The 115,343-nt window shown below is 46.1% G+C and carries 100 protein-coding genes (2 of these 100 cut by a window edge); 57 read left to right on the top strand and 43 right to left on the bottom strand.

All coding sequences use genetic code 11. The features are described from left to right. On the bottom strand, positions 1-5 hold the start of the coding sequence (locus EKG38_RS02270) for a GGDEF domain-containing protein (RefSeq protein ID WP_126518259.1). 1,006 nt of this gene lie to the left of the window's left edge; only the first 5 of its 1,011 coding nucleotides appear in the window; its start codon is at positions 3-5; the stop codon falls past the left edge of the window. Positions 6-176: 171 nt separating this feature from the next. On the opposite strand from EKG38_RS02270, the gene EKG38_RS02275 reads away from it, so the two are divergent. Both EKG38_RS02275 and EKG38_RS02280 read left to right on the top strand, forming a co-directional pair. After that, positions 177-734 (top strand): GNAT family N-acetyltransferase, encoded by a 558-nt coding sequence (locus EKG38_RS02275; protein ID WP_126518261.1) that lies wholly within the window; start codon positions 177-179, stop codon positions 732-734. A gap of 13 nt (positions 735-747) precedes the next feature. Further along, positions 748-1,134, top strand: coding sequence for a hypothetical protein (locus EKG38_RS02280; RefSeq protein ID WP_126518263.1), 387 nt, complete (start codon positions 748-750; stop codon positions 1,132-1,134). 238 nt (positions 1,135-1,372) lie between these two features. Here EKG38_RS02280 and EKG38_RS02285 read toward each other — a convergent pair whose 3' ends face one another. Both EKG38_RS02285 and EKG38_RS02290 read right to left on the bottom strand, forming a co-directional pair. Beyond that, positions 1,373-4,705 (bottom strand): methyl-accepting chemotaxis protein, encoded by a 3,333-nt coding sequence (locus tag EKG38_RS02285; protein WP_126518265.1) that lies wholly within the window; start codon positions 4,703-4,705, stop codon positions 1,373-1,375. 225 nt (positions 4,706-4,930) lie between these two features. Then, entirely contained in the window at positions 4,931-5,884 is a 954-nt protein-coding gene (locus EKG38_RS02290) for a helix-turn-helix domain-containing protein (RefSeq protein ID WP_126518267.1), read from the bottom strand. A 90-nt stretch (positions 5,885-5,974) separates the two neighbouring features. Here EKG38_RS02290 and EKG38_RS02295 point away from each other — a divergent pair, with 90 nt between their 5' ends. Both EKG38_RS02295 and EKG38_RS02300 read left to right on the top strand, forming a co-directional pair. Continuing rightward, on the top strand, positions 5,975-7,606 hold the full coding sequence (locus EKG38_RS02295) for an FAD-dependent oxidoreductase (protein ID WP_246033057.1): 1,632 nt from the start codon (positions 5,975-5,977) through the stop codon (positions 7,604-7,606). Positions 7,607-7,658: 52 nt separating this feature from the next. Further along, entirely contained in the window at positions 7,659-9,389 is a 1,731-nt protein-coding gene (locus EKG38_RS02300; RefSeq protein WP_126518270.1) for a thiamine pyrophosphate-binding protein, read from the top strand. 12 nt (positions 9,390-9,401) lie between these two features. On the opposite strand, the gene EKG38_RS02305 is transcribed toward EKG38_RS02300, so the two are convergent. Together EKG38_RS02305 and metK are read right to left on the bottom strand one after the other, a co-directional pair. Then, positions 9,402-10,436: a glucosaminidase domain-containing protein gene (locus EKG38_RS02305; protein WP_126518272.1), complete on the bottom strand. Its 1,035-nt coding sequence runs from the start codon at positions 10,434-10,436 to the stop codon at positions 9,402-9,404. A gap of 268 nt (positions 10,437-10,704) precedes the next feature. Then, positions 10,705-11,856 (bottom strand): methionine adenosyltransferase, encoded by a 1,152-nt coding sequence (gene metK, locus EKG38_RS02310; RefSeq protein ID WP_126518275.1) that lies wholly within the window; start codon positions 11,854-11,856, stop codon positions 10,705-10,707. A gap of 473 nt (positions 11,857-12,329) precedes the next feature. Here metK and tkt point away from each other — a divergent pair, with 473 nt between their 5' ends. From tkt to ltrA, 8 genes are all read left to right on the top strand, one after another. Next, positions 12,330-14,321: a transketolase gene (gene tkt, locus EKG38_RS02315; RefSeq protein WP_126518276.1), complete on the top strand. Its 1,992-nt coding sequence runs from the start codon at positions 12,330-12,332 to the stop codon at positions 14,319-14,321. 205 nt (positions 14,322-14,526) lie between these two features. Continuing rightward, complete coding sequence (gene epd, locus EKG38_RS02320; RefSeq protein WP_126518278.1) at positions 14,527-15,549, top strand: erythrose-4-phosphate dehydrogenase; 1,023 nt, start codon at positions 14,527-14,529, stop codon at positions 15,547-15,549. Positions 15,550-15,763: 214 nt separating this feature from the next. Next, positions 15,764-16,939, top strand: a complete 1,176-nt coding sequence (locus tag EKG38_RS02325; RefSeq protein ID WP_126518280.1) for a phosphoglycerate kinase — start codon at positions 15,764-15,766, stop codon at positions 16,937-16,939. 229 nt (positions 16,940-17,168) lie between these two features. After that, positions 17,169-18,233, top strand: a complete 1,065-nt coding sequence (gene fba / locus EKG38_RS02330; protein ID WP_126518282.1) for a class II fructose-bisphosphate aldolase — start codon at positions 17,169-17,171, stop codon at positions 18,231-18,233. A gap of 214 nt (positions 18,234-18,447) precedes the next feature. Further along, complete coding sequence (locus EKG38_RS02335; RefSeq protein ID WP_126518284.1) at positions 18,448-19,188, top strand: DUF481 domain-containing protein; 741 nt, start codon at positions 18,448-18,450, stop codon at positions 19,186-19,188. Between the two features lie 293 nt (positions 19,189-19,481). After that, a complete protein-coding gene (locus tag EKG38_RS02340) occupies positions 19,482-20,201 on the top strand; it encodes a helix-turn-helix domain-containing protein (protein ID WP_185826755.1) in 720 nt (239 codons plus the stop codon). Then, positions 20,194-20,727, top strand: coding sequence for a hypothetical protein (locus EKG38_RS02345; RefSeq protein WP_126518288.1), 534 nt, complete (start codon positions 20,194-20,196; stop codon positions 20,725-20,727). Before EKG38_RS02340 ends, EKG38_RS02345 begins: the two co-directional genes overlap by 8 nt. 1,036 nt (positions 20,728-21,763) lie before the next feature. Beyond that, a complete protein-coding gene (ltrA, locus tag EKG38_RS02350; RefSeq protein ID WP_126518290.1) occupies positions 21,764-23,236 on the top strand; it encodes a group II intron reverse transcriptase/maturase in 1,473 nt (490 codons plus the stop codon). 404 nt (positions 23,237-23,640) lie between these two features. Here ltrA and EKG38_RS02360 read toward each other — a convergent pair whose 3' ends face one another. Continuing rightward, the gene (locus EKG38_RS02360) at positions 23,641-24,159 is read right to left on the bottom strand and encodes a hypothetical protein (protein ID WP_126518292.1); all 519 of its coding nucleotides are present in this window, start codon (positions 24,157-24,159) and stop codon (positions 23,641-23,643) included. 11 nt (positions 24,160-24,170) lie between these two features. Further along, positions 24,171-24,986 carry a cytochrome c3 family protein gene (locus EKG38_RS02365; protein WP_185826756.1) on the bottom strand — a complete coding sequence of 272 codons (816 nt, stop codon included), beginning with the start codon at positions 24,984-24,986 and terminating at the stop codon, positions 24,171-24,173. A 475-nt stretch (positions 24,987-25,461) separates the two neighbouring features. On the opposite strand from EKG38_RS02365, the gene EKG38_RS02370 reads away from it, so the two are divergent. From EKG38_RS02370 to EKG38_RS02380, 3 genes are all read left to right on the top strand, one after another. Then, positions 25,462-26,196, top strand: coding sequence for a winged helix-turn-helix domain-containing protein (locus tag EKG38_RS02370; protein WP_126518294.1), 735 nt, complete (start codon positions 25,462-25,464; stop codon positions 26,194-26,196). After that, positions 26,189-26,710 carry a hypothetical protein gene (locus EKG38_RS02375; protein ID WP_126518296.1) on the top strand — a complete coding sequence of 174 codons (522 nt, stop codon included), beginning with the start codon at positions 26,189-26,191 and terminating at the stop codon, positions 26,708-26,710. Before EKG38_RS02370 ends, EKG38_RS02375 begins: the two co-directional genes overlap by 8 nt. Before the next feature lie 182 nt (positions 26,711-26,892). Further along, entirely contained in the window at positions 26,893-28,278 is a 1,386-nt protein-coding gene (locus tag EKG38_RS02380; RefSeq protein WP_126518298.1) for a hypothetical protein, read from the top strand. 44 nt (positions 28,279-28,322) lie between these two features. On the opposite strand, the gene EKG38_RS02385 is transcribed toward EKG38_RS02380, so the two are convergent. The 6 genes from EKG38_RS02385 to EKG38_RS02410 all read right to left on the bottom strand — a co-directional run bounded on the left by EKG38_RS02385 (position 28,323) and on the right by EKG38_RS02410 (position 38,310). Then, positions 28,323-30,539 (bottom strand): PAS domain-containing protein, encoded by a 2,217-nt coding sequence (locus EKG38_RS02385; protein WP_126518300.1) that lies wholly within the window; start codon positions 30,537-30,539, stop codon positions 28,323-28,325. Between the two features lie 152 nt (positions 30,540-30,691). Beyond that, on the bottom strand, positions 30,692-31,366 hold the full coding sequence (locus tag EKG38_RS02390) for a TatD family nuclease-associated radical SAM protein (RefSeq protein ID WP_246033058.1): 675 nt from the start codon (positions 31,364-31,366) through the stop codon (positions 30,692-30,694). Between the two features lie 127 nt (positions 31,367-31,493). Continuing rightward, entirely contained in the window at positions 31,494-34,661 is a 3,168-nt protein-coding gene (locus EKG38_RS02395) for an efflux RND transporter permease subunit (protein WP_126518304.1), read from the bottom strand. Beyond that, positions 34,661-35,878 carry an efflux RND transporter periplasmic adaptor subunit gene (locus EKG38_RS02400; RefSeq protein ID WP_126518306.1) on the bottom strand — a complete coding sequence of 406 codons (1,218 nt, stop codon included), beginning with the start codon at positions 35,876-35,878 and terminating at the stop codon, positions 34,661-34,663. The genes EKG38_RS02395 and EKG38_RS02400 overlap by 1 nt, the downstream gene beginning before the upstream one ends. A 351-nt stretch (positions 35,879-36,229) precedes the next feature. Beyond that, positions 36,230-37,456 (bottom strand): ATP-dependent RNA helicase SrmB, encoded by a 1,227-nt coding sequence (srmB, locus tag EKG38_RS02405; RefSeq protein ID WP_126518308.1) that lies wholly within the window; start codon positions 37,454-37,456, stop codon positions 36,230-36,232. 119 nt (positions 37,457-37,575) lie between these two features. Further along, entirely contained in the window at positions 37,576-38,310 is a 735-nt protein-coding gene (locus EKG38_RS02410; RefSeq protein ID WP_126518310.1) for a tRNA1(Val) (adenine(37)-N6)-methyltransferase, read from the bottom strand. Between the two features lie 727 nt (positions 38,311-39,037). Here EKG38_RS02410 and brnQ point away from each other — a divergent pair. From brnQ to recJ, 4 genes are all read left to right on the top strand, one after another. Beyond that, positions 39,038-40,381, top strand: a complete 1,344-nt coding sequence (gene brnQ, locus EKG38_RS02420; RefSeq protein ID WP_126518756.1) for a branched-chain amino acid transport system II carrier protein — start codon at positions 39,038-39,040, stop codon at positions 40,379-40,381. Between the two features lie 111 nt (positions 40,382-40,492). Then, the gene (gene xerD / locus EKG38_RS02425) at positions 40,493-41,407 is read left to right on the top strand and encodes a site-specific tyrosine recombinase XerD (RefSeq protein ID WP_126518312.1); all 915 of its coding nucleotides are present in this window, start codon (positions 40,493-40,495) and stop codon (positions 41,405-41,407) included. 288 nt (positions 41,408-41,695) lie between these two features. Beyond that, complete coding sequence (dsbC, locus tag EKG38_RS02430; RefSeq protein ID WP_126518314.1) at positions 41,696-42,433, top strand: bifunctional protein-disulfide isomerase/oxidoreductase DsbC; 738 nt, start codon at positions 41,696-41,698, stop codon at positions 42,431-42,433. A 601-nt stretch (positions 42,434-43,034) separates the two neighbouring features. Next, the gene (recJ, locus tag EKG38_RS02435) at positions 43,035-44,759 is read left to right on the top strand and encodes a single-stranded-DNA-specific exonuclease RecJ (protein ID WP_126518316.1); all 1,725 of its coding nucleotides are present in this window, start codon (positions 43,035-43,037) and stop codon (positions 44,757-44,759) included. A gap of 91 nt (positions 44,760-44,850) precedes the next feature. Here recJ and EKG38_RS02440 read toward each other — a convergent pair whose 3' ends face one another. After that, the gene (locus EKG38_RS02440; protein WP_126518319.1) at positions 44,851-45,030 is read right to left on the bottom strand and encodes a hypothetical protein; all 180 of its coding nucleotides are present in this window, start codon (positions 45,028-45,030) and stop codon (positions 44,851-44,853) included. Positions 45,031-45,122: 92 nt separating this feature from the next. Between EKG38_RS02440 and EKG38_RS02445 the strand changes: the two genes are divergently transcribed. The 6 genes from EKG38_RS02445 to EKG38_RS24865 all read left to right on the top strand — a co-directional run bounded on the left by EKG38_RS02445 (position 45,123) and on the right by EKG38_RS24865 (position 49,335). Next, positions 45,123-45,998, top strand: coding sequence for a LysR family transcriptional regulator (locus tag EKG38_RS02445; RefSeq protein ID WP_126518321.1), 876 nt, complete (start codon positions 45,123-45,125; stop codon positions 45,996-45,998). Between the two features lie 462 nt (positions 45,999-46,460). Next, complete coding sequence (locus EKG38_RS02450; protein WP_126518323.1) at positions 46,461-46,901, top strand: DUF1198 family protein; 441 nt, start codon at positions 46,461-46,463, stop codon at positions 46,899-46,901. Between the two features lie 111 nt (positions 46,902-47,012). After that, positions 47,013-47,606, top strand: coding sequence for a hypothetical protein (locus EKG38_RS02455; RefSeq protein ID WP_126518325.1), 594 nt, complete (start codon positions 47,013-47,015; stop codon positions 47,604-47,606). A 91-nt stretch (positions 47,607-47,697) separates the two neighbouring features. Next, positions 47,698-48,030: a hypothetical protein gene (locus EKG38_RS02460; protein ID WP_126518327.1), complete on the top strand. Its 333-nt coding sequence runs from the start codon at positions 47,698-47,700 to the stop codon at positions 48,028-48,030. A 149-nt stretch (positions 48,031-48,179) separates the two neighbouring features. Beyond that, complete coding sequence (locus EKG38_RS02465) at positions 48,180-49,010, top strand: hypothetical protein (protein WP_185826757.1); 831 nt, start codon at positions 48,180-48,182, stop codon at positions 49,008-49,010. A 163-nt stretch (positions 49,011-49,173) separates the two neighbouring features. After that, positions 49,174-49,335: a hypothetical protein gene (locus EKG38_RS24865; RefSeq protein ID WP_185826767.1), complete on the top strand. Its 162-nt coding sequence runs from the start codon at positions 49,174-49,176 to the stop codon at positions 49,333-49,335. 203 nt (positions 49,336-49,538) lie between these two features. On the opposite strand, the gene rpiA is transcribed toward EKG38_RS24865, so the two are convergent. Both rpiA and EKG38_RS02475 read right to left on the bottom strand, forming a co-directional pair. Further along, positions 49,539-50,195 carry a ribose-5-phosphate isomerase RpiA gene (rpiA, locus tag EKG38_RS02470; protein ID WP_126518330.1) on the bottom strand — a complete coding sequence of 219 codons (657 nt, stop codon included), beginning with the start codon at positions 50,193-50,195 and terminating at the stop codon, positions 49,539-49,541. Between the two features lie 173 nt (positions 50,196-50,368). Continuing rightward, positions 50,369-51,253 (bottom strand): HD-GYP domain-containing protein, encoded by an 885-nt coding sequence (locus EKG38_RS02475; RefSeq protein ID WP_126518332.1) that lies wholly within the window; start codon positions 51,251-51,253, stop codon positions 50,369-50,371. Between the two features lie 246 nt (positions 51,254-51,499). Here EKG38_RS02475 and EKG38_RS02480 point away from each other — a divergent pair, with 246 nt between their 5' ends. Next, complete coding sequence (locus EKG38_RS02480) at positions 51,500-52,432, top strand: DUF808 domain-containing protein (RefSeq protein WP_126518334.1); 933 nt, start codon at positions 51,500-51,502, stop codon at positions 52,430-52,432. Positions 52,433-52,516: 84 nt separating this feature from the next. On the opposite strand, the gene EKG38_RS02485 is transcribed toward EKG38_RS02480, so the two are convergent. Then, positions 52,517-53,422 (bottom strand): LysR family transcriptional regulator, encoded by a 906-nt coding sequence (locus EKG38_RS02485; RefSeq protein ID WP_126518336.1) that lies wholly within the window; start codon positions 53,420-53,422, stop codon positions 52,517-52,519. A 106-nt stretch (positions 53,423-53,528) separates the two neighbouring features. Between EKG38_RS02485 and EKG38_RS02490 the strand changes: the two genes are divergently transcribed. The 3 genes from EKG38_RS02490 to EKG38_RS02500 all read left to right on the top strand — a co-directional run bounded on the left by EKG38_RS02490 (position 53,529) and on the right by EKG38_RS02500 (position 56,171). Continuing rightward, positions 53,529-53,963 (top strand): CidA/LrgA family protein, encoded by a 435-nt coding sequence (locus tag EKG38_RS02490; RefSeq protein WP_126518337.1) that lies wholly within the window; start codon positions 53,529-53,531, stop codon positions 53,961-53,963. After that, on the top strand, positions 53,964-54,653 hold the full coding sequence (locus tag EKG38_RS02495; protein ID WP_126518339.1) for an LrgB family protein: 690 nt from the start codon (positions 53,964-53,966) through the stop codon (positions 54,651-54,653). A gap of 447 nt (positions 54,654-55,100) precedes the next feature. Continuing rightward, positions 55,101-56,171 (top strand): DcaP family trimeric outer membrane transporter, encoded by a 1,071-nt coding sequence (locus EKG38_RS02500; RefSeq protein ID WP_126518341.1) that lies wholly within the window; start codon positions 55,101-55,103, stop codon positions 56,169-56,171. A gap of 327 nt (positions 56,172-56,498) precedes the next feature. Here the strand turns inward: EKG38_RS02500 and EKG38_RS02505 are convergent, their stop codons facing one another. Continuing rightward, positions 56,499-57,119 carry a response regulator gene (locus tag EKG38_RS02505; protein WP_126518343.1) on the bottom strand — a complete coding sequence of 207 codons (621 nt, stop codon included), beginning with the start codon at positions 57,117-57,119 and terminating at the stop codon, positions 56,499-56,501. Beyond that, positions 57,116-58,525, bottom strand: a complete 1,410-nt coding sequence (locus tag EKG38_RS02510) for a cache domain-containing protein (RefSeq protein ID WP_126518345.1) — start codon at positions 58,523-58,525, stop codon at positions 57,116-57,118. The genes EKG38_RS02505 and EKG38_RS02510 overlap by 4 nt, the downstream gene beginning before the upstream one ends. A gap of 735 nt (positions 58,526-59,260) precedes the next feature. Between EKG38_RS02510 and EKG38_RS02515 the strand changes: the two genes are divergently transcribed. Both EKG38_RS02515 and EKG38_RS02520 read left to right on the top strand, forming a co-directional pair. After that, complete coding sequence (locus tag EKG38_RS02515; RefSeq protein ID WP_126518347.1) at positions 59,261-60,904, top strand: L-lactate permease; 1,644 nt, start codon at positions 59,261-59,263, stop codon at positions 60,902-60,904. Between the two features lie 79 nt (positions 60,905-60,983). Next, the gene (locus EKG38_RS02520) at positions 60,984-63,803 is read left to right on the top strand and encodes an FAD-binding and (Fe-S)-binding domain-containing protein (RefSeq protein WP_126518349.1); all 2,820 of its coding nucleotides are present in this window, start codon (positions 60,984-60,986) and stop codon (positions 63,801-63,803) included. A gap of 91 nt (positions 63,804-63,894) precedes the next feature. Here EKG38_RS02520 and EKG38_RS02525 read toward each other — a convergent pair whose 3' ends face one another. Continuing rightward, a complete protein-coding gene (locus EKG38_RS02525; protein ID WP_185826758.1) occupies positions 63,895-64,314 on the bottom strand; it encodes a CBS domain-containing protein in 420 nt (139 codons plus the stop codon). 200 nt (positions 64,315-64,514) lie between these two features. Here EKG38_RS02525 and EKG38_RS02530 point away from each other — a divergent pair, with 200 nt between their 5' ends. Together EKG38_RS02530 and EKG38_RS02535 are read left to right on the top strand one after the other, a co-directional pair. Further along, positions 64,515-66,287 (top strand): alkaline phosphatase D family protein, encoded by a 1,773-nt coding sequence (locus EKG38_RS02530; RefSeq protein ID WP_126518351.1) that lies wholly within the window; start codon positions 64,515-64,517, stop codon positions 66,285-66,287. Between the two features lie 341 nt (positions 66,288-66,628). Then, complete coding sequence (locus EKG38_RS02535; protein WP_126518353.1) at positions 66,629-67,189, top strand: phosphoribosyltransferase; 561 nt, start codon at positions 66,629-66,631, stop codon at positions 67,187-67,189. A 135-nt stretch (positions 67,190-67,324) separates the two neighbouring features. Here EKG38_RS02535 and EKG38_RS02540 read toward each other — a convergent pair whose 3' ends face one another. The 7 genes from EKG38_RS02540 to EKG38_RS02570 all read right to left on the bottom strand — a co-directional run bounded on the left by EKG38_RS02540 (position 67,325) and on the right by EKG38_RS02570 (position 74,667). Beyond that, entirely contained in the window at positions 67,325-67,537 is a 213-nt protein-coding gene (locus tag EKG38_RS02540; RefSeq protein ID WP_126518354.1) for a hypothetical protein, read from the bottom strand. Between the two features lie 196 nt (positions 67,538-67,733). Further along, positions 67,734-70,373 (bottom strand): aminopeptidase N, encoded by a 2,640-nt coding sequence (pepN, locus tag EKG38_RS02545; protein WP_126518356.1) that lies wholly within the window; start codon positions 70,371-70,373, stop codon positions 67,734-67,736. Between the two features lie 190 nt (positions 70,374-70,563). After that, positions 70,564-71,157, bottom strand: a complete 594-nt coding sequence (lpoB, locus tag EKG38_RS02550; RefSeq protein WP_185817515.1) for a penicillin-binding protein activator LpoB — start codon at positions 71,155-71,157, stop codon at positions 70,564-70,566. Between the two features lie 22 nt (positions 71,158-71,179). Continuing rightward, complete coding sequence (locus EKG38_RS02555; RefSeq protein ID WP_126518357.1) at positions 71,180-72,547, bottom strand: COG3014 family protein; 1,368 nt, start codon at positions 72,545-72,547, stop codon at positions 71,180-71,182. Further along, positions 72,544-73,041 carry a peptide deformylase gene (gene def / locus EKG38_RS02560; RefSeq protein WP_126518359.1) on the bottom strand — a complete coding sequence of 166 codons (498 nt, stop codon included), beginning with the start codon at positions 73,039-73,041 and terminating at the stop codon, positions 72,544-72,546. The genes EKG38_RS02555 and def overlap by 4 nt, the downstream gene beginning before the upstream one ends. Before the next feature lie 445 nt (positions 73,042-73,486). Next, positions 73,487-73,699, bottom strand: coding sequence for a SlyX family protein (locus EKG38_RS02565; protein WP_126518361.1), 213 nt, complete (start codon positions 73,697-73,699; stop codon positions 73,487-73,489). An 8-nt stretch (positions 73,700-73,707) separates the two neighbouring features. Next, a complete protein-coding gene (locus EKG38_RS02570; protein ID WP_126518363.1) occupies positions 73,708-74,667 on the bottom strand; it encodes a WD40 repeat domain-containing protein in 960 nt (319 codons plus the stop codon). 222 nt (positions 74,668-74,889) lie between these two features. Here EKG38_RS02570 and fkpA point away from each other — a divergent pair, with 222 nt between their 5' ends. Both fkpA and EKG38_RS02580 read left to right on the top strand, forming a co-directional pair. Continuing rightward, on the top strand, positions 74,890-75,669 hold the full coding sequence (gene fkpA, locus EKG38_RS02575; protein WP_126518365.1) for an FKBP-type peptidyl-prolyl cis-trans isomerase: 780 nt from the start codon (positions 74,890-74,892) through the stop codon (positions 75,667-75,669). A gap of 344 nt (positions 75,670-76,013) precedes the next feature. Then, a complete protein-coding gene (locus EKG38_RS02580; protein WP_126518367.1) occupies positions 76,014-77,180 on the top strand; it encodes a nucleotide sugar dehydrogenase in 1,167 nt (388 codons plus the stop codon). 76 nt (positions 77,181-77,256) lie between these two features. Here EKG38_RS02580 and arnF read toward each other — a convergent pair whose 3' ends face one another. The 8 genes from arnF to EKG38_RS02620 form a co-directional block, all read right to left on the bottom strand. Next, positions 77,257-77,694 (bottom strand): 4-amino-4-deoxy-L-arabinose-phosphoundecaprenol flippase subunit ArnF, encoded by a 438-nt coding sequence (gene arnF, locus EKG38_RS02585; RefSeq protein ID WP_126518369.1) that lies wholly within the window; start codon positions 77,692-77,694, stop codon positions 77,257-77,259. Then, on the bottom strand, positions 77,682-78,044 hold the full coding sequence (locus EKG38_RS02590) for an EamA family transporter (protein ID WP_012141268.1): 363 nt from the start codon (positions 78,042-78,044) through the stop codon (positions 77,682-77,684). Before EKG38_RS02590 ends, arnF begins: the two co-directional genes overlap by 13 nt. Then, positions 78,044-79,684, bottom strand: coding sequence for a lipid IV(A) 4-amino-4-deoxy-L-arabinosyltransferase (gene arnT / locus EKG38_RS02595; RefSeq protein WP_126518370.1), 1,641 nt, complete (start codon positions 79,682-79,684; stop codon positions 78,044-78,046). Before arnT ends, EKG38_RS02590 begins: the two co-directional genes overlap by 1 nt. A gap of 11 nt (positions 79,685-79,695) precedes the next feature. After that, positions 79,696-80,613: a 4-deoxy-4-formamido-L-arabinose-phosphoundecaprenol deformylase gene (arnD, locus tag EKG38_RS02600; protein WP_126518371.1), complete on the bottom strand. Its 918-nt coding sequence runs from the start codon at positions 80,611-80,613 to the stop codon at positions 79,696-79,698. Continuing rightward, entirely contained in the window at positions 80,610-82,592 is a 1,983-nt protein-coding gene (gene arnA, locus EKG38_RS02605) for a bifunctional UDP-4-amino-4-deoxy-L-arabinose formyltransferase/UDP-glucuronic acid oxidase ArnA (protein ID WP_126518372.1), read from the bottom strand. Before arnA ends, arnD begins: the two co-directional genes overlap by 4 nt. Positions 82,593-82,631: 39 nt before the next feature. Then, the gene (gene arnC, locus EKG38_RS02610; RefSeq protein ID WP_126518374.1) at positions 82,632-83,627 is read right to left on the bottom strand and encodes an undecaprenyl-phosphate 4-deoxy-4-formamido-L-arabinose transferase; all 996 of its coding nucleotides are present in this window, start codon (positions 83,625-83,627) and stop codon (positions 82,632-82,634) included. Beyond that, on the bottom strand, positions 83,627-84,793 hold the full coding sequence (gene arnB / locus EKG38_RS02615; protein WP_126518376.1) for a UDP-4-amino-4-deoxy-L-arabinose aminotransferase: 1,167 nt from the start codon (positions 84,791-84,793) through the stop codon (positions 83,627-83,629). Before arnB ends, arnC begins: the two co-directional genes overlap by 1 nt. 365 nt (positions 84,794-85,158) lie before the next feature. Next, positions 85,159-85,431 (bottom strand): hypothetical protein, encoded by a 273-nt coding sequence (locus tag EKG38_RS02620; protein WP_126518378.1) that lies wholly within the window; start codon positions 85,429-85,431, stop codon positions 85,159-85,161. Between the two features lie 802 nt (positions 85,432-86,233). Between EKG38_RS02620 and EKG38_RS02625 the strand changes: the two genes are divergently transcribed. Beyond that, positions 86,234-86,704, top strand: a complete 471-nt coding sequence (locus tag EKG38_RS02625) for a WbuC family cupin fold metalloprotein (protein ID WP_126518380.1) — start codon at positions 86,234-86,236, stop codon at positions 86,702-86,704. Between the two features lie 104 nt (positions 86,705-86,808). Next, positions 86,809-87,183: a YacL family protein gene (locus EKG38_RS02630; RefSeq protein WP_126518382.1), complete on the top strand. Its 375-nt coding sequence runs from the start codon at positions 86,809-86,811 to the stop codon at positions 87,181-87,183. Positions 87,184-87,248: 65 nt separating this feature from the next. On the opposite strand, the gene EKG38_RS02635 is transcribed toward EKG38_RS02630, so the two are convergent. Then, entirely contained in the window at positions 87,249-87,878 is a 630-nt protein-coding gene (locus tag EKG38_RS02635) for a response regulator (RefSeq protein WP_012141276.1), read from the bottom strand. A gap of 88 nt (positions 87,879-87,966) precedes the next feature. Further along, entirely contained in the window at positions 87,967-89,670 is a 1,704-nt protein-coding gene (gene narQ, locus EKG38_RS02640) for a nitrate/nitrite two-component system sensor histidine kinase NarQ (RefSeq protein WP_126518384.1), read from the bottom strand. A 245-nt stretch (positions 89,671-89,915) separates the two neighbouring features. On the opposite strand from narQ, the gene nrfA reads away from it, so the two are divergent. Further along, complete coding sequence (gene nrfA, locus EKG38_RS02645; protein ID WP_126518386.1) at positions 89,916-91,316, top strand: ammonia-forming nitrite reductase cytochrome c552 subunit; 1,401 nt, start codon at positions 89,916-89,918, stop codon at positions 91,314-91,316. Positions 91,317-91,432: 116 nt separating this feature from the next. On the opposite strand, the gene EKG38_RS02650 is transcribed toward nrfA, so the two are convergent. Further along, positions 91,433-91,975 carry an isochorismatase family protein gene (locus EKG38_RS02650; RefSeq protein WP_126518388.1) on the bottom strand — a complete coding sequence of 181 codons (543 nt, stop codon included), beginning with the start codon at positions 91,973-91,975 and terminating at the stop codon, positions 91,433-91,435. A 275-nt stretch (positions 91,976-92,250) separates the two neighbouring features. Between EKG38_RS02650 and EKG38_RS02655 the strand changes: the two genes are divergently transcribed. From EKG38_RS02655 to aroG, 5 genes are all read left to right on the top strand, one after another. After that, complete coding sequence (locus EKG38_RS02655) at positions 92,251-92,589, top strand: P-II family nitrogen regulator (RefSeq protein ID WP_126518390.1); 339 nt, start codon at positions 92,251-92,253, stop codon at positions 92,587-92,589. Positions 92,590-92,601: 12 nt separating this feature from the next. Then, positions 92,602-93,852: an ammonium transporter gene (locus EKG38_RS02660; RefSeq protein ID WP_126518392.1), complete on the top strand. Its 1,251-nt coding sequence runs from the start codon at positions 92,602-92,604 to the stop codon at positions 93,850-93,852. Between the two features lie 104 nt (positions 93,853-93,956). Beyond that, entirely contained in the window at positions 93,957-94,313 is a 357-nt protein-coding gene (locus EKG38_RS02665) for a hypothetical protein (RefSeq protein ID WP_126518394.1), read from the top strand. 123 nt (positions 94,314-94,436) lie between these two features. Next, complete coding sequence (locus tag EKG38_RS02670; protein WP_126518396.1) at positions 94,437-95,603, top strand: tetratricopeptide repeat protein; 1,167 nt, start codon at positions 94,437-94,439, stop codon at positions 95,601-95,603. Between the two features lie 432 nt (positions 95,604-96,035). Further along, positions 96,036-97,094 (top strand): 3-deoxy-7-phosphoheptulonate synthase AroG, encoded by a 1,059-nt coding sequence (aroG, locus tag EKG38_RS02675; RefSeq protein ID WP_126518398.1) that lies wholly within the window; start codon positions 96,036-96,038, stop codon positions 97,092-97,094. A gap of 130 nt (positions 97,095-97,224) precedes the next feature. Here the strand turns inward: aroG and EKG38_RS02680 are convergent, their stop codons facing one another. Continuing rightward, a complete protein-coding gene (locus EKG38_RS02680) occupies positions 97,225-97,401 on the bottom strand; it encodes a hypothetical protein (protein WP_126518400.1) in 177 nt (58 codons plus the stop codon). A gap of 376 nt (positions 97,402-97,777) precedes the next feature. Here EKG38_RS02680 and EKG38_RS02685 point away from each other — a divergent pair, with 376 nt between their 5' ends. Together EKG38_RS02685 and EKG38_RS02690 are read left to right on the top strand one after the other, a co-directional pair. After that, a complete protein-coding gene (locus EKG38_RS02685; RefSeq protein WP_126518402.1) occupies positions 97,778-99,550 on the top strand; it encodes an ABCB family ABC transporter ATP-binding protein/permease in 1,773 nt (590 codons plus the stop codon). 391 nt (positions 99,551-99,941) lie between these two features. Continuing rightward, positions 99,942-100,205 (top strand): hypothetical protein, encoded by a 264-nt coding sequence (locus EKG38_RS02690; protein ID WP_012141287.1) that lies wholly within the window; start codon positions 99,942-99,944, stop codon positions 100,203-100,205. A gap of 531 nt (positions 100,206-100,736) precedes the next feature. On the opposite strand, the gene EKG38_RS02700 is transcribed toward EKG38_RS02690, so the two are convergent. Continuing rightward, entirely contained in the window at positions 100,737-101,279 is a 543-nt protein-coding gene (locus tag EKG38_RS02700) for a histidine phosphatase family protein (protein ID WP_126518406.1), read from the bottom strand. Positions 101,280-101,418: 139 nt separating this feature from the next. On the opposite strand from EKG38_RS02700, the gene EKG38_RS02705 reads away from it, so the two are divergent. From EKG38_RS02705 to EKG38_RS02740, 8 genes are all read left to right on the top strand, one after another. Further along, positions 101,419-102,003 (top strand): DUF5610 domain-containing protein, encoded by a 585-nt coding sequence (locus tag EKG38_RS02705; protein ID WP_126518408.1) that lies wholly within the window; start codon positions 101,419-101,421, stop codon positions 102,001-102,003. A 117-nt stretch (positions 102,004-102,120) separates the two neighbouring features. Beyond that, positions 102,121-102,870, top strand: a complete 750-nt coding sequence (locus EKG38_RS02710) for a ferredoxin--NADP reductase (protein ID WP_126518410.1) — start codon at positions 102,121-102,123, stop codon at positions 102,868-102,870. Positions 102,871-102,938: 68 nt separating this feature from the next. After that, positions 102,939-103,532, top strand: a complete 594-nt coding sequence (locus EKG38_RS02715) for a glutathione S-transferase N-terminal domain-containing protein (protein ID WP_126518412.1) — start codon at positions 102,939-102,941, stop codon at positions 103,530-103,532. 222 nt (positions 103,533-103,754) lie between these two features. Continuing rightward, a complete protein-coding gene (locus EKG38_RS02720; RefSeq protein WP_126518414.1) occupies positions 103,755-104,762 on the top strand; it encodes a Fe(3+) ABC transporter substrate-binding protein in 1,008 nt (335 codons plus the stop codon). Positions 104,763-104,990: 228 nt separating this feature from the next. Continuing rightward, positions 104,991-106,631 carry an ABC transporter permease gene (locus tag EKG38_RS02725; protein WP_126518416.1) on the top strand — a complete coding sequence of 547 codons (1,641 nt, stop codon included), beginning with the start codon at positions 104,991-104,993 and terminating at the stop codon, positions 106,629-106,631. Positions 106,632-106,716: 85 nt separating this feature from the next. Continuing rightward, positions 106,717-107,745 (top strand): ABC transporter ATP-binding protein, encoded by a 1,029-nt coding sequence (locus EKG38_RS02730; protein ID WP_126518418.1) that lies wholly within the window; start codon positions 106,717-106,719, stop codon positions 107,743-107,745. Between the two features lie 48 nt (positions 107,746-107,793). Beyond that, on the top strand, positions 107,794-109,485 hold the full coding sequence (gene ggt / locus EKG38_RS02735; protein ID WP_126518420.1) for a gamma-glutamyltransferase: 1,692 nt from the start codon (positions 107,794-107,796) through the stop codon (positions 109,483-109,485). A 128-nt stretch (positions 109,486-109,613) separates the two neighbouring features. After that, positions 109,614-110,552 carry a Dyp-type peroxidase gene (locus EKG38_RS02740; RefSeq protein ID WP_126518422.1) on the top strand — a complete coding sequence of 313 codons (939 nt, stop codon included), beginning with the start codon at positions 109,614-109,616 and terminating at the stop codon, positions 110,550-110,552. A gap of 88 nt (positions 110,553-110,640) precedes the next feature. Here the strand turns inward: EKG38_RS02740 and EKG38_RS02745 are convergent, their stop codons facing one another. Beyond that, complete coding sequence (locus EKG38_RS02745) at positions 110,641-111,111, bottom strand: cupin domain-containing protein (protein WP_126518424.1); 471 nt, start codon at positions 111,109-111,111, stop codon at positions 110,641-110,643. Positions 111,112-111,324: 213 nt separating this feature from the next. Further along, positions 111,325-111,795, bottom strand: a complete 471-nt coding sequence (gene argR / locus EKG38_RS02750) for a transcriptional regulator ArgR (protein WP_126518426.1) — start codon at positions 111,793-111,795, stop codon at positions 111,325-111,327. Between the two features lie 368 nt (positions 111,796-112,163). Here argR and mdh point away from each other — a divergent pair, with 368 nt between their 5' ends. After that, the gene (mdh, locus tag EKG38_RS02755) at positions 112,164-113,099 is read left to right on the top strand and encodes a malate dehydrogenase (RefSeq protein WP_126518428.1); all 936 of its coding nucleotides are present in this window, start codon (positions 112,164-112,166) and stop codon (positions 113,097-113,099) included. 95 nt (positions 113,100-113,194) lie between these two features. Here mdh and ispB read toward each other — a convergent pair whose 3' ends face one another. Then, the gene (gene ispB / locus EKG38_RS02760) at positions 113,195-114,166 is read right to left on the bottom strand and encodes an octaprenyl diphosphate synthase (RefSeq protein ID WP_126518430.1); all 972 of its coding nucleotides are present in this window, start codon (positions 114,164-114,166) and stop codon (positions 113,195-113,197) included. Positions 114,167-114,444: 278 nt separating this feature from the next. Here ispB and rplU point away from each other — a divergent pair, with 278 nt between their 5' ends. The 3 genes from rplU to cgtA form a co-directional block, all read left to right on the top strand. Then, entirely contained in the window at positions 114,445-114,756 is a 312-nt protein-coding gene (gene rplU, locus EKG38_RS02765; RefSeq protein ID WP_012141301.1) for a 50S ribosomal protein L21, read from the top strand. A 15-nt stretch (positions 114,757-114,771) separates the two neighbouring features. Further along, positions 114,772-115,026 carry a 50S ribosomal protein L27 gene (gene rpmA, locus EKG38_RS02770; RefSeq protein WP_012141302.1) on the top strand — a complete coding sequence of 85 codons (255 nt, stop codon included), beginning with the start codon at positions 114,772-114,774 and terminating at the stop codon, positions 115,024-115,026. A gap of 141 nt (positions 115,027-115,167) precedes the next feature. Next, positions 115,168-115,343 carry the 5' portion of an Obg family GTPase CgtA gene (gene cgtA, locus EKG38_RS02775; RefSeq protein ID WP_126518432.1) on the top strand. 985 nt of this gene lie beyond the right edge of the window, so only the first 176 of its 1,161 coding nucleotides appear in the window; it begins with the start codon at positions 115,168-115,170; its stop codon lies beyond the right edge, outside the window.

Consider the following 115,343-nt stretch of genomic DNA (forward strand, 5'->3'; position numbering starts at 1 on the left):
AGCATGGGAACCTTGGCCAAGGTCTGTGGATATTTTATTAAGTGTGGTAGCCATATTGGATTTATGCAAACTATTGAGACGAGAAATTGAGGAGATTTAAAGCATTATGAATGCGGGGGAGGGCTGGTATAATCGGTTTATCATAGAATTTCAATTATCAGATTTAGAGTAGAGTGATGAATATCAGATTAGCTCATCTTGGCGACCTCAATCAGCTTCAACAACTTGAACAAACCAACCTTAACGATGAGCTGAGTGGCTCAGAGCAATCATATGGATTAGATGGGCAAGCGTTTGGTTCAGCCGAGCTTAAACTGCTTATTTCAGAGCATTGGATAGTCGTTGCCGAACAGGATAATGGCAAAGGGGGAGAAATTGTCGGTTATGTTATCGCTGGTGGTTGGCGGTTCTTTGAATCCTGGCCTGTGTACCGGAATATTTTGAGAAGGCTGGGTGACTTCAGTGTCGACGGCACTAAAATAACTAAAGCGAACTCATGTCAATATGGACCCATCTGGATTAAAAAATCCTGCAGAGGTAAGGGGATTTTTGAGGCCATGGTTAACTACCTTAAGTTACAAGTTCAGCCCAAATTTCAGTTTATGTTGACGTTTATCGCTGAAGATAACTTGGCATCATTTTCGGCTCATACCAATAAGGCATCGATGCAGGTGCTGGATTTCTTTACCTTCGATGACAGAGACTATTATCTGCTTGCTTTAGCAGCGAAATAAATTGGAGTTTATCATGTCTGAGCAACTTGAACGCCTACTCGCCCCCTACGTTGGTGTTACTCTATCTGCGTTTGATAACCTTAAGTTAGTGGTATCCGTGTTAGCGGCCGAAGTATCAGCGAATCATTCGAGCGAAGATTCACCGGAGCCCAGGCCTATCGCCTATGAAGCACAGCGCAAAACGGATACTGGCCTCGAGGCATTCTATTGTGTCGAATGGCAGGGAGTGTGGGTCGATTGCGGTCGAACCAATGACTATGCAGCAAGCCCGGCTCCACTCAGTCGTGAGGAGGAGAGCGGAATCGATATGTCATCACTAAGGGAGCTTAATGTTCCGGTAATGACGATGCAACAAGTATCATTTATGTGTATGGAAAATGCCCATTTCGATCATTGCTGAGTTCTATTTTGTCTATGTTGAGTAAGATTATAAGTGGGCTCATATATTATTTTGGCTTGCTAATAATAGCGTTTCTGATTCGGTTATCGTGCAGGTAGAAGAGGGGACTCAAATCTTTACCCCCTTTCCACTTTCGATATTAATGACTTCATGGCCGATGCTCTCGGTATCAGAGCCTTTACACTGCTTAGTCATGAAGTCACTACATGGTTAATGAATCCTGGTGAATGAATCCTGGTTAATCCTCTCCGGAGATACGAGTAATTGAGGCATCCTTGTCCGGTTCGGCTCTTTTCTCCTGTTTGGAGGCTGTGACCACCTGTTCCAGCTTAGTTATTACCGTCTCTTTGTGTGTGTTTTCTGGCTTGGCGGTGAAAAACTTCATCTCATCATTCATCCCTTTAGCTTGACTAGCCATGGAGTGGCTCGCTGCAGTTGCTTGCTCTACCAGGGCTGCATTTTGTTGAGTCATCTCATCCATCTGATTAACAGCGATATTGACCTGATCGATTCCCTTTGTTTGCTCTTGAGCGCTACTCGATATCTCTTCGATAATGCTACAAACCTCTTTTACCGAGTCGACAATCTTGTTTAAGGTTTCGCCTGATTCATTAACCAGCTTAGTACCCAGTTCAACTTTTTTAACTGAGTTGCTGATAAGTCCCTTTATCTCTTGTGCTGCACTGGCTGAACGCTGCGCCAACTTTCTTACCTCTGAGGCAACAACTGCAAATCCACGTCCCTGTTCACCCGCTCTGGCGGCCTCGACTGCTGCGTTGAGTGCCAGTAAGTTTGTTTGAAATGCGATTTCGTCAATGACATTGATAATGTTAACGATCTCTTTGCTTGCGCTGTCGATCTCAATCATTGACTTGATGGCATCGTTTACGACTATGCCACCCTGAACGGCATTCTGCTGAGCGTTGTCGGCTAACGTGTTAACAAACAAGGCTTTTTTTGCATTGTCTTTAACCGTTTCAGCCAGCTGTTCCATCGATGCCGCAGTCTCCTCCAGAGAGGCTGCCTGCTCCTCTGTTCGAGTACTTAGATCGATATGCCCCATAGCGAGCTCATTACTCGCTGAGCTGACTATATCGGCCGAGCTTGAAATTTTACCGATGATCTCTGTTAGTTTTACTATGGTATTGTTTGTGTCATCTTTGAGCTGTCCAAAGATCCCCTGATAGTTATTCTCTATCATATTGGTGAGATCACCCTCAGCCATACTCCCTATTATCTGTGCTGTATCGTTTATGACCCGTTCGTTTACATCGATCAGTTCGTTAATTCCATTACTCAGCGTTTCGAAAAAGCCCTCTTTATCTTCAAGAGAGATCCGCTCTGTTAAGTTGCCATCCTTGGCCGAGTCGACCAGTGACTGAATATCTATCTCTATGACTTTAGTGAGCTTATCTACAGTTTGATTTGCATCTTGCTTGAGGATTTCAAATGCTCCCTGATATTCGTTGGTGATTCTGGGGGTAAGATCGCCCCTTGATAAGGCGGCAAACATCATCACAGTGTCTTTGACTACTCGATCATTAACATTTACCAGCTCGTTTATGCCGCCAGCAAGAGCTCTGAAGAAACCTTGATGCTTCTCCTGTGATATCCGTTTTGTAAGGTCGCCTGCCTGTGCGGCATCTAAAAGCTCCTGAATGTCTTTCTCTATGACCTGAGTGAGTTTTTCGGCTGTTTGATTTGCATCATTCTTCAGCTCACCAAATGCGCCCTGATAATCAGTTGTAATACGCTGAGTCAGGTCTCCTCTGGCCATAGCACTGAGCATTCTGATGGTGTCATTGACGACCTGTTCATTGACCTCTACAAGTTGATTTATGCCAGAGCTTAGCTTCCCAAAGAAGCCGTCTTTTCCATTCAGAACGATTCTTTGACTTAGATCTCCCCTCTGTGCCGAATTAATAAGTTGTTGTATATCTCCCTCGATAACCTGAGTTAATTTTTCAACTGTCTTATTGGCATCTTGCTTGAGGGTATTAAATTCACCCTGATATTGAGTATCGATTCGGTAGCTAAGGTCACCACTTGCCATCGCCGAGAACATATTGACGGTATCTTTAACCACCTCCTCATTGACGTCGACAAGGTCGTTAATGCCATGGCTCAGCTTATGGTAGAAGCCTGATTTATCATTGAGTTCAATACGCTGGGATAGATCTCCGGCCTTGGCTGAGTCAACGATCGATTGGATATCGTTTTCGATCACCTGTGTCAGTTTTGTTTGCATCTCAATCATAGAGCTAAGTAATTGTCCGATCTCATCTTTTGAGCTAATGACTAATTTGCTCGAAAGATCTCCATTAGCTATCAGACTTGCCGCGGTGATCCCCTGTTGTAATGGTTTCGTTATCATTTTCGAGATGACGAAACTTAACCAGGCTACCAGTAGCAGCGCGAAGAGTAATACAACTCCTTCAACCCACATCATGGTTGAGATCTTATTTGATGACTCATCTGCAAACATGGCAACAGCAAGGTTCATTGTCTTTAATACGTCGATATTCAGTTTTCGAACCTGGTTCATATGCTCAAGGTAAGCAGTGCTACCCGTATCGTCTGTCTGCCTTAAAAACGCTACCGAACCCATCATCTCCTTCCAGAGTGTATCGACCTCCTGAAGTTGTTTAATAATAGGTGCAGAAGTTGTGGCTGGCAGGATAACCTCGTCGGTCATCTCAAGATCTGAATAGGTTCTCCCGCCATTCTCTAATGCAAGTAGTGATATTTCAAACAGGGAGCGGGTGCTGTCAGCGGGAGATGTTTGTGGGGGCGTCATCAGCCTTTGGGCGAGAGCGGGATCGGCGGTAAGTTCAGTTTTAACGACCAGAATTCCCATCAGATCATTTAGGACAAAATCATTTTTCGGGCTCGATAGAAGAGTGTTGTGACAGCTCACGCAGCCGGAGTCTGCGACGTCAGCCTGGGCATAGTAAAATGTGGCTCCGCCATTGTCGCTCTTTCCTATCTCAGTATAGGGCTTTGAGGCATCTTTAGAGAGTACTTCCCAAGCGGCTCGACTGAAGGGCGTTTTTAACCCTTTTTCGGGATTAATATTGTACCTGCTTAGCAGTTGGTAGGAGTAGTTTGCCTGTTGATTATCGAGTTGGGTGGATACGCCTTGTACAAAGGTCGCCGGAGGTGGAATGGCTCCCGGGATATCATGAAAGTTGGGTGAGACCTGTACCGGAACGTGATCATCTTTAAGTTTTACAATGACATTCTTGTTGTAATAGGCTCTATCAGCCATGATCTGAGTTGAGACTATTGCTGTCTGTTTGCTTGACGCCGCAATCATCTGCTTATCATTTAGTTCATCGAAGAGCTCTTTAGAGAACTTTTGAGTCAGCATTCTTTGACGGCCCGCAATATTGATACCTGAAGCGTCAGATGACTGCTGCATCAGCGTCATCATGGTATAACCTACAATACCGATCAGAACCAACATGAAAAAGAGACTCAAAATAGTCAATTTTATAGCGACTGGCTTATCGGCTATCCATTGCATGATTGGGTTTGAAGATGTTTTAATTTCGACTCTATGTGAACTCATAATATAGCTTCCAATTCTATATGGTGCGTACCGGGAAGAGCGCACCAGTCCGTGTCATCGCTGTTTGAAGTTAAGGCTGGATAGGTTTTAAATAAGCGTAGATGGGATAGTTAAGGCTGTCTAGATATCGAGTTTATCGGTGAATAATCAATGCGTTACAAAAGTTTTAACTCTGGGTTTTTCCTGCATGAATTATTGACATTGGTGGCGGCGCTTGATAGGTAATTAAATTTTGCAGCTATTGGCGATACTCACCAATTCACTGCGGGTATGTATCCCTAACTTCATATAGATACGGTGGAGGTGGTTTGATACCGTCGATGGTGAGATCTCTAACTTGCGGGCTATCTGTTTGAAAGTCCCCCCTTTGCAAACCCCTGCAACGATCTGTTTCTCTCTTGTCGTGAGCTCATCGAGCTGATTCTTTATCCGTAGGGATATCCGGTAGAGATCGCCCATTCGGGTCTGGTTGAATTGAAGTTCTCCTTCGGTGAACTGGTTATCCTGTGCCGCTATGGGGAATGGAAACTTCTGCTGTGTGGGTGTTTGCAGGTGAGACTCTAGGGTGTCCAGGAAACTTGAATCGACACTATGATAGATGCCTTCGCAATCACAGATGGCGCAGCAGTGATCACTCAGGTCTCTCTCCTGTTCATTCAGGGCCAGAAGTTGTCGATGAGAAGCGGCGCTGAGCAGGTGATAGAGTAATCGATTCTGAATGCTTTTCTCTTTGGCACTGAAGCCCTCTTCCCGATTGTAACGGTAGAGGGTGAGCAAGGTAAAAATGCCGCTTCGCTCATCAACATGCAGAGAACTCAGTATTCGTTCAATGCCAAATGGCTTGAAACAGTTGTGATAAAGAGCAGAGTCATAGAACTCTTCATCCGGGAGTACATCTCCCATATCTACCGCTCCTCCCTGAGTCGAAAAAAGTGTTTCAAAGATGGGGTTGATGGCGACATTCGCCTTCAACTGATCGAAGATATCACTCGAGATATCGATGGCGGTCTGTGTATGGAACGCCTTGGTAGAGACATGCCCCGTTCCCCAGATAGCGCCATCAAAATTGATGACCTGTCGCAGAAAACTTAATGCCCATACCGGAAAATCCTCGAGCGATACTCGAGGCGACTCCCGATAGAGCCGACTGATAAACTGGTCGGAAGACATTTTTTTCATATTTAACCCATTAGGTAATTTTTACTATGGTCAGAAGGTGTTATTCATAACAGTATAAATATCATCCATATGCTAGCAGCTGGTAAGAGAATGAGACAAGCTGAAAATATTCAATGCGATACAGTCATCGCCGGAGCCGGTGTCGCTGGTCTGGTCACGGCTCTCGAACTGCTCGAGCATGGACAGACCGTCTATCTTGTCGACCGTGATACTTCGGAGAGGATCGGTGGCCTGGCCAGGTGGGCATTTGGAGGCATGGCGCTGTCGGGTACCCGGCAGCAAAGGCAGATGAATATTCCCGATGATTCGACCCTTCTGCTTCGGGATTGGTACAGTTTTGCCGAGTTTGCTGAAGATGATCTCTGGCCTAAGGCTTGGGCAAAAGAGTATGCCGAACATAATAATGAAAAGGTCTATCGGTGGTTAACTCACTTGGGTCTGAAGTTTTTGCCTGCGGTCAACTGGGTGGAGCGAGGGTTATTTGTCCCCGGTAATTCAGTGCCCCGATATCATGTGCTGTGGGGGACAGGCAGGGAGTTAGTAGAGACCATAATGGTTAAGTTGGCCCCCTATATCAGACAGGGAAAGCTCGATATTTTTTACCGACATAAGGTTGTGCGCCCCATTAATGATGAGGGAGCCGTCGTCGGCGTAGAAGTTGAAAATGAACAGAGCAAGGCCGTTTTTTCGATTAATGCCACACATGTTGTCATTGCCTGTGGTGGTATCAATGGCAGCAGTGAAAGGGTGAAACAAAACTGGAATGTCCCCTGGGAAGAGGTACCCGAGACGCTGTTAAATGGTGCCAACCCTATCTCCGATGGCCTGCTTCATGATGAGGTTGAAGCTTTGGGAGCTCGGGTCACTCATGTCGATAAGATGTGGAATTATGCAGCTGGAATCGCACATCCTCAGGCAGAGTTTGAGGGGCACGGTCTAAGCTTAATCCCCTGTAAATCTGCCCTGTGGCTCGATCACCTTGGAAAGCGGATCGGTCCACAACCTCTGGTTACCGGGTTCGATACTCACTATCTGTGTCAGCAGGTCGCGAGGCAGAGTAAACCCTGGACCTGGCAGGTATTGAACTGGACCATAGCCGCAAAAGAGTTGGCGGTGTCGGGGGCTGAGCATAACCCTTCGATCAGAGATAAAAAAATATTCTGCTTTCTCAAAGAGATATTGTTCGGTAATCACCGTTTAGTGGAAGAGTTGGCGGAGCAATGTGAAGATTTTATCTGTGCGGATACACTCGATGACCTGACGCATAAGATGAACCTCCTGACAAAAGAAAGCTATATCGATAGTGCAGATTTGGCGCGAGAGATAACTCTGTACGATCAACGAACGGTCGATACCCGATTGCAAAATGATGAGCAGCTAAGACGTATTCACCATGCCAGACAATGGAAGCCCGACAGGTTGCGAACCCGTAAACCCGGACCTATCTTGTCGGCAGGAACGGGAAAGAGAGATAAGCTTATTGCCATCAGGCTTAAGTTGATTAGCCGTAAGAGCCTGGGTGGTGTACAGACTAACTTATCTAGCCAGGTACTGGATCGACAAGGCGAGCCTATTGTGGGTTTATATTGTGTGGGTGAGGCCGCAGGGTTTGGTGGCGGCGGTGCCAACGGTGTTCGCTCCTTGGAAGGGACATTCCTGTCGGCTTGTATCTTAACGGCCCGCAATGCGGCGGCTGCGATTATCGGCAGTAAACATAGATAATAAAAAACAATAACAATAACAATAACAAAAACGAAAAAACGAGGAGATTACATTGAAAAAAACCGCAGCCTGGCTTGTTCGTTATGCACTGGAGCAACTAAATATTAAGTATACCTTCGGTATTCCTGGTGTGCATAACACCGAAATATATGATGAATTGGCACAATCTGACAGCATTGAACCTGTGCTGGTGACCCATGAGGGGCATGGGGCCTTTATGGCCGATGCCGTCAGCAGAAGCAGTGACAGCATAGGTACTTTGCTTATCGTTCCCGCCGCCGGAGCCACCCATGCTGCCAGCGGTATTGCGGAAGCGTCGTTAGATGGCATTCCTATGTTAGTCATCAGCGGCGGCGTGAGAACCGACTCGAAATTTTCCTATCAGCTACATGATATGGATCAACATAGGATGCTGGAACCCATCACGAAAAAAACCTTTAAAGTGACTCGTCATCAGGAGGTGGTATCCACACTTTTTGAAGCCTTCGACCTTGCCAATGATGGTGAACCCGGGCCTGTGTTTGTTGAGATCCCCGTGAACCTTCAGCTCGATAGGGGGGAGGTCTCAGACTTACCGCTCTACAAGGCGCCGGTAAAGTCATTGAGTCATTCACTCGATGCTCAATTAACTCAAGCGGTAACACTATTAGCCGATGCGAAGAATCCAGCCATATTTGTGGGGTGGGGGGGCGTTGAGGCGAGTGGCTGTACCGAGCAGATTGCCGCCTTACTTAGTGCGCCGGTTGCGACAACCCTGCAAGGGCTCAGCGCATTCCCCGCAAAGCATCCGCTTCATACCGGGATGGGGTTTGGCCCCGCCGCGGTTCCGGCTGCGACCAATGCCTTTAAAGCGTGTGATTGCCTGCTCGCCATAGGTACCCGTTTTGCGGAGATCGCCACGGGGAGCTTTGGGGTGACCGTGCCGGAAAATCTGATCCATATCGATATTAATCCGGACGTTTTTAACGCTAATTATCATGCCAAAGTCGCCATGGAGGGAGATGCGGGTGTGGTATTAGCCCTCCTGCTGGAGAAGCTGAAAAAAGTGGATATCAGAGTGAAAGATGCCGCAGCCATTAAGCTGGCGATCAAGCGGGATAAGCAGAGTTATCTTGATGAGTGGTTAGCTCATGACAGTGGCGATAGAGTCAATCCGGGGGCATTTTTTCAGCAACTAAGAGCATCGATCGATGAGGATGCCTATGTGGTTGCCGATGATGGAAATCATACTTTTTTAACCGCTGAGCTCATGCCTTGCTATCTACCTAAGCATTTTTTCAGCCCCACAGATTTTAACTGTATGGGTTATGCGATCCCTGCTGTCATAGGCACTAAGTTGGCAAATCCCGATAAGCAGGTGGTCGGCATCATAGGTGATGGGGCATTTATGATGACTCAAGCCGAGCTGTTTAGTGCATCCTCTCTCGGCATCGGGGCTATCTTTATCATCTTTAATGACGGCGAGCTTGCTCAGATCTCTCAGGCACAAAAAGTCCCTTACAATGCCGAAACCTGCACTGTGCTTCCCGATTTTAAATTTAAGGCCTTAGTCGAGGCTGCGGGATGCCGGTACATTCGGCTGCAGAGCAATGAGGAGATAAGTGAAAAGATAGCTGAAGCACTGGCCCTATCTGAAGAGAATATTCCCGTGGTACTCGATGTGAATATTGATTACAGCAAGAAGACCCGCTTTACCAAAGGGATCATCTCAACCAACCTAAACCGAATGAATCTGCCGACCAAAGTCAGGATGATCAGCAGGGCGCTGTGGCGAAGGCTATAGTGTCCTATTCGGTCATTGGTTTTTACCAATCAGATGAAGAGGTGCGGCGCTACTGAGGTAAGCCTGATCCACCTGATCCAACTGGTTATAGCGGATCATCTCTCTGATCCCGTCGATATAGGCCTGGCCTCGCTCAGAATATTTGTCCAGGGTACCTGCGAGTAACACTCCAGTGATAGCTTGCTTGTTCTGCCTGAGTTCTGCGCGAAGCTGGCGCAGTTTCTGGTAGGCATTATGAGTGTTGAGGTTAACCATATAACCTTCAACCGATGCCAGTGGGCTATCGAATCGTGCCAGTCCATAGTTCCCCAGCTCTTTACGTTGCTGTTTGGGCACCATCCCATTTCCACTGAAGTCCCATTGGCCAAAGAAGGCGTTCCCCTCTAAGGTAAATCTGGATGTTGCCCATCCACTCTCTTCTGCGGCTTGGGCCAGCACCAAAGAAGGCGGCATAATATCGACTCGCGCTAACAATGCTTGACGCTGGCTCTCATCGAGGCGAGTGTTTTGGTCGGTGAGTAGCTTATATTTGGTCGCGATTGCTAGCAGCTTTTTATCGCTGAGTTGAGCCGTTTCGACTAACTGACGCTCTAATAAAATGTTTTCGTTGGCAACTAAAATAAGTGGTGCCATCAAGCGAAAGAACACCATCTTCTTCTGTTGAACCGGGATCTCATTGGAGGTCTTATGCCAGCTGTCGCTGACCCGTTCGAAGGTCAGGCGTGGCACTTCACGATTACCCTCAATCCAGCTTTGAGTGTTGTAATCGAGCGAGTCGAACAGGGCCATTAGATCGTCCAATGAACCTAGCCTGACATCTTTGGCCGCTTGGGTTGGGCGGTTTTGGGAGAGCGTTATGAGTATATTTTCAGCCGAACTTCTGTTTGCCGCCTTGCCTGAAGCCGTCGCCGTGACGGGGACTGGGACAACCTCATTTGAATTGAGATCAACAGACTCAGGGGAATCAGACAGCCAGGACTTGCCCCAATAGAGTGAGGTGGCGATTAGCAGTAGCGCTATGATGAGTTTCCCGCTATTGAGATTCATGGCTGATCCTTTTCTGTTACTCATTGAGTCACTCTCCAGAGTGACTAACTCTGTTGTTCTATGGCCGTTAATATTTTGCTGTGTGAATTCACTCTATCGAATCGGTGATGCCAATACAAATGCCAGCCTTGGCTTTCATGTGTGGTATTGCGGGGCAGTGGCCCTCAGCTGAATAGGAACTTAATTGAACTCATGCTACAACGCCACTAACTTTCAGGCATAAAAAAACCGCCCAAAGGCGGTTTCTTAACTGTTAGCTTAATGCTGATTATAGCTTAACGTCGGCTCTAAGGGCTTCAGCTTTATCGGTGCGTTCCCACGGGAACTCATTGCGACCGAAGTGACCGTATGCTGCCGTTGACTGGTAGATAGGGCGAGCCAAATCTAACATCTCAGTCAGGCCATAAGGGCGCAGGTCGAAATGCTGACGAATAAGTTGAATCAACACCTCTTCAGAAACCTTGCCGGTACCGAATGTTTCGATACTGATTGAAGTTGGTTCAGCTACGCCGATAGCGTAAGAGATCTGCAGTTCACAACGATCGGCCAGGCCGGCAGCAACGATGTTCTTCGCTACGTAACGGGCTGCGTACGCGGCACTACGGTCAACTTTAGAGGGATCTTTACCAGAGAATGCGCCGCCACCGTGACGAGCCATACCGCCGTAGGTATCAACGATAATCTTACGACCCGTAAGACCACAATCACCCATAGGGCCGCCGATAACGAAACGACCGGTTGGGTTGATAAAGTACTTAGTATCTTTGTTCAACCATTGCGCCGGAAGGACCGGCTTGATGATAGTTTCCATCACGCCTTCGATCAGATCGGCTTGGCTAACGCTGTCACAATGTTGAGTCGACAGTACGATAGCGTCGATGCCAACAATCTTGTGGTCTTCGTAGGCAAACGTAACCTGGCTCTTTGCATCGGGGCGCAACCAAGGCAGTATCTTAGCTTTACGAACTTCAGACTGGCGTTTAACCAATGCATGAGAATAGGTGATAGGAGCAGGCATAAGCAGCTCAGTCTCATTGTTGGCATAACCAAACATCAAACCTTGGTCACCGGCACCTTGCTCTTTTGGATCTGCGCGGTCAACACCTTGGTTGATGTCAGGCGATTGCTTACCAATGGCATTTAATACAGCACAAGAATCGGCATCGAAACCCATGTCTGAGTGAGTGTAGCCAATTTCGCGAACCGTCTTACGGGTGATCTCTTCGATATCAACCCAGGCTGAAGTAGTGACTTCACCACCAACCATGACCATGCCGGTCTTTACGTATGTTTCACACGCAACACGAGCCTTTGGATCTTGCTCTAAGATTGCGTCTAGTACCGCATCAGAAATCTGATCGGCGATTTTATCGGGATGACCTTCTGAGACCGACTCAGAGGTAAACAAGTGCTTTGCCATGGTGGTAAATCTCGTCGTTAAACAATTTGAAGTGTGTAGAAGTATCTACATCTAGACGGCCATTTTAGTTGAAAACAGATCGGATGACACCCTTTTCGCTAAATTTTGTGGAGTAAGGCTCAGTATTCTTGCCGTAAGCTCAGGATAACTGGGGTATCTGTTTTTATTATCTCCTTGTTATTTAACTAGTTGTTCATTTTTTACTTGGCTGCCTGTTAATCATAAACTTTGTTTGTGATTACATATTCAATTTTTTGAGTAAAAGAGATCCGATGACTTATCTCTCAACCCTCTAAAAAACAAGCTAACAGTTTGTTGTTAAAGTATTAATCCACCTTTAATTTACTGATTACGATTAAGAAAATGTTGAATATTTTCGATATGAGCGAATTTTAATTGCGTCCCACTGCCTAGTAGGGGAAAATATGCGTCCACAATTGCCCGCAACCCCCCAATAATAAGCAGGAGAGAGCATGTCATCTCGCAAAGAACTCGCAAACGCTATCCGCGCATTAACTATGGATGCCGTTCAAAAAGCCAAATCTGGTCACCCAGGTGCACCAATGGGGATGGCGGATATTGCTGAAGTGCTATGGAATGATTTCCTTAAGCACAACCCAAACAACCCTGAATGGGTTGATCGCGACCGTTTCATTTTATCAAACGGCCACGGCTCAATGCTTATTTACTCTTTGCTTCACCTTACGGGTTATGCATTGCCAATCGAAGAGCTGCAAAACTTCCGTCAACTTCACTCTAAAACGCCTGGTCACCCGGAGTATGGTTACACACCAGGTGTTGAAACGACGACGGGTCCATTAGGTGCCGGTATCAGTAACGCTGTAGGTATGGCTATTGCTGAGAAGACATTGGCTGCTCAGTTTAACCGCCCGGGTCACGACATCGTCGATCACTTCACCTATTGCTTCCTTGGTGATGGCTGTTTGATGGAAGGTATCTCCCACGAAGCCTGTTCTCTAGCCGGTACTTTAGGTCTGGGTAAGCTTGTCGCATTCTGGGATGACAACGGTATCTCTATCGACGGACACGTCGAAGGCTGGTTCACCGACGATACGCCTAAGCGTTTCGAATCATATGGCTGGCACGTGATTGCTAACGTCGATGGCCACGATAGTGATGCTATCCGCGCGGCGATCGAAGAAGCTAAATCGGTCACCGATAAGCCAACGATGATCTGCTGTAAGACAACAATCGGTTTTGGTTCACCAAACAAATCTGGTAGCCACGATTGTCACGGCGCACCATTAGGCGATGCTGAAATCCAAGCTACACGTGAGTTCCTTGGTTGGGAGCATGGCGCATTTGAAATCCCTGAAAATGTTTATACGGGTTGGGATGCAAAAGATATTGGCGCGACCAGAGAGTCTGCGTGGAATGAAAAGTTAGCCTCATATAAGGCTGAATTCCCTGAGTTGGCAAGTGAATATGAACGTCGTGTTATTACCGGCGAACTCCCTGCTGACTTCGAAGCTAAGGCACAAGCCTTCATTCAAGAGTGTCAGGATAAAGCGGAAGGCATTGCCAGCCGTAAAGCATCACAAAATGCTATCGCTACATTCGGTGCTATCTTACCTGAAATGTTAGGTGGCAGCGCCGACTTAGCGGGTTCTAACCTGACACTTTGGTCTGGTTCTAAAGGTATTCAAGACGATGCCGCGGGTAACTACATCTATTACGGTGTACGTGAATTCGGTATGAGCGGCATCATGAATGGTGTGTCACTGCACGGTGGTTTCATCAACTTCGGCGCGACGTTCATGATGTTTATGGAATACGCTCGTAACGCAGTACGTATGTCTGCGCTGATGGGCATTCAAAACATCTTCGTTTATACCCACGATTCAATTGGTCAAGGTGAAGATGGCCCAACTCATCAGCCTGTAGAGCAATTGGCTAACCTGCGTATGACTCCGAATATGACGGTATGGCGTCCATGTGATGCAGCCGAAACGGCAGTATCCTGGAAGAACGCGATTGAACGTCGAGAGGCGCCAACCTCATTGATCTTTAGCCGTCAAGGCCTAAAGGCTCAACCACGTAGCGCTCAGCAGTTAGCGGATGTGGCTAAAGGTGGCTATGTCTTAGTCGATTGCGCCGGTACTCCGGATCTGATCCTTATCGCTACAGGCTCTGAAGTACAGCTAGCTGTCGATTCAGCGGCACTGCTTACAGAACAGGGTCAGAAGGTGCGCGTAGTGTCTATGCCGTCAACGAATGAGTTTGATAAGCAAGATGCGGCATACAAAGAATCTGTATTGCCAAGCACTGTGACTAAGCGTGTTGCAATCGAAGCGGCTCATGTCGATTTCTGGCATAAGTATGTTGGATTCGGTGGCGCGGTTGTTGGTATGACTACGTTCGGTGAGTCGGCTCCAGGTGGCGAGTTGCTGAAGTACTTTGGATTCACTGTCGACAATGTCGTTGAAACGGCTAAAGGGCTTTAATCAGTTTTAGCCAAGGCAAAATCGTGATGCACCTTGATTACCAAGCTTGATAATTAAGTGCATCCCTTTGCTAATAAAGATACGAAAATATAGAGTGCTTCAGACTTCTGTTTTCCTTAAGTCTCTATGCTAAGTGCTCATGTTATAACGGCTTACCTAAGAGGGTAGGCCGTTGTTGTATCAATGAAAGGATAGAAATAGTTTAATGATCAGAGTCGCAATCAATGGATATGGCCGTATAGGTCGTTCAATTCTTCGTGCTCTTTACGAGTCGGGTAAACGCGATCAAATTCAGATCGTGGCCATCAATGAACTTGCTACACCCGAAGCCATGCTTCATCTTACTCTATACGATACGACTCACGGACGCTTTCAATCTCAGGCTGCTCTCGATGCAGACGGTCATAAAATGGTTATCGGTGACGATGCCATTACGCTCTTACATGAAAGTGATCCCACTAAACTCCCGTGGCGGGAGATGGATATCGATATTGTTTATGAAGCGACGGGGGCATTTTCCGATAGAGCAAGCTGTGAAGCTCATGTCCATGCAGGTGCGAAACAAGTATTGATAAGTCATCCAAGCTCGAGCGATGTCGATGCGACGATTGTCTATGGGGTCAACCACCACCTTCTTAAAGCAGAGCATACAGTGGTCTCCAATGCCTCATGTACAACAAACTGTATTGTGCCTGTCATCGAAGTGTTAGATGAATACTTTAAAGTCAAAAGTGGAGCCATAACGACGATTCACTCTGCGATGAATGATCAGCAAGTGATCGATGCCTATCATGTTGATCTGCGAAGAACACGCGCCGCAGGCCAGTCAATTATTCCGGTTGATACTAAGTTAGCCAGAGGAATCGAGCGCATACTGCCTCAGATGAAAGATAAATTTGAAGCTATTTCGGTGCGGGTGCCCACGATCAATGTCACAGCAATCGATCTTTCTGTGACTCTGGAATCAAGAGTTGACATTGCTCACGTAAATCGGGTGCTTTCGACTTCGTCTACAGGCCTTTATAAGGGCGTTTTAGGCTATACTAATGAGCCATTAGTATCGTGTGATTTTAACCACGATCCAAGATCTTGCATAGTCGATGGTACCCAGACCCGAGTCAGTGACGGTCATTTAGTGAAGCTGCTCCTATGGTGCGACAACGAATGGGGCTTTGCTAACCGCATGTTAGATACCAGTTTAGAGATGATAAAAGCCAGAAGAGCTTAAAAGAAGGTACTAGGAAAAGCAGATGCGAGGGAAAGCATTATAGCTTCGGTATTATGCAAAACCTAGAACCTAGAACCTAGAACCTAGAACCTAGAACCTAGAACCTAGAACCTAAATTTTTAACCTGATGGCTTGGTGTTGTGTCCCGGCGGTCAGGAAACCAGTTTATTTTTAACCTTTAACTTTTAATTTTAAACATTTAAGGAAACATAAAATGGCTATTATCAATATGTCAGAGTTAGATCTCCAAGGTAAGCGAGTGCTTATTCGTGAAGATCTTAATGTACCAGTCAGTGACGGTGTGGTGACCAGTGATGCGCGTCTTCGTGCTGCACTGCCTACGATCAAACTTGCACTCGAGAAGGGCGCTGCCGTTATGGTTATGTCTCATCTTGGTCGTCCAACTGAAGGTGAATATAATGCAGAGTTTTCACTGCAACCTGTCGTTAATTACCTGACAAAAGCGCTAGAGTGCCCAGTGCGTCTGGCGACTGATTACCTCGATGGCGTCGAAGCCAATGTGGGCGAGCTTGTTGTGTTTGAAAACGTTCGCTTCAATGTCGGTGAGAAGAAAAACGATGAAGCTCTGGCTAAAAAACTTGCTGCGCTTTGTGATGTCTATGTGATGGATGCCTTCGGTACCGCTCATCGAGCTCAGGCATCGACTCATGGTGTCGGCCTGCATGCTGCAGTGGCTTGCGCGGGTCCACTACTTGCCGGTGAGCTTGAAGCTCTGGGTAAGGCGATGGATAACCCGGCACGTCCATTAGTTGCCATCGTTGGTGGCTCAAAAGTGTCGACTAAGCTTACCGTTCTCGAGAGCCTTTCAGGCATCGTCGATCAGCTTGTTGTTGGTGGTGGAATTGCGAATACCTTTATCGCTGCAGCGGGACACGAAGTGGGTAAATCACTTTACGAAGCCGATCTGATTGAAGAGGCTAAGCGTCTTGTTGCTAATGCTCAGAGCCGTGGTGGCGATATCCCTGTGCCAACCGATGTGGTTGTGGCTAGCGAGTTCAGCCCAACAGCGAGTGCGACACTTAAAGATGTGAGTGAAGTCACGAGCGACGATATGATCTTCGATATTGGTCCAGATAGCGCAGAAGCATTATCTGAAATATTAAAGAATGCAGGAACCATCGTATGGAATGGTCCTTTAGGCGTATTTGAGTTCGATCAGTTTGGTGAAGGTACTAAGCGTATCGCTCAAGCGATTGCAGATTCGAATGCATTCTCGATTGCCGGTGGTGGTGATACGTTAGCGGCTGTTGATAAGTACGATATTGCGGATAAAGTTTCATATATCTCAACGGGTGGCGGTGCATTCCTCGAATTCCTCGAAGGAAAAGAGTTGCCAGCCGTTGCTATGCTTGAATCTCGCGGAAAATAGAAAATAAAGAGCAAGTAAATAGCTGAAGAAATAATAAAAATCAGCAAAATAGTTTAAATCAAAATAAAAAAAACCGTGCTTTGACTCGTGTTAATGAACCAGCTTTCTAAGTGGGAATAAAAGATCATAGAATCCTTATTCATTCATTCTCATGGGTTAAAGCATATAAAAATCAATCCAAACGATAGTGACCTCGGTGATGCCAATCACCCTATTATTGGAGTAAAAAATGGCTTTAATTTCCCTACGTCAAATGCTAGACCATGCTGCAGAACATGGTTATGGCGTCCCCGCTTTTAACGTAAACAACCTTGAGCAGATGCGCGCAATCATGCAAGCTGCTGAGGCGACCGATAGCCCTGTTATCGTTCAGGCTTCGGCTGGTGCACGTAAGTATGCTCGTCCTCAGTTCCTTAAGTATCTGATGGCTGCGGCGCTTGAGCAGTACCCTGATATCCCGGTGTGTATTCACCAGGACCATGGTACCGATCCTGATATTTGTCAGCGCTCAATTCAGTTAGGCATGTCATCGGTAATGATGGACGGTTCATTGATGGCAGACGGTAAGACTCCTGCTTCATATGAGTATAACGTTGACGTTACCCGCAAGACGGTAGCTTTTGCTCACGCTTGTGGTGTTTCTGTTGAAGGTGAAATCGGTTGCCTGGGTAGTCTTGAAACGGGTGAAGCCGGTGAAGAAGATGGGATCGGTGCTGCAGGTATTTTGAGCATGGACCAGATGCTAACCACACCTGAAGAGGCGGCGCGTTTCGTTGCCGATACTCATGTCGATGCATTGGCTATTGCCATTGGTACCAGTCATGGTGCGTATAAGTTTAGCCGTAAACCTACCGGCGATGTATTGCGTATCGATCGTATTAAAGAGATCCACGCGCGTATTCCTAACACTCACTTGGTGATGCATGGTTCTTCATCAGTACCACAAGAGTGGTTGAAGGTGATTAATGAGTACGGTGGCAATATGCCTGAAACCTATGGTGTGCCTTTAGAGGAGATCGTTGAAGGTATCAAGCATGGCGTTCGCAAGGTCAATATCGATACCGATCTACGTTTAGCCTCTACGGGTGCTGTACGTAAGTTCTTAGCCGAAAACCCAAGTGAATTTGACCCGCGTAAGTTCCTTAAGGCGTCTATGGAAGCGATGGCCGACATCTGTACTACGCGCTACGAAGCCTTTGGTTGTGCCGGCATGGGCTCTAAGATTAAGCCTAAGTCACTGCAGGCTATGTATAAAGCATACCAATCAGGTGAACTTGATCCGCAGATTAAATAAGTCATTTTAATCTAAAAGCTAACCTGTCTTAAATGCCCGCCTAGTGCGGGCATTTTTATTCCTGTCGTTCTTATGTTTACCTGAAGGCTGCTGCGGTAAAGCATCGATCATCGATAAGTCATATGTGAGCCGTATCAATCATTTTCAATTCTGTTTTGTGAGTGTTAATATTGCGCCGATTTTAAGGGATATGATCTTTCGGAGTAGTATAAAAATGAAAAAATTGCTTATAGCATCTGCTATTTTAATGGCTGCACCTTTTGCTGCTCAAGCGGGCGCTAACTTTGTCGAAGGCGATAAGATATTCGGCGGAGATGCTGAACTGGGTGCGACGCTGACAACCGGTAATACCGAAACCACATCGGTTAAAGGCCGTCTTGATATGAAGCATGAACTGGGCAACTGGGAAAACCAGTACCTGTTGGAAGCTTTATATAAAGAGGACACAGGTGAGGTGACCGGTAAGCGTTACTACGGCTTAATTCAGGCGGATTATAAGTTCGATGAAAAGAGCTATACGTTCGTTAACGGTAACCATGAGATAGACCCATTTACCGGTTTCGATTCAAAATCTACTGTCTCTGCCGGTTATGGTCACAAATTTATCGATACGGGCAAGACATTGTTCAATGTTGAAGTCGGTCCGGGTTATCAATATAAGCGTCTGGACGATGAAAGCGCTGCGGCAGCCGGATACGAAACTGAGGATAGTTGGGTTGCTCACGGTGTGGTTAATTTTGAGAAGCAGATAACAGAGTCTTCAAAGTTTAAGCAGATGTTTGTGGCTGACTATGGTGACAGTTTAGAGGGGCGTTCGGAAACTTCTATCACTGCTAACATTATCGGAGCACTTGCGATGAAGTTTGCCGTTATTGTCCGTTATAACAGTGAGCCGTTAGACGATAAGAAAAGCACAGATACCGAAACTAATATGACCTTGCTGTATGCATTTTAAGTCATACTAAGTGACATCTGATAAGCACCTTCGGGTGCTTTTTTATTGTGAAAATTCAGCTTAAATATGAATTTTACCCCCCTCTTTATTTACCTTTAGTTAACCGATGTAACCTTCTCTCTATAGCTATCTTCTTAATTTTAAAGTATTAACGTGCTCCTTGTCACGAATTTGCTCTTTGCTCATGCATAACTTATTGCGATCACAGATTGACGTGCTAGGAATCGTTACAATGTTTTGCCATATACTTGATTTGAGGCAGATAAATGCAAATTGGTTGCTGTTGGTTTGATATGAGTCGGAAGACTTTGTCCAATCTGATTAATGACACCAGTTGGAAAATGTCTGCCGTTGAATTCTCTGTGCTGGAGATGCTGGTTAAACATCGCGGTAAGGTGCTCTCTATTCAGGAATTACTGCTGGGGATGCCTGTCGAAAACCGTAAGGTAGAGAAATTAACCGAATCGATAGAGCGGATCTGTTTTTACCTTGAGAAGCGATACGCCTCCTTGATCGAACGGGTCGATGATCAAGGTTATGTATTACATAATAAACCTTCGGTTAAATCAGGCGAGCTTTCCTCTACACCCTTTAGAAGTATCTCTAAGAAGCACTACAGCATCTTGGTTGCTCAAATCTTATTGTTGATTGTTCTCATCTACTCATTTTTTGAGCCTGCAGTGGATATCAAGCCCGAAAATAAACATGTGATTACAACACTGTCCGGTACCCTCTCCTATTTCCCATCCTTTAGCTCAGAGGAGCAGGAACAAGCCTATTTTTATCAGAGTAATCATTTTATCGAGTCTATCGAAACCTGCTCTGTTACGATGTGGCGACAGATTTTTTTGTCTATATCCTCTGATAACCCGGAAAATGGCGTTATCAGTATTGCGCTTAGAAACGATACTGGCGGCAAAGCCGAAATGAAGACACTGAAGATAGTGCCGATAGATGGGCAGTGGAGTTTCATCAATCATGCCTGGTTAAAAAAAGTTGGGATCTGTGATTAATCGCTTTACCGGTAGCCTTAGAGGTGAAGTTAAAGTCTGGCCACTTATCATCACCTTCTTGATGATTGTCGGCTTCTGTTTGGGACTTAATTACTACGTGATGAATGGCGAGAACCTCACCGCATCCTGCAGAGCGAATATCTACAATACCTTTGAGGATAGACCCACAGATGTTGTTATCGATATCACCACTAAAGGAAAGCGGGTGGAACTTCAGTACCGGTTTCTCGAAGAGGAGATCGAACAGAGTAGCATCATCATGAGAGGGACACTGCTTGAGCTCGACCTTGAGACAATGACCTACCGATTAGCACTCGATAGTGGCGAGTTGCTTTCACATATTTCTCCACCCCGGTTTCCTGAGCGGATGAGCAGGCTTATCGAATATAGTCGTAACGCTCTCTCTGGAACTGCTCCCCACTCTATCCCGCTCGATATCCATGTACTGGATATGAATGCAGTGCAAGGAAATGCGGTTATTCAGTTTCACCCCGGTAATGGCATCTGGGCCTGTGAGCTCAACTAACTTATTTATTCCTATATTCTCTCTGCGCTGGTTCCCTGTACCTCTTTATTTTTGATACTCCATCAGAAACATACACCGCGATAAACATTGCCTGTAATGGCTTAGATGTTAGTCATTAGATCCATATTCGAGAGTCTTCAAGAAGGTGTTAAGTCATTCTTTAATGCAGTAGAAAGCCTTTGTCTGTATCGTTCCTGTGCTTATCTCGCCTGATTTTGAGGGCATTGGCTCTTCTCTTCTCTGGGTCACTCTGCCCATGCCTTAATTCATCCAATTATCATGAAAGGGGTGGGTGATAAGCAGTAGCTTATGCTCCATGACTTAGTGCTATCGGCTCGTGACTTAAAACTTATGCCTTATGACTTATGACTTATGACTTGGAGCCTATAGCCTATAGCCTACGACCTACGACCTACGACCTATGAGCTATGACCTATGACTTCAAGCTTATTCTTGTCCGTGCGACCTGAGGTCGTATGAAGCGCTGTTCACCGCGATAAGAGTGAACCATCTGTATCACCAGATGCCCCTAAGACTCTGAATAAAGAAGCGAGTCTGACAATGTAACGAAATTCGGTTTTATGCTGAATGGGAACAGAATCGTGAGAAGACGTTCCTCCTGATAACCACAATCGGGTAAGTGCTAGGGTGTCAGTATGATGAACGTACGTGAATCCATGTAAGGTGCGTCATATGAGAAACAGCGGAAGTGGTTAATACGCTGTGGCCAAAAGGCACGAGAGTTGGAAAGAGATTGGACAGTGCTCTTTCGTGATCAAATAACTCTCCGCACTATAGTGGGCATCTAACCTGACGTTGCGCGACATACGGAACAGGGTAAGCCTGTATTGCTCCCCTTGGGAAAGCGGTCTGCGAAGGCTACTGATAGTAATGCTGGTAAAGGAGGCTAGAAAAAGCGAATGCCGCATTGTAATGATGCGGATACAGGTTGTTATCTGGCGCGAAAGCGAGCTGACTTCTAGCTGGTCTCCCGTTGCAAGATGATTTGAAGAACTTTATTCAAGGAGAAACGCAAATGATGGCTTCAATCGAAGTTAGTGCATCTCCTGACAGCGCTCAATGGCAATCCATTAACTGGAAAGCGGTTAAGCAACATGTATTAAAGCTTCAAATGCGCATTGCAAAAGCAACCCGAGAAGGTAAACACGGCAAGGCGAAAGCGTTGCAGTGGATATTAACCCACTCTAAATCAGCAAAATTGCTTGCTGTTAAAAGAGTTTCTCAAAACAAAGGCAGCAAAACACCTGGAGTCGACGGGATCATTTGGAACAGTGATGCTCGTTGTATGGGTGCGGTTAATCAGCTGAGTCGAAAAGGCTATCATGCCAAACCGCTCAGGCGTATCAACATCCCCAAGAAAAACGGCAAGCTCAGACCTTTAGGCATTCCCTGCATGATAGACAGAGCGCAACAAGCGCTTCATCTTCTAGCCTTGGAACCTATTTCGGAAACGGTGGCCGACCTCAATAGCTATGGCTTTCGACCGAACCGAAGCACAGCAGATGCAATTGCACAGTGCTTCAAATGTTTATGTCAGAAAAGCTCTAGCCAATGGGTTCTTGAGGGGGACATCAAAGCCTGTTTCGATAAGATTGGTCATCAATGGCTCATCGACAACATTCAATTAGATAAACGGATGCTGAAACAATGGCTTGGGTGCGGTTATGTTGACAAAGGATTGTTCTATAAAACGGCAGAAGGAACACCACAAGGTGGGATAATATCTCCTACGCTTATGTTGCTCACGCTTGCTGGGTTAGAACAATTGGTTAAGTCTATTGCCTGTAAAACAGGTAATAGGGTCAACTTTATCGGATACGCAGACGATTTTGTTATCACAGGCTCTTCGAAGGAAGTCCTAGTTAATGAAATCAAGCCGCAACTCATTGGCTTTCTACAGGAAAGGGGCTTAACACTCTCTGATGAGAAAACGCACATTACTCACATCAATGATGGTTTTGACTTTCTGGGATTCAATATCAGGAAGTACAACGGCAAACTGCTCATTAAACCGAGCAAGAGCAACGTTCTGTCATTTTTGAGCAATCTACGTGAATTCATCAGAAAACATCCAACAATCCCCGTTAACGATTTAATCAAAATATTGAATCCGAAACTGAGAGGATGGGCGAACTATTATCGCCACAGTGTTGCTAAGCAAGTTTTCGGTTATGTAGGCCATCAACTTTTCTGGTTGTTATGGCGTTGGGCAGTTAGGCGTCATCCAACTAAAAGTAAAGATTGGGTGAGGCGTAAGTATTATTTGGACAGCAAGGGGCAATGGCAATTTCATGGTTGGCAGAAAATAGCGAACATGGATTGTCGATTTAACCTTGTTCAAATTGCTCAAATGCTAATAAAAAGACATGTGAAAATCAGGAGCGCAGCCATACCTTACGACCCCGAATATGAAGCTTACTTAAGTAAGCGGAAGCGGGTGAAGGAAGGCCGAAACTCTTGGTTCGATCCTGTTTTGGCTGCTATGTAGGGTGCTGGGTAACAGAATACGCCTTAGTGGAGGCTTGAGCCGTATGCAGTGAAAGTTGCACGTCCGGTTCTTAGGAGGGCGGCACTTGGTAACAGGTGTCGCCTATCCGACACAACGGTGAGAGGCTGAACGTTTCAACCTAAGTCTCAGTTAACTTACTTTGTGTTGCCAGAGGGATTTATGAGCACAAAAAAAGGAGAGGGGATACCTCTCCAAAGTGGGGACGATAGCAATCTAATTAATATGTCGCCAATTTGATGATAAAAGGGCGGCTAACGTTTAACGATGGGGAACTGCTTTACACTAAGTCATGGTGATGAACCCAGGCTCGCGATGGCGACAAACACCATGCTATGTAAAGCAGCTCCTATTCCCATCGGTGGAACACATTAAAGCATTTACTCTTATACAGATGGTGGTGGAAGTAGCTCCAACTCACTGCTGCTTAAGGCGCCCTTTATTTCAATGGCGACCTTATACTTCTGTACCGCACCAGGAGTTGCATCGCTGCTCCAATCCAGATCCGGGGCCTCGAAGGTGTAGCTTCCTTTCGTTTCAGTCTCAGTGAGTAGACCTTCACACTCATTGGCTTCACTGTCGCAAAGATATGACTTGCTCAGGTGCCAACGTTTCCATGCCTTAGGTTTAGATGATTTCTCATCAGGGTCCGGAAAGCCAAAGTAGACAATTCGATAGTTTTTAGCATTAGTGATAGCCATTTCATCGGCATCGCTGAGGCTAAAGCTTAAGGCGCCGCTTACACCATCAAAAGTGGCTAATTTCAGTCCTATGGTTGCAGCTTGGTCTACGTCAACTGTCACAGGCTCTACCGGTGGTGGTGGCGGAGGAGTGCTGTCGCTATCACTGCAGGCGGTGGTCAGTAGTGTTCCGGCTAATAGTACGCCAAATAGTTTATAGTTCATGACGCGCTCCTTTAGTTGAAGTGGCCAGTGTGACAAGTGGTACATTCCATATCGGTTTTAACGCTGGCGGCTGAGCTCATAGTCGCATCTACGCCATGACAGCTCTGACAGGCTTGTGCTTCATCCGAAGGTTTAGACTGAGGTAGGGTATCACCCTTGTAGGCAATATTTAGCAACTCTACAAGGTGGAAGGCGATAGAGGCCGACAGACGCTTACAGCGCTCACCCTTCTGGGCGAAGGTCTTGCCCGATGCCTTAGACCAGTTACTGATTGATGAGTGACAAAGGATGCTGTTCGCTACCGATGAGCTGACAACTTCATCTGTTGTCTTCTCTGCAGTAGAGCCGATACCGGCAACGAACTCAGGAGAAGATAATGGTAGCTCAGTATTCTCATAGTATCTGAATAGAGCGCCGATTACGGCTCCGTTTTGACCATTGATATCATCGAGGAAATTCACCAGCATACCGGTTGCGTTGTTGTTACCGCAGACAGTGCCTTGCCCTGCGATCCCTGCCGCACCATATCCGGCCAGTGCGGTAGGAATAGATGCGAACTTGGCGGCATCGACACTATCTGACAAGCTTAACATATGGATAAGTGAGTAGAAGACCTGATGCATACATCCGCCGCCAGTCTCATAGGCAAGTTTCGCCGTTGCCATAGCGTCGAGTGGCACATACTTTAGTTTCTCACCTAGCTCTAATTTGTAGTTTCCGGCTTCATCTGTCGCCGCGAATGCCGAAGTACCCATAAGCGTCGCACCTGCTGCCGCTGTACTGATACCGATGATTTGGGTTAATGCTTGTCGTCTGTTAATAGTCATAATCATTCCTTACTGAATAAGCGTTGTTTTATTGTTGTATGGCTAACTTAAAGTGGCTCTGCCTGGGTTGACTTCGCCGCCGTTTGACTTGAGTTAAGTTTGCGCCGTCAGGTTTATAAATAGTGTGATCTGCGGCAGATGAATATTGAGGTTGATTAGAAAAATCTTTTGAACCAAATGAGAGTCGGAATGATGTGATTTATAGATTGAATGTACTTGTTAACATCGGTTTTACAGAACTGAAACAGAGGTAGATCACCTTATTTGTTAAATTCATGTTAATTTGTCGGTTGTGAAGATAAACTGCAGAGCTTCTTCATCTCTTCAACAGTGTGATTTTGTTCGCAAATTTGTCATCATCTTGCCGCTAAGTGTATATTTTCTAGCGAACTTTTATAGGAGATAGGGGGGATCACAGAAATCATTAGTTTTATTGAATATGATTTAGTTGTTATCTGTTAAGGAAGCTAGAGATATGCAATTGGGCAGTTGTCAGTTTGATATTCAGCGAGCGCAACTAAAAAATCTGGAAAATGGCGATGTGTGGCACCTACCCAGGGCCGAATTACAAGTACTTAAGCTACTTATTGCCAATCGTAACAAGGTTGTTGCGAAACAGAAGTTAGGTGCAGCCGATGAAGAGCACCCCCCTTTGAGTGATTCCTCTGTGACTCGCGCCGTTTTTATGTTGCGCTCTTTTCTAGGGCCGGAACACGAGCAGTTGATCGAAACGGTAAAGAGTAAAGGCTATCGATTACGGGGCGAAGCCAAGCATGCCCAATGGGCACAGATGGTCAAACTCAAGCGTGGGTTGATCGTGGCCTTGATGGTTGTCTGTATATTCGCATCCATAGGGCTGGTTACCCAGTTTTCAAAGTGTGGTTCGACTACCGAGCCATACAATGTTACTCCGATAACTCTCCTGTCCGGTCAACAGATAAACTTAATCAGTTACTCTAAATCGAAGACAAATACTGAGTCATTGATGAGTGTTATCACGCAGTTTTCTGCCGGATTCAGAGACTGTTATTCGGCGCCATGGCAAGATATCTATCTATCTTTATCCCATGATGAGCAGGTGTTTAATATCACCATGAGAGGGGAGAAGTTGGGCCAGTCGGTGGTGAGAAACCTTAAGCTATCCGATTTTCGTCAACAGAAACAATTTATCTCTGAAGCTTGGTTAGATGAGGTGGCGCTTTGTGAATAGAAAATTACTCTGGGGAGTCAACTCCATCATCTTAGTCTTGCTGATAATCAGTATCTCTATCAGCTATCGTTATCTAAACCCGAGCGAGACCTTGATGTTAAATTGCAGCTCTGAGCTATTCGATAGACATAAGGGTGATAGCGATAAGGGGCGCCATTATCTGCTTGTCGATGTGATCGCTAGGGGGAAGCAGGCACAGTTTAATTACCGATATTTCAACTTAGATGGTAGTTCGGCCGGTAATATCCGCATGAAGGGGAGCTTGTTAAACTACGATAGCGATGCCAACAGGTACTCTTTTTCTGTGAAGACGAAAGAGGAGTCGGAGGTCGAGGATGATCAGAGGCAGCCTGAGCATATGCAGTATCTCTCCTACGTCAGCTCCTTTAATCTGGATAATAAGGGGATGCACAACCTTAGTATTGAAACATTAGATCTCGATGAGCAGAAAGACTACGCCATCGTGCTGTTTCAACCGAGTAATACGGTCTGTGGTTGTCGTTTAGTTCATTAGTCGCCCGAGCCATTCGTCATCAGATGCTGTCGAATCTTAATGTTTGATGAGCAGCTTCTAAGCTTCTCGATATTGCTGTGACTCTCAGGAGCCACAGCGTGCAAATCTGAAAGATCAACCAGTCCTGATAGGCTATAATAAAAGTAACTATTTGATTTAATTTCTCAATATTCAGGAGTTCAGTGGCTAAAATTCGAGTCAAACAGGAAGAATCCCTCTCTATTAAGTTTATCCACCAGATGAAGGTGGGCGCTAACCGACGTCTGGATCTCTATTTTTTCCTCCCCAAAGAGATGGGTATTGGCCCACATAGCCTCAACGAGGAGGAGTATTACCACTCGGCCATTACTGGTCGTCGTTCATATTACTCCTCTGCCTTACATCTTCCCTTGGTGCAGAGTCGCTTCGCGAGTCAGAAGAAACGTACGGTTGAAGAGTTTCGTCTCTATCTGAACCTATTTGCTTACCAATTTGCGGTCGCCATCGAAACAGACAGCAAGGAATTAGGGCAGATAGAGGATGCTGAGGAGTTTTATGGGGCACTTAATGCCCTTTATGAACTGGTTATTCAACTGTTGAAGAAGTTCCGCCGTAATGAGCCCAGCGATCCTAAGTGGAAATCGTATTTTGAAAATGCAGATAACTACCTCTCCTGGTTCTGTGAACAGAGACTATTGAAGTTGTTATCGCGAGCGCCAAGAAGTAGCGAATACAGCGAAATCGTCGATAATGTTGTCGGTTTATGTCGCTCTGAACATGAGCATAGAAAGTCGAAACGATATAACTCACTTCACACAGTTGAAGATCCGAATCGTATCTCTAATAAGATGCTATTACTCAGGCGGTTAATTCAACAGGGCGTAGTATTAAAAGATGAATTTAAGGTATTAGGTGTTGGCCTGAAGAAGATGACCACAGGCTTTGCCACGGCTATGGTGATGTTGGTCGTTTCCGCCTTAATTATAAAGGCTCAGGGCGTGTTCAGTGGGCTTACGATAGCATTGGTGCTGACATTAGCGGTTATTTATGGATTTCGAGAAATATTTAAGGAAGATATCCGTAACGCGTTATGGCGAGTTATTCAGAAAGGGCGTCCTAAATGGAGTCGCATTCTCCGGGATACCACTAGTCAGGCTCCGATTGCGAAACAACTCGTCTGGATGGACTTTATGAAATCGGCGGAGCTGCCTGCTAAGGTTTCTGAGATTTTGAAGAGGCGTCATAGCCAGAATAAACTCGATGCTGAAGTGCTGCATTACGGCATACACACCAGGGTGACACAGAAAGATTTCTTAGCCGGATACACTACGATTCAGGAACAGGTCAACTTCAGCCTTGCACCTTTTGCCCGTTATCTTGAGCGTGGAAAAGCTAAAATCTATAGAGAGCAAGACGGCAAAATCAGTAATGACTCTGTCGAGCGTAGATACCAGATAAACATGATCTTGGCTGTCAGAGATGATAAGGATGAGGTTCAGTATGCGCGCTACAAGATCACCATGAATCGCTCGACCATAATAGATGTGAGCCAAAGTGATCTCCCCGATGGGATCCCGGAGATGGATTAAGTTGTCGAACTAGTTCCTAGTTTCTATTTCCTAGGAACCAGGAATCAATTCAGTCTGGTAAATGCCTGACAGATCCGCTGTTCGCCCGTTTGTTTCGCGCGTTTGAGCGCCACTTCTGCATTACTCAGGTATTGCTCCAGACTCTGGTTATCTTGATAGGCGGCAATCCCCATACAGATACCTTCGCCTAATCCCATATCGTTGAGACTACCCATAGATTTTATGGCGAAGTGATGGGCATTATCGGCATCGGTGCCCGGCAGTATGATGATTAACTTGCCCAGTTGCCAATGGGACATCTGGTAGCCTGTCGGTAGTTCTCTGAGAAGTTGTATCTCTACCTCTTTCTGGCGGCTTTCCAATTGACCAATATCACTCATATGGCTGAGCATGCTCTCGGCTGTGATATCGATAAGCAGGAGGCTGGAGTGATCTCTGCTGTATTCAGTCAGAGACTTAAAATAACTGTCGAGATCCCTTAGGTTAACTAAGATGGTTGTGCGGTGAGGCACTAAGTCGCCGCTGTCATGCATGCTGGCCTTGGGCGTCGCTTGCTCGAAGGTGCAGACGATGTATTCGATATCACCGGACGAGTCTAAATTACCTTTAAGGGTAGCTTGTAAACACGCACTTTCAACACTGTTGGGCGAGCAAAGTACCTGCCCCTTCCAACTTCCCTGAAGAATGATCTGCTGTAAAATCTGTGACCATTTATTGCCTAAATTATGGTCCAATATTTCGGTTAACTTTTTGCTGCTGCACTCTTTAAGTTGGATCTGTTCGTCGAAGGCTGTGTTGGTTCTTTGCAGAGTTCCATCAGCTGTGATCAACGCCGTTGCAACAGCGCTCTCATTGAGAAGTTGATTAAGATTGGCCTCAGCTTGTGCCTTTTTAAGCTCAGTCACATCTTCAAAAGTGATCAGCAGATATTGGTTTTTCTTATCCGGAGTATGCTGTGTTTTGATGTGAGCGATCAGTTTAGCCTGACTCTCAGAACCTGCATCGAATTCACCCTTCCATTCATTTTTTTGTTGTAGCTGGTTCATTATCAAGGAGTAGTCTTCATCTTCCAGATGCAAGATTCGCTGTAAACTCCGATCCAACAGATCATCATTGGGCAGGGCTAATAGCTGAGCCGCCATTTGATTCGCCGAGATAACCCGGTTCTTATCGTTGACTATGATACTGCCTACATCCCTGTGGAATAGACTGTTTGAAAGTTCGATACTGTATTGTCTGGAGCGCTGCTCGAGTCTATAGGAGTGACTGAGAATGATCAGCATCGAAGCCAGAAAGGTGAGTACCGTCGCTCCGCCGATAAGGATGCTTCGCCATTGAGAGAAGTTTGCAGCAATGTCATCGTTACGAACATAAGAGACCAGAAAATATTCTCTTCGGGTTTCATATTGTGTCGTCAGTTCAACCTTAAGATAAACAAAGGTGGCATTATCGCCGTGGAATTGACCAAAGTTACTCATGGCCATTTTTCGCCAAAGGGCTGGATAACTTTGTTTGAGGCTCCCTCCCATGGTATCCGGGACTCGCTTCAATGAGGGGCGTGAATCGGCGCCCGCATAGACCAGTCCCTGTGTATCTAACATCAGTAGTGGAGACTCAGTGCTTGAATAGGCGGGCTTGATGCTTTTGAGCATTTTTGACATCGAGTTATAGGTGACTAAGTAGCCCCTGATACTCTGATCGGGATTTTCGAGCCAGGCAAGTTGATACAGGTAGGGTTCCAGCTTGCCATTGATAGGACTAAACTCCAGTGGAGAAGTATAGATCTCGTTTCCCCCCATATTACGGGAGCCTCCGAGCAAAGAGGGGGGCAAGGGGTCATGACTAAATTCATCTGTGGTGGCAAATTTAAAGCTGCCCTGGGGATCAAATAGCGCAATATCCAGTAATTCGGGAATATTCTTAGTAATAACCTGCCAATTGCTCTTTAACTTATCTTGCCTCTCTATGTTGGGAATATTCAGGTAACGATTGAGAAGTTCAGATTTTGCAAACATCTGGGTTCTGAATTGTTGAAACGAGACCTTATCGGCGATCAGTGTCCCTACTGCCTGAAGTTCGCTGTATCTCTGAGTGGCCCAGTCTTCCTGTAATCTGCGCTCACCAAGGGTGATGATGACGTTACTGAGTAATACGACGCTAAGCAGCAATAGGCACAGTTGGGTACCAACAGATATTAAACGTTGGTTAGACCAATGGATCCCTTGGGCGTCGATAAGCAGAGGTAGTTTTCGCGTCAGCATTTAGAGTTTTAGTATTGTTTATTTTATGGATGTTCATGTTAGCATAAATCCACATTTCAGACACTGCCAGTTACACCCTTCTAACCTAGTGATAATTAATGTGATTCATAACTGTTGCATGAGGTGCTACTGTTGTTTTGTCTCATCGTTTTCTATCCAACGACGCCGAGTACCCTGTGTTTAAACTCTGCTCCGCTCGCCTCGACAAATTTTCTACACGCTTCTATATCGACACCTTCAAGGCCGTCGATGGCAGAGACTTGAACACTCTTAATATAATCGGGGGCAAGACGAATAAATTCACAGACACTTTGATAGGCGTTCTTAAGTTTAGGTCGGCAGTGTTCCATATAGGCCTGTTCGGTATCGGCATTAAGTGAGATGGAGAGGGCATCTACACAAACCGCGAGCTCCGGTAAAATGTTACGTCTATGGAAAAGGTTGCCTAAACCATCGGTATTGACCCTGACGTAACCTCCTCTGTTTTTGATCTCTTTGGCTATGCTCAGCAGGGTGTCTAAATTGAGGGTTGGCTCGCCATAACCGCAAAATACATATTCATCGAAACGCTCAACATCGCCCAGCAATGGGATGATCTCTTCCGCTTTTGGCTGATGGTTCAGATCTAATTGATATTCATGAACCTGCTTGCTGCCATTATGTTTTGGACAAAATTGACAGCGCAGGGTGCAGCGCCCCGTGATATTGAGGTAACGGCTGTTTCTAATATCATAAACCAGTGTCGAGTTTACTTCATTGGAAGCCGGGCTATTCACGGGCTCACTTGTGGGGGCAGTCGTTGAATCGATTGATCTGGAGAGCGTCATTGAGGGGGAGCAATACTGATGGATAATAGTGATGAGTCTATAGGATCTCCCGCAACTAAACTGTCGGTCAGATCGAAAAAGGGAGGCTGTGCCTCCCTTTTATTCTATTTCTATTTTTTTAGAGAATTTAAGCCATATCATCTTGGCTATGTGTTGGTTTAGGTTGCCACCACCAGATATAGAAACGTCGCAGTGCTCTCCCTATCCATGAGAAAAGCCGCTTAGCATCGTCGAGTACGATATAAAGCAAGGGGATCAAAATCAGCGTCACCACAGTAGAGAACAAGATACCGAAGGCGAGTGAGGTCGCCATCGGGATCACTATCTGTGCTTGTAAACTTGTTTCCAAAAGGATGGGGACAAGTCCCACAAAAGTCGTTAATGACGTTAAGATAATCGCACGGAAACGATGGCAACCAGAGTCAACGGCTGCTTGGGTTATCGATTGACCCTGAGCACGCGCCTTATTTACAAAGTCGACGAGGATGAGCGAGTCATTCACGACGACGCCCGCAAGCGCAACAATGCCACATAGACTGAGGATATTGAGTGCTAAGCCCTGGATCAGGTGGCCAAACAATGCCCCTATGATCCCAAATGGGATCACGGCCATGATGATCAATGGCTGGCTATAGGATTTTAGCGGTATCGCCATCAAGGCATAGATGGCAAATAGCGCGAACAAGAAACCTTGCACTAAGCTAATTAGTGCACTTTGTTCATCAGCGCTGCCACCATCTAATGTTGTCGAGATTTGTGGATATTGAGTTTCTAAATAGGGCAGAAACTCCTCCTGAATTTCGGCGACGATTTTAGATGGCTCCACCTTATCTTTATCAGCATTGGCGATAATGGATATAGCACGGCGGCCATCGACACGTGTGATCGATGAGTAGGAGTCCCCTAATTCAATTTCGGCTACAGTAGAGAAGGGGACTGAGATCCCACTGGGGGTGCGGATCATCATATTTTCAAGATGACCTACGGAGCGGCGCTGATCGAGCGGATAGCGCACCATCACCTTCACCTCCTCCTTATTTCTCAATATCCTCTGCGCTTCGAAGCCGTAGAAACCGTAGCGAACCTGACTGGCAAGATCTGACAGGGTCAGGCCTTGAGCTTCAGCTTCGGGTTTAATATTGAGGCGGATCTCATGGCTTCCCGATGAATAGTTATCGGAAATATCATAGATACCTTCATAGGTTTTAAGCTTCTGCTTAAGCTCGGCGGAGGCTAACGCTAGCTGCTCTAAATTACTGGAAGAGAGCCTGAATGAGATATCGGCGCCTGCATCATTGGTGCTGGCATTGATATTAAGTTTTTTCACCGAAAGTTGTTCAGGTATGTTTTCACGCCAGAGGTTGGCGATTCTCACTCCATCGACTTCACGATCTTCTCCTTTGGTGAGTTCGGCAAAGATAAAGGCTGAGGTGCGCGAGCTCATGTCGATAAAGCTGTGCTTAACGACCGGATAGCCCACTTCATCCTCTATCTGTTGATTCATGGTATAGAGCGCATCTTCAATCTCTTTCACCACCTTTAACGTATTCTCTTCAGAGCTGCCAGGTTCCATCTCCAGCTGAACTTGAATAAAGTCAGAAGGCAGATCGGGGAAAAAGACCCAACGCACCGTGCCACTCACAACCAGTGCGATAGATAGAATGAGCACGCCGATAAAGACGGCTACAACGCTATATCTATTCTTGATACAGGTTTCTAAAAAATAGCGATATTTATGGTGGATAAAATGCTGGACCTTATTGTTAAGTGCAATTTTAAAACGCACAAAAACATTAGGGTTAAGGTTCGGCTTCTTCGGCTTCATATGAGCCAGATGCGCGGGTAAAATCAGCTTAGATTCTACCAAGGAGAAGGCCAGACAGAGGATGACTATCATCCCAATAGATTTCCAGATGATCCCCTGAGGGCCCGATACCATTAACATGGGAATAAAGGCCGCTATGGTGGTTAATACCCCGAAGGTGGCTGGCATGGCGACCTTTTTTGCGCCTTTAATGACGTTATCGAGGGAATGGCCATGCCGCTCGGTTTCACTATAGGCACTCTCTCCTATCACGATGGCGTCATCGACGACGATACCGAGTACCAGAATGAAGGCGAATAGGGTTAATAGGTTAATCGACATCGAAAACGGTTCGATAGGCATTAATAGTGCGGTGCCTAAAAAGCAGACCGGCAATCCCATCATTACCCAGAAGGCGAGCTTAACGTCAAGGAAGAGGGCAAGAATAAGAAATACCAACACGGCGCCGTAGAACATGTTGGATAACATCATGTTCAAACGTCCCTTGAGGTAATGAGTCAGGTCGCCCCAAGTATCAAGTTTGGCAGAGGCGGGCAGAGTCTTACTACGCTCGGCGATATACTCTTTTACCTCAGCGGAGATATCCAGTGCATTTTGGTCGTCAATACTGGTGACTTCGATAATCGCCGCGGGTTTTCCGTTAAAGCGGGTGTACTCAAGCCTCTCCTCAAAATCATCCTTAATCGTGGCGACCTGTGGCAGCATAATTCGACTACCGTCGGTTCGGGTCGACACCACGATTTTCGAAAAGTCTTCGCCGGTATAAGCTTGACCTTTGGTTCTCAGTAGGATGTCGCCATCCTGTGCCCGAATAGAACCACCGGGAAGATCGATTGAGGAGCTTTGTACCGCTTTAGCCACTTGGGCGAAGCTAAGTCCGTACTCTCTGAGTTTATCTTCCGATACCTCAATGCCTATCTCGTAATCACGGACGCCAGTGACTTTTGCACGGGTTACCGAAGGGAGTAAGGTGATATCTTCTCTGATGCTTTTGGCCAACTCCTTCATCTCATGCAGGTCGAGATCACCATAGACAGAGACCCAGATAACATTGTTTTCCGGTTTGATACGGAAGATGTTAGGTTTTTCGATATTATCCGGGAAGGTTGAGATGGCATCGAGTCTGAGTTTTGCTTCATCCAGAATATCTTGAGGATCATAGCTGTCCTGAACCTCAATCGTCACCGACCCCACGCCCTCACTGGCGACTGAGGTGACTTTTTTTATGCCATCAATATCCTGAATCGATTCCTCAATCTTTATGTTGATCCCCTCTTCGATCTCTTGGGGAGCTGCGCCAGGATAGGCAACAGAAATTTGCAGATAGTTCAGTTCAAAAGAGGGAAATATCTCTTTATTGATAACAAAAAAACTACTGAATATCCCCCCGAATATCAGGAAAGCCATGAGCAAATTAGCGGCAACCGTATTTCTGGCAAACCAAGCCATTATCCCTGTTTGTGGCGCCATTATTGATCACCCGCCGCGGCTAAACGCTGCTCTTTTGCAATATCGCTTTCGGGAAGATTAGTACCATTTTTACTCGCTTCACCTAATATTTTGACGAGTTGGCCAGATGAAATATTTGTCAGCTTAGTTAACGAGACGCGCTCGCCGTCTTGCAGGCTATCTTTAATATAAACATTGTTAACGTCGGTACGCACGACATTGACTTCACGAACCTCAACGATGTTATCGGCTGAGATCACGGCAACCTGACCATTACGGACAATATGGCGAGGGAGTTGAACGATGCCATCTACGGTGCGGCCCTTAATGATAGCGGTGACAAAACTGCCATACTTAAGTGGTAGCTGTCCCTCTTTACGCCCCTCTCTCAGGTAAGGGTCTTTAATTTCGGCAACCAGATAAACCATACGGTTTTCGGCATCTATCACCCCTTCGCTGCGGATGATATCTCCTGTCCAGGTCACGTTTTTTCCGGCAAGTGACGCACTTAAGGTGACTTGAGTATCTGGTTTGTCTACCGATTCGAGGTAAGCAAGGTCGTTATTGGCGAGTGGCAGACGGATCTCGGCAATACGAGTGTCATATAGTTCACCCAGGTTGGTGCCTAAAGTCACGTATTGGCCCAGATCTACGATTCTAGTCTTGATGATCCCCTCAAAAGGGGCACGAATAACGGTTTTTTCAAGGTTACGCTTAGCGCGTGCGAGTGAGGCTTGGGCAAATTTAACGTTCGCTTGCTCTTTCTTGAGTTGAGGCAGGCGTAACCCAAGCTCTGGCGGGAGTCCACCGTCATAGCCTTTCCAATCATTTTTGGCCACTTCACCGCGGGCAATCTCCTCCTCTAAAGCTGCTTGCGCTTGGGCTAGGCTGGCCTGGGCTTGATTGAGATCTGCTTCATAATCCGATGGTTCGATTGCAGCAAGCTGTTCGCCCTTTTTCACCACACCACCGGCAACAAAATTGGGAGAGATGGTAAGCAAGCGTCCCTTCACTTCTGTGACCAGTTGGGTTTTGTTCTTTGGAGTGACGACACCATATGATGGGAGGTTTAAGGAGACTGTTTTCTGCTCCACTTTAATCACATCAACAATTGGGACTGGTTTCTGCTCCTCCTTCTGTTCAGGAGCCTCCTTGGTACTAATGAGAAGCCAAGCGGCTAAGCCAAAAAAGACAAGAATATAGAGGGGAGTTAATCTCCTGAGTATTGTTTTTATCATTGTTATCCCGCTTTTCCATGCTGAAATTCTTCTAAGCCCTAAATTACCAGAGTAGAAGGACGGGATACATCTGTTTTTGTAAATAAAATGTATCATTTGCTACAGGAGAGCCTGAGGTGAGCCGTAAAATATGAATGAGAAGTCATTAAAAGCACTCTCTTTTTTATTTTTAGGCCTTAAAGGGGGAAATGTTATGAATTGTAAGCTATGGCTTAAATGGTATGAGAGGCTTGGGGTTTCTGAATCGCCGTTCTTTATGTAGGAGCGGCTTTAGCCGCGAATTGCCCTTGTTTTTTTCAGGCAAAAAAAAGAGCCGCAGATAGCGGCTCGTAGATAAGAGGTAAGCTTAAGTTACTTCTTTTTCTTTTTTTTGTTTTTCTTGCTGAAAGTCTTTTCAGTCGGTTTTACTTTGTTCTTTCCCGGTGGCTTAGCTTCTTTATTTTTAGGTCTGAGATCTTTGATGAATCGACGCTTAAGTGGCTGATCCATGTAGCGTTCAATCTTACCAACGACGCGAATGTCATGGGCTTCGACCAAAGATATTGCCGTGCCTTTCGCGCCCGCACGACCGGTACGACCTATACGGTGAATATAAGTATCGGCAGATCTAGGCATATCGAAATTGATCACATGGGTGATGTCATCGACATCGATACCACGTGCGGCTACATCGGTAGCCAATAACACATTCACTTCACCTTTAGTGAAACGTCCGAGAGCTTGGAAGCGCTGCTTCTGCTCCATATCGCCACGCATAAAGCTACATGGAATGCCGACTTTCTGCAGTAAACCTTCCAGGCTAGCTACCGCTTCTCGAGTCTTAACGAAGACGATGGCACGCTTTGTCTCTTCTTGTTGCAATATGCTACATAAAAGATTGAATTTATGGTCTTTATTATCGGCAATATGGATCCACTGATGAATTTTAGCCTTTTCACTTCGAGGTGCTTCGGCTTCAACTTTTACCGGGTCTGTCAGCAGTTGATGAGAGAAGCGGCCTACGTCACTGCCCTCTAGCGTGGCTGAGAAAAGCATGGTCTGTTTACGGCCCACGGACTCGATAGCTAGGGTTTCGACTGCGGCAGAGAAGCCCATATCCAACATTCTATCGGCTTCATCGATGATCAGCATTTCGACCTCTTCAGCATTAAACTGACCCTTATCGAGGTATTCCATCAATCGACCGGGCGTTGCTACCAAGATATCGACGTTGCCTTTCAGTGCATCCTCTTGAGGCCCATAAGGCACTCCGCCTGTGATGATGACGGTATTGAAATCCAATTCGGAAGCCAGGTGAGAGGCATATCTGTGGATTTGACTCGCGAGTTCACGTGTTGGAGTCAATATCAGGATCCGGGCCTGACCCGAGAAGCGTCTCGGGAAGTCGATAAGATGCTGAAGTGCCGGCAACAGGAAGCTGGCAGTTTTACCTGTACCTGTCGGTGCACGCGCAAGAATGTCCCGCTGATCCATGGCCAATGGGATCGCTTGTTGCTGTATGGTGGTAGGCTTGTGATGGCCCATGGCTTTCAATGACTCTAGTAAAATAGGGTCAAGCAGGAGATCTTCAAATTGCATGTGCAGCGTCTCAATAAATAATAGCCGAACATTATAAAGGTTAATCGCACTAACTTAAATCATTAGTTGAGTCCAATGAGGAAAAGGGGCTCAGGGTCGTCAAACTGAGCCGATTGGTATTAGTATTTCAGATAAAAGCCGGTGATCAACAGCTTCATCTCATCGGTGTAACTGCCATCGAGCTCCTTGATACAGAAATGCTCAGTGACAACGTCATTGGGCTTAGCCGATGCATCGGCGCTTTTATGACAAAGGGTGAAGAGATGCCTATGTGGTGTTTTTCGCTGAGAGTCTGAGATATCGGTCACCTGATTAAACTCAAGCGAGGAGTCTGCAAGTACAAGCCCAAATTCACTCATACTCTGGCTGGGCAAAATCAAGCTGGCTGTGCCGTTTGGCGCAAGCAAGGACCCGATAGCTTCGAGTAGCGCACAAAAATCCAATGTATCGGTATGGCGAGCCTGGGCCCTGAGTCTATTTTGCGATTGGGTGCCACCTTTAAAGTAAGGCGGATTACAGATGATATGATCAAACAGCGCTCCCTGAGTCTGCTGATGCAGCTTGCTGAAGTCCTGCACGCTCGAGTGCTTCACTGTAAGCCGGGAAGTCCAGGGAGAGGCCTCAAAATTCTTTTGGCAGGCGTTTACCGCGGTATCATCGAGCTCAATCGATGTGACCTTAGCGTTGCTGCGCTGAGTCGCCATTAAACTGAGTAGGCCGCTGCCGGCGCCGATATCCAGAATGTTTTGCGCATTGGACAATGGTGCCCAGGCACCCAAGATCACGGCATCTGTGCTGACGGGCATGCCGCAGCCAAAATCGTCTATATGAAACTGTTTAAAGGTAAAGGCCATCAGGATTATTTACTGCTGTATGAAATTGGCGGGAATTGTACTCTATCGCGAGCCTGATGAGGAGTAGGGTTTTGATACCAATCGGTATAAGAAAGTGATCTACTCAGAGTTTTTTTGGCAAACTAATTCAAGGCGAATGGGTGAAGGAATGGTGCTCCCTTGTGAAGTCATTAAACGCAGAAGTAGGCAGCCAAAAACACTCCTGAAAGGCGAGTTTTAGCGCTTCCTATGTCGTGTTAACGAGCTTAAACGTAGAATAACTATGTTCTTCACTCGTTGCCTTGCCTAGAAAACGCTAAATTCTCGCTGAGCGAACACATCTTTATACTGATTGGTATAACCTCTCATTGTGTTGCATTATTGTTAACGCGGTCGTACGCAGCCCATAAATGCTGGGGGTTAGTGATCTTTGTTGCGCGCTTGTGGCTTTAATGTTTTGTTTCCGGTGCTGTTTGTTCCCGTTTTGAGCCGTTTCCTTGTCAAACTCTGATGATTTTGGTAATAGTATGCCTCCGGGACCTGGTTTCTAACCCAGTTTCGGCTAGGTAAACCAGTTTTAAACAATTTTAGCGTCAGATATTCCCGCTTCTGTTCATAAACTCGCCAAGTATCGGCCAAATTTACCACGGACCCGTGTAATTGAAAGTTTACACACAATTTTTTATCTCTATGTTAGTGGTGCCTGTGATGGGCGTAATAATTTGAGATCGTTAAAAAACACAAGATGATGGGGCAAAAAGTGCAAAATAAACAGATGACTATGGGTGATACCTTAGGGTTAGGGTTTATGACCTTCGCTTTCTTTTTAGGAGCGGGTAACCTGATTTTTCCACCTCTAGCTGGCTTCATGGCTGGTGAGAATATGACACTGGCCATGATTGGCTTCCTGATCACCGCTGTGACCTTACCTCTGATAACGCTGATTGCCGTAGCTAAAGCAAACGGTAAAGTGATGGGGCTTTTGCCTGCGTTCGCCGCCACGGCTTTTGCCGTCGCCATCTATATCGTTATAGGTCCTGCTTTTGCCGCTCCTCGTGCCGGGCTTGTCGCTTACGAGATGGGCTTTAAGCCCTTCCTGGAAGATAGCAGCGCGACCTTTATGGTGGCGGGGATCACTCTAAATGTATCTCAACTGATTTATTCGGTGATTTTCTTTGGTGGCGCCATGTTACTCTCGCTCTATCCGGGTAAGTTGCTCGATAGTGTCGGTAAGGTGTTGACCCCTATCATGCTGATACTGCTGGTCGGTTTAGCTGCCTCTGTATTCCTCTTACCCGGCGCAGAAGTGGGTCAAGCCGTTGGTGATTATCAGTCTAGCCCGTTAACTAAAGGGATCCTGGAAGGTTACAACACCATGGATACTCTGGCGTCGCTGATCTTCGGTATGCTGATCATCGATATCCTTCGCAGAAAAGGGGTGAGTGATAGTAAACAGCAGACTAAGTATCTGATAAGAGCTGCATTAATTGCCGCCGCCGGACTCGCATTCGTCTATATCTCACTTTTTTATCTTGGTGCGACAGCCGGTGATATCGCCGTTGGTGCCGATAATGGTGGTGTGATTTTAACCAATTATGTGAATCATGAGTTTGGCAGTCTGGGGCAGATACTACTGGCTGCCGTCGTTACTCTGGCCTGTCTGACGACGGTTATCGGTCTGGTTACTGCCTGCTCCGAGTTTTTTAATGAGTTATTTACCAAGATCTCTTACCGTAAGTTTGTCATTCTCATCAGTGTTATATGTGCAACCGTTGCGAATGTTGGTTTGTCACAACTGATCAGTATCAGCGTGCCTGTACTCTATACCATCTATCCGGTGGCTATCGCTTTGGTTGCCGTGACCTTCCTGACCGAGAAATTCTCTATGCCGGAGTTTTCTCATCGTATCGTGTTGAGCGTTGCTCTGTTATTCGGTGTTATCGACGGATTGAAGGCTGCGGGTATGGATATCACTTTGACCGACTTTATGCCTCTTCATAATGAAGGCATGGCTTGGTTACTGCCGACTGCTTTGACTATCCTGGCTTGTCTGTTCATTAAAAAGCCGAAGTCAGAGCCGTTATTGAACTGATTACCTTTCGTCACTAAGCTGGCTTGGGTATATAATAAGGCGTAGCTGTTTTCAGCTACGCCTTTTTTATTAAAATTTCTGTCAAGTATGTTAAATCACTAAGGAAACAGATTGACCGAGTCAAGAGAAGAAGCCTATTGCCCCGATCCTCTGATCGAACTATTTCTCGATGACTTGTGGTCGAGCCGCGGCTTGAGCGATAACACATTGTCCGCCTACCGGACCGATCTCAATCATTTTGACCGTCATACTCAGCGCTCTGGCCAACAATTGACCGAAGTTTCTCAGGAGGGGATCCGGGGTTATCTGGATATCCGCTTCGAAAAGGGGTTTGCCCGTACCAGCAGTGCCAGATTGGTGAGTAGTCTCAGGCGCTTCTATGGCTTCTTGGTTATCTGTAAGAAGATTGAGATTAACCCTACTGCGCAGATCAAATCGCCAAAGATTGCCCGTAAGCTCCCGGGATCACTCAGTGAGTCCGATGTCGACAGGTTACTCTCTGAGCCCGATGTTGAGGACTCGATAGAGTGCCGGGATAAGGCGATGTTAGAGCTACTTTATGCCACAGGATTGCGGGTTACTGAACTCGTGAGTCTGACAATGGAGCAGCTGAGTCTACGCCAGGGTTTGGTTCGGGTGATAGGTAAGGGGGGCAAGGAACGCTTAGTGCCAATGGGGGAGCTTGCGGTCGATAATATCGAGTATTACCTTCAGGGGGCGAGAGCCGAGCTGTTGAAGCAGAAGCAAAGCGATGTTCTTTTTCCCTCTAAGCGTGGGGTGATGATGACGAGGCAAACATTCTGGCATCGGATTAAACTCTATGCCCTGCGTTCCGGCGTCTCTACCGAGCTGTCCCCTCACACCTTAAGACATGCATTCGCCACTCATCTGCTGAACCACGGGGCGGATCTTCGTGTCGTACAGTTATTGCTTGGGCATAGCGATCTGTCGACGACCCAGATCTATACTCATGTCGCGAAGGCGCGCCTGAGCCAGTTACACTCTGAGCATCATCCACGGGGCTAAGCCATTGTTGGGTTAAGGTATTGGATTAAGTTACCGGGCCGGAATGTGACCCTACTCTCATACAAGAATAATTAATGGGATTTTATCGCAGAGATAGCTTTCATAGTTTGCTAATACATAGTGTATAGTAAGCACGCACTAATCTGCTTACAGTTATTATTTGCTTTATTTACATTGAAATTGTAACTTTTCAGGCCTTAATAAGGTCTAATCTTTTATGAACATACCCGAGCAGCAATGACTGAGTAGATTGGGTATAAGTAAACCCTACAAAGAACAGGATATCTAATGAAGTTTACCCGAGCATTTTCTTTGATTTTAGCTGTGGTATTAGCCCCTTTTGCTGCTGCCGCACCGAATACTCAACCCAATACTATTGCTAACAGCGCAGAGCTAAAACAAAAATTAACTGAGACCTTAAGCGTCGAAGTACATTCGCTTCAGCAGTCACCCATTCCAGGTTTATATGAAGCTTTAACCGACCGCGGTGTGCTTTATATCTCTAAAGATGGTTCTAAACTGTTTCACGGCAGCTTATACGATCTCGACAAAGGGATGAAAAACCTGACCGAGGCGGCCATGGCGGGTCCTCGTATGAAGATGATTAAGCCACTCGAAGATAATATGTTGGTCTATAAGGCTAAAAACGAGAAGCATGTCGTCACCGTATTTACCGATATCAGCTGTGGATATTGCCGTAAGTTACACAATCAGATGGATGAGTATAACGACTTAGGCATTACCGTGCGCTATCTTGCTTTCCCGCGTCGTGGCGTCCCATCTGCCAATGCCGATGAGATGGAAGCGGTATGGTGTGCAGCCGATCCTCTGACTGCCATGACCGAGGCAAAGGCTGGTAAGAGCATTAAGACGGCAAAATGTGATGCAAAAATTGCAGAGCAATATCATCTTGGACAGAGCCTAGGTATTAACGGTACGCCGGCAATTATCTTAGAAGATGGCAGCATGATCCCGGGCTACCAACCACCTAAAGATCTACTGCGAGTATTAGAATCGACCAATTAATTTGAGTTGCTTCTATTAAAAGGCGAGCTTAGCTCGCCTTTTTTGTGTCCGGAACACTTATGCCTATTTCCCATGGATGGTAAGAAATAGGCTTTGTGTCTGGCCATAAATGTTCCCTCGGTAACTGCGTCCTGCGTTACTCTACCTCCTGATTCCATTCAGTCGTACATTTATTGGTATTCCCACCATCCCTGGCGGTCAGAACACTTATGACTGTCTTTTTCAAGAAGGGGCCATGGGCCAATGATGCTCCCGGCATCAATATGGCATTCCCACCATCTGACCCATAGGGCCTGTGATATTCCTGATATCACTCAGGCATTTCCCACGTCCGTGTGGGTCAGATGGGAAATGTCTTAAAAGTGAATGGAACGCTTTAGACCCTGGCGGTCAGAATTCTTACTATCTCTTGTATTAGATGAGAGTGATGAAGATTTGCCATGCACAAAGAAACTTGATGTAGGTGTCCAATCATCTCAATCGAGTTTTTCGTGTGTCTTAGCTAAGCCAGTTTGATATGCTGTGCGACACAGCACTACGCTCTTCGCCACTCTCAGTGAACTGAAGCAATCGATATAACCCGGAATAAGGCAGTAAATTAGTGATCCATAAGATTGTTCGCCGTCCTAAGGTCGATGATAGTCACCTTCCCAATACCCTTTCGCCGCTCTTAAAACAGATCTACGCCAGTCGTGGTAGTTCAGCCGAAGATTGTGAGTTAACACTGGCTCGCTTATTAAGACCCGATACCATGAAAGGGCTTGCCGAGGGCGCAGCCATCATTGCCGATGCTATCAAGGCCCAGCGTTCAATTCTCATCATGGGGGATTTCGATGCCGATGGGGCAACCTCGACCAGCGTCTGCATGCTTGCCCTGACCATGATGGGCGCCACTAAGGTCGATTACCTTATCCCGAACCGATTCGATTATGGTTATGGCTTGAGCCCCGAGATCGTCGCCGTCGCCCATAGCAAGGGCGCCGAGTTATTGATCACCGTAGATAACGGGATCTCATCGATAGAGGGCGTTGCGGCGGCAAAAGCCCTGGGCATGCAAGTTGTGATCACCGATCATCACCTTCCGGGTAAAACTGTGCCCGATGCCGATGCCATCGTTAACCCCAACCAAGTGGATTGCAAGTTCGCGAGTAAGTCGATCGCGGGTGTCGGGGTGGCATTCTATCTGATGTCAGCCTTGAGAGCCGAACTGGGTAAGCGTAATTGGTATCAGGATCAAGGCCTCGCGGTGCCCAATCTGGGTCAATTGCTGGATATCGTCGCCCTGGGTACGGTTGCCGATGTGGTCGCCTTAGACAGTAACAACAGAATTCTGGTCGAAGCGGGCCTGCAGAGAGTCAGAGCGGGGCGTTGCCGTGCGGGCATTACGGCGCTACTTGAAGTGGCTAAGCGCAATCCGGCGCGGATCGTCGCCTCAGATTTTGGTTTCGCCGTCGGTCCCAGGCTCAATGCTGCGGGCAGATTGGATGAGATGGCCCTCGGAGTCGAGACTCTACTCTGTGATGACATGATGAGTGCAAGAAGAATGGCGGCCGAGCTCGATGGACTCAACGCCGAGCGGCGCGATCTCGAAGCCGATATGCAGCAGGAGGCGTTAAAGAGCCTGGCATCGGTAGAGCTCAATGAAGAGGAGCTTCCCTGGGGGATTGCTCTTTTTCAAGAGGACTGGCATCAAGGCGTGATAGGTATTCTGGCTTCACGTATCAAAGACAGGTATCACAGGCCCGTGATAGCCTTTGCGGATGCGGGAGAGGGGGAGATAAAAGGTTCGGCCCGATCGATAAAAGGTCTGCATATGCGAGATCTGTTAGAGCTGATTAATACCCGTCACCCCGGAATGATCCTCAAGTTCGGCGGCCACGCCATGGCGGCAGGGTTGTCCCTAAGGGCGAAAGATTTCGCCGCGTTTGAAAAGGCGTACGATCAGGGCGTTAGAGAGCTGTTAAAACCTGAGCTATTAACAGGCGAATTAGTCACCGATGGTGAGTTGACCCCGGATGAGATGAAGCTGGATATGGCGTGGGAGCTCAGAAATGCAGGCCCCTGGGGGCAAGAGTTCCCCGAGCCGCTGTTCGATGGTTATTTCAAGGTGATTCAGCAGCGTATAGTGGGTGAGAAACATCTTAAATTGGTGTTAGAAACTGACTGCGGCCAGACCATGCTCGATGCTATCGCCTTCAACGTCGACCTGACCACCTGGCCGGATGCAACAATCAAGCATGCCCGCGTGGTGTACAAGCTGGATGTGAACGAGTTCAGGGGCAATCAGACTCTGCAGTTGATGGTGGATCAGATTGAAGCGATGTAATTGCTGTTAGAACTATAGAAAAAGTTAGAGGTTTAGATATCTACCAGGCCTTCATTCGAAGGCCCCAGATATTTAGTGAGGCAAGCAGAGCCTATGCGGTAACGGCGTCGACGTCGTCGTCGTTAAGCCTCAAGGATTCACTCTGTTCTGTGCTCTTTTTTACACTCTTTTCTGCACTATGATTTTGTGATTGACGAAACGCGCTGTCTTCGGCCAAAGGGGCGGCTGCACTCACTAAGGCATTTACCCATAAACCTTCAAATTTTTTCATAATGACTCCTGTATTTAAGATCGAAATCAAAGTACGCGACCACGGTTTATAAGTAAAATGAATTAATCCCATTAAGTGCATTCCAATAAAGCATGAATATACCGATTAAGAATCTACAGTGTTTCCTGACATTAGTGGAAACCCGCAGCTATACCCGCGCGGCAGAGCAGTTACACCTGACTCAGCCCACGCTGAGTAAGATGATCCAGCGTCTCGAGGATAACCTGGAGCAACCGCTACTGATCCGAAATAATCAGAAGGTGCAATTGACCGAAGCCGGTAACCTGTTGGCCAACAGTTCGCGAAAGATTGTGGGACAGTGGCATAGACTGCAGGAGGATCTTAATAATCTTAAAGGGCTTAAAACGGGGCAACTGAGACTCGGCGTGTGCCCTATGATGGGCGGGATCATCATCTCCTTGCTATCTGAATTTCGAAGACGCTATCCGGGCATAGAGCTCCAGATACAGGAGCTGGGCGGTTTCGGTGCAGAGGAAGCTCTGCTCAACGACAGTTTAGATCTTGCATTCACGGCCCTGCCGACCACCCATGCCGAGGAGTTTCATTGTCAGCCATTAGAGGAATATCCGTTGCAGGTGTGCCTGCCGATAAAACATCCTCTTGCAGGTAAAGAGTCGATCACCTGGTCAGATCTATCGGGCTTACCTTTCGTGCTCTATAACGACGATTTTTCACTGGCAAAGTTACTCACCCGTCTAAGCCGGGAGGATGGGGTGGAGCTCAACATCGCCTCTCAGAGCGGTCAGTGGGATTTCATCGGCGCCATGGTCGAGTCCAATGTTGGCGTCGCCATATTGCCTCAGCCCATCTGTGACAAAATAGGCTCAACTAAACTGGTTTATAAACCCATGTCCCCCATGCTGACCTGGGATCTGGCCCTGATCTGGCGTAAGAACCTGCCACTGACCCCCGCAGCGGAGGCATTCGTGCGACTGGGAGAAGGGTGAACTTTGGCCTTCGAATGAAGGCTGATCACATTTTCTGATTTAGCTTCTGGCTGAGTCGGTATTGGATAGTTTATTTGAAGGTTTTACCTTCATTGTTACTTATCACCTGCGGTGAGCTTATGTGTAAGTAATCTCTCGGTACGCTGTAAACCCATCCTTGGGCGCTCTGCGATTTCATCCCTGAAATCGAAGTCCTCGAGCTCACTTACACCCGTTTATTAACCTCTTCGATTAGGCTTTATCCGCTATTTAGTAAAGTTTTATGCAGACCTCATAAACCCCCACGTATCTTTTCACAGAGAACTTTTGAGTGTTTCTCTTCAAGAAACAAAAAATAATCCTTTTGCAGCAAAGAGTTGTAGATGGTAGTTTTACCTAACTGAGCAAGCAGCCAAGAACGTAATCATGCTGCTATTGAATAAGCTGTGGGATGTTTTAGCCCTGTGTAAATAGGTGATTCATATGATTTGGATTTTAATTGCGATTATTGCTGCTTACTTAATTTATCATTTTTTATCGGGAGATATTAGGAAGGCGTCAAAAGTAATTGCTTATAGCTTGAATGTTAAACCCACAATGGTTGTAGAGTGTATAGGCTCTATGAGAACAGATCCAAGCCCAGCACTAGGAAAATCTTCTAGACAACAGTATTACTGCAGTTCTGTGATCCGAGCTCACGGTAACCTCGAAGAACTCGGCAGCTTAGTTAAGGTATTTTATATCTGCCAGATCTTAAAAAATCCACATGATGAAAATGTACTTTGGTGGGCTAACCGTCTGAAAGACTGTGGATTTGACTCTCAAATAACAGCATTAGATCGACAAACATTTGAAATGTTCTTCGAGGTAGAACATTCGGCGTTTAAAGATTTTACTAATGAGCACAACAAGATGTTCATATAACAAGACACTGCAGACGGATTTCAACCCGGTTTGCTGCGCTCGTGTCTCGCGGGTTTTAGCCAACCAAGTTGCTCCCGCTGAGTGGAGCGTTAGCGGTTCAAGGAGTCGATATTGGAAGTCGCAAAAATAATTTTAGAATATGTGAAAGTGGTACTTTCATTCCCTGTTGCAACGGTCGTTCTTGGAATAGCGATATTGATCATGTTTCGTGATTCGGTATCTACATTATTGGCAAACGTGGCAAAAGCCAAACTGCCGGGTGGTATTGAATTAGAGACACATCAAAATGTAAGAAGTTCTCAAATCGGTGAAAGTAAAAAGCTACCAGATAGCAGTGATAGCACCGTAGACGGTTTACCTTCTGGTTTAAATGATGCACAAAAGACGCAAATCGAAGATTTGGTTAAAAGCCATATAGCGAGTACTTACCTGTGGGAATATAGGTATTTGAACTTCTATTTTGTTAGAGGTACGCAATTAGTTTTGGATTGGTTTGTATCCTTAAACCAAGCAACCACCTTATCTCATTTTGATACGGTTTGGATGTCAGTTATCCCTAGTGTTAATGAAAGACAAGCAATTATAACGTCACTTCAAAATCACCACTTAATAAATCTAGATGAAAGTTCAGGTACTATTACTGTCAATCCAAAAGGTAAAGAGTATCAGCAGTGGCGTGGTCCAGTGCCACCGCTAACAAATTAATAAGTAAGGAAAACAATAGTTAGCCGCTAAGCGTCTAAACAGCTATCATTTTCCTATTATCAAAGCGTCATGTTTCTAAGGATGGAATAGTTTGAGTGAATTTATTACCTCAATTTGGCCGTTACTCTGTCTTTCGATGTTCCCTTTAGCTCTATGGTATTTGGTGGAGGCTAAAATTGTTTTAAACCTCCTGAAGTCTGAACACCCTCAAGTTTGGCTTGAACTGGGAAGCTTCCAACTTATTAAAAACAATACCATCAGTAGCTCTTATAAGTTTATGGTGTTTATACTAAAAGCAGATTACAGATTGCTAAAGGATGAAAAGCTATCGAGGAAAGGCAAGTTGCTCAGGTATCTGTTAATTAGCGGGCATTTGATAGTAGCTTTCGCATTTTTAGCACCAATTATTATTGGGCGACAATAAACATAACAAGCTGTTAAATCCAGATTCACCAAGGCTGTCATGCCACTTGCTGAGCAAGCATATGGTTCACTTATCAGAGGGACGTTATGTTTCATGAGGTGAGCATATGTGCTTTTATACACTTAGCTTGAACCAAGTCGGGGGAAATGATGAAGCGTATTTTTCTTTTAACCATCTTCTTGGCTTTATTAGGTTGTGACTCAAGTAATAAGGCTAAGACACCTGAGGAAGTTCAAGCAGAAATTATGGCGAGCCAAAAGTTGTTTAAGGAAAATCAGCAACGTATTGAGGCTGCAAACAAAGAGCGGGAAGTGCGGCTTGTTGAGCAGAGAAGTTATATTAGTGTCCGATTTGTATCTGTCGATGAAGAGTTTCTGGAAGTTGAATTGGTGAATGAAACGGCTAAAGACATCGATAATGTCGTTGGCTCTCTTGAAGTCTTAGATAGCAGTGGTAACAGCGTCACAAGCATTGCTCTGACCAATTGGGTGCCTGGTGATACCTATCTACCACGTGGTGGTACAACACCAGCTCGTAAAAGTTTGGCGCTCGAAACACCTGAAAAACGAAACCAAATACTTGAACGGGCATCTGAATATAAATTATTCTACACCATCTTCCGTATTCAGTTTGTCGGTGAAGACGAAATAAATTATCTGGAACCCATTTTACAGCCTAAACAGGTAACTATTCTGGAAGCCAAGCCTGTTAATCAGGTTAAGCCAGAAGATTGCGCGAGCAATCAAGTTAGCCTTGAAACAGAAGAGATATATTACCCAGGTCCGAAATGCGAACATATCGGGCGTAATATGGATTCTGAGCGCTTCAAGGTCGAGTACATCAATATGTGCAAGTCGAAACTGGGAATTACTGAGCACTTGCCATCTGTAGCCAAGGTTCAAGTTTCTTCGTGTATCTACGAAACTAAGCGCCCCGGGCTAACCTATAGAAAGCGGATTTGCTGTGATATGCCTGAATAACTCCGAGTACAGAAACTACCCGTGATGTTTAGCCCTTTGCATGAGGAGGCTAATATGATTATTGCTAGCGTTACCGTACATCCAGTTGCCGTACTTTTCCTAATAAAAACCTCATGAGCTAGAGCTTCACCTCTAGCTCATTGGTGTCCTGAAATGAGTTAGCTTGAGAATTCCACAAAACCAAATTCGAAGAGAAGAACATTCAGGTGTAAACGCGGCTGTGACCTTCGACATCAGGGATGATGTCGCAGAGCCCACAGGGATTGTGCTTGCGGCGTGTCGCAGAAGTGTTTGCACATTAGGCGAGCCGCAGGCTATAGATTAAATTGAAGCCTTGGTTTCAGAGAGCCAAGCAAATAGCAAAACCTGCCCAATGAACCCAACCTAAAAAGATATTTGAAACTTGTTATCCGACAAGTAAACAGGTCCATGTACAAAAAAGCCACCCGTTAAGGGTGGCTTAGCTAAACAAGTTCCTAGGCGCTAGTACCTAGAAATCTAGTCACTTCTGAGAAGCAATAAAACGGTCTACTTAACCGTTTTAACCCCTTCTGGGGTACCCACTAGCAACACATCTGCACCGCGTAGGGCAAATAGTCCGTTAGTGACAACACCGACGATGGCGTTGATCTGCTCTTCAAGTTCTTTAGGGTTCATTATCTTCATGTTGTACACATCTAAGATAACGTTGCCGTTATCTGTAACAACACCTTCACGGTAAACAGGATCGCCACCTAGCTTAACCAATTGACGAGCGACATAAGAGCGCGCCATAGGGATAACTTCTACCGGCAGTGGGAATTCACCCAGAATATCAACCTGCTTAGTGTTATCGACGATACAGATAAATTTGCCTGCGACAGCCGCCACGATCTTTTCACGTGTCAGTGCAGCTCCGCCGCCTTTAATCATATCCATATGAGCGTTGATCTCATCGGCGCCATCGACATAGACAGATAGCTCGTCGACTGAATTGAGATCGTAAACCGGGATCCCTAATGCTTTCATCTTCTCGGTTGAAGCTTCAGAGCTTGATACCGCACCGTCGATATCGGCTTTCATCGTTGCTAAGGCATCGATAAAGTGGTTGACGGTAGAGCCTGTTCCCACACCTACGATACTGTCTTTCTCGACATATTCCAGTGCAGCCCAACCCGCAGCTTTTTTCATCTCATCTTGTGTCATGGTAGCGTCCTGTAAGGAGTATATTCAAAAATTCTGACGTTATTATACTCTCACTTGGTTGAAACTGCAGTGCTAATCCCTCATTTTCGAGCTAACTCGAACTGTCAGTGGTGCCTGCATGTTTGTAGCCACCAGGTCGGCTTTTTTGAGAAGCGGTATTTTTCAATGACAAGCTAACTAGAGCTACCTGCGGTTCCTACCAACTTCTGCCACCAGGTCAGATCCTTTTTAAGCAGGGGGAGGGCGCGATTGGCGAGACGACTAATCAATTCATGATCGGCTGTCGGCTGTAACTGTTCGGGAGTGGCGACCCCACCTGTGGGCTTGAGGCTTCTGACACCCTGTTCGATAAACAAGCTGAATTCTCCGCCACAATTACGGCAGCAGGTCTTGTCGCCCTGCTCCATCTCCTTGTAGACCACGACAACCGGGCCGCAATTAGGGCAGGCCTGCATGGGAGTATGGTGATCGCTATGTAACACTATGGCATCGATATCGTGCCTGTCGATGGAGCAGAAATGTTCGACCACATTGCTATTGAATTGAGATCCACTGTGTTGCTGCAATATGTCGAGAGCCTTATCGACCCCCATCCCATTGCGGTAGGGGCGGTAAGAGGTCATGGCATCGAAGGCGTCGGTAACTGAAATAATACTGGCATCTAAATGAATTTGAGCCTCACTCAGACCGTTGGGATAACCTTTACCATCGGGTCTTTCATGGTGGGCGAGAGCGCCGTTAATCGCTAAATCTCCCAAGGGGTGATGTTTGAGCACTTCGGCTGCGATACTCGGATGAGTTTTAATGACCTCATATTCGTCATCGGTGAGTTTTCCTGTCTTATTCAAGATGGCATCGGGAACCCCCACTTTCCCTAAGTCGTGCAGGAAACCGGCTAAACCTATACGCAGGCGGGTTCTTTCATCCAGATTCATCTCAATGGCCACCAGTTCACTGAGTTGAGCGACGCGCCAGCAATGACCACCTGTGTAGGCATCTCTTGCTTCAACAACGGCTGCCATAGAGTATAAAGAGCGGAGTAAGTCGAGAGATTTCATTGGTTATCCTTATGATTAACAGTCCATTTTAATACATCAGTGGGTAATGCTAATTTGCATTCACCTAATAGACCGTGGAAGTAGGAGTAAAATGTCACGCACTCTATAAATTTAACTATAGGCCAAAGACGGTGGCAAAAAAAAGATTGCTGGAGTAGATTTAGACCCCATCATAGTTAATGAACGTTTGTTGCGAGCCCAGTGTATAATAATCGGCTCGCGGAAAAGGGAATCTGGAGAATATTTATGGCTGGAGCTAGCCTGTTGTCATTGTTGGATGATATCGCATCTATCCTGGATGATGTCGCGGTAATGAGTAAGATTGCAGCGCGAAAAACGGCGGGTGTGTTAGGTGATGATCTCGCACTCAATGCCCAGCAGGTGTCGGGCGTTAATGCCGATAGAGAGTTACCCGTTGTCTGGGCTGTCGCCCTAGGCTCGCTACGCAATAAATGTATCTTAGTGCCGGCGGCGCTGCTTATCAGTGCCTTTATCCCCTGGGCTATCATCCCCCTATTGATGTTTGGTGGCCTCTTCCTCTGCTTCGAAGGGTTCGAGAAACTACATCACAGTTATACACATAGGAGAGCTAAGCGGTCCGGGGAGCACTCAGATGCCTCGGAGCTCCCTGAGATTGATGATCTTAAGGCTTATGAGTTGCAGAAGATCAAGGGGGCGATCCGGACCGACTTTGTCCTGTCGGCCGAGATCATCGCCATTACCTTAGGGGTCGTTGCCGAGAGTAGTTTTATGACTCAGGTATTTACACTTGCGGCCATCGCCTTAGTGATGACCATAGGCGTGTATGGTTTAGTGGCCGGTATCGTGAAGTTAGATGATGCCGGGCTTTATTTGAGTCGAAGACAAGGTACGGGGTTGCTTACCCGCTTCGGTCGCTGGCTCGGAGGCGGACTTGTGAACGCGGCTCCTCACCTGATGAGAGGGCTCACTATAGTCGGCACCATTGCCATGTTTATGGTGGGAGGTGGCATTCTCACTCACGGACTGCATGTCGTCAGTGTGCAGATAGAGTTCATTGCCCACTGGGTCGAGCAGTTAGCCGCGGTGGGACCGGCCTTAGCCTTTGTCACTCCGAGCCTGTTAAATACAGTTTTTGGCGTCATAGCCGGAGCGCTTGCCCTGTTAATGGTGTCCGGATTCCAGAAGCTCAGAAGCTGATATTCAATATGCATTTCTGTTATGGCCGGGCATTTCGCTCGGTCATCTACACTCACTGAAGCCGTTGCTTATTACGTTTTTGCTCTAGGCTTGTGGGTATCGGTGAGTACCCAACTGCTCTTTTACCATGTTAAGCATGGCTTGAGCCGCAAATGAGAGCTGCTTTCCTCTTCTCCAATAGAGTGACAGTTCCCAATACAGATCTGAGCTTTTCAAAGGGACATGGACGACACCGCTTACACTGTGTCGTTCGGCTATCAGCTTAGGAAGCACCATAGTGCCGGCTCCGGCAGCGACCAAGGCGATACCAAAATCGGGGTGACTCACACGGGTGATGTTTTTTGGGGTGAATCCCGCTTTTTCACAGGCTTCGAATACCTGACCATAGAGGGCAAAATCATGCTCGAACATGATCTGGGCAATGTCGGCTATTTGGCAAAGTTGAAGGGAGGCTTCGTGAGCCAGGAGATGATTCCTGGGTAAGACGACGACCATAGGGTCCTCATGGATTCTGATCCCGTCAAACTCTTTATCGAATGAGATGATACCCGTTGCCAGTTCAATCTCACCTTTTTGAAGCGCGAGGGTTTGCTCGACTCCTCCTCGCACGAACAGATTCATCTCAATCTTAGGGTAACTGTCTTTAAACTTCGCAATGACGGGAGCAAAAAGCTCGGCGCTGCCAAGCGGGGCCAGACCAAGCCTTAGCTCTCCCGAGGTTAAATCCTGTTGAGAGGCCAGCTCATTAAGCATCCTATGTCTTCCAGCTAAGAGCTCGATACCGTGGCGATATACCACTTCACCTGCAGATGTCAGCTTGAGTTGGGTACCGCGTTTACCTCGCTCGATCAAGGTTAAGTCCAACTCGTGTTCAAGCCCAATGATCGCCTTAGAGAGTGCGGGTTGAGTGATATGGATTTTTTCAGAGGCTTTTACAAAGCCCCCAGAATCGACGATGTCGATGAAGTAGCCAATCACTCTGAGATCCATTTGTATTCCCTTTGGTTATGTTTTCTATTCTTAATATTCATTTTTTTTATCTTTTCAGCAAGAGTAAACTCTGTTTATCGCATAGGTTTCAGATTTAGGTTTTACTTTGTTGACAGCTGAACGTATTAAAAAGTGTTATGGGGTTCTTCAATTACTGAGCCAGATCGGGCTGTTTTGTCTGTTAGCCTGGGCAATGGATCAACTCTCGGTTTATTTCGCACTTCCTATTCCAGGCAGTGTATTGGGGATTGCTATCCTGTTGTTGTTAATGGGGTTAAAACTGGTACCTGAAAAATCGGTCAAGCTTGGCGCGGGGTGGTTAACCGGTGAGTTATTGCTGTTTTTTATTCCTCCGGTTATCTCAATTATTAAGTATGAAAGCCTCTTCGAGCAATACTCGGCTCCTTTGATGCTCACATTAGTGATTGGCAGTGTTTGTGTGCTACTCGGTACCGGATTTGTGGTCGATAGAGTATTTAGGTTTGAAACTAAGATGAATATTAAGCGCCTCAGTGCAGCAAAAGCGATAGGGGAGGCATAGATGTCTCAGTCAATGTTAGCGGCGATCAGCCTGGTCTTTACACTATCTTGCTACTTTTTGATTAAACAGCTGTACCTAAAAAAGAGAGTATGGTGGTTAGCCCCCATCTTGATTGTACCTGTGGTTATTGTTCTGTTTGTGGTTAGTCTGAAAATCCCTCTGCCTGCCTATTTTGAATATACCCATTGGCTGGTGGCCCTGTTGGCTCCCGCGACCATCGCATTCTCAGTGCCTATATATAGAGAACGAAAATTGATTTTCAGCTATCCGTTAACGATTGGCATTGGCGTGGTGACAGGTCTGTTGTTAGGGCTCCTCTCATCATGGGGATTGACGCAGATATTTTCACTGCCGCCAGAGTTGTCCCAAAGTACCTTAGTGCGCTCGGTGTCGACGCCGTTCGCCATGGAAGCCACGTCTGCATTTGGCGGGGTACCAGAGTTGACCGCCATGTTGGTACTGCTCACGGGGATTATCGGTATGTTGGTGTGTGAACCTCTGTTTAAGTTGGCGAAAATAAATTCACCTTTAGCTATAGGCGCAGCACTCGGAGCCGCGGCACATGGCGCGGGAGCCGCAAAAGCCAGTGAGTTTGGTAAAGAGGAGGGGGTGGTTGCCAGTTTAACGATGATCTTTACGGGTATAGCTATGGTGCTTGGCGCGCCCTTCTTTTCGATTTTCCTGGTCTGATAAATCATTCTATCTATTGCGGTATGAATTTCCGCTTCAGTGTCACTTGGCGATATTGCGGCCACCTCTCGGTACTCTTCGATAACAGATTTAACAATTAATCGTTATAAACTTGATCTGCATCATATTGGTAATCGCCTGAAATTATCATTTATAACCAGGCTCGACACATGGGGTTAACTGTTTTGTAACTGCATGTATTTAAATGTTAAAAATAATATCCCTCCAATATATCTTCTGGAAAATCGTAAGGTTGAAGCCGAACAAATCGGCATTTCTACGTGCAAACCCTTAGCAGCCTTAGGTGCAAACACCGATAACCCCTCCTTCCATAAACCCATATGGTTAGCCGCGGATAAACAATAAACTTGCCGGGCACGGACCTTTGGTCGCCGCCAAGGCAAGCAACAATAACCAAAGAGTCAACAAATCCCAAAAGGCACCTTGATGAACAGAATAACTAAAACAGCGTTAGTGGTAGCTACATTTTTCTCAGCATCTTCTTTCGCCGGCTACGAAGTCCAAATTGATGACACCTCGAAGTTAACTTTCGGTGGCTACTTCAAAGCCGACTTGCGTAATGTCAGCGGCGACCAAGCTTACCGAGACTTCTGGATTGGTTCGAGTACAGGCGCACCAGATACCAATAAAACCAGCATTCAGGCCAGAGAGTCTCGCTTCAATGTTAAGTACTCCAATGGCGAGTTAGCGGGATTTCTCGAGTATGATTTCTATGGTAGTGACGGTAACGCACTGGTTTCTAACTCATACGAGCCGCGTATGCGTCATGCTTTTATCTCTTACAAGAACTGGAAAGTCGGCCAGACTTGGTCAACCTTTATGCCACTGGCCTCTATCGCCGAGGCGCTGGACTTTGGTGGAGCGCACGTAGGTCAGGTGTTCATTCGTCAAGGCCAGATACGTTACACCAATGGCGGGCTGGAACTGGCGCTGGAAAACCCGGCGAACGCTACCGATGACAATCAGAGTATCCCCGATGTAGTGGCTCGTTACACTTTCAAAGGCGATTTTGGCCAGCTGGCCGTTGCAGCGCTGGCTCGCACCTTTGATGACAACGGTGTGGCTGGTCATGCCGATGGCACTCAGTTGGCTTACAGCATAAGCGGTAAAATCAATACCTTTGGTAAAGATGATTTCCGTTTCGCCTATAACGCGGGCGCTGCGGGTCGTTATATTTCACCTGGCCACAACGCCGGCGACAAGGTCAATGCTGATGGCAGTGGTGATCTGCTGGCAACGCAAGCCTACACCGTCGCCTACCGCCACTTCTGGACTGACGATTTGCGCTCTACCGTTTACTACGGCCACTCTGAAGTTGAAGATTTCAATGGTGTGAGTGCTGACTCTGATCGTAACCACTACGGCATCAACCTGATCCAGCAGCTTAGCAAGCAGTTAAGCGTGGGCGTTGAATTCGGTAACTATGATGCTGATATATCAGCCACTGAAACTGCTAACTCTGATTACATGCAGCTTTCTGCCAAGTACGTACTCTAATAATTGTGTGGCATGATTTATGGTGCTGATTTTCCTGGGGCCTGTTGATCTTTAATGGTTGTTTTACAGCTAGTTGTTGGTCATTTATGCAGGGCGGGAAATAAAGTACTTAAACTGGCAGTTTCCATCTGCCTATGAGAAAAAGCTCCAAAGGTCATCCAGTGGGATGGTTGGCCTTGCTCCTCTGACCATTTATATGAGGACAAAAACATCCCCTACTTAATTCCCACAACATGGCTGGTTCGCCATGTTTTTCCCCGGAGCATGACCCCGCTCCGGGTATTTTTTTCAATACGGTTACGCCCTGAGAACAGAGCGTGAATCGTGTTACCTGTCCAAGCCATGATCTATGGCATAACGTACCAGACCGGCCGTACAGTCTATCGCCAGTTTCTGTTTGATATTACGCTTGTGGGTCTCGACCGTGCGTACACTGACATTCATCTCCTGAGCAATGCGTTTATTGTTCATTCCCAGCGATATCAAGCGTAACACCAACTGCTCCCGCTGGGTTACCAGAGCTTGCTTGCCACTGGCGAGCTCCTGCGACAGGGTGTCTATGACCTCTGCACTGAAATAGCGCTTGCCGGCGGCAACTTTTTTTATCGCTTCAATCAGCTCCTTACCGGGGACATCCTTGAGAATATAGCCATCGGCACCGTAGCGCATTGCCGCCACAATATATTCTTTGTTGTCATGCATGCTCAACATCACCACCTTGCATGACATCTCCTGCTCTTTAATCAGCTCGAGCAGATACATGCCATCCATTTGCGGCATATTGATATCCATCAACACCAGATCGATCTCAGTATCCTTGAGAATAGCCAGTGCCTGAAGACCATTGTCGGCTTCTGCTAGCACATTAATGTCACTGTCGAGGCTCAGACGATGCCGCAACCCTTCGCGAAATAGGGGGTGATCGTCCACCAGAAGTACACGGATCATAACAGTCCCCCTGTGGCAGTATCGGCTCGATAACGTAATTCGCTCTGGGGAATACGCGCCACCAAGGTTACTCCTTTGCCAATAGTTGACTCCACCTTAAGCTCACCATTATAAAAACTCACTCTTTCCTTCATATTCCTCAGGCCTATTCCCTCAAACGGGGTCGATTTTTTCTCATAGCATTCATAGTTAAACCCTTTACCATCATCATGAATTTCCAGGGTCAGCCATCCCGGGGTGAGCCCGATCGAAATCAGCACATTCTGTGCCCCCGAGTGACGTTCAATATTGGTCAGCGACTCCTGCACAATGCGGTAAAGCGCGCAGCTAAGCTCGGTTGACAGGATCTTGCGCACCGATAATCGCTGCACCTTGACCTCGATACCGGTACGCAACGAAAACTCCCTGCCCAACTCTTTTAACGCCGCTCCCAGCCCATAGTCCTCGAGGATGCTTGGATGTAACTGATGCGAGATATTACGGATATCGAGCATAATTTGCCGTGTCAGTGTAATCGACTTCTCCAGTTCCGGGCCGGAATCACCGCCATATTCCTGTTTCAACTGGGCGGTTTCCATAGCAAACAGGGCCGCGGCAATAGTTTGGCTAACTCCATCGTGCAACTCTCTGGAAACCCGCTTACACTCCTCTTCCTGGGTCTGATAAATTCGTTCGTTGAGCGTTCTGAGCTTAGCATTTGCGAGTCGTTTTTCACCCACACGCATAAAGATGCCGCCGATAAACACGGCGCTGACCGCTAAGGTACCGATCGCCAGAGTCATGATGGAGGTGTTGCGGATATGGTGACTCATTGAGGTGCTTAACGATGCCGCTTCCTCATCGATATCATCAATATAAACGCCGGTGCCAAACATCCACTCCCATTGCCCTAACACCTCGGCATAGGCGAGTTTTTTTCCCGGTTGACCGTCATTGGAGGGCTGGTTAAACAGGTAGGTGAGATAACCGCCGCCTTTCCTCGCCCCTGAGATTAACTCCTGGATAAAGGGGACCCCGTTGTCGTCGGTCAAATCCAGCCAGTTTTTGCCGACCCGCCATTCCTGATCGGGTAAGACCAGGCTATTTCCATCGAGATCGTAGGCGAAGAAGTATCCGTTTTTACCGAAGCGCATCTCGGCCAGCATGGACTTAACTTCTTGCTGGGTTTGCTGGGGGTGTTGGTTGATCTTGTTCTGATTCTGCTTGAAATGCTTAATCGCGACGTTGGCGATCGCCAGATAATTTTTCAGCTCCTCTTTGCGGTGATCGATAATACTCTGTCGATAAACGTCGACCACCTGCTGGGAGAGATCCCGATACTGCATTTGAGTCACAAACAGCACCAGTATCAGAGATAGAATGAGTGGAAGCACGGTGATTAGCTGTAACTTATGGTTAATATTCATCGTTGACAACGACTCCTCAATATCCGGGTCTCTATATCAGGGAGTGCTCCCCGAAAACGGGGTTTATATTAACAGTTAATCAACCACCGAGTAGTAACAAATACCCATTTATATGGGGGTTAAATCAAAGACTGGGTGAATAATTCACCTTGGCAATGGCACCACAACCAGGCGCTCACAGTCATTAATATTAATAATATGCAGTCGGATTCATCAAAAAGCACAATAAAAATGAAGGTTTACAATCGGAATAAGTGGTCATGTTAATTTTCTGCTTCCGCTTCCGCGTCATTTACCGACCTTGCGATCGCCTCTCGACACTCATCGATAACACATTTCACGGTTAATCGTTACAAAGTTGATCTACATCATATCGCCAGTCGCCTACAATTACTCCCTGTAACGAGTTAACTCTCACTTAAGTAATAATTTCGTAACCACATGTATTATTTGGTTAAAAATAATGTTCACCCGATTATCTTCTCAAAAAATTGCAAGCCTGAAAAGGGGGGAACCGGCGTTTCTACGTGTAAACCCTTAGTGGCCTTAGGTGCAAACACGGATAAAAAATGCCCCCGCGAAGCCATATGATTAGCCTCAGATAAACAAGTAAGTTTGCCGGGCATCTGATCTTAGGTCACCGCTCAAGGCAAATGACAATAAAAAACGAGTCAACAAATCCGTTAGTGTCTGGAAATAACGCTAAGTAACAAAACAGGATAATAAGAGGCAAGCATGACCTTAATTCAACTACTCGCAAGTTTAACGCCGGTGATCAGCGTAATGCTATTTTTAGTATTGCTGAAGATGCCCGCATCACGGGCGATGCCCATCTCTGCAATTTTAACCGGCCTGGCCGCCGTATTTGTCTGGCAGATGGATACGACCTTTTTGGCGGCATCCGTCGTCGAAGGATTACTTGCCGCATTGACACCATTGAGTATCATCTTCGGTGCCGTGTTCTTGCTTAATACCCTCAAGTATTCAGGCGCGATGGATACCATTCGCGCAGGTTTCACCAATATCAGTGCCGATGCCCGCGTCCAGGTCATCATTATCTGTTGGTTGTTTGGTTCATTCATCGAAGGTAGTGCCGGCTTTGGTACACCGGCTGCTATCGGCGCTCCTCTACTCGTACTGCTGGGTATTCCACCCATTGCCGCAGCGGTTGTCGCCCTGATTGCCGACTCTGCCTCTGTATCATTCGGTGCCATCGGTCTGCCTGTCCTCTTCGGTATGGAGCAGGGACTGACTTCTGGTGGAGTTAACATGGCCGCCGAACAGATTGCTCAGCATGGTGGCAACTTTGCCGATTATGCTCAGTTTATTGCTATGCATATGATCACCATAGATATGGTGACCGGCACGCTTATCCCGCTGGTCATGGTGTCCTTGCTGACCGGCTTCTTCGGTCGTAACAAGTCATTCGCCGAAGGCTTTGCCATCTGGAAGTTTGCCCTGTTTGCGGGTCTGGCATTTACCGTACCGGCCTGGATCATCAACTTCGTTGCCGGCCCCGAGTTCCCATCGGTTATCGGTGCACTGGTTGGTATGGCTATCGTTATCCCGGTTGCCAAGAAAGGCTACCTGTTACCTAAGACTCCCTGGAACGATTTTGCCGAAGCACCATCCTATAGAGCTGGTAAGGTTGAAGGTAAAGCACAGTTCTCTCAGCTTGCCGCCTGGACTCCCTATATCATCATGGCGGCCTTGTTGGTGCTGTCTCGTGTTATTGCCCCGCTAAAATCATGGTTGCTGAGTTTTAACGTCAAGTGGACCGGCCTGTTGGGTACCGAGCTGGGTGCCGGATTCAAGACCCTGTATGCACCAGGCGCCTTCTTCGTCGTCGTGTGTATCCTGGGTTTTTTCCTGTTCAGAATGAACAAGAAAGCCATTAAAGAGTCTGTTACGGTTTCGTGCCGCTCTATGGTGCCGACTATCATCTCTCTGGGCGCTTCCGTGCCTATGGTTAAGATCTTCCTGAACTCGGGCACCAACGGTTCCGGGCTGGCTTCTATGCCTGTCGCCCTGGCCGATACCCTAGCTGGCAGCATGGGTGCGGTATGGTCCTGGGTTGCACCTGTCGTCGGTATCTTCGGTGCCTTCCTATCAGGCAGTGCCACCTTCTCCAACATGATGTTCTCCGGCCTGCAGTACAGCGTCGCCGACAGCATTGGCATGAACCAGGCTATGGCACTGGCACTACAGGGAATTGGCGCTAACGCCGGTAACATGATGTGTGTGATGAACGTCGTTGCCGCCGCTACCGTAGTAGGTATGGCGGGAAGAGAATCAGAAATTATCCGTAAGACTATGCCGGTAGCCCTAGCCTACGCCATGATTGCGGGCACCATAGCCTTCCTCTGGGGTGGTTTCTAAAAAGTGATACCCGATCAATCAGAGCCGTACATACCGGCTCTGATTGAGCTTAATCATAGCGAGTAAAGAGATATATCCAATGTCGATAAATTATAAAGCTGTAGTAAGTGATTTACGTAAGCAACTGGGTGAAAAACCTGTGACGGATGAATATGTTCGTCGCTTCGCCTGGTCAACCGACGCCAGCTATTTCAGAATTGTTCCTGAGGTCGTTGTTCATGCCGAGAACATGGATGAAGTTAAGCGTACTCTAGCCGTTGCCCGTGAGCATAATGCGCCCGTGACTTTCCGCGCGGCAGGCACCAGCCTGGCCGGTCAGGCCATTGGTGAAGGTATTTTGCTTATTCTGGGCCATGATGGTTTCAGAAAGATTGAAGTCAGCGACGATGCCAGGCAGATCACCCTTGGCTCTGCCGTCATAGGTTCCGATGCCAACGCAGCGCTAGCGCCGCTAAACCGTAAAATTGGTCCAGATCCGGCGACGATTGCCTCGGCCATGGTTGGTGGAATTGTGGCCAACAATGCCTCGGGTATGTGCTGTGGTACCGCGCAAAACAGTTACCAGACCATAGCGTCGGCCAAGTTGCTGTTCGCCGATGGCACCGAGCTTGATACGGGGTGTAAAAAATCTAAGGTCGCATTCGCCAAGTCCCATGGCACAATGCTTGAGGGGGTGCATCAACTGGCTCATATGACGCGACACAATCTTGTGCTTGCCGACAGAATTCGTAAGAAATTTTCCATCAAAAACACCACAGGTTACGGCATCAATGCCTTAGTCGATTTCAGCGATCCCTTTGACATCATCAATCATCTTATGGTCGGCATGGAAGGCACCCTGGCCTTTATCAACGAGGTGACCTACCACACGGTCAATGAAGCCAAGTTTAAGGCTTCGGCTCTGGCCGTTTTCCACAACATGGAAGATGCGGCCCGCTCTATCCCATTGATCAATGGCGAGAGTGTCGCGGCAGCCGAACTACTCGACTGGCCATCGATCAAGGCCGTTACCGGCAAACCTGGGATGCCTGACTGGTTATCTGAGTTGCCACCTCAGTCAGCTATCCTGTTGATCGAATCCCGTGCCGACGATGCCGATATATTGGATGTTTACACCCGGGATGTGATCACTAAGCTTGAAGGGTTTGATTTTCTACGTCCGATCAGCTTTACCTGCGATGCTGCGGTATATGGCGAGTACTGGGCCATGCGCAAGGGTCTGTTCCCAATCGTTGCGGGTGAGCGTCCCAAAGGCACATCGGTTATTATCGAAGATGTGGCGTTCGAGCTTGAACACCTGGCTACCGCCGCGAGTGATATTACCGCGTTAATGCACAAATTCGGTTATCCCGAAGGTTGCATCTATGGCCACGCGTTAGCCGGTAACTTCCACTTTATCATCACGCCAACTTTCTCGACTCAGGATGATATCGACAATTTCCATGCCTTTATGGATGAAATTGCCAAGATGGTGATTAACAAGTACGACGGTTCGATGAAAGCCGAGCATGGTACCGGTCGCGCGGTCGCGCCTTATGTTGAGATGGAGTGGGGGCAAGAAGCCTATACTCTGATGAAGAGCATCAAGCAGCTATTCGATCCTCAGGGGATCCTGAACCCGGGTGTCATCTTAAACGATGATCCTAAAATCCACGTTAAAGACATTAAGCCCTGCCCGGTAGTCGATGACTTTGTCGATAAATGTCTCGAGTGTGGTTTCTGTGAGAAGACCTGCCCGACCTCGGCGCTGAACTTCACCCCTCGTCAGCGTATTGCCACATTGCGTGAGATTGCTCGCCTGGAGCAAAGTGGTGATCAGCAGGCCGCCGATACCATGCGCGCCGCTGCCAAATATGATGTTATCGACACTTGTGCGGCCTGTCAGCTGTGCACCATAGCCTGTCCTGTCGATAATAAGATGGGTCAGTTGGTGCGCAAACTCAGAACCCCATCCATCAGCAGTGGTCAGCAAAAGTTCCTCGATTTTCAGGCGAATCACTTCGGCGCGGTAAATGGCGTGATCAGTACCGGTTTCGATATGTTGGGTGTGATCCATAAGATCACCGGTGACGGCATAACAGGAGCCATGATGAAGGCGGGCCGTATGGTGAGCAGCGAAGTGCCGTACTGGAATCCGGATTTTCCTAAAGGTGGCAAACTTCCTAAGGTTTCTGCAGCTAAGCCCGGACAGGAAACTGTGGTCTACTTCCCGGCCTGTGGTGGACGTACTTTCGGGCCCACGCCTGTCGATACTGATAAGCGACCACTACCGGAAGTTGTGGTGACGCTACTGGAGCGAGCTGGCTATAACGTTATAACTCCTGAAAAGACTCGCGACCTTTGTTGTGGCCAGATGTGGGAGTCTAAGGGAGACTTTAAGAATGCCGATGCGAAACGTCTCGAATTGATTCAGGCTGTTTCAGCCATGACACAAGGCGGAAAGTTTCCGGTGATCATCGATGCGCTGTCATGTACTAAGCGAACCTTAGGTGGCGATGCTGCTCTGACAGAGAAGGTGGAGATATTGGATTTGGTTGAGTTTATGCATGACAAATTGTTGCCTAAACTGATCATTAAGAAGAAGTCTCACGCCGCACTGCATCTTGGTTGTAGCGCCCGCACCATGAAGGTTGAACCTAAAATGACCGCAATAGCGGATGCCTGCTGTAACCAGGTGATCCGTCCGGCGGGGATAGAATGCTGTGGTTATGCGGGTGAAAAGGGTCTATACAAGCCTGAGATCAATGCCAGTGCACTGCGCAACATTAAGAAGTTGATCCCGGTCGATGTGAAGGAGGGCTACTACGCTAACCGTATGTGTGAAGTTGGCCTGACTCAACATAGCGGCGTCCCTTATCGTCATCTGGCCTACCTGCTCGAAGAGTGTACCCGTGGCTAACTATGACTAAGCTAGAATAAAAAAAGGGGCTGATTTCAGCCCCTTTTTTAATATGACAGTCACTTAGTCAATTGATAGCGAATTGCTGGCATTACTGTTTCAACAGGTTTGCACAGAGTTTGACGAAGTCTGATGAGGTCACAATACCTTCTACCTTACCTTGAGTGTCAACCACCGGAAGACAGCCTAGTTTGTTCTCGATAAAGTATTCTACGACGATAGAGAGGGGCTCATCATCGGTGAGTTTTTGAAAGTCGGTATCCATTAAATCTTCAACGAGTTGTCCCCGCTCTTTTCTGTCTAACGCGTTCCCGCCATATTTATGCATCATGGCCATCACTGTGCTGATCATCTTCTTGTGTGTAAGAATACCAACGAGCTTCGAATCAAACTCAGATATTACGGGCAGGTGACGTACCCCTCGGCTCTGCATCAGCTCATGGGCATCCTTCAAACTGGCCTTGTGGCTAATACAGACTATTTGAGTGCTCATAATATCACTTACTTTCATCGTTATTACTCCCTTGACAGTTTATCGATTCGCTACAGTCAATATAGCCTTAATTCCAAGTATTTATTAGACAATTTATCAAACAATAATTTATTTAGATCATTTTTTTGTAGCGAAAATGTCATCCCAGTGTTACAAAATAGATGCAAGTTAGACCTCTTACCACTAGAAGTGATATTAAAAATAAAGGAATAATAATAATGAAACGGTCTTTTTCTCGTCGGGATTTTCTAGCAATGTCGGCCAAAGGTGTGGGCGCCGCAGTTGTATCATATGGCTTAATGGGCTGCAGTAGCAGCGATGATGATGATACCAGTGTTAGCGCTGTCAGTTTTGTCCATGGCATCGCCAGTGGCGATCCCAGTCAGAGCGCTATCATTCTCTGGACTCGAGTGATGCCAGAGGTGGAGGGTGAGGTGAAAGTTGGCTGGGAGGTGGCTACCGATGAAGGCTTTACCGATCTGGTGACAAACGGTGAAACCACGACCACGGCAGAGCGAGATTATACGGTTAAGGTCGATGCCATAGGGTTAGCGGCGGGGAGCCGTTATTACTATCGCTTCTCCTCGGGAGGAGTTGTCACCGAAACGGGAATGACCCGCACCTTACCTCAAGGCGCCGTGGACTCGGTTAAGCTGGCGGTGATGTCATGCGCTAACTTTCCTGCCGGACATTTTAATGCCTATGAACTCGCGGCTCAGCAAGAGGAGCTGGATGCGGTGCTCCACCTTGGCGATTATATCTATGAATATGCCCGTGGTGAGTATGCCAGTGAGAATGCGGCCGAGCTAGGTCGTGAAGTGCTGCCAGAAGGCGAGCTATTTAGCTTAAGTGATTATCGCACTCGTTATGGCCAGTATCGTGGCGATGGCAGCTTGCAAAAACTCCATGCAAAGGTGCCGTTTATTACCGTGTGGGACGATCATGAGATTGCTAACGATGCCTGGTCCGATGGCGCCGAGAATCATAATGAGGGCGAAGGGGATTTCGCCGACCGTAAAGCTGGCGCTCTGCAGGCTTATTTCGAGTGGTTACCAATTCGTCCGTGGCGGGAAGGTAATCACGAAGAGATCTACCGTTCATTCAGCTTTGGCGATCTGGTGGATCTGCATATGTTAGATACCCGCGTGTTAGCCAGAGATAAGCCTTTAGACTATGTCGACTACATCGACCCGGCTACTCAAGCCATGGACAGTGCCAGGTTTATGTCCGATGTGACCAGCAGTGATCGATCTATGTTAGGTCAGGAGCAGTTGCAATGGTTGCAGGGAAGCCTGTTAACCGCAACGGGCAAGTGGCAACTGTTGGGTCAACAGGTATTGATGGGCAAGATGTTACTGCCGGCAGCTATCGCTATGCAGAAGTTGAGCATTGCCGAGTTTGCCGAGTTAGGGGCGATAGCACAACTCGCAGCCCGAGCTCAAGCCAGCGATCCAACTCTAACCGCCAGCGAGTACAGTTTCCTTATCGGCAATCAGCATAAGTTAACGCCTGAGGCGATGGCGTTACTACAGATGCCAAATGTGCCTTATAACTTAGATGCGTGGGATGGTTATGCCTATGAGCGTGAGGTTATCTTAGCCACGGCTAAGTCTAAGGCGTTAAATCTTGTTGTGATAGCCGGTGATACCCATAATGCCTGGGCTAATGAGCTTACCGACGCAGCTGGCGATGCCGTTGCTGTCGAATTTGCGACCAGTTCAGTCTCCTCTCCCGGATTGGAGTTTTACTTAGGGATCCCGGAAGATCAACAGGAGGTAACCGAAGCGGGGATCACCCAGATGGTTGACGGACTTAAGTACACTAACCTGCGTGATCGCGGTTTTATGGTGCTAACATTTACGGCAGAAGAGGTGCGCAGTGATTGGCATTACGTCGATACCATCTTATCGACGGAGTTCGGTGAAGATATGGATAAGCAATTTAGTGCCGTCAGCCAAATTGGCTCACCTCAAATCATGCCAGTCAGCTAATCGCATCATTACACTAATAAGCTCCTAACCAGCCACCCCTTCGGGTGGCTTTTCTATACAGGGACCTGTTTATCCCATCGACTACCTCCATGGATGGAAAGGTGTGGGGGTTGATACAGAGATAAAAAATAAAGTTAAAAATAGCGCCGCGTGTCTAATTTTTCACTTTATTTGCAGCACAAAACTCACTTTTAGTATAAAATTTGCCTCCAAAATCTGGTCGGTGCCTACACTTTAGCCTGTTAATTTTTTAACCGGTTATTTTGCGGTACATTCCTGTCTTTGGAATGTCCGCTCTCACCTGCTAAATTGACCTAATATAACAAGATGGGGACGGTCTGATGTCGGAAAAATGCTTTATTACAGCACAAGAGTTGCTTGAAGATTCATTTCGCTTAGCGGCGCAAGTTTATGAGAGCGGTTTTCGTCCGCAGTTCATTGTTGGTATCTGGCGCGGCGGCGCTCCGATAGGTATCGCAGTGCAGGAATACTTCGACTTCAAGGAGATTGAAACGGATCATATTGCCGTTCGCACCTCCTCTTACTACGGTATTAACCAGCAGAGTAAACAGATCAAGGTTCATGGTTTGCACTATATCGTCGAGAATGCGAATGCTGATGATGGGCTCTTGATTGTCGATGATGTTTTCGATTCCGGCCGTAGTGTCCATGCGCTTAAAGAGAAACTGGCTGAGTTGATGCGCTTTAATATGCCCAAAGATGTGCGTATTGCCTGCCCGTATTACAAGCCGAAAAATACTTCTGTACCGCTAAAACCTGATTACTACATCCATGAGTCCGAAGAGTGGTTGGTCTTCCCTCATGAAGTCTCTGGGCTCTCAGCGGAAGAGCTGGCGGAAGGTAAAGGCGATCTGAAAAACATTAAGCACCTGTTCGTTTAAGGTTTCTTTTAAGGCTGATGTTTACAGCGAGTGTTTAAAGCTTTTGTCAGGCCATCACCTAAGGTGATGGCCTTTTATTTTGGGACTAAGTGATCTTTCTCAGACTTATATCGATTAGTATCAGATCTTAAAACATTATAATCTGTCTATCTGTTCACTGAGCTGGTAAGACTTATCTGTGACTATGGTCTCCAGAGTTGCCACTCTTTCCTGCAACTTAACCAGTTCACCTTTTAGTGCATCGACTTCGCTGGTATCGACGCTGGTTTTTCTATGATTAAACTCTTTATAAGCCTTAACGCCAAACACTGCGACAATGGCAATGGCCATGACTTCAAATGGTCCCATAATCCTGATTTCCTTATTTTTCTGTCTTTGTATTACAAATATAATCGAATTGAAGTTACTTAATACAAAGTACAATACAAACTATGTGCCAATAATTAATGTTGTTTTATATCAGTTAATTACATTTCGATGTCGGTCTGTCTCTGCTTGTTATCGTAATAATATAGTGAATTTTGCGACTTTATCACCATATAAGCTAATGCAATAATTTCTCTTTGATGGTTACACAGCGTACCTCATTTTGGTGCGCTTCTAACAGTGCCCGCCAGGTCCCCATCGACAGCTCCGTGTGTTTATCGATAGCTTTCTGTAGTAGGGCGATGCCCGCATGGTCACATTGGGTCGGGATAAGATTTGCGGCATAGCTTCGCATAAAGACAGGATCTTTGCGCCCGTCTATCTCTGTTAAGTCGGCCAGTCTCTGCTCCGAAGTGGCGGCGCTCAACATTTTCTGCTCTTTAGGGTAAAGATGAGACATGGCGGTACTGAGCTTAGAGAAAGGCAATGCCTGATCATGTTCGATACGGTATAGCCAACGGCGCTTAATGCTGGCTTCTGGCCGCGATACTAGTGCCCCAATGGCTGCCTTCTCGCCGGAATCACTCTGATCGGATTTTTGTTCTATCTCGAGTAGTTTTCGGCTGCCGTTATGATCATAACGGTTGAGTTGAGTAATGATTTTCCATCGAGTGTCCTGATCCAACGTTAATCCCCGGATCGATGCCCTGCCTTGCAACAGCTGCTCAAGATGATCTAAGGCTTGTGGTTTACGTGAAAACTGAATATATGCATCGAACCAACGGCGCTGAAAGTCACTGTTGCCTGCGTTTGTCATGGTATTTCTGAGGCTCATCTGTGCCAGGCCTTTGAGTACTTTACCAGTGTAGCTTCGATGGATCGGAAGCATCTGCTCAAGATAAGACTTACTCTGATAGAGATTGGCTAACACCTGACCTAAGATGATGTAATCTTGCTCGTGAGGGAGGTTAATAAATACCGTGCCCAGGTACTTATCCAGTGGCAGTACACCACTGGTCACGCTATCCCACAGGCTTTGCCATAGCATAGACCTCAGCATGGGATCTTTCATCATATTCAGATTTTTCGTAGCAGTATCGAATGACTTGTCATCGAGGATGACTTTCACATAGCCCCAGTCCTGATAATTGGGATAGACAAGATCAGGACATCGGGATCCAATAAGACGTTTGACTTCGGTTCTTGCCCCTTTGTAGGTTACTGCTACCGTAACATTTCGATGAAGTTCTCGTCGTCCCTTGGTAAAGAGGCCAAGCGTTACTCTCTGCTCTCTTAATTTTGGGAGCTTATCGCTTGCGGGGAGCTGCAGCAGGGCGAATGAGGTGATGCGATTCGATTCGCAACTATACTCGGGCTTTATTGTGTTTACGCCGCCGTGGTTGAGCCACTCATCGCTCCACTGGCTGAGATCGCGTTTGGCTATGCTGCTCAGACTGGTAATAAAGTCTTGCAGCTCTGCATTCTGATAGCTGTATTGCTTCAGGTAGTGTTGCACGCCCTGTTTAAATACCTCAGCACCTAAAAGATGATTGAGCTGCACCAGTACCGATGCCCCTTTTTGATAGGTGATAGCATCGATATTATCGAAGGCGTTTTGAGCGGTGGGTACCGGCACTTCGATAGGGTGCGTCGTGATCCGGCTATCCTGTTCATAGGCTTTTTGTTTGCCCTTGGCGTAGAAGCTGCGCCATGCATGGGTAAATTCGGTGGCTTCTGCGGTGGCGAGTGTCGCCATGAAGGAGGCGAAACTCTCATTGAGCCATAAACCATTCCACCACTTCATAGTGACCAGATTGCCAAACCATTGGTGAGCCATCTCATGCATGATGACTCCGGCTAAGCTCTGCTTCTGAGCTAAGGTCATCTTATTCTTATACAGGAAATAATTTTCACTGAAGGTCACGGCGGCGGCATTTTCCATGGCGCCGTAGAGAAAGTCGGGAACCAGCAGCTGATCGTACTTGTGAAAAGGATAGGGGATCCCGAAGTAATCGTCGAAGAAGGTCAGCCCCTGTTGGGTGTAGGTAAACCAATCTTCGGGAGTGACTTGCTCAGCGACCGATTGACGAGCGAATAGGCGTAGCGGGTACTTACCACTGTTATCTTGCCACACATGGTAGGGACCGGCATGGAGCGAAAAATTATAGGGGCTCAGTTTAGGACTGGCCGGAAAATGCCAGCGGTTATTCTCTCCCGTCGCCGTTATGCTCTGCTCTTTCATGGCGCTGACAACGACCCACTCCTTAGGTGCGGTGACGGTTAACTGATAGCTTGCTTTCAGGTCGGGTTGATCGAAAAGGGCAAACATCTGCTGCGCGGCAGCGGGTTCGAAATGGGAGTAGATATAGACCTTTTCATCTATAGGATCGACAAAGCGGTGCAGCCCTTCGCCATTAGTGCTGTGCTTTCGTGTGTAAGCGACCTCTATGGTGTTGCTGCCTGAGATTAACAGGCCGGGGTTCAAGGTGAAGTAACTGCCATTGTACCTTGGATAGATCTTATGACCGTTGATGATAAAGCGTTTCACTGTGGCCAGGTTGAGATCTAAGGTCAGGGGGGAGTCTGTATCAGAGAGGGTGAAATTTATGCTTGTTACCCCGCTAAATTCACTCTGCCCGGTTAAGATGAAATCCAGCTGATAACTCACCTCGGAGACTCTCTCTGAGCGGGATTGAGCCTGCTGCTGGCTGATATAGGAGTTTGTTTCGCGGTGCTCTGATTGTGATTTTTCTGTGCTACTGCAGGAGATAATAGAGAGAGAGAGCATTGAGAGTAAACAGACACGCAGCAGATTCACAGCACAGATCCTTAGGCTTATTATTTTTATGCCGATACACTAACTTATTTTTGCACTATGTGCGATAGGGATGCCGAGAGTGGGTGCTTGTTAGAATAAATAGAAAGATGCCAGTCAGGGGCTGACTGGCATCTTAAAAAGATCTTTTAAACCTTGCGGCAGTGAACGCTATCGCTTTATAGCCTAAAGGTTATAAACCTAAGAAAGACTTAGACTTTACTTTACGGATCTCTTTCTCATCAGACCATTCGATAAGGCCGGTTTCGAGATCCATCAGGCGCATTGTCATCTTGTAGTAGACATCTTTGGTACTGCCATCTTGCTTAACTATGCTCGATAGGTTTCCGTACAGCATATATTGGGCTCCGATTTGACGGCCGAAGCTAATTGCTGTCGATGGGTCTACCATGCCAGCGTTGTTTTGATAATCCAGCTGCTTACGTACCGCATCGACCTTCGTCATGTCGATAAAGCGGAACTTACCCGAGCGCAGTAGTTTATTGCTGATCGAATCGGTGACCGATTCGGTGTCGATATGCTCAGAAGTCTTGTTTTTAATCTTATCGACAAACATGATTGGTCGATCGTTGGCAGTCAAAACCATAACCGGCGGGAAGGTCAGCATGCTGTCGACCATCTTGGCTGCAATGGCTTGAAGATCGCTTGAGCCGAAGTTTTCGTTAACGGTTTCCACTTCTGTGGCATCGCCGTATTCGACTTTAGATTGGCAACCTGCCAGACCAATGGCTACAGCTAGCATAAAAATTAGTTTGAAATGTTTCATAGTGAATTCCATTAAATGTTTATTAAATGATTATTGAATAAAAACGTGTGTAATTTCCAGTATCTACTGCCCAAACCAGTGTTGTTCTTCCACTTTCCACCTCTACCTGAGCGGGAGTTCCATTGTCCAATTGAACCGAATAACTGCCACTATTGAGATAGGTTCTTGCTATTTGAGCCTGCTTGGGAAGCGTGAGCCAGCTACGCCTATCGGCTTGCTCTGTGACAACATTAAAGATCTGCATCGCAATGACAGCGATATCGGTTTCGTTATGACGCTTCTTAGAGCTGCTCTCTACACTTCTGGCCATCTCTGACTTTGCATAAACTCGTGCAGCCTGACGAATGAGTGCGGCGGGTAGCTCCTCTTTGAGCGCTGTAATGGCCAAGGCATCTAAGTTCGCAATAGGCGCCGCAGTCAAGCTCTTGCCTAATCCCTTTATCTTGCCCGGAGATACGGGGCGAGAGTTAGAAGTATAGGTGGCAAGTGAGGCGGTTTGCCAGTTGCCGTGAATAGTAAATGGTACGGTTAAGCTTTGTTTTTCAGGTACAAATCCACGTTCAATTAATAATATGACCTCACCCTGACCTTTCTTGGCTGTTGTCACTTTACCCCAGCGACGCTCGAACTCATCGGCCTGTGGCATAGATAGCTGTTTCGCCAGTCTAACCAGATCTTTTTGCAGGTAGGGATTATCCGGCGATATCTGTGCGGCTTTACGGTAATCGATAAATGCATCGTTGGGCTCGCCTAAGATCTCATGTAATACGCCGGTTGTGTAATAGCTATAGGCGTTAAGAAATGAACTCGTGACAGTGCCTGCCGCCTTGCCGAGTTTGTTGACTTCGGCATCTATGGTGCCGTTAGCCATGGCCTGAACCGACTCATTGGATTTTTGGTATCTGGCCTGTTCGGAGCTTTGCAGATCATTACTGCGTCTCACCTCGACTAATGCGCCCTGTTGATCGCCACTAAAAATATAGTTTAACGCCTGATATTGGTGCAGCATCACACGCTCAAAGCCTGGCCCACGGTAGGGGATCACATTGTCGTTAATAAATAGGCTGCTGGCAGTCGCTCCCATATCGGTGACACTCAAGGTGGCCTTGTCGTCAAACTTGAGGTAACCGGTAACGGCTTGTTGGTAGTATTTTTTACTCGCTTCAAAGTCGCCGCTGATCTGTGCCACGCGGCCGGCTTCTTGTGCGTACAGGAGTCCATCGGCGCCGGAGATATTTGATTCGACCTCGAGCACACCTTTAATGGGATTGTTGGTATTGAGCTGTGCTTTTACAGGAGCAATTTGTGAGGGGTAGTTAATAAAAATGCTGTTTAGTGCACAGCCACTGACTAAAAAGCTAAGCAGAGGTAGCAGTAGCCACTTTTTCATTGTGGGGCCTCATTGCTGCTTTGTTCTTGCATTGCGGCTCTTTCGAATAGGGTGATCCCCTGGAGGTGGTCATATTCATGTTGAAAGATTCGGGCGATAAAGCCTGACAACCTTTGTGTATGCCATTGTCCGTCGAGACCTTGGAATTTTACTCGAACCCACAGATGCCTGGAGATCGGAAATCGACGTTCGGGAATCGATAGGCATCCCTCATCCCCAGCTTCTAATTCTTCAGAATACTCGAGTATATGAGGATTAATAACGACTGTGGGAGTGATATAGGGAGCGTCGGGGTACCTTTCATTCGGACGTGAGGCCATGATAAATAGCGCAAGACTTAAGTGAACCTGAGGCGCGGCTATGCCGACCCCCTTAGCTTGCTCCATGGATAGCAGCATATCATCGACAACACGGCCTAATTCAGGCGTGAAGTCAGTGATGGCTTGTGCCTCAATCGTAAGCACCTCTTCGCCGACTTGAGCAATGGCTAACATTTTGATCCTTCAATATTCATGTATCCCCAAACCACCTCAAGATGCAGGATTCAGCATGTCGAGAAGTGACAGAATTCAAGGCATGAAATAGTAGGACTAGTTATTCTAATTCAATATTTCATAACGCTGAAAAATGTTGCTTCTCGCCTTGCCCTTCGGGAGTTCCCGTAGAATAACTGCACTGCGTTAGTGATATCAACAAGGGAATAACCATTCTCTCAATCACTGCCTTGTTCATCTATCCTACGGGAGCTCTGAAACGAGCATCTTGAAGTAGCTTGGGTATATTGCATTAAACCACATGACATACAACTGCAACGCATTCAACCATGGTGTAGCTGAATCCAGCCTGACTCGCTTATCAACTAAAATCAAGGTTTATCACCAAACCACTTCATTCTGTCAGATTACGCCTACAGTGAAGTGGTTTGGATTCATATATATATTAATAGTGTGGTGGTGGCGCTTCTTCTGACTGGCTTGCCATATTGCTGGGTTCTACCGACTGCAACTTAGTAAGGAGTATACGCAGCTGCTGCTGCTGCGCTGCCATCAGGTCATTAAGCTTGATTACCTGTAGGTCCAGCTCTTCTATGGTGCCTTCTTGAAATGCTAGTTTCATTTCAAGATCTTCGACTCTTCTTTCTAATTGATCCATTTTTACCTCTAATGGACAGGTACTGGCCAGGTCTCGACTAGGCCATTACTGCTAATGCTGATGATCTGATTTGGATCGCTGTTAGCGACAGAGTATACAACGGCTCCTTTAATTTGGGCACGTTTGGTTCGCTGAACTTGCCAGTTGGCGATTTTTCGTCCGGTTTGTACATTCCATACAATGACCTCTCTCGCAGGCGTTCCCGTGATTAGCAAGGTGTCTTGATTTGAGAATCGAGCCGTTGAAAAGTTCATTTTTCGGCGAAGGATCTTTAACTGACTTATCGACTCTCCGCTTTTATTGTTAATAATCTTAGCTATGTTGGTGCTATCTCCAATGAATGACAGTGTACCTGACTTATTTAAACCAACGCTAATGATGCGGTTGTTCTGATGCCAGTCATGAATCGGTTGGCCTGTGGTGGCATTCCATAAGATAGCGTGCTGATCGTTTGAGCCAGTTAAGGCGAGTCTGCCATCGGCCGAAAGTGACACGCTGTTAACTTTTTCGGTATGGCCAAGGAATTTTATCAGTGAGCCGCCATTAGGGCGAAGTGACATGACGCTGCCATCGTTGAGGCCAATGAGTAGTGCACCGTTATTAGCTACGGCCACACTCTGACCCGAGGAGGGCAGTGACCACCAACCTTGAGAACTACCATCGGAAATGTTCCAAAGTGCGACCGAACTTCGACTCAGAGAGGCGGCAAACACCTGATTTGGCGATATTGAGGTGTCTACGGCGCTATTGTTGGCTTCTCCGTGGATCCAGGTAAACCTTTGTTGATTGGTTTTCAGATCCCATAATTGCAAGCCACTGTTGGCGGTACTTACCAGGGCCAGATCACCTTGCTCCGACAGGCTCGCATCGTAGCTGGGCTCGGTAATTAACTGATGAGTCTGTAAGGCTTTTGGCTGACAGGCGGTGATGAGCAGAGTACAAAAAACAAGCGTAAAGATTTTTTTCATGAACTTGCTCCAAAATCTGTTGTCTTTAGCACCAGTGTAATTACATTTATCGATACCCTAGCTACTTCTCGACGTGCTGAATCCTGCATTTCGAGGTCGTTTGGGGATATGCTCATGAAACATCGACAATGTAATTGGAATAACGTATTTAACTAGTATAAAGTGGTTCGCCTTATAAGAGTAAGGTTATTGTAACTACAAGAAGATGCTGAGGAAGCTTTAATGAAATCAATTTATAAAATCTCGCTGGTTGCGTTGGCCGTTATTGGTCTGTCTGCTTGTAACCAAGAACAAAAAACAGCTGAAACTGCTGCCAATGTCGAATTGAAAACAGAAGCACAGAAAGAAGCCTACAGCGTCGGCGCCTCTATCGGTAAGTATATGTCAGGTCATATCAAAGAGCAGGAAGAGTTAGGTATGCCTGTCGATCGTAGCCTTATCATTACTGGTTTTACTAATGGCCTAAACGATGAGTTGAAACTCAACGAAGAGGAGATGCAGACCGTTCTTCAAGGCCTTGATGAGAAGCTTAATGAAAAGCGTCAGGCACAAGCTGCTGCACTTGCAGAGAAAGCCTCGTCTGAAAGCAAGGCATTTTTAGATGCTAATAAGGTTAAAGAGGGAGTCGTTACTACTGAATCAGGCCTCCAGTATGAAGTTATGACTCCAGGTACTGGCGACAAGCCTTCGGCTGAAGATACCGTTGAAGTTCATTATGTTGGTACACTTACTGACGGCACCGAGTTTGATAGTTCAGTTGCACGAGGCGAGCCAGCTAAGTTCCCGCTTAACCGTGTGATCCCTGGTTGGACCGAAGGCGTTCAATTGATGCCTGTTGGCGCTAAGTACAAATTCGTTATCCCTGCAGAGCTTGCTTATGGTGACCGTGACACCGGCTCTATTCCTGCAAATTCAACATTAGTTTTTGAAGTCGAGCTATTGTCTATCGAAAAAGCGACTGCACCGACTGCAGAAGCGGCAACAGACGGTCACGCTCACTAAATCAGACTGACAAAGATTGAGCATTAGGCCTCGCTATCTTGATGGGGCTTTAAGATGTTTATATCTGTGAATCCTGAATAAATCGGCATCTGCTTCTGCAGGTGCCGTTTTTTTATCTGATGAAATGAGGATTTTTGGATAAGCACTTTGGACGTTACTTGGGTGTGCATGTGTTTATTCTTTTATTTTCAAGATGTTAGGTTGTTGTTTTTATGTGTAACTAGAGTGTCAAAACTCTGATATATATCACAATGCATATTTGATCACTTGTATCATTCTGGATTACAATTCTTGGATTCAGTGTCATTTTTTGTCATTTTTTGTCAATTTTGGAAAGGTCATTTATGAAAGTAGTTATCGTTGGAACCGGTTATGTCGGTCTCTCTAACGCGATTATTCTGGCTCAGAATAATGAAGTGGTTGCCTGTGATATTGACGAAGAGAGGGTTAATGCATTAAACAATCGACGCTCACCCATTGTCGACAAGGAAGCCGACGAGTATCTGGCAAACAGAGAGTTGAATTTAACGGCGACGCTGGATAAAGAGTCTGCTTTTAAAGATGCACAATACGTTATTGTTGCCACGCCTACAGATTATGATCCCGAAACAAACTACTTTAATACTTCGTCTGTAGAGTCAGTGATAAAAGAGGTGAACAGGCTGAACCCTGATGCCACTATCGTGATTAAATCGACGGTTCCTGTGGGATACACCAAGCGTTTAAGTGAAGAGTTGGCTTGTAACAATATTATCTTCTCTCCTGAGTTTTTACGTGAAGGTAGGGCTGTTCATGATAATTTATATCCATCTCGAATTGTCATTGGTGAGCGTTCAAAAAGGGCTGAAATCTTTGCCAACTTGCTGGTGGAGGGAGCCATTAAGAAAGATATTCCATTGCTCTTCACCGACGCCACCGAAGCAGAAGCGATCAAGTTGTTTTCAAATACCTATTTAGCGATGCGTGTGGCTTACTTTAACGAGCTGGATACCTACGCCGCGACACATGGTTTGTCATCGAGGCAGATCATCGAAGGGGTAGGGCTGGATCCCCGTATCGGGTCCCACTATAACAATCCGTCATTTGGCTATGGTGGTTACTGCCTGCCTAAAGATACTAAACAGCTATTGGCGAACTACCAAGACGTTCCTAACAATTTGATTAGTGCGATTGTCGATGCGAACGTGACGCGTAAGGACTTTATCGCCGATGCCATCATTAAGCAAAAGCCTGAAACTGTAGGTCTTTATCGCCTGATTATGAAGTCTGGCTCGGATAACTTCCGTGCCTCTTCGATCCTCGGGATCATGAAACGCATCAAGGCGAAAGGAATTAAGGTTGTGGTTTATGAGCCTGTGATGAAAGAGAAAGAGTTCTTTCATTCCGAAGTGATTGAAGACCTCAATGCGTTTAAACAGGTGTCAGATGTGATCGTTTCGAATCGTATGATGGATGAGTTGCTGGACGTTGAAGAAAAAGTCTATACCCGAGACCTATTCGGCTCCGACTGAGTTTTAGGTTTAATTTATGTGTAAAAAAATGCAGGATTAATCATCCTGCATTTTTTTAAGTTTTTCTGTGGTCGAACTAGCTTTTATCACTCGTCTGATTCTTATTTGGCAGGACAAAGATTAAGCCCAATAGTATCAAAAATATGCCAGTCCCTTTTACCCAGCTCAATGGCTCGTTGAGCCAGGGAAGATAAACCGCTCCCAGATAAACCAGTACATAACTGAGGCTAAGCAGGGGGTAGGCAATTGAAAGCGGGAGCCGCTTGAGTGCCATCACCCAACAGGCCATAGAAAGAGCGTAACAGCAAAGACCCGCTCCAACGGCCATTACAGGGGCAACGGCCAGAGAAAACAGGCTTGAGTAATCTTCCCCTTGCAATAGCATTACCACGTCTGACCATAACTGATTGAGCGTCCCCATTCCCCACTTCATGGACAGTTGTGCTACCGATATCAGTAGTACGCTCATCAGTGCCAGTAGCAGGCCGCGGATTGATAAGGTTAGATGAGCCATTGTTCACCCCCGGCTAAAAAAATAACTCCTAACATGATGAGCGTGATACCTATCCATTGCCTGACGGAGATGGGCTCATTAAATACATAGTGAGACAGCAGCAACATAATGACGAAGTTAATACTCAGCAGTGGATAGGCCATAGATACATCCCATACACTCAAGACGCCGAGCCAGGTCATCGCCCCCACACCCAGAAAGAAGACACTCAGGATTAAGGGGCGGGAAAACAGCTTCTGCAAAGGGCGAAGATCTGGTTGCATTGCAAATAACATGGCGGCTCGTTTCTGCCAGTATTGACTCATGGAGCTGGAAAATACCGACAGAACAAATAGCAGAAAGGTTGTCATTAACGCTTCGCTCGATCGTAATAAAACAGGGTGAACTTTCCTCTCTCTATACGTTTATCAGGCTCTGGTAAGCTTTGTGGCACATCCATCTCTCTGAAAAGGATAACCACGGGGACACTCTGTTTCTGGATAAATTCGTCGAGTAGCGATGGGGCGACATACTTGTGCTTAGCATCATCGTAACCTAGGCCATAAGTGACCTCACCCGTATTTCCGGTGAGATAGATATCGCGACGCTTAAAGTACCAGTTCAATGCAGACATGGTACTCGGGTAATCAGCAATCAGTATGGCATCATCACTGACTAAAGGGCTGACTTGCTCCAAAAAGCGACCGGGCATCTTAGAGTCGATACTGATGTTGGGTATTATGGCCCAAGCCAGCAAGAAGAGGCTGAGTGGCATCAACATATAGCTGGTTATTTTACCTTCTAAGCTCTTGGCCTTGATTGATATGTAAGCCAGGACAGCCCAGCTGCCGCAGACCACCACCAATAACCAGGGACGGTAAAACTCTTCGGCTTCGAGAGGTAAACGCCCCATATAGAAGAGGATAATGACGGCAACAGATATCAAGCTAAAGAAGGCACAGTTGATGACAGAACCTATTTTTAGTCCCTTCGCTTTGTTCTCAAAGGCGTTCATGATCCCCTGAGCCAAAATAATCGCCAAAGGTGCCATACATGGCAAGATATAGGTGACCAGCTTTCCCTTTGCAGCCGAGAAGAAAATAAAGGGGATCAGCGCCCAAAGCAGTGCATATCTCAGCAGAGGGGATTGCCAATGCCCTTTGAGATGCTTAATCGCACTCGGAGCCAGAAATAACCATGGCAGAGTGCCGAGCAGCAGGTAAGGCAGGTAATACCAGGCAGGAGAGGTGTGTTGGGCATCTTCGGCGGCGAAGCGTTGAATATGTTCAACCCAGAAGAAGTAATGCCAGTAATCGGGCTCAGCGGCGTGTATTGCCAAGGCCCAGGGGAGAGTGACGATAAGGGCGACCAACATCACCCACCAACCCCAACGTAATATATCGAGCAGCTGTCGCTGCCAAATCATAAACGGCACAACGACAATCACGGGCAGGGCTAATGCCAGAAAACCTTTGGTGAGCAGTGCGCAGGCACAAAAGAGTCCAGCCAGGCCATAATAGCGCCATCGCTGTGAGGTCGTCGGTGAATCTGCAGCATAGAAAAATGCGGTAAATGCGGCGGTAAGCCAGAGGTTTAGCATGCCATCCAGAACACTGTATGTGCCTAAATTGGAGACTAAGAACAGGCTGAGAAATACAGATACGGTGACCCAGGCCTGCTTTCGGTTAGCGAAGCGGCCGACGAGCAGGAACAAACAAAACGCGGCCCCAAGAGTGCTGAAAGCCGAGGCGGCGCGTACCGAAAAGTTATTCTCACCAAAGACCACCTGAGAGATGGCATTCATCCAGTGGCCCATCACAGGCTTCTCAAAATACCTAAGGTCATTGAATGTCGGTACTATCCAGTTACCACTATCCACCATCTCACGGGCTATTTCTGCATACCTTAATTCATCCGGTGACCAGAGATCACGCAATCCGAGTGGTAGCAGATAAAGCATTATAAAAAAAAGCGGTACAATGACCGCTAGATTAATTTTTGACTTATCCATTCTTCATCCAATTAAGCATTTTTTTGTTTATTTATCATAGAAGCTTGATGGCTTAACCAGCCTTCACGGCCATCGATCTCAATATTGAGGATCTCATCCAGAGGCCAGTCAATATCTTCATGATCCAGGAGCTCTACCATAGGGACGAACTCGATATTATTTTCTTTGGCCTGGATAACAAGCTCTTCAAATAGCTGAGCGCAAACAATGCCTTCAACTTCAGCATGTATGGTATACACGTTCAGGCCATCGGGTTTGATCCGTTTGATTATCTCTGCATTGTAATTAGAGTGATCTATGTTGTCTTTACCAACCAGCTCATCATAGGTAGGCAGAGTCACCGGGATTTGAGGTGCCATTCCCAGCTGTGGAATAAATATCGACTCCCCTCTGCAATCGCTGTTATAACGAAATCCAAAGCGTTGCTTCTGCTCTAAGGTGGCATAGGTACAGCGCCAGCCAGCTACTGCACTGCAGGGAACCGGCTTGCCGGTGAGCGTCGATAACAGCTGATAACCTTTGTCTATTTCGCTGTGAAGCTCAGCTGGGGTCATCACGTCTGTTTTCATCTGCCACTTGTGGTGATCCCAGGCATGAAGCCCTATTTCATGGCCTGCATCATCGGCTTGCTTGATGATATGGGCTAACTTCTTACCTATTATTGGGCCGGGCCACAAGGTGCCACGAATTAAGATATCCCATCCATATAAGCTTGCCGCTTTAGAACGCAGCATCTTTTTCAGAAATGCCGGACGCAGAAGACGCCAGATATGACGTCCCATGTTGTCGGGGCCGACGGTGAAGAAGAAAGACGCCGAGATATCGTGCCGCTGGAAAATTTCCAGCAGCTTAGGCACCCCTAAACGGGTGCCTCGATAGGTATCAACGTCGATCCTTAGACCGACCTTAGTTACTTTTTGTTGACTCATTTAGTCTCTTCAACAGCCGTTTTCAGGAAGAAGTCTAACGTATCTTCGATGGTTTTATCCATCATGATAGTCGGTTCCCAATTCAGCAGTTTCTTCGCATTTTTGATGCTAGGGCGACGATGTTGAACATCCTGATAGCCATCGCCGTAGAAAGACTGGCTTTCAACTAAGTTGTAACCGGCAAACGGTGGGAACTGATCGCGTAGTGGATGCTCTTCGAACTTCTCGACTAAGGTTTCGGCCATCACTTTAATGCTGGCTTCATTGTCAGGTGAACCTATGTTGATGATCTGACCATCGCAAAGTCCATCTTTGTTTTCGATCACCCTATACAAGGCTTCGATCGCCTCAGAGATATCGGTGAAACAACGCTTCTGCTCACCACCGTCAATCAATTTGATTGGGGTACCTTCGACGAGGTTCAGAATGAGCTGAGTGATCGCACGGCTAGAGCCGACGCGAGCAGAGTTCAAGCTGTCCAGGCGTGGACCCATCCAGTTAAATGGACGGAACAGGGTGAACTTCAAGTTATCTTTCTTACCGTAGGCCCAAATTACGCGATCCAGCAGTTGCTTAGATGTTGAGTAGATCCAACGTTGGCGGTTGATAGGACCTGTGATGAGCGGTGACGTGTCTTCGTCAAACTCCTCATCGGTACACATGCCATAAACTTCAGATGTGGATGGGAAGATGATACGTTTATCGTATTTAACACAGGCACGTACAATCTTGAGGTTTTCCTCGAAGTCGAGCTCGAAGACACGAAGCGGATTACGTGTATATTCGATTGGCGTTGCGATAGCCACGAGCGGCAGTACGATATCGCACTTCTTGATGTGATATTCGATCCACTCGTTGTGGATGGTGATATCACCCTCGACGAAATGGAAATCGGGATGAGACAGATGCTGCTCAATCTGGCTGGAGCTCATGTCCATCGCGTAAATTTCATACTTACCATCGTCGAGTAGACGCTTGGTTAAGTGATTACCGATAAAGCCGTTAGCGCCCATGATAAGCACTTTCTGGCGTCGGGTGGCGGCGATAACAGCACTGGCTTGTGGGCCAAAACGCATCCCTTCAACCAGATACATTTCGGCGGCGAGTTGGTCGCCACTCAGATATAAACCGTTTTCAGCTTGACCAGAATGAAGCACTATCGAACCTTGTGCACAGGCTACGGTGAGCGGCTTAGTCTCGACGATTGTACCCGGTGTCACATCATAGGTTTTCTCATTCGCAGTGGCACCCCAGATGGTGACCTTACGTTCACCGAGATAAGAGAATGCACCCGGGAAAGGCTCGGTTACGGCTCTGATCAGGTTGAAGATGGTACGAGAGTCATTGGCCCATTTAATTTCACCATCTGCGGGTGTACGGCGACCGAAGTAACTGGCTTTTGTCGTATCTTGCTCTGTCAGAGTGTGAGTACCGGCGATAATCTGTGGGATAACCTTATTCAGTAGTTCGCCCGCCAAAAGGGTCATACGACTGTGCAAGGTGGCTGCCGTATCGGCGTCGGTGATAGCCAGTGCTTCCTGAGCGACAATTGCGCCCGCATCCGGCTTGACCGTCATGGTGTGCAGAGTTATACCTGTCTCTGTTTCACCATTAACAAGTACCCAGTTGATCGGTGCTCGGCCACGGTAGTTAGGCAGAAGTGAACCATGTAGGTTGAAGCCGCCTTTAGGGGCGATATCCAGGATCTCCTGGCTCAGCATATGACGGTAGTAGAAAGAGAAAATTGAATCGGGTTGCATCTGACGGATTTTTTCAACCCATAGAGGGTGGTTAACATCCTCTGGTGCAAATACCGGGATACCGTTACGGGCTGCTAACTTGGCCACTGACTCGAAGAACACATTCTCATTGCTGTCATCGACATGGGTAAATACCGCTGCTATCTCAACGCCTGCCTCTAGTAGGCTTCGAACGGCCGCACAGCCGATGTTATGGTAAGCAAAAACTACTGCTTTCATGAAATAATCCTCTAAAAATCTAAATGGTAATAATCAAAATTAACTGTTTTTATTCTCGTCAGATATACGAGCGCCTTTGGTGGCTTCGCCTACCAATACATCCTGTACATAGTATCTGGGCCTTGCACGAACATCGGAATAGATCCGGCCAATATATTCACCCAGCAATCCCAGGCCGACAAACTGCGCACCGATAAAGATGAACAATATTGAAAAGAGTGGGAATACACCATCTACGCCCCATTCGGCGCCGTAAATCAATCTTAATAAGATCAAAAACATGCCAAATAGAATACCAAAAGACGCGATACCGCCGCCCACGATACTTAACATACGCAGTGGGGCGGTTGTCATGCTGGTCAGTAGATCAAACATGAGATTAATCAAATTCATAAAGCCATACTTTGACTCACCCTGAGAGCGCTCACTGTGCTGCACATCGATCTCGGCCGTATGACGCGCGAAACCATTGGCCAGAATGGGGATAAAGGTACTTCTCTCATGACATTCGAGCATCGCCTTGACGACATGGCGTCGATAGGCTCGTAGCATACAACCATAGTCATTCATCTCAACGCCGGTCGAACGCTTAACTAGCTTATTGATAAGTTTTGAAGGGTAACGTCGTAGTGCGCTATCCTGGCGATGACGTCTCACCGTACCGACTGAGTCGTAACCCTCTTCGGCTTTAGTGACTAAGTTAGGGATCTCTTCAGGTGGGTTTTGAAGATCGGCATCTAAGGTGATGATGAGATCGCCGCGAACATGTTCGAATCCCGCCATGATGGCGTTATGTTGACCATAGTTACGGTTTAAGATGATCCCTACTACATGGCTGTCAGGCTCAGCAGCTGCGGCTTCAATAATATTGGCACTATTGTCACGACTACCATCATCAATAAGCACTAATTCGTAATTTTTTCCCATGCTCTCTGCGGCGGCGCGGGTACGGCTGAGCAATTCTGGCAGGCTCGCTTCTTCGTTATAAACAGGTATCACGATCGATACGAAGTCGATTTTTTGATTGTGCTTCATTATTTATTTCCAACAATTTCAGAGATCGCAGCGACGACGCGTTCAACATCGCTAAAGTTCATATCAGGGAACAGAGGTAAAGAGCAGATCTGCTCACTATTGTGTTCGGTGTTCGTTAAGGGTTTTGTTATTTCACCAAATTTTTCGGCGTAATTTTCTCTATAATATTTCTGTGTGTGGCAGGCCTTAAAGTGGATACCCGCACCTATGCCACACTCTTTCAAGCGTGCAATGAGCTGGTCGCGATTGAGTCCGTAAATAAGAGGGTCGACTCTAATTATCATCAAGTGCCAGCAGTGACGGTGCTCATAGGAGGGAATGCTTAAAGGCGTTATGCCACCTACTGCTGTTAACAAGTCGCGGTAGTGCAGGGCTAGTTCGCCTCGTTTTTGGGTGATCTCATCGATGCGCTTCATCTGCCCTAATGCGAGTACGGCGCAGATATCAGGCATGTTGTACTTATAACCGGGTTCAATGACCTCAGCCTGCGGGGCTCGACCCTGTGTCTCACGGTCAAAGGCATCGACACCCAGACCATGAAACTTAAGACGACGAATACGCGCCGCGAGTTCGGCGTCTTGGGTGGTAAAGATACCGCCTTCTGCTGTAGTCACATTTTTGATGGCGTGCAAGGAAAAGAGACAGGTTCCGGTCTTGCCAATCGGGCGTCCTTTGTACTCACAACCTAAGGCATGGGCAGCATCTTCGACAACGGGGATCTTATAGCGCTCACCTAAGTCATAGATGGCATCGAGATCGAGAGATGCGCCGGCATAATGCACTGGAATGATTAGCTTGGTACGCTCGGTGATCAGAGGTTCAATCAGGGTCGCATTTGTCATCAGGTTATCAGCATCGACGTCGACAAACACCGGCTTAGCCCCTAAAAGCGTGATCATATTGACCGTGGATACCCAAGTCATCGAGGGAGTGATCACTTCATCACCCGGGCCGATACCTAATGCCAGTAAGACTAAGTGCATGCCAGCGGTCGCGCTACTTAAGGAAACGGCATGCTGGGCCCCGGTGTGTCTTAAGATCGACTCTTCGAGCTCAGCGCTCTTCGGGCCGGTAGTGATCCAACCTGAGCGTAAAACATCGGCCACAGCACTGATATCCTGTTCGTCGATAGCTGGACGGCACAGGGGTAAAAATTCATTACTCATAAACAACCTATAACACTGAAGAGACGCTCCGATAAGAAGTCGTCAATAGCCAATTTATTTACTAAAGCTGGTTTCATCTAAAATCTGGTTTTATCTATAGTTAAACCATGGATAAAAACACGCAGTATATCGTTTTCTCGTTATCAATAAATCAATAAAGTTGCAAACCGTAACTTACTTTGTCGTCTTTGTTATCTATATCGTCACATTCGGAGTGATAAATTGAAGTTACACCTTAAGTTCTTAATATCAAGCTAAGCAAGATTTTTGTTATTTACTGTGAACTAGATGCTTGGTATCAGCGTTGTTGTCGGCTAGTTCTCTGTCTCCTTCGAGTCAGTATATTCCTTCGTTTTCTTTATCACTTAGTGGCCGCCCAATAAGATATTTTCGACTCGCTTGGGTGAGTCAATAGTGGCTAACTTCCAATTATCTGCGATGACCAAAGCCGATAAGCTGGGTTCACCAAATTTATAACCGGCAATACGATTCCGCTCAGCAAGGGGAACCTGTCGGACAAAATCTTGAGTATCTTGTCGCATCGATTTGACGATATTAATCGGGGGATTAAGCGCGCCGAACAGACTGAAATAAAGCAGTATCGTTGCCAATGCTATCTTATAATAAAACGTAAACACCCCACGTTTCTTCCATAAAGAGAGCTGGTTAGTATCGAGATAAAAATTAAGAGTGAACGCCAGTTAAATTCTCCGAGATAAGCGAGCAAATTTGCCCCAAAGACAGATAAAAAGAATCAGGCTAAATATGACTTTGAGTGCCGGGGAATCTATCGATGAATTAACCGTCATGCTTATCACTCGAATAATCACTCCTGGCCTTGCTTCTTTTTCGAAGGAGGAGCGAATAGATTAAATAGGGTCAAAAGCTCCTGTAAGGAATACTTCACCGCGAAGGTTAGTAACAGCCCTTTGAAAAATACTTAAATCTAAACTTTCATTGTTTAATTATTGTTCGGTATTGGTTGAGCAAAGCTAAAGGTAAGTTCAAGCGGTTAAAAACACAAGTTTTAAATAATTCCCCCGTTCCAAATCACACTTTTTGGTTTATGTGTTACTGACTTCAAGATTTAGGTGTGCGTTTTTGGTTGCGCTTGTGTTTGTTTTTTTGTTTGCTTAAGTCTTAAGTGGTGAGTTTTCATAACCTAAGTAACGGCTGCTCATTGTTGTGAAAAGTTATTTTTTGCTTGTTAAACACGCAGTAAAGGTATTTAGGCTCATGTTTTGCAATTATTGTTGGATACAGTTTCGAGGAGAAGTTGCATCTTGTAGCTTATGCCGATAATTTTTGAGACTTACTCTTGTATGTTGTCATTAACACTCTAGAATTCTCATATTCAGAACATCCACCATTTTTGGGCATTACATGAGACTTTTGAGAGGTCTACGTGTAACTGGTCAAAATTTAATTAAGGTCATCAAGATGACAAAAATTATTACGCAAACCGATCTTGAGCAGGTAAAAGTGAATGCCGCTAATGCTCCCCGTAAAAGAGCGAATTTGAACCTTCATGATAGCTTGGATGCGAACGTTCAGCGTCTGTTTATCGCCACAGAGCCGGAGACCTATATCCGTCCTCATCGCCATAGTGAGAGCCATAAATGGGAGATGTTTCTTGTGCTTGAGGGAGAGATCGATCTGTTAATATTTAATGATGATGGCGAGTTGACCCAACGTACTAAAATGAGTCCGACTGAAACTCGAGTGGTGGAGATCCCCTCAAATACCTGGCACACCTATGTTGTTCAAAAGCCCGGAACCTTAGCGATTGAAGTTAAAGAGGGGGGGTATGAACCCACACCCGAAGAAGACTTTGCTTCCTGGTCTCCTGCTGAGAACACAGAGCAAGCCCCTGTCTTCCTGGAAAAGTTACGACACCTTCAGCCTGAGTAGGATTGGTATAATCTGAAAGGTTGGAATAACAATTTGTAGATGATGGCACATCTCACTGCGCATTGGGTTAGAATTAGATTAGATAAGTTTTCAGGTTTAAGATTATGGAATATGAATTTAGGCGCAATACCTTAACGGGAACCGTGCTTGCCACTTTTAGTATGGATCATGAGGCGCTGGGCTTTTGGTTTGTAGAGGAACTCGGTGAAGATACTGATAAATACGTCGAAATTTGTCAGGTAATAGCGCAGCTGCAGGCTAGTCGCCTCACTCAATGGAGATGGGTTGGCAAAGCATTGTCGATTGAACTCGACGATGAGCAGGCCAGGGTATTTGCCAATGAACTCGAAAATGATGAAGAGCTTGAGTTCGAGGAATCTATGTCGCTTTATGATGGCGAATCGGAGGCATTTTGTGGCTTAGAAGATTTTTATGACGTCTTGGTGAAGTGGCGAGAGTTTTTAGACGAGACTCGTTAATGACGAACATCTCAGATATTAAAGGCAGCCACTGGCTGCCTTATTGTTTATAAATCAATGGTTTGCTATTGATTTAAATATCTTACTGCCATCTCGGTTCTCGACTTGGCGTTGGCTTTTCTCAGCAGGTTCTTTACATGAACCTTTACCGTTCCTTCGCTAATGTGCAGTAGCTCTGAGATCACTCGATTACTTTTCCCTTCGGCTACCTGCTGTAAAATCTGCAGCTCTCTTGGAGTCAGGTTATTCAGCCATTCCTCCTCTTCGGCAGCATCTTTTAACTCATAAAGAAAATCTTCGACCGATTCGCTGATCACCCTGTGGCCCTGCATTGCATTCTTAAGCTTTTCCAGTAACAGATCCGGCTCAGTATCCTTTAACAGGTAGCCATCGGCTCCAGCCCTTACCAAACGAATAACATCTTGTTTTGCATCGGATACAGTTAGAATAACAATGCGTGATGTCACGCCCTCCTGGCGTAAACCATTTAGCGTATCGAGACCCGTCATTCCTTTCATATTAAGATCTAAGAGGACAATATCGGGTTCATTTTCTTCGGTGGCAGAAAGCGCATCTAAACCACTACCAGCCTCACCAAAGAGAGTGAAATCTGAATCGGAGGTGATTAGTTGGCATATCCCACGGCGTAACAGTGGGTGATCATCGACAACGAGAACGGAATATGGCTTACCCATTTTATATATTTCCTCCTGCTGAGGTGTGAACATCAGAGTCGTTATTAGTCTTATAAATCCAAAGCAAAGCTTTGATTGTATTTTTCATCTAAGAGGGTTCCTGCTGAGGTGGGAAGGTGAGCGTGACCGTTGTTCCCCCCTCAGGGTTACTGCTGAACTCTACTATACCCGATAAGCGGCTGGCACGCTCATGCATAATGCCTATTCCGAAATGTTGGTCCCTCTCTCTTAACTGTTCGATACCGACCCCGTCATCGCTGATACTAATTGTGACATCGGTAGGTGAACTCAAAAAGCAACGGATATGAATATGCTTCGCATCGGCATGTTTGATAGCGTTAAGAGTGGCCTCTCGTGTTAGTTGCAGTACATGAATATGTTGATGTGCGCCCAACAGCTGAAGGGGCAGCTTGTAGTCGAGTGAAATATTTACATCAGATTGGCTACGCAATTGTTCCAGCATCGCCTCTATAGCATGACTTAAATTCGGATCTTTGATGGTCAATCTGAATGTGGACAGTAGTTCTCTGAGCTGCACATAGGCGGTATTAACTCCTTCGTTGATCTCAGATAACTGCAGCTCAACTTGAGGGCTTCTGCAGGCACTGTCTAACCCCTTAGATAATAGGTTTACCTGAATCTTAAGAAATGAAAGCAGTTGGCCTAAGGAATCATGCAGTTCCCTTGCAATAACCCCACGTTCCTCCATTAATGCCAGCTGTTGTTTCTGCTCTCCCGCGCTGTAGATCACGATGGATCGCGCAAGCATGATGGCAAAGTTTTCAAACAGAGGATGATTTGGCTGTTGAGTGGAGATGACCTCCAGATAGCCAAGTTCATTGTCTTCGAATTTCAGGGGGAAATTGACTTGATTAGACGCCGCTAGTGGCCAACCACCATCGGCTTCAATGACCAGCTTCTCTTCATCGTCCTGACAGATGACTAAGCGCAAAAAAGAGTGCGGTTCATGGGCCCTTAATTGATTCAAAGCCTGCTTTAAGGTATCGATATCGAGTGTACCCGAGTGAAGCATGACCAGGTTATCGTAAAGCAGGGTGAGCTCGTCATTGGCACGTGTTAGCGCATGTGTTTTCTCTTTTACCTGTGATTCAAGATCTTTATACAGGGTCGAAAGCTCTTTGGCGGTGCTCTCTAAGGCATTACTCAGTGCGCTAAGTTCAACATAGTCGGTTGGTGGCATCTTTATGTCGAAGTTACCTTTAGAGATAGTGTTTGCCGACTCCATCAGTTTATGGAGAGGAGTCACGACTTTCTTCTTGGTAAAACGAACAGCTAGAAAAGCGATAAACAGCATTAAACCGAGTCCAAAAATCTGACTGGCTGCCAGGAGCTTTATTTTGAATGCGGCGTGGTGCTCCATCTCCAGAACCAAGAGATCTATGGTATCGACGAAATCCTTCAGCGCCGCCGCATAGAGACGCGAGTTTTCCTGTTGGATATAATATTTCATCACTTTCCACTTTTCGATAACCAGCAGGTATTGATCAGTGGATTCTTTCGAGCTGTACCAGGCTTGTGAACGCTTGAGCGCATCTGAGTAGAGGGTGTTTTCAAATTCCTCAATTTTCTCATCCGCCTCATCACTGCCTGAATTGGCGTAGAACATCAGGCGATAGCTTTGCATACGCAAAGAGCCTGAGGCGTTGATGGCTTTCGCATCTCCGAGACTATACGACAAATTGATTATGGAAAATGTTGCTAACCCGCTCGATAAGAGAATTAAAGTTAACATTAAACCTAAAATAGTCGATGTTAAGCTGCCTTTCTTCATTATATAAAAACTCACTAAATTAGTGTTGTTATGCTACTTTTTATGAGAGATCTAAATTAGTTAACTCTTGAGCTTGTTAACAAATACGTAAAAGTGTGAGCAACACCACATTTACATTTTGATCTACCGCATACTTTGCAACGGATACCCCCTTAGGGGTATATTTAAATTGTCATTAAGGGACTAACTTTGGCCTTGGAGATGATGTGGTTTTTAAGACTACTATAAAATAACACGGAGATGAGATGGTGAGAAATTTAACTAAAAAATCCTTTGCATTAAGTGCATTGGTCGCTGCGAGCTTAATGGCTTCTGGTGTGATGGCAAGCGATAAGACTGAGCCACGTAACGAAGAATATAAAGATAAGTTTTCTAAGCAATATAACAGCTGGCATGACACTGCAGAAAGCAAAGAAGTTGTTGATATGCTTGAAGAAGTGCCTAGCCTAGTCGTGTTGTGGGCAGGTTATGGCTTCGCCAAAGATTATAATGCTCCACGTGGTCACATGTATGCAGTGACTGACGTACGTAACACATTACGTACCGGCGCACCTAAGGCCGCTACAGATGGTCCAATGCCAATGGCATGTTGGTCTTGTAAGAGCCCTGATGTACCGCGTGTTATCGAAGAGCAAGGTGAAGATGGTTACTTCACTGGTAAGTGGTACAAAGGCGGCGCTGAAATCGTTAACACTATCGGTTGTGGCGATTGTCATGAAAAAGGTAAGTCTAAGTTACGTGTCTCTCGTCCATTCGCCGAGCGCGCATTTGAAACACTAGACACTCCATTTGCTAAAGCGTCTAAGAAAGACAAGCAGTCAATGGTTTGTGCTCAGTGTCACGTAGAGTACTACTTCGAGAAGACTAAAGATAAGAAAGGTTTCGTTAAGTTCCCTTGGGATCAGGGCGTTACTGTTGAAGCGATGGAAAGTTACTATGATAACCTGGAGTTTAAAGACTGGACTCATAAGGTATCTAAGACGCCTATGTTAAAAGCACAGCATCCTGGTTATGAAACTTGGAAGCTGGGTGTACACGGTAAGAACAACGTAAGTTGTACTGACTGTCATATGCCTAAGGTTAAGAATGAAAAAGGTCGTAAGTATACCGATCACAAAGTGGGTAACCCATTCGATCGTTTCGAAGAGACCTGTGGTACTTGTCATGAGCAGAGCAAAGAGTTCATGGTTAACCTAACTAAAGAGCGTAAAGTTAAAGTTGCTGACCTGAAAGCACGTGCTGAAAGTCAGTTAGTTAAAGCTCACTTCGAAGCGAAAGCTGCTTGGGATGCCGGTGCAACTGAAGCTGAAATGAAGCCTATTCTGACTGATATCCGTCATTCACAGTGGCGCTGGGATTATGCGACAGCCTCTCATGGTGTTGCTGCTCACGCTCCTGATGAAGCGCTACGTGTATTAGGTACTTCAGTAGATAAAGCGGCCGATGCTCGCATCAAGCTAGCTCAACTACTTGCTGTTAAAGGTGTTAAGCAACCAATTGCTTACCCTGATACTTCTACCAAGGCTAAAGCACAAGCTGCTCTAGGTATGGATATGAAGAAGATGAACGCTGACAAGGCTGACTTCAAGAAGAACACTCTTCCTAAGTGGGAAGCCGAAGCTAAGAAGCGTGAAGCGACTTACTAAGCGAGTTTGCTCTGTATAGAGTGATATAGAAAACCTGCATAGCAAAAGCCCTCGTCATTTGACGAGGGCTTTTTTATTTGTCTTATCCTGAGGTGGTTATACCGATTGGTATTAATCTATTTAATCAATCTCAGTAGCTGTTTAAATCTCTCTCCAACGGCCTTATTTTGTAACTCGAACAGCAGCGACTCCATATTGGTGATATGGGCTCCTCTCGCTTGCATCATCTCTATGCCTATCTGTTTGTTCTCGGATGTTCTGGATGACAGCGCGTCAATCACTAAATGAACACCAAAATCATTATCAAGCAAGTCTCTACAGGTTTGATAGACACAAACATGGGCTTCAATGCCGACTAATATGACCTGCTTGCGATCCAACTCCATCAGTTGCTCTGTGAACTCTTGGCTGCCCCAGCCGCTGAAATGTTGTTTGCTGATGGGATGGGAAGTTTCGATTAACTGTTCATACAGTATTGAACTCGTCTTACCTAATTTATCCGGCAGTTGCTCCAACCATAAGGTCGGAATATCGAAGAGCCTTAACCCCTGAATGAGCTTGAGCACCGTTTGATGTAATGACTCACTTCTCTCCATGACTTTTGCCAGCGTTCCCTGAATATCGACGACAACGAATACACACTCTTCGGGTTTTAACATAGGGGGTCCATACAAATTATTGATGAATTCATCATAGCTTCTACAGCGCACAGTCCAATAGCCTTTTGGTCTAATAGAGCATGTAATTTTTACTGCGCTAACTTTGTGCGCTTGCTGAATAAATGCACCTGATTGGTGCATAAAAATCTACAGAAAGATGTTGGTCATTATATAACTCATTAAAAGTTATCGTTTTGTTAACTTGGCCTGATGATTGAATTAGTCATTTGTAGAAGTGTGTAGAAACTAAGAATAATTTTATTTTGGAGGTTGGTATGAAACTGGTCAGTGCAATCATTAAACCATTCAAGTTGGATGATGTCCGTGAAGCCATCGCGGGTGTAGGGATTGAAGGAATGACGGTAACAGAGGTTAAAGGTTTCGGTCGCCAGAAGGGACATACTGAGTTGTATCGAGGCGCCGAGTATCAGGTGGACTTCCTGCCAAAAGTTAAACTCGATATAGCGACTAAAGCTGAAAATCTCGAGCTGTTAATTGAGTCCATTACCAATGCCGCACGTACCGGAAAGATCGGAGATGGCAAAATTTTTGTCACGGATCTCGAACAGGTTATCCGTATTCGTACGGGTGAGTCTGATAGCGAAGCACTTTAGAGGAGAAGCGTGATGGAAGATTTAGTTAAACTAGGTGTCACGGTTTCAGAGTTACGATTCGCGTTAGATACTTTTTACTTTTTAATTTCGGGTGCGTTAGTGATGTGGATGGCGGCAGGGTTTGCCATGCTTGAAGCTGGCCTTGTGAGGTCTAAAAATACGACCGAGATCTTAACGAAGAATGTCTGCCTCTACTCTATCGCTTGCGTGATGTATCTGATAGTTGGGTATAACATCATGTATGTAGATAATGGCGAAGGCGGTTGGCTACCTTCTATCAGTACCTTAATTGGGAGCCAGACGAGTGATGCCGACCATGCTCTTGAATCAGATTTCTTCTTTCAAGTCGTATTTGTAGCCACTGCCATGTCAATTGTCTCTGGTGCGGTTGCCGAGCGCATGAAGCTCTGGGCATTCTTGGCTTTTTCCGTCGTTATGACAGGCTTTATCTATCCGGTAGAAGGTTATTGGACCTGGGGAGGAGGCTTTCTCTCTGAAGCTGGATTTGTCGATTTTGCAGGTAGTGGTATTGTGCATATGGCCGGTGCGGCCGCGGCCATTGCCGGCGTACTCCTACTCGGTGCACGTAAAGGTAAATACAGCGCTAACGGTCAGGTGAATCCTATTCCGGGTTCAAATTTACCCATGGCGACATTAGGTATGTTTATTTTGTGGATGGGCTGGTTCGGCTTCAATGGTGGCTCGCAATTGCTGGTATCAGATGCTGAGAACGCAACGGCTGTCGCAAAGATATTCTTGAATACTAACTCTGCAGCGGCATTTGGGGCGGTATCTGCGTTAGTGGTATGTAAGATAGTTTGGGGAAAGGCTGATCTGACCATGATACTTAACGGCGCGTTAGCCGGGCTGGTTGCTATTACGGCGGACCCATTGTCACCTTCTATCGCCTTTGCCGGTGTCATAGGCCTTGCAGCTGGTGGTCTGGTTATCTTCTCTATTGTGGCATTAGATAGGGTGAAAATTGATGATCCAGTGGGCGCAATTTCAGTTCACGGAGTTGCAGGTTTCTTCGGTTTGATCTTGGTTCCCTTCTCTAATGCCGACGCTACTATTCTGGGCCAACTTTATGGTGCTGGTGTTATTTTTGCCTGGGTATTTGCGACCTCACTTGCAGTCTGGTATCTGTTAAAGCTGACTATGGGGATCCGCGTTAGCGAAGAGGAGGAGTATAAGGGAATGGATGCTTCTGATTGTGGCATAGATGCTTATCCTGAATTTGTTTCGGTAAAAAGCGCCCGCTAAATTCTAACTCTTGGTGACTAAAAACGGGGCTTATTGCCCTGTTTTTTTGTATGATGAACTAAGTGGGTGTTTTTCGTACTGGTTCGGAAGCAGGAGCATAGGGTATGTTTGATCTTTTAAGGCAGAAGCAAGTGATGCTTATCTGCGCTGCGGCAATAACTTGTATCGTTTCAGTTCCCACTGAGGCGGGGAAGGTCGTGGTACGAAAATCGAGTGAGCCTTTCGATGCCTTCGCGGTGAGAGATCAGGTATTGCGTGAGCATGAATGGCGCCAAGCATTGAGGATGCAGCAGCAAATTAACATCTTACAGTCATTACCTATAGGCTGCATACCTATGGTACGCCCCTATGCCTACTACTCCTGCGCCGGCAATTTCTACAGACCCTATCAATATCAGAATAATGAGCTCTATATTCAGATCGATCCGCTTGACTCTGAATCACCGTCATTAAACAAATAATTTATCTTATTTATGGTGAAGGATATGAGCCTGTTAACGTTTTGTAACCTTTCACGGTTGCTTATTCTTTGCTCGATGTCATAAGCTAGAGCTAGGGTATTGAAGTTTCTAAGTTGGATTCCAATGGAAAAATTCCTTTCAGTCATCAGCCTGCTTTGCTTACTCGTCCTCCAGGGATGTAGTGCCACTTCGCAGCGTACTTCAGTCAATAATATTGAAGCGTATTTTTATGATGAACACTTTGAAGATGTCGCATCCCTGCCTCAACCCGGTGATCTGTTTTCGCTGCCATCTGAAGCGACAAATGAGCTAAGGCGTGAGATGGCGCGGAAAAATATTAAACGCTTGAATAATGTGTCTGCTAACGAATGGTTAGCGGAATATATCAATGCCGAAGAGGGGGCCTTTCAATACCGTGACAATATGACAAGAGTCCCTAGTGAAACTTTTAATGAACGAGCGGGTAACTGCTTATCTCTGGTGTTATTAACTTCTGCTTTGGCCGATGTGCTTAAAGTCGAAGTTGAATTTCAAGAGGTTGATGTACCACCCGTATGGGATAAGCAGGGGGATTTCTATCTTGTTAACGGTCACATTAACCTGAGATTACTGCCTCCTAGAGATAGCGATACCGTGCATGTGATGAAGCGGGCTATTCAGGTTGATTTCTTACCCGAGCGGGCCGTACGGGGTTATGGTAAGAAAAAAATCAGTAAACAGACTGTGATTGCTATGTTTTATAACAACGTGGCTGCAGAATCTCTGGTTATGGGGGATTATGATAAGGCCTATGGCTTGTTAAAAATGGGCTTGCAACAGAAACCTGATTTCGTACCTGCCTTGAATACTTTGGCAGTGCTTTACCGGTATAAAGGTTTAGAGCAGGAGGCTGAAACGCTCTATAAACTTGCATTAGATGTGAACTCTAACGATATGAACGCCTTGTATAATTATGCGGTGATGCTTGGGGACCAAGATAGGTTGGAGGAGTGGGCATTAGTTCACAAAAGGCTGGAACTGGAACGAATTGGAAACCCCTATTATTACTATGATATGGCTCAGCAAGCCTATTTTGATAAAGAGTATCAAGATGCGTTGCTCTGGTATAAACGTGCGGTGGCTAAGGCCGATTACCGACATGAATTCTATTTCGGCTTATCTCGGGCTTACTGGAAAACCGGTGACGAACGACGAGCGCAGAAGAATATGGAAAAGGCCTTGAGTCTCACTCATGATGAGAATAATAAACTACGTTATCAGTCCAAGTTACATGCGATGAAGAGCCATTAGTTTCAGTTTCGATAAATACAGCCTCTATTTTTAACTGTCTGTGGTCAGGGATGAACGCAGCATTACAGAACCCCAATATACGACCTTTTTACTCAGCCGTTAAAACTCTTCCTTGGTTTAGATGCTTTGGTTTACATGAGATTTCAGGAATTCACCTTAGAGCATCTTCAGGTAACTAAACAGTTTGCTGCTTTTTGAGCCTTAGTTGGTCAATGCTTCTCTTATGCAAGCAAATAATGACAGACAGGAATGAAATATGGAATGCAGATTATAAAACCTTGTGAATTATAACTCTAATTATCAATCTGTTACCAAGTAATTTTGTTGATTATACATATCTTGATTGCATTGTGACCCAATACTGGATAAATTGAACTTAGTAGCGCTGTTGAGAGACCTTTGTTTAAACGTAGCCGGAGTAGATGAATTACTATGTATTACCAAAATGATGATGTTCGAATTAATAAGATTAAAGAGTTGTTGCCACCAGTCGCGATCCTTGAGCGATTTCCGGTGACAGAGAACGCATCGGCTACGGTTTTTAATGCGCGAGAGAGCATACATCAGATCTTGAGAAAAAAAGATGATCGCCTTTTAGTTGTAGTTGGCCCATGTTCTATTCATGATCCTAAAGCCGCCCTGGAGTATGGTCAGAAACTCGTTAAATTGCGTGAACAATATAAAGACCAGCTAGAGATCGTTATGCGAGTTTATTTTGAAAAACCGCGTACTACAGTTGGCTGGAAGGGGCTGATCAATGACCCTTACATGGATAGTAGCTTCAAGTTAAACGACGGCCTAAGAACTGCTCGTAAATTACTGCTGGATCTCAATGATATCGGTATTCCAACTGCCGGTGAGTTTCTCGATATGATCACGCCTCAATATGTCGCAGACCTGATGTGTTGGGGAGCGATTGGTGCAAGAACTACCGAGTCTCAGGTTCACCGCGAACTGGCTTCAGGATTATCTTGTCCGGTCGGATTTAAGAATGGCACTGACGGTACAATTAAAGTAGCCATAGATGCCATCGGCGCAGCGAGTGCGCCGCATCATTTCCTCTCGGTGACTAAGTATGGGCACTCCGCGATTGTTGAGACAAAGGGTAACCCTGATTGCCATATCATACTCCGTGGTGGTAAAGAGCCTAATTACAGTGCCGAACATGTTGCTGAGATCAGTAGTCAGTTGGATAAGGCCGGCCTAGAGCTCAATGTGATGATCGACTTTAGTCATGCAAATAGCTCGAAGCAATTCAAGCGTCAGGTGTTGGTTGGCGAAGATGTTGCGTCTCAGCTAGGAAGTGGTAACCATAGTGTTTTTGGTGTCATGATTGAAAGTAATTTAATCGAGGGGCGACAGGACTATATCGAAGGTCAGCCACTGTGTTATGGCCAGAGTATTACCGATGCATGTATTGGTTGGGATGATACTGAAAGTATCATGGAAACTCTCTCACAGAGCGTGAAGGCTCGCAGGTCGTCGAAATAATACGACTCGAAAGTAAAAAAAGGAGGCTGAGGCCTCCTTTTTAGTCAAAAAATTCTCATTCCACATAAAAACATGTACTATTAATTGGTTATAGACCTGAATTGTCTATAGTTTTAGTTGGATGAGTCTATTAATCCTGATTGTGATTAACCAGATATTCATTGGCTTTTGCAAGGCTGCCAAACGAAGCAATAAGGTTATTTTGGCCTTTTTGTTGAATATCATTATCGCCTGATTGGGTCATCATCCATATCCAAGTTTGGATGAGAGGCAGTGGTGGATATTGAGATTTTGATGAATCCAGCATGTATGTTTCCTTTAAATAGCTAATTAAGGGTGAGATTGGCTTCCCTTACCTTATTCGCCCGAATGATTTCTATACCTAAACGGTTTCATGATGAAGTCGGTATCAATATGCGACTTAGGTATAGATCAAAAGAATATCAAATTCTTTTCTTATGTATAACAAGATTTGCTTTCATCTGGCATATTTACAAATAAAAAAGTATTTTCTAGTTCTTTTGTATACTGAAAAATGAAATTTTGTCAGTCTAAAGTGCCGCTTTGCTGTTGCGGAGATTTTCTTCGTCGTTATTTTTACCGGGTGCTCTTTAGCTTAATACCGACCGTTATAACAAGAACTATCACCTAGCATTGCCACTCTTTTACTAAATGGAACTTTCATGCGCCCCTCTCTCTATTTTGATGGCCCTATAGATAAACTGAACTGGCAAGTCCTTAAGTTGCTCTGGCCGTATCTTTTCGAATTCAAATCGCGAGTGGGCTTAGCAATGCTATGCTTGATTATTGCCAAAATCGCCAGCGTTTCTTTGCCATTTGTATTGAAATCATTGGTCGATACTTTAAGTACGGCCTCAACGGAGCAGATGATCAGCGTGCCGATATCTCTGGTTATCGCTTATGGTTCGTTACGATTACTTAATACCTTGATCTCTGAGGTTAGGGATACGCTTTTTGGCAGAGTAACCGAGCGTGCAATCAGGCGGTTAGGGTTATCCGTTTTTGAACACCTTCACCGATTGGATTTAGAGTTTCATCTGGAGCGAAGGACCGGTGGCTTATCCAGAGATATAGAGAGAGGAACCAGCGGCATTAATTTTTTGATGCGTTTTATGGTGTTCAATATCGTGCCAACAATTTTGGAGATAGCCTTGGTTGTTGGGATCCTGTTTTATAACTATGGAATTGGTTTCGCTGCGATAACGTTAACTTCGGTGGCAGCATATGGGCTATTTTCCATTTTTGCGACTGAGTGGAGAACAGAGTTTGTTCGTGAAGCCGCCAGGGCTGATTCTCTATCCAACTCTCGTGCGATCGATAGTCTGCTTAATTATGAGACGGTAAAATATTTTAATAATGAAACCTATGAAGCTCATCGCTACGATTGCGCCTTGGCCGATTGGGAAGATGCAAAGCGGAAAAACCGCCTCTCTCTTTTTGCACTTAATGCCGGGCAAGCGTTAATCATCTCTGTTGCTATGACCTTAATGTTAGCGCTCGCAGCTTACCATGTTGTTGAAAACACGATGACCATAGGTGATTTCGTACTGGTTAATGCGTTTATGATGCAGCTTTTTATTCCACTTAATTTCTTAGGTTTTGTCTATCGTGAAATACGGGGGGCACTGGCTAATATTGAGAGGATGTTTGGTCTGTTGGATCGCGTACCTCTTATTGAGGATAAAGCCGATGCTAAAGATATTAAGCTTTCGCGTGGAGAACTGAAGTTTGACAAGGTGAGTTTTAGTTACGATACCCGGCCTATTTTGAATAGTGTCAGCTTTACTGTCTTGCCAGGGCAGAAGATTGCAATCGTGGGTGATAGTGGTGCTGGAAAGTCGACCATAGTTAAACTACTTTTTCGTTTTTATGAGGTGTCATCGGGGAGTATCTCTCTGGACGGCATAAAAATTGATGAATTAACCCAGGACGCGTTACGGCAAGCAATCGCTATTGTGCCGCAAGACACGGTTTTATTTAATGACTCCCTGTTAGAAAACGTTCGCTACGGTAGACCCGATGCGAGTGATGAGGAGATCGCTGCGGCGGTTAAGATGGCTCACCTTTCTCATTTTATTGAGGCTCTGCCCGATGGATGGCATACAAAGGTGGGTGAAAGAGGCTTAAAGTTATCAGGCGGAGAGAAACAGCGTGTTGCTATTGCCAGGGCCATACTCAAGGGCTCTCCTCTGCTGGTATTTGATGAGGCAACGTCTTCTCTGGATAGCCATTCTGAACAGGCAATATTAAATGCCTTGAAAGAGGTGGCAAAAGGCCATACTAGTTTGGTTATAGCCCATCGTCTGTCTACTATTGTCGATGCAGATCAAATTGTGGTGTTGAGTAAAGGCAAGGTCGTTGAAACCGGTGATCACCTATCCCTGTTAGCCAAGAATGGTTTGTATGCGAAACTGTGGAATATTCAAAATCAATGATTAGTTATTTTTTAACCATAGTATACCAATCCGTATTGATATTTGCTCATTCAGCGGCAATTCAAAGTTCTGTAGGTAAGGAAGGTACTTGAAGCTAATAGTTATTCTATATCGAAAGTGCCAGACGTAGCATAAAGGACTTTGCCTATTTGTTTTTAACATCAGCGCACTTTGTGAGTCTCTCAGTTTTCCCACTTCTGTGTTGCGTTATTTTCTAAGGGAATAGCCATTAGTTCAACAACGCGCCTTAAATTGAAACATCTGAGAGGCTCTGAATTGAGCACTCTTCAATGCGGATTGGTATAAGTCGCCTAATAGTTCAGCATAGGTTCAGCTTACGTTTGTATACTCATAAGTATTAACCAATAACGACTATGGCGAGATAATAGCGATGAAGAATATTCCTTTACAGGTCAACATTGAAGGTCAGGCGAGCAGCGTAGACACGGATTGGTTAGCCATTATGGCAACCTTAAAGAAACGTGGTTTACAGCAGGATGAACTGATGGGGGTATACCTCGAATTAACATCCGGAATGAGAGTCACGACACGCGGTCTCAGCTTAGCTAAAATCAATCCTAACCTGGAATTGCACGGTATCATTCGTGAAACAAAGTTTTCGGCAAACGATTATGCCAGTATGATGAGGGCGTAACCCCTATTCATCGCTAAGCCTGATGAGATGTTATTGTAGTGCTGATGTTGATATCAAGGTTAGCACTTTGATTTTTGTGGAATGCCTTTATTTATCTTAAGCAGCTATTTAGATCGCCAACCGTCGCAAGAAAAGTGTAATTTAGCCGGCTCTTCGTCTAACCGATGAAGCCTGATTATCTTGCCCTGCCTGAAGCAAACCGTCTCTCCTTCGATAACAGTTAGACGTTCGCAGTTTTGACAACTTAGAGAACGCTTCTTTGTTGATGGTATCTGGCTTACATATCCTAAACCCAATTCAAACTCCTCCATGTGCTTTCTCCTAACTGAATTCGTCAGTTACCCGCATCAACGGATTCTGAAGCATAAAGCTCGGCGCGTCTAGCATGAATTCGTTTTATATTTCTTGATCTATCTCTTGTTTGGTCGTGTTTGCTCGTTTATTTTATTAAGTGAATATTATTTAGACTCTTACACCTAAGCTATATGCCTGTTAACCATGTCTGGTTCAAACTCACTTTTCCGGCTATTCCTATTGTTGGCCATAAGAAGCATGTGATAACTCCACTTTATTGGTTTCTGACATCGAAAGAATGTACATATTCGAATATTCATCCTCATCGATAGAATCGATTTCTGGCCCGCCCAGAGCAGAGATAATTAATGGGAGCGTATTTGAATGACCTGCAACCAATACGTTACCCGCTTGGGCCTGAATTGTTTTTACGGTTGCGTCTATATGTGCCGTTATCCCGGAGTTAATATCAATAATTGTCACAGGTAATTTCCTCTGTTCACTCATTGGATGAAGCGTTTCCTGTGTGCGCTTAAACGGCGTGGCGATCAAGCCACTGAGCCGCGTCTTCTCGAGAGTGGAAAGTAAAGATTTTGCCCTTAACTCGCCTTTTGGGCTAAGACTCGGATCTTTGGAGGTCGATGCTGATTTCTCAGCATGTCTGACTAAAACGATGATTTTATCAGCCGTTGACGATATAGAGTCTTGAATTTCTTTAGCGTATAACCCGTTAGGGATCAGCGTAATAAGGCCGAGGCACAGAATTAACAGTCTCATCATGTTGCTCTTCTTATGTGAGGGGGCTTGTAACGATAGCTAATCGTAGCTCAATAAAACAGAAATTATTATGATTAAACACTAAAGTAGATTAAAAAATAGCCGATAATAGTTAAGTGGAAATATCTTTTGAGAGGCTGTAATGGAAATTCGTAATCATGGCGCAGAGGTGTCACAAGTAGCTCGCAGTAAAACCGATTCGGCAGAGAATCATGGTAAAACCGTGTCTGAAGTTGCCAGAGATAAAACAGCTTATTCGACAAGTAAACAACTGATGAACACGGCTATCATTTCGGCTCAGCAGGAAGTCAATCTAAGTTCCGGCGATGAACCTATGATGCTGTTATATCGTGCGGCCATCGAAGCCATCAACGAAGAGTTAGCGCCCACTATGGGAGAGAATGCGCTTCAGAATGCTTATGACAGTGGTGTTGATACTTCGCCGGAAGCGACAGCTGATAGAATTGTTGGGTTCGCGACTCAATTTTTTACTCTTCATCAGGAACAAAACTCCAATATGGATTTCGATGAACAGCTCAATTCTTTTATGGATATTATCGGCGGAGCTATCGATCAGGGGTTCAGTGAAGCCAAAGATATTCTGACGAGTCTGCAAGTTCTTGAAGGAGATATAGAGTCCGGTGTTGAACAAACTTACTCCTTGGTTCAAGAGGGCTTGGCGGCATTTAGAGACAGTTTTAGTCGTGGTGATGAGACCGAAATATAACCCTGTGAACATCTTATTCTAAGCCTCATTTGAGGCTTTTTTTATCTCTTTTATTAGCCACAATTTGCCGTTTATGTTAAAGATAAATCATATAAGATTTGTGAATGGGAGCTTTGAATGTGGATTGAGGGTGAAATCATTGAACGAATCGATTGGAATGACAAGCTGTTTTCATTAAAAATTAAAGCCGATATTGAGCCTTTTATTGCGGGTCAATTTATTAAGCTAAGCCAGATCATCGATGAAAAAAGAATTGGTAGGGCCTATTCTATTGTTAATGCGCCTGACAGTGATTTTATTGAGGTGCTTGCAGTTTCGGTTGCCGATGGGCAACTATCTCCCAATCTGCAAAAACTTAACGTCGGCGATGTTATAGATGTGTCGACAAAAGCCACAGGGTTTATGACCTTAGATGAGATACCCGTCTCCTCTTCAGAGGAAAAGCAGCTCTGGTTAATGGCAACCGGCACCGCAGTTGGCCCCTTTATTTCAATGCTAGACACCCTCGAACCTTGGTCGAGATTCGAAAAGGTTATTTTAGTGTACGGTGTCAGAGAGGCAAAAGATTTAGCTTATCTTGATAAGTTAGAGCAGATGAAGCTGCAATACCCTGAGCAATTCAAGTTGGTGCTCTCCGTCACGCGCGAGAACTATCCTGGTTCGATGAGCTGCCGAATTCCGGCAGGTTTACAATCCGGAGAAATTGAAGGAAATGTCGGCATTAGTATTAGCCCGGAAAAATCTCAAGTCATGCTGTGCGGTAACCCTGAGATGATCCGCGATGCGAATAATATCCTTTTAGAGAGGGGGCTAACTAAGAATCTTCGTCGTGCACCTGGTCAAATAACTCAGGAGAAATACTGGTAAGCGACAGCTTGAGTGCTTTTCAGCATGATCATTTTTACTTGCAACTCTCGGCTCAAAGGATTGATTAAATGAAACTCTTCTATTCAGATGCTTCTCCCTATGCTCGTTGTGTTCGGGTTGTTATTCGCTATCTTGAAATTGACGGTATCGATGAGTTAAAAACAGATCCCTTCGATAATAGTGAGGCATTGCTTCAAGCCAATCCTCTGGGGAAGATCCCCTGTCTTCAGCTCAATGATGGCTCAGCCATTTATGACAGTGAGGTGATATTACGCTTCTTTGATTTTGAATTTGGCAGGAGCCAATTGTTTGGAGCGGGTGTTCATGATTGGAGAAACGAAAGCCACTTTTCATTAATCAAAGGAATGTTAGACAGCGCCGTGGCATTAAGACAGGAGCTGATGCGAGAGGAGGGAAAGCGGTCCCTATTTTGGGCGGCAAGACATGAACAGGCCCTGTTTAGAGGACTGAAACAACTAGAGCGTTCTGGTGTGATATCAAGACCTCGTCTGGTTATTCAGCAGATCAGTTTAGCCTGTTTATTGGAGTATTTGGATTTCAGGCATCCCGATATTAGTTGGCGAAAGCTTGCGCCCGCGATCTCCAGCTGGCTTTCGGACTTTGAAACCGAACCTGCGATGCTCAGTACCAGACCCAGTTGAGACAAGCCTGCAATATAGTTGACTATCCATTGTACCTCCTATGAATCTTGGTTTAACGCTGAAGTTAGGCCCAGTTTTCTGCGCTATGTTAGGAGAACCGCTACCAAGTTAACATTTCTTTCGATACTGCTTGCTCATTTGTGATGGATTTATTACCCTTGTTGCGATTGATAATTGTTATCATTACTTGATTGCTGACAGTGTTGTGAGGGAGATGTGTAAATGAAGATCGCAAGAAGTTTGTCCATATTAGGCTTGGTTTGCTTAGCGTCTGCGGCTAATGCGGCTGAAAAGCTAACTGTGTATTCATATCGACAAGCATTTTTGATTGACCCTATTTTGGAAAATTTCACCAAAGAAACGGGTATCGATGTCGAGGTTGTTTTTTCCAAGAAGGGCATTGCGGAGCGCATGGTACGTGAAGGGAGACTGTCGCCTGCCGATATCGTACTGACATCCGATTTTTCGCGACTGATGGATTTAGTGGACAAAGAGTTAGTGGTTCCCGTACCGAGTGAGGTGCTAAAGACTAATATTCCCGCGAGTTTTCGCTCCCCTGATGATAACTGGTACTCGCTGACGATGAGAGTTCGAAATGTATATTCTTCGAAGGAGAGAGTGGGGAAACTCGCCATAGATTATGAGGACCTTGCCGACCCTAAATACAGGGGCAAGATCTGTACCCGAAGCGGAAAGCATCCATACAATATCTCTCTGGTTGCCTCGATGATTGCTCACCACGGTGAAGCCGAAACGAGAAGCTGGTTAGAGGGGGTAAAAGCCAATTTAGCTCGTAAACCTCAGGGCAATGACCGCGGTCAGGTTAAAGCAGTTAAAGAGGGCTTGTGTGATATCGCCCTAGGTAATAGCTATTATCTGGGGAAAATGCTTCAAGATCCAAAACAGGTACCCTGGGCCGAGGCCGTTGAGATTAACTTTCCTAACCAGAATAATCGAGGCTCGCACATCAATGTTTCGGGAATGGCATTAGCTAAATATGCACCGAACAAAGATAACGCCATCAAATTAATGGAGTACCTCTCTGGTGATGAGGCGCAACAAGCCTATGCTGAAGTTAACATGGAGTATCCCGTTAAAGCGGATGTTAAACCGTCTAAGTTAGTCGCATCATGGGGCGAGTTTAAAGCCGATAACCTACCTATCTTCAAACTTGCCGAGTATCACCAGGCTGCGGTGAAGCTGTTAGATCGGGTTAAATTTGATCTGTAATCATCCGTTTTTTTAATTCAATTTAGCCTTCCGTTGGGAGGCTTTTTATTTTGTGAGTGTTTTTCACTCTTTTAGAATTATAATCATTCTTATTTAAGTTTGAGTTTAGGTTTATAGTGGATAATTGAACTATAAATTACAGTGGATAAATCTTTCATCAATGCGCCTTGAATTGAAATGTCTGAGTGGCTCTGAATTGATAACATATTTAATGAAATTGGTATCCTCATGATCTTAGGTTTATCCAGAAGCTGGTCTTTTCTCGGTTATCTGATCGCAGCAATCATCACACTACCACTCGTTGCTATTATCACTCAGGCACTGGTGCCTGATGAAGCCGTTTTTGCGCACCTTCTCGAGACTGTGCTGCCTACCTATGTTGCAAATACTCTGTTATTGATGTTTTGGGTTGGCTTGGGAGCGCTCATCATCGCAATTCCCGCAGCCTGGCTAGTGGCTAAGTGTCGTTTCCCCGGAAGAAGAGTATTTCAATGGGCACTGTTACTTCCATTGGCGATGCCGGCTTATGTGGTGGCCTATGTTTATACCGACCTGCTCGATTATGCGGGACCGCTGCAAAAACTATTGCGTGAACTGTTTGTCTGGCAGTCGCCACAAGATTACTATTTTCCCGAGGTGAGGAGCTTAGGTGGAGCATCCTTGATGCTTTCACTGGTCCTGTTTCCCTACATCTATCTGCTCGCACGAACCACGTTTATGGAGCAATCTTCAAGCCTGCAGCACGCCGCTCGCGTCATGGGTTGTGGACCATGGCAGAGTTTTTGGCATCTGAGCCTCCCAATGGCGAGGCCTGCCCTAGCCGTCGGTGTCGCACTCGTGGCGATGGAAACCGCAGCAGACTTTGCAACTGTGAGTTATTTTGCCGTGCCCACCTTGACCACTGCCGTGTATGACACTTGGCTTGAATATGGCAGCTTATCTGCCGCCGCCAAGCTCTCAGCCATCATGTTGCTTGTGGTTTTCTCTATGATAGGTTTCGAGCGATTTGCACGCAGAAAGCAACAACTTTTTCAAAAACAAACGGGCGTTAATCAAGTTGAGCTATATGAGCTTAAAGGGATGAAGGCAAGGTTAGCCAGCGGCTATTGTAGTGCATTACTTTTCTTCTCATTTCTGCTGCCATTTATTATCTTGCTTCAATATGCGTGGGAGTATTTCGATCAGAGCTGGAGTAGTGCCTTCTGGGAATATAGTCTGAATAGCCTATATATCGCTGCGATCGTTAGTGTCATTGCTGTTTTCATCGGTGTGATCTTGATGTTTATTCGTCGAATAAGCCCAAGGAGAGCCGATCTGCTGCCTTCGCGTTTTGCGTCGACGGGATATGCGCTACCGGGAACGGTTCTGGCTATTGGCATTTTAGTGCCGCTGACCTATCTCGATTTCGCGGTGAACGATCTCTATGAGTATCTGGGTCATCGAGGCCCGGGTTTAATATTTACCGGTAGTGTATTTGTGCTCATCTTCGCTTTTTGTATCCGGTTCTCCGCTATCGCCATCGGTAGTGTCGAAAGTAGTTATAAGCGCATCTCGCCATCTCTGGATATGGCTGCTATCACCATGGGCTTAAAACCTAAGGCGCTATTATGGCGGGTTCACCTCCCCTTGTTGAGACGGGGCATATTCGCCGGGTTATTGCTGGTGTTTATTGAATGTATGAAAGAGTTACCCGCAGCCTTGCTTCTCAGGCCAGTCGGTTTTGAAAATCTGGCGACCTATGTTTTTCAATTTGTTTCAGATGAACAGCTGGAACATGGTGCATTGGCCGCAATTGTGATTGTATTGGTGGGCTTAGTCCCACTTATCTATCTTAACCACTCTTTGGAACAAGAAAGCGAATCGACCTAATTAGTCGGTTTACGGGGGGCGTTGTGATTTTGTTTTGTGACCCCAATAAATTCATCTTAACGGCTCTTTGGGTAAGTAAACGAATATGTCGACATTAAGTATTAAAGGTGTTCATAGCCATTATCAGGGGCAGCAGGTCTTAAGAGGCTTGGATTTAACTCTGGCAAAGGGGGAGATTGCCGCGCTTCTCGGGCCCAGCGGTTGTGGTAAAACAACCTTGCTAAGGGCGATTGCGGGTCTGCAACCTATCACAGAGGGGGAGATCTGTATTAATGGTCAAATATTATCCGGCCCCGACCGGTTTGAGCCAAGTGAGCGGCGTGGTATAGGCATGATCTTTCAGGATTATGCGTTATTTCCACACCTGAATGTCGCTGACAACATTTTATTCGGTGTTAAAGATGCAACCAAAGAGCAGAGGAAAGCCAGGCTCGATGAGATGCTTGCCCTGGTCAAACTCGATGGGCTGTCAGAGCGATTTCCCCATGAACTTTCCGGCGGTCAGCAACAGCGTGTTTCTATCGCCAGATCCTTAGCCTATGAGCCCGAATTATTACTACTCGATGAACCATTTTCAAATATCGATGCTAAGGTTCGAGGCGAGATGATGCTGGAGATACGGGCAATATTGAAACAACGCAATGTCAGTGCCGTCTTTGTGACCCACAGTAAAGATGAAGCTTTTGTTTTTGCCGACAAACTGGCGCTTTTCAAAGATGGTTATATTGTTCAGTACGGCACCGCCGAAGAGCTGTATACCTCCCCTAAGGACAGATATGTGGCCGACTTCTTAGGCAGTGGTAACTACATACCCGCATCGGTTACCGATGCCTTCAGCGTCGAGACTCCTCTGGGGAAATTAGTCAGTACCCGTGCTTTATCCCAACCCGTGAGTTATCACGGAGAGATATTATTAAGACCCCAGCAGCTTGAAATAACCGCCGATGAGGAGGGGGCTGGAGTCATAGTTGAGCGGCGTTTCTTGGGTAATGTTTGCCATTATCAGGTTCAGATTGCTCAGCAGTTTTATGAGGTTAAGAGTCAATTCAGTCAATTGGCGCCAGGTCAGAAAGTGGACCTTCATGCACAGCCACATTCTTTAGTCGTATTCTGAGTTAATTTACTTCCCCGCGTGTTAGCTTAGTAAGCTACCGGAGGGGTTATGCTTAAAAAATTAATAATTACTGCTGCCTTTTTTTCTATGGGAGTGTGCGCCATGGATAGAGTCACAGGCGAGTCATTCGCCACACGTTCAGAGGTCTACGCCACTAATGGCATGGCGGCGACAAGTCAGCCATTAGCCACACAGGTAGCGCTCGATATTCTTAAGCTAGGTGGCAGCGCCGTCGATGCTGCCATTGCCGCCAATGCTATGCTCGGGCTCGTCGAACCTACAGGCGCTGGGATCGGTGGCGATCTGTTTGCCATTGTCTGGAGCGCTAAAGATAAGCGCCTCTATGGACTCAACGCCTCGGGTAGAAGCCCCAAGAGTCTTACTTTAGATAAAATACAAGCCTTAGGATTCGACTACCTTCCACCTTATGGGCCTATTCCTGTCTCTGTTCCCGGCGCTGTCGACGGCTGGTTTGAGCTGCATAAGAGGTTTGGCAAGTTAGATATGACAGTAAATTTAGCGCCCGCAATCGACTACGCCCGTAAAGGCTTTCCAGTCTCTGAATTAATTGCTTATTACTTAGCGCGTAGCGCCACAAAGTTGGCCATATTCCCCGGGTTTAAAGAGACCTATATGCCAAGCGGGGCCATGCCGGAAGTCGGGGAGATTTTTAAGAATCCGGCACTAGCATCAACCTACGAGAAAATAGCGGAGCAGGGGAGGGATGCTTTTTATAAAGGAGATATTGCCAGGACTATTGCCAGCTATATCAAAGCGCAGGGAGGTTACCTCTCATACGATGATTTAAGCGAACACTCCAGTGAATGGGTTGAACCCGTTTCGGTCAATTATCGTGGCTATGATGTTTGGGAGCTACCACCCAATGGTCAGGGAATTGCCGCGCTGCAGATCCTCAAAACTCTGGAGCCCTTTGATCTAAAAGGGATGGGGCAAGATAGTGCCGACTATGTACATCATTTCGTTGAGGCCAAAAAGCTGGCCTTTGCCGATCGAGCAAAATTTTATGCCGATATGGCGTTCAATACTATTCCGGTTTCTGAGCTTCTGAGCGAAAAATACAATTATCAGCGCTCAACATTAATTAATGCTAACAGAGCCGCTAAGCGTGTCGATGCCGGTCATCCGGCATTGCAGCATGGTGATACGGTGTACCTGACTACCGCCGATGGGGAGGGCAACATGGTTTCTCTTATTCAGAGTAATTATCGCGGTATGGGTTCAGGGATGACGCCACCCGGTTTAGGATTTGTTCTGCAGGATCGTGGTCAACTGTTCGATCTGAAGCCGGGGCGCTTCAATAGCTACGCCCCGGGTAAGAGGCCATTTCATACCATCATTCCGGCATTTGTGACTAAAGACAATAAACCCTGGTTGAGTTTTGGGGTCATGGGAGGGGCTACTCAGCCGCAGATGCACGCCCAAGTTTTAATCAATCTGCTCGATTTTGATATGAATTTGCAGGAAGCGGGAGACGCGCCTAGAATTCTGCATACCGGCTCGTCTCAGCCTACGGGAGAGCAGATGTTAGATGGTGGATATATCAGCTTAGAGTCAGGCTTTGATATGAAGGTACGCAGAGAACTGCAGAAGAAAGGGCATGTTATTCGCGATAGTCTGGGTGCCTTTGGTGGATATCAAGCCATTTCGATAAATACTGAAACAGGTGTTTATCGAGGGGCATCTGAGAGTCGGAAAGATGGCCAAGCGGCAGGATATTAGTTTTTAATGTTTCATATTGATTTAACTGGTTCAAATAAAATGTTATTTGTGCGTCAGTTAATACCATTATTATCTAAAGTTATGGATAATGATGCCGAATATGAATTAGTGAAAAGGTAATTACAGAGATGGATAATCAGGCTATGCCACGTGAACAGTTGGGAGTGTGTGCTGAAGGAAACTTGCACAGTGTGTATTTGATGTTCAATGCCAATGAAGGAGTCGAATCTCAATTACGGCCTTGTATCGCTAATGTGGCTCAATATATCTACGAGCTTACCGATCAATATGCCGACAGTGCCTTTAATGGTTTTGTGGCCATTGGCGCAAATTATTGGAATAGCCTATATCCATCGGCTAGGCCCACTGCATTAAAGCCTTTTCCTGCCATGAACGCAGATACTCGTGATGCGCCTGCGTTAGAGTATGACCTTTTCGTCCACATCCGTTGTGACCGATTCGATATACTTCACTTGGTTGCCAATGAAGTTTGCCAAATGTTTGAAGGCTTGGTTGAGCTGATCGACGAAGAGCGTGGTTTCCGCTTCATGGACAATCGTGATTTGACCGGATTTGTCGATGGCACTGAAAACCCTAAGGGGCGTAGCCGCCAAGAGGTGGCACTCGTCGGAGTTGAAGATGAGGCGTTTAAGGGCGGGAGTTATGTCCATGTGCAGAAGTTTGCCCATAACTTGAGTAAGTGGAACCGATTACCGCAGAAAAAGCAGGAAGATATTGTCGGCAGAACCAAGTTAGATAATATTGAGTATGCCTCAGAGGATAAGCCATTAACCAGCCATATTAAGCGTGTTAATTTAAAAGACGCCGATGGTAAGTCAATGGAGATCTTAAGGCAGAGCATGCCTTACGGTACAGTAAAAGAGCAAGGTCTGATGTTTATCTCAACTTGCCGTAATTCAGTAAACTTTGAACAGATGCTTAAGAGTATGGTTCACGGTGACGGCCATGGAAATCATGATCATCTGCTGCACTTTACCCAGGCACTGACCGGCTCCTCTTTCTTTGCCCCTTCGCTCGATTTTTTGGAAAATCAGGCTGGCGAATAAAATTTGAGTGATTGAATTAGACACAAAAAATGCACTATTTTTAGTGCGTTTTTTTATGTCAAAAAGAAGGTATCTAGCTGAGTTATCGTTATTTATCGGTATCGGTATCGGGATCCCAGTAGTTCGTCGGGCGTTTAGCGTATATCTCATCGACCGCCCTGACTAAAACCTTATTATTCTCCGGGTAGACAACGACATCGTGCTTATCTCTATTGCCGATGACCAGAAAGGTAAATTCTTCATTCGAGTCATTTCTTAGGGTATGTGCAATGGCGGTATCGGCATTAAAACAGACATAATCTCCCTGTTTAAAAGGGTGGGGCTCACCGTTAATAAGCAAGGTGGCTTCGCCCTGTAGGGCATATAAGTGTTCCTCCTCTTTGGTATGGTAATGTGCAACTGTCGATATCTTTCCCGGGGCGAGGCGCTCCATGGTGACGCCGATTTTTTCGCAACCTACGGCATCGCCTATGTGTTTCTGTTGACTGGTATATTGAGCTGAATGTTGCCAGGATTCCCAGCAAATATCATCGACTTTAATTATTTTGGTTGTTGTCATAAAGTATCCTTAGCCCTAGATATAGCTTTCGAATCTCTAATTTCTCATGAATGCCATATTGGATACAATCAAATTTTATGGCAGGGATAGGAGAAAACAAAAAGAGACGCGAAGCGTCTCTTTAAATGTGAATACATTTGAATCTTGGTGGATGTTCAGCCAATTTCGATAGCAGCTTGTGAGCAGGCGTCACTAACCACAAGCCTGTAAGAGTTAGTCATTAAAATTAAACAGTGACTTAACCGTATCTAAGGTTTTATCTATCTCATTAATATTTGATGGCGTGATGAAAATTGTATCATCGCCGGCAATTGTACCAAGAATACCCTCAGGCTTTCCTATCGAGTCGAGAAGTCGTGCGATAAGCTGTGCCGCCCCAGGACTGGTTCTTACCACTATCATGGATTGGTTGTGATCGACATCCAATACTAAATTCTTTAGTGGGCTACCTGCTGTCGGTACTCCCAGCTCCGCCGGAAGGCAATAAACCATCTCTTGTTTCGCATTACGAGTGCGCACAGCCCCAAACTTGCTTAGCATCCTTGAGACTTTGGATTGATTAATATTTCCGTACCCTTCAGCCTGAAGGGCGAGGACAATCTCACTCTGAGAACCAAATCGCTCCTCTTTCAAAATTGCCTTAAAGGTCTTAACTAGGTCATCTTGACTTCTATTTGCTTGCATAATTTTATTGTTCTTTATTCAAAAATCATTGCCATGTTGAATATAACTGGTGTTTTTGTCAACAAATATCCGAGTTTTATGAATAAAAATGCAACTTAAGGTGTGTGGGGAGATGTATAAGTAAATAAATAGTAACCGGAGCAAGGAGGAGGGGGGCCTGGTAAGGATTCTGTAGTACTGAGGTGGAGCGTGCATTTGCACTTATGGTGCTTTATTGCGCTTATTTCGGTAGTTTTTTGATGTAGAACAAAAATTTATTCTAACCAAGACTAAGGGATAATTGAATTTTAAGCGTGATTACAGTAATGTGGCGGCATTGAGAGATATAGATCTATATCACAAATATCCAAGAAATGACGGAGATAACTATGAAAGTTGCTGTACTTGGTGCCGCTGGCGGTATTGGCCAGGCTCTTGCCCTACTATTAAAAACTCAATTACCTGCAGGTTCAAAATTGTCACTTTATGATATTGCTCCTGTAACACCTGGTGTTGCGGTTGATCTTAGTCATATCCCGACAGCCGTAGAAGTTAAAGGTTTTGCCGGTGAAGATCCCACAGCTGCACTTGAAGGTGCGGACGTTGTATTGATCTCTGCCGGTGTGGCTCGTAAGCCTGGTATGGATCGTTCGGATCTATTCAATATCAATGCCGGTATTGTTAGAAATCTAGTCGAAAAGTGTGCCGCTGCTTGCCCTAAAGCACTTATCGGAATTATCACTAATCCGGTTAACACTACAGTCGCCATCGCCGCTGAAGTATTAAAAGCTGCTGGTGTATACGATAAGAATCGTCTTTTCGGTATCACGACACTCGACGTGATTCGTTCTGAAACTTTTATTGCCGAAGCAAAAGGTCTGAATGTTGATGATGTTAAGATCAATGTTATCGGTGGCCACAGTGGTGTGACTATCCTTCCTCTTCTTTCTCAAGTTCAAGGCGTAAGCTTTAGCGATGAAGAAGTTGCAGCATTGACTACACGTATCCAAAATGCGGGTACAGAAGTGGTTGAAGCTAAAGCCGGTGGCGGAAGCGCGACTCTTTCCATGGGTCAGGCGGCATGTCGCTTCGGTCTGTCTCTGGTACGTGGTCTTCAAGGTGAAGAGAATGTGATTGAGTGTGCCTATGTCGATGGTGGCAGTGAACACGCTGATTTCTTCGCACAACCAATCCTGCTTGGCAAGAATGGCGTTGAGTCGGTACTGGCTTACGGTGAAGTCAGTGAATTCGAAGCCAATGCTCGTGATGCTATGCTCGATACACTCAAGGCCGATATCGTTCTTGGTGTTGAATTCGTTAAGTAATAATTACAGGACTTATACTAATCGGTATTAAATCCAAGCAAATAAAAAGGAGCCTCAGGGCTCCTTTTTTATTGTATCGAACATAAGGCGTAAGACTAGTTGCTACGCTCTACGGCAATCTTAGCTAATGATATCAGTGCTTGCTTGTAATCACTCTCTGGGATGACAGACAAGGCATCTATTGCCTTATCAGACTCCTCTAGTGCGCGCTTGAATGTATAGTCTAAGGCACCGCAGCTGTGCAATGCATTGAGGATCTCTTCAATATTCTGAGTACCATCCCCTTTTTCTATTGCCGTGCGGATTAACTCTTGCTCTTTTTCAGTACCGTGTGCCATGGCATAAATAAGTGGCAGAGTTGGCTTACCTTCAGCAAGATCATCACCAATATTCTTGCCTAACTCTTCGGTGTCGGCAGTATAGTCTAATAGATCATCGGTTAACTGGAATGCCGTCCCTAAGAACTTCCCGTAATCGGCCAGTGCGCTTTGCATTTCGATAGGGCTTTGTGCAAGTACACCGGCTAAACGTGTGGCTGCCTCGAAGAGTTTAGCTGTTTTACAATAGATGACACGCATGTAACTCTCTTCAGTCGTGTCAGGGTCATTACAGTTCATTAACTGCAATACTTCACCTTCGGCAAGCACATTCGTGGCATCGGCAAGTACTTCAAGGACTTCCATGTTGCCAAGTTCAGTCATCATCTGAAACGAACGCGTATAGAGGAAGTCGCCTACTAATACGCTTGCGCTGTTACCAAAGAGTGCATTGGCCGTCTCTCTGCCGCGGCGCAACATGGACTCATCGACAACATCATCATGCAACAGCGAAGCGGTATGGATAAACTCGATAATTGCAGCCAGCTTAAGGTGTGCTTCACCTTTATAGTCGATGGCACGAGCTGCCAGAATAGAGAGTAGTGGACGCATGCGCTTACCACCACCATTGATAATGTAGAAACCTAACTGATTGATTAGGGCGACATCAGATTCTAGTTGTTTGTATATTAGCTTGTTAACGTTTTGCATATCGTTATCGGCTAACTGACGAATGGCGTTTAAATCCATATATAGGCTCTGGTTTTGTGGGGCAGCAATAAAAAAGGCGGCCCAAATGAAGGCATGAATGTTATAATGAGATGGATTCTACCTAAGAAACGCCATTCAAGACAGCGTTAGAAGGAGATAGTGGGATTAATTCCGATCTTTTTTTATTCTTACTTAATTAGGACTTGTCAGGTGGGAGTTCTTAGCGTAAACTCCGCGACCATTGTCATTAAAGCTTTTATAACACCCCTGCCTCACATAATGAGCCGGCGTGTTTGAAATATCGGAGTAAAATAGCTATGTACGCTGTTTTTCAAAGTGGTGGTAAGCAACATCGTGTTGCCGAAGGCCATACTGTTCGTCTAGAAAAATTAGAAGTCGCTACAGGCGATACTGTTGAGTTTGACCAAGTTCTTTTGGTTGCTGACGGTGAGACTGTTCATGTTGGTGCACCTCTAGTTGCAGGTGGTAAGGTTGTTGCTGAAGTAGTTAGCCACGGCCGTGCTGAGAAAGTAACTATTGTTAAGTTCCGTCGTCGTAAGCACCACGACAAGAAAATGGGCCATCGTCAATGGTTCACCGAAGTTAAAATTACAGCTATCAACGCTTAATTAGGAGTCTAACTCATGGCACATAAAAAAGCTGGCGGTTCTACTCGTAACGGCCGCGATTCAGAAAGTAAACGTCTTGGTGTAAAGCGCTTTGGTGGCGAATCAGTTCTTGCTGGTAACATCATTGTTCGTCAACGTGGTACTAAATTCCACGCTGGTGTTAACGTAGGTATTGGTCGTGACCATACTCTATTCGCTTTGACTGACGGTAAAGTTAAGTTCGAAGTTAAAGGTCCTAAGAACCGCAAGTTCATTAGCATCGAAGGTTAATCTTTAGCTTCTGCTAAGATTGCTTATTAAAGCCCCGCCTTTGGTGGGGCTTTATTGTTTTAATGGGTTTACAAATTGTTTTTTGGCGACCTTGGATAGAAAGACGTATAATCCTTTTAGTCTGTGGTGCCAGGAGTAAGTATGAAGTTTGTCGATGAAGCTGTGATCAGAGTTGAAGCTGGTGATGGTGGTAGTGGTTGCGTGAGTTTCAGACGCGAAAAATATGTACCCGATGGCGGCCCTGATGGCGGCGATGGTGGTGATGGCGGTAGTGTATATCTGCAAGCAGATGAAAGTTTTAACACACTGATCGATTT

Source organism: Shewanella canadensis, from assembly GCF_003966225.1.
GTDB classification, from domain to species: Bacteria; Pseudomonadota; Gammaproteobacteria; order Enterobacterales; family Shewanellaceae; genus Shewanella; species Shewanella canadensis.

Excerpts from the sequence above, each read along its gene's own strand:
- EKG38_RS02275 (WP_126518261.1), top strand. The coding sequence starts at position 177 with ATGAATATCAGATTAGCTCATCTTGGCGACCTCAATCAGCTTCAACAA.
- EKG38_RS02280 (WP_126518263.1), top strand. The coding sequence starts at position 748 with ATGTCTGAGCAACTTGAACGCCTACTCGCCCCCTACGTTGGTGTTACT.
- EKG38_RS02285 (WP_126518265.1), bottom strand. The coding sequence starts at position 4,705 with ATGAGTTCACATAGAGTCGAAATTAAAACATCTTCAAACCCAATCATG.
- EKG38_RS02290 (WP_126518267.1), bottom strand. The coding sequence starts at position 5,884 with ATGAAAAAAATGTCTTCCGACCAGTTTATCAGTCGGCTCTATCGGGAG.
- EKG38_RS02295 (WP_246033057.1), top strand. The coding sequence starts at position 5,975 with ATGAGACAAGCTGAAAATATTCAATGCGATACAGTCATCGCCGGAGCC.
- EKG38_RS02305 (WP_126518272.1), bottom strand. The coding sequence starts at position 10,436 with ATGAATCTCAATAGCGGGAAACTCATCATAGCGCTACTGCTAATCGCC.
- metK (WP_126518275.1), bottom strand. The coding sequence starts at position 11,856 with ATGGCAAAGCACTTGTTTACCTCTGAGTCGGTCTCAGAAGGTCATCCC.
- tkt (WP_126518276.1), top strand. The coding sequence starts at position 12,330 with ATGTCATCTCGCAAAGAACTCGCAAACGCTATCCGCGCATTAACTATG.
- epd (WP_126518278.1), top strand. The coding sequence starts at position 14,527 with ATGATCAGAGTCGCAATCAATGGATATGGCCGTATAGGTCGTTCAATT.
- EKG38_RS02325 (WP_126518280.1), top strand. The coding sequence starts at position 15,764 with ATGGCTATTATCAATATGTCAGAGTTAGATCTCCAAGGTAAGCGAGTG.
- fba (WP_126518282.1), top strand. The coding sequence starts at position 17,169 with ATGGCTTTAATTTCCCTACGTCAAATGCTAGACCATGCTGCAGAACAT.
- EKG38_RS02335 (WP_126518284.1), top strand. The coding sequence starts at position 18,448 with ATGAAAAAATTGCTTATAGCATCTGCTATTTTAATGGCTGCACCTTTT.
- EKG38_RS02340 (WP_185826755.1), top strand. The coding sequence starts at position 19,482 with ATGAGTCGGAAGACTTTGTCCAATCTGATTAATGACACCAGTTGGAAA.
- ltrA (WP_126518290.1), top strand. The coding sequence starts at position 21,764 with ATGATGGCTTCAATCGAAGTTAGTGCATCTCCTGACAGCGCTCAATGG.
- EKG38_RS02360 (WP_126518292.1), bottom strand. The coding sequence starts at position 24,159 with ATGAACTATAAACTATTTGGCGTACTATTAGCCGGAACACTACTGACC.
- EKG38_RS02365 (WP_185826756.1), bottom strand. The coding sequence starts at position 24,986 with ATGACTATTAACAGACGACAAGCATTAACCCAAATCATCGGTATCAGT.
- EKG38_RS02370 (WP_126518294.1), top strand. The coding sequence starts at position 25,462 with ATGCAATTGGGCAGTTGTCAGTTTGATATTCAGCGAGCGCAACTAAAA.
- EKG38_RS02385 (WP_126518300.1), bottom strand. The coding sequence starts at position 30,539 with ATGCTGACGCGAAAACTACCTCTGCTTATCGACGCCCAAGGGATCCAT.
- EKG38_RS02390 (WP_246033058.1), bottom strand. The coding sequence starts at position 31,366 with ATGACGCTCTCCAGATCAATCGATTCAACGACTGCCCCCACAAGTGAG.
- EKG38_RS02395 (WP_126518304.1), bottom strand. The coding sequence starts at position 34,661 with ATGGCGCCACAAACAGGGATAATGGCTTGGTTTGCCAGAAATACGGTT.
- EKG38_RS02400 (WP_126518306.1), bottom strand. The coding sequence starts at position 35,878 with ATGATAAAAACAATACTCAGGAGATTAACTCCCCTCTATATTCTTGTC.
- srmB (WP_126518308.1), bottom strand. The coding sequence starts at position 37,456 with ATGCAATTTGAAGATCTCCTGCTTGACCCTATTTTACTAGAGTCATTG.
- EKG38_RS02410 (WP_126518310.1), bottom strand. The coding sequence starts at position 38,310 with ATGGCCTTTACCTTTAAACAGTTTCATATAGACGATTTTGGCTGCGGC.
- brnQ (WP_126518756.1), top strand. The coding sequence starts at position 39,038 with ATGGGGCAAAAAGTGCAAAATAAACAGATGACTATGGGTGATACCTTA.
- dsbC (WP_126518314.1), top strand. The coding sequence starts at position 41,696 with ATGAAGTTTACCCGAGCATTTTCTTTGATTTTAGCTGTGGTATTAGCC.
- EKG38_RS02440 (WP_126518319.1), bottom strand. The coding sequence starts at position 45,030 with ATGAAAAAATTTGAAGGTTTATGGGTAAATGCCTTAGTGAGTGCAGCC.
- EKG38_RS02445 (WP_126518321.1), top strand. The coding sequence starts at position 45,123 with ATGAATATACCGATTAAGAATCTACAGTGTTTCCTGACATTAGTGGAA.
- EKG38_RS02450 (WP_126518323.1), top strand. The coding sequence starts at position 46,461 with ATGATTTGGATTTTAATTGCGATTATTGCTGCTTACTTAATTTATCAT.
- EKG38_RS02465 (WP_185826757.1), top strand. The coding sequence starts at position 48,180 with ATGAAGCGTATTTTTCTTTTAACCATCTTCTTGGCTTTATTAGGTTGT.
- rpiA (WP_126518330.1), bottom strand. The coding sequence starts at position 50,195 with ATGACACAAGATGAGATGAAAAAAGCTGCGGGTTGGGCTGCACTGGAA.
- EKG38_RS02475 (WP_126518332.1), bottom strand. The coding sequence starts at position 51,253 with ATGAAATCTCTCGACTTACTCCGCTCTTTATACTCTATGGCAGCCGTT.
- EKG38_RS02480 (WP_126518334.1), top strand. The coding sequence starts at position 51,500 with ATGGCTGGAGCTAGCCTGTTGTCATTGTTGGATGATATCGCATCTATC.
- EKG38_RS02485 (WP_126518336.1), bottom strand. The coding sequence starts at position 53,422 with ATGGATCTCAGAGTGATTGGCTACTTCATCGACATCGTCGATTCTGGG.
- EKG38_RS02495 (WP_126518339.1), top strand. The coding sequence starts at position 53,964 with ATGTCTCAGTCAATGTTAGCGGCGATCAGCCTGGTCTTTACACTATCT.
- EKG38_RS02500 (WP_126518341.1), top strand. The coding sequence starts at position 55,101 with ATGAACAGAATAACTAAAACAGCGTTAGTGGTAGCTACATTTTTCTCA.
- EKG38_RS02505 (WP_126518343.1), bottom strand. The coding sequence starts at position 57,119 with ATGATCCGTGTACTTCTGGTGGACGATCACCCCCTATTTCGCGAAGGG.
- EKG38_RS02510 (WP_126518345.1), bottom strand. The coding sequence starts at position 58,525 with ATGAATATTAACCATAAGTTACAGCTAATCACCGTGCTTCCACTCATT.
- EKG38_RS02515 (WP_126518347.1), top strand. The coding sequence starts at position 59,261 with ATGACCTTAATTCAACTACTCGCAAGTTTAACGCCGGTGATCAGCGTA.
- EKG38_RS02520 (WP_126518349.1), top strand. The coding sequence starts at position 60,984 with ATGTCGATAAATTATAAAGCTGTAGTAAGTGATTTACGTAAGCAACTG.
- EKG38_RS02525 (WP_185826758.1), bottom strand. The coding sequence starts at position 64,314 with ATGAAAGTAAGTGATATTATGAGCACTCAAATAGTCTGTATTAGCCAC.
- EKG38_RS02530 (WP_126518351.1), top strand. The coding sequence starts at position 64,515 with ATGAAACGGTCTTTTTCTCGTCGGGATTTTCTAGCAATGTCGGCCAAA.
- EKG38_RS02535 (WP_126518353.1), top strand. The coding sequence starts at position 66,629 with ATGTCGGAAAAATGCTTTATTACAGCACAAGAGTTGCTTGAAGATTCA.
- EKG38_RS02540 (WP_126518354.1), bottom strand. The coding sequence starts at position 67,537 with ATGGGACCATTTGAAGTCATGGCCATTGCCATTGTCGCAGTGTTTGGC.
- lpoB (WP_185817515.1), bottom strand. The coding sequence starts at position 71,157 with ATGAAACATTTCAAACTAATTTTTATGCTAGCTGTAGCCATTGGTCTG.
- EKG38_RS02555 (WP_126518357.1), bottom strand. The coding sequence starts at position 72,547 with ATGAAAAAGTGGCTACTGCTACCTCTGCTTAGCTTTTTAGTCAGTGGC.
- def (WP_126518359.1), bottom strand. The coding sequence starts at position 73,041 with ATGTTAGCCATTGCTCAAGTCGGCGAAGAGGTGCTTACGATTGAGGCA.
- EKG38_RS02565 (WP_126518361.1), bottom strand. The coding sequence starts at position 73,699 with ATGGATCAATTAGAAAGAAGAGTCGAAGATCTTGAAATGAAACTAGCA.
- EKG38_RS02570 (WP_126518363.1), bottom strand. The coding sequence starts at position 74,667 with ATGAAAAAAATCTTTACGCTTGTTTTTTGTACTCTGCTCATCACCGCC.
- fkpA (WP_126518365.1), top strand. The coding sequence starts at position 74,890 with ATGAAATCAATTTATAAAATCTCGCTGGTTGCGTTGGCCGTTATTGGT.
- EKG38_RS02580 (WP_126518367.1), top strand. The coding sequence starts at position 76,014 with ATGAAAGTAGTTATCGTTGGAACCGGTTATGTCGGTCTCTCTAACGCG.
- arnF (WP_126518369.1), bottom strand. The coding sequence starts at position 77,694 with ATGGCTCATCTAACCTTATCAATCCGCGGCCTGCTACTGGCACTGATG.
- EKG38_RS02590 (WP_012141268.1), bottom strand. The coding sequence starts at position 78,044 with ATGACAACCTTTCTGCTATTTGTTCTGTCGGTATTTTCCAGCTCCATG.
- arnT (WP_126518370.1), bottom strand. The coding sequence starts at position 79,684 with ATGGATAAGTCAAAAATTAATCTAGCGGTCATTGTACCGCTTTTTTTT.
- arnD (WP_126518371.1), bottom strand. The coding sequence starts at position 80,613 with ATGAGTCAACAAAAAGTAACTAAGGTCGGTCTAAGGATCGACGTTGAT.
- arnA (WP_126518372.1), bottom strand. The coding sequence starts at position 82,592 with ATGAAAGCAGTAGTTTTTGCTTACCATAACATCGGCTGTGCGGCCGTT.
- arnC (WP_126518374.1), bottom strand. The coding sequence starts at position 83,627 with ATGAAGCACAATCAAAAAATCGACTTCGTATCGATCGTGATACCTGTT.
- arnB (WP_126518376.1), bottom strand. The coding sequence starts at position 84,793 with ATGAGTAATGAATTTTTACCCCTGTGCCGTCCAGCTATCGACGAACAG.
- EKG38_RS02625 (WP_126518380.1), top strand. The coding sequence starts at position 86,234 with ATGACAAAAATTATTACGCAAACCGATCTTGAGCAGGTAAAAGTGAAT.
- EKG38_RS02630 (WP_126518382.1), top strand. The coding sequence starts at position 86,809 with ATGGAATATGAATTTAGGCGCAATACCTTAACGGGAACCGTGCTTGCC.
- EKG38_RS02635 (WP_012141276.1), bottom strand. The coding sequence starts at position 87,878 with ATGGGTAAGCCATATTCCGTTCTCGTTGTCGATGATCACCCACTGTTA.
- narQ (WP_126518384.1), bottom strand. The coding sequence starts at position 89,670 with ATGAAGAAAGGCAGCTTAACATCGACTATTTTAGGTTTAATGTTAACT.
- nrfA (WP_126518386.1), top strand. The coding sequence starts at position 89,916 with ATGGTGAGAAATTTAACTAAAAAATCCTTTGCATTAAGTGCATTGGTC.
- EKG38_RS02650 (WP_126518388.1), bottom strand. The coding sequence starts at position 91,975 with ATGTTAAAACCCGAAGAGTGTGTATTCGTTGTCGTCGATATTCAGGGA.
- EKG38_RS02655 (WP_126518390.1), top strand. The coding sequence starts at position 92,251 with ATGAAACTGGTCAGTGCAATCATTAAACCATTCAAGTTGGATGATGTC.
- EKG38_RS02660 (WP_126518392.1), top strand. The coding sequence starts at position 92,602 with ATGGAAGATTTAGTTAAACTAGGTGTCACGGTTTCAGAGTTACGATTC.
- EKG38_RS02665 (WP_126518394.1), top strand. The coding sequence starts at position 93,957 with ATGTTTGATCTTTTAAGGCAGAAGCAAGTGATGCTTATCTGCGCTGCG.
- EKG38_RS02670 (WP_126518396.1), top strand. The coding sequence starts at position 94,437 with ATGGAAAAATTCCTTTCAGTCATCAGCCTGCTTTGCTTACTCGTCCTC.
- aroG (WP_126518398.1), top strand. The coding sequence starts at position 96,036 with ATGTATTACCAAAATGATGATGTTCGAATTAATAAGATTAAAGAGTTG.
- EKG38_RS02680 (WP_126518400.1), bottom strand. The coding sequence starts at position 97,401 with ATGCTGGATTCATCAAAATCTCAATATCCACCACTGCCTCTCATCCAA.
- EKG38_RS02685 (WP_126518402.1), top strand. The coding sequence starts at position 97,778 with ATGCGCCCCTCTCTCTATTTTGATGGCCCTATAGATAAACTGAACTGG.
- EKG38_RS02690 (WP_012141287.1), top strand. The coding sequence starts at position 99,942 with ATGAAGAATATTCCTTTACAGGTCAACATTGAAGGTCAGGCGAGCAGC.
- EKG38_RS02700 (WP_126518406.1), bottom strand. The coding sequence starts at position 101,279 with ATGATGAGACTGTTAATTCTGTGCCTCGGCCTTATTACGCTGATCCCT.
- EKG38_RS02705 (WP_126518408.1), top strand. The coding sequence starts at position 101,419 with ATGGAAATTCGTAATCATGGCGCAGAGGTGTCACAAGTAGCTCGCAGT.
- EKG38_RS02710 (WP_126518410.1), top strand. The coding sequence starts at position 102,121 with ATGTGGATTGAGGGTGAAATCATTGAACGAATCGATTGGAATGACAAG.
- EKG38_RS02715 (WP_126518412.1), top strand. The coding sequence starts at position 102,939 with ATGAAACTCTTCTATTCAGATGCTTCTCCCTATGCTCGTTGTGTTCGG.
- EKG38_RS02720 (WP_126518414.1), top strand. The coding sequence starts at position 103,755 with ATGAAGATCGCAAGAAGTTTGTCCATATTAGGCTTGGTTTGCTTAGCG.
- EKG38_RS02725 (WP_126518416.1), top strand. The coding sequence starts at position 104,991 with ATGATCTTAGGTTTATCCAGAAGCTGGTCTTTTCTCGGTTATCTGATC.
- EKG38_RS02730 (WP_126518418.1), top strand. The coding sequence starts at position 106,717 with ATGTCGACATTAAGTATTAAAGGTGTTCATAGCCATTATCAGGGGCAG.
- ggt (WP_126518420.1), top strand. The coding sequence starts at position 107,794 with ATGCTTAAAAAATTAATAATTACTGCTGCCTTTTTTTCTATGGGAGTG.
- EKG38_RS02740 (WP_126518422.1), top strand. The coding sequence starts at position 109,614 with ATGGATAATCAGGCTATGCCACGTGAACAGTTGGGAGTGTGTGCTGAA.
- EKG38_RS02745 (WP_126518424.1), bottom strand. The coding sequence starts at position 111,111 with ATGACAACAACCAAAATAATTAAAGTCGATGATATTTGCTGGGAATCC.
- argR (WP_126518426.1), bottom strand. The coding sequence starts at position 111,795 with ATGCAAGCAAATAGAAGTCAAGATGACCTAGTTAAGACCTTTAAGGCA.
- mdh (WP_126518428.1), top strand. The coding sequence starts at position 112,164 with ATGAAAGTTGCTGTACTTGGTGCCGCTGGCGGTATTGGCCAGGCTCTT.
- ispB (WP_126518430.1), bottom strand. The coding sequence starts at position 114,166 with ATGGATTTAAACGCCATTCGTCAGTTAGCCGATAACGATATGCAAAAC.
- rplU (WP_012141301.1), top strand. The coding sequence starts at position 114,445 with ATGTACGCTGTTTTTCAAAGTGGTGGTAAGCAACATCGTGTTGCCGAA.
- rpmA (WP_012141302.1), top strand. The coding sequence starts at position 114,772 with ATGGCACATAAAAAAGCTGGCGGTTCTACTCGTAACGGCCGCGATTCA.